Origin of the sequence: Nocardia sp. NBC_00511, assembly GCF_045161165.1 — a bacterium.
Lineage (GTDB): Bacteria > Actinomycetota > Actinomycetes > Mycobacteriales > Mycobacteriaceae > Nocardia.
This window is the reverse complement of record NZ_CP107849.1, coordinates 3,499,508-3,614,850: the sequence shown is the minus strand read 5'-3', so window position 1 is coordinate 3,614,850 and position 115,343 is coordinate 3,499,508. Positions and strand designations below refer to the sequence as shown.

Here is a 115,343-nt window from a genome sequence, read left to right as displayed (position 1 = left end):
CTGCCTCGGCCAGGTTACTCGTCCGGCGAGATCGAGAGGCGCGTTTGCTCGAGATGCGCCGCGACTCGCCGAGCTGAATCAGGTCAGTGGCACACCGACGATGGGCGTGGTGGTGGGTGCCGGTGAGCCGCCGGTGGGTTCGACGGACACCGCGAGCTGCTCGGCGTCACCGAATTTCATCAGCATGGGTGCGCGATCGGTGGGCAGCGTGTCGAGGACTCCGGCCGAATACGGTTGTCCGGCCGGGGATATCAGCCACAGCTGGTAGGTGTGGTCGGCGGGCGGGGACGCCACGGCGGTGAACGAGACCAGGGCCGCGCCGAGTTGGCGGGAGGCCTCGACGGTGATGGTGCCGCCGCCGGTGATCTCGGTGGTCTTCGTCCGGGTATCGGTGTGGCCGATGACCTGCTGCGCGGTGACCTCGCCGGAGGGATGGGATTGGCTGCGGTACACCGCGATTCCGACGCCGGTGCCGATCACCACCACGATGGCCGCCGCGGCGGCCAGCCAGCGCACCGCGCGCACCCGGCGAGCCGCGGTGGCGGGTTCGCTGCCGGTGTGCCCGAGGGCCGAGAGCCGGGCGTCCAGTTCGTGATCCAGGGCCGCCTCCACGCTGGGCGGTGCGGGCACGGCGTCGACGATGGTCAGTGCGGCCAGGGTCTCGCGCAGCTCGTGCACGGTGTCGCGGAAGGTGGTGGCCGTCTCCTCGTCGGCACGGGCGAGCTGCCGATCGATGGCCTGCCGGTCGGCCTCGGAGAGCGCGTCGAGCGCGTACGGGTACGCCAGGTCGAGCAAGTCGGCGGCGGGATGGATATCAGACATCGCCAACCGGTCCTGTGAGGCAGTTCTGCAGTCGTTTGAGGCCGTCGCGAATGCGTGTCTTGACGGTGTTGAGCGGGATGCCCAGGAACTCGGCCACTTCCGCGTAGGTGCGGCCGCCGTAGTACGCCAGGGCGACGGTCTCGCGCTGGGTGTCGGTGAGGGTCTCGAGGCAGGCGACCACCGCGCGCTCGTCGGAGCGTTGCCCCACGGTCTCCGCGACGATGTCGTGGTCGCGGCCGAGGTGGCGATGCCCGTACGCGAGATCGCGTGTGGTGGCGGCGGTTTCGACTCGCAACCGGTCCACGGCGCGGCGATGGGTGAGCATCATCAGCCAGCCGATCGGGCTCGACAGCCGGGCGTCGTACTGCGCGGCGGTGTTCCACAGGTAGAGGTAGATCTCCTGGGTCACCTCCTCGGCGGTGGCGGGTCGGCGCAGGATGCGCAGCGACAGACCGAAGACCCGATCGTGCGTCGACCGATAGAACTCGGTGAAGGCGGCACGGTCGCCCGCGGCGATGGCGGACACCAGTTCCGCGAGTCGGCGCGTCACCTCCGGATCGGGTCCGGACCGGCGGACGGCGCAGGCATCGGCCTGGGTGTCGCGCTCATCGGTGCGACCGGAGTCGACCGAAACGAAGCGGCGATGGTCCGCCATGTGGCTGTGTCTCCGTGGGTAGGTGAAACTCGGCGGAGTGACTGCCGCCGAACCGGGCGGTGTAGTCATCCGATGACAGTTCGATCGCACCTCGGACACTAGTGCGTCGCGCCGCCAGACGCGACGCGGTTGGCCATGTCGATACCGGCCGGGTCCGGTGCTCAGCGCGGTGGGCGGGGGAAGAAGTAGGCAGTGCGCTCGCGATAGTCCGCGTAACCGGGCCGGTTTCGCATCGCGTGTTCCAGCAGCCGCGCGCCGGTCCCCTGAATGAGCAGATACGACATGATCAGCGGGGCGAACACCGTCCACACGCCCGGCCACGCGCTGGCCGCGATCAACCACAGGCCCCACCAGACGCAGAAGTCGCCGAAGTAGTTCGGGTGCCTGGTCCATGCCCACAGCCCTCCGTTCATGATGGTCCCGCGGTTGGCGGGATCCGCTTTGAAGTGCGCGAGTTGCCGATCTCCGATCGATTCGAACAGGAATCCGGTCAGCCACACGACCACGCCCGCCACCGCGGCGATCAGTCCGAGGCCGCGCGTGTCCCCGGCCGCCGCCGACACCTGCACGGGCAGCGAGATCACCCACTGGGATGCGCCCTGGATGAGGAAGATCCACGTGAAGACGGCCAGGGGCGAGCGGCCGCGGCGGTCGAGCAGCTGGGCGTAGCGCGGATCCTCACCGTGTCCGGCGGAGCGGCGCTGGATGTGCAGGCTCAGCCGCAGCCCCCACACCGCGACGAGTGCCAGCAGCACCAGCCGCCGCGGCAGCGATCCGTCGCCGACCGCCGCCGCGATCGCCGCGACGAGCACGAATCCGAGCCCCCACACCGCGTCGACCACGTTGTAGCGGCCGAGGCGGCGGGCGATCAGGTAGGTGATGGTGTGCATGACCGCCAGCGCGAGCGCGGATAGCAGCCAGATCCATAGCTCCACATGCCAATTCATGATTTCAGCGCCGCCAGCTCCGGTGTCGTCCGGGCGGCGTTCACGAGCGCGGGACGCCGGGTCAGGATCTGATCCACGCCCATGCGCCCCTGTTCGAACGCCAGCGCCCCGCCCGCGAGATACAGCCGCCAGGTGCGCGCGCCCTCGACCCCGAGCAGTGCCACCGCCTGCTCCCACTGGTCCTCGAGCCGCCGCAGCCAGGCGTGCGCGGTCCACACGTAGTGTTCGCGCAGCGCCTGCACGCCGCGCAATTCGAGTCCGGCTTCCTCAAGGCGCGCGATGGTGTCGCCGACCGGACGCATGGCCATATCGGGTGCGATGAAGGATTCGATGAACGGCCCGCCGCCGGGATGCCGTCCACGTCGCGACATCTGCTGCACCAGCACGGGCGCGCCGGGTGCGGCGGCGTCGTGCAGGGTGCGGGTGTAGCGCGGGTAATTGCGTTCGCCCACATGCTCTCCCATTTCCAGGGAGGCGACGGCGTCGAAGCCGGTGTCGGTGAGGTCACGGTAGTCCAGCAGGCGGATTCGAACCCGGTCACCGAGTCCGCGTTCGGCGATGCGGGCGTCGATGAACTCCTTCTGCGCCCGCGCGATGGTGATGCCCTCGACGTGCGCCCCGTAGTGCTCGGCAGCGTGCAGGCTCAGCGAACCCCAGCCGCAGCCGACGTCGAGCAGGCGCAGGCCGGGCCGCAGTTCGAGCTTGTCGCACACCAGGTTCAGCTTGTCGCGCTGCGCCTCGGCGATGCCGTAGTCCGGGTCGTCGGGGGTGCCGGGGACACCGCGGGTGAAGTAGGCGCACGAGTAGGCCATCGACGGGTCCAGCAGCAGCGTGTAGAAGGCGTTGGAGGCGTCGTAGTGGTGGCTGATCGCGGCCCGGTCGCGGGTCTGTTCGTTGCGGCGGCCGCGCAGCTTGACCTGGGTGGACGGCGGTGGCAGCGGTGTCCCGAGCGCTCCGGCCCCGGCCGCCGTCATGGCCAGCCGCGCGAGATCGCCTGCACGCACGCCCTTTATCTCGCGGGCGGCGGCGGTACGCCACAGCGTGGTGAGTGCCGCGCCGAGATCACCGTCGACGTCGAGCTCCCCGGCGACGTAAGCCTGCGCCGCGCCGAGTTCGCCTGGATGCCAGAGGATTCGGCGCAGCGCGCGGGGGCTGTTGAGCACCAGTCCGGGTGCGTCGGCGGGTCCGGCGGTGCTGCCGTCCCAGGCGCGCAACCGGACCGGCAGCTCACCGCGCAGCAGCGGCCGCAGGGCCGATTCGAGACGGGCGGCGACGCTCACGGCTGCTCCTCGGGGCGATCGAGAACGATGTGCTGGACGTCGAGGTATCCGGAGCGGAATCCGGCCTCGGAGTAGGCGAGATAGAACTGCCACAGCCGCCGGAAGGTGCTGTCGAAACCGAGCGAGGCGATCTCGGCGGCCCGGCCGTCGAAGCGTTCCCGCCACAGCCGCAGCGTCTCGGCGTAATGAATGCCGAAGCAATGGCGTTCGCGCACAAGCAGTCCCGCGCTTGCCGCGGCGGTCTCGATCGCCTCGGTCGACGGCAGCGCGCCGCCGGGGAAGATGTACTTCTGGATCCAGGTGTAGGTGTCGCGGCTGGCGACCATCCGGTCGTGCGGCATGGTGATGGCCTGCAACGCGATTCGCCCGCCCGGCGCCAGCCGGTCGTCGAGCACCTCGAAGTAGGTCGGCCAGTAGCGATGTCCGACGGCCTCGATCATCTCCACCGAGACGATGGCATCGTATTCACCGCGCACATCCCGGTAGTCGCACAGTTCGAGGGTCACCTGCTCGGCGAATCCGGCGGCGGCGACCCGGATGCGGGCCAGCTCGAGCTGCCGGGTCGACAGCGTCACCGAGTGCACGAGCGCACCGCGTTCGGCGGCGCGGACGCACAGTTCGCCCCAGCCGCTGCCGATTTCGAGCACGCGGCTGCCCGCGCGCACCCCGGCGGCGTCGAGCAGCCGGTCGATCTTGTGCCGCTGGGCCGCCGCCAGCGTGTTCCACGATGCGGTCGCCGGGTTCTCGAACAGTGCCGAGGAATACGTCATGGTCTCGTCGAGGAACAGCTGGAACAGCTCGTTGGACAGGTCGTAGTGGTGTTCGATATTGGTGCGCGCGTTGGCTTCCGACCCGAGATCCTCGGCGGGCTGCATGGGCAGCACCGACCGGAAGCGTTGCAGCACCGGGGGCACCAGCCGGGAGAGCTCGCGGGCCAGCACGGTGAGCACGGCCGCCGGATCCGGCGAGGTCCAGTCCCCGGCCGTGTAGGACTCGCCGAATCCGATCAGCCCCTGCGAGCCGACCCGGGTGAACAGGGCGGCGCGATCGCGAATGATCATGCGCGGCAACGGTTGCGTGCGCGCGCCGCAGCCCAGCACGGTCCCGTCCGGGAATTCCACGCGCAGCGGCAGGCGTGCCACCGCGCGGCGGAACAGCCAGCCCGCGCCGTCGCCGAGCAGGCGGGCCCGCAGCCCGGCGGGCGGCGGCGGAACCAGCTCGGTGCCGTGGGTGTCGAGGCAGATTCTGGTCACGAGAAGACCCTTCGAGGCGAGGAGTTGCACGGTCGGGGTGCCACGGGGACGCCGCGCGCCCACAGGGCGATGCCCTGGCGGCGGATGCGGGCGGAGGTCAGCCAGGGTGACAGCGGCGATCGCAGCTGGGCGCGCAGCACCGAGCGCGGCGTCACCGGTACCCGATGCCCGGTCACCGAGGCGAGGAAGGGCGGCTGACCATCGCGTAGCAGCGAAACCCGCAGCGCCAGTGCGCCGGTGGGTTCGGGGACGCGTAGTTCGTAGCGTCCGTCGACCGGGTTGAAAGGGGAGACGTAGAAGCGTTTGTCGATCTCGGCGCGACCGCCCGCGTCGGGTTGCAGCACGTAGGCGTGGCGGCCGCCGTAGGTGTTGTGCACCTCGGCGATGACGCAGCGCAGCCGCTCGTCGGGGCCGTGGCACCAGAACACGGTGAGCGGGTCGAAGACGTAGCCCAGTGCCCGGGCGTTCATCAGCGCGGTGACCCGGCCGCCGGTGTTGTCGATGCCGTGTTCGCTCAGCAGGGCGTCCACCCGGGTGCGCAGGTCGGGGCCCGGCCCGGTGAGGTGGTCTGCGGCGCGGAAATAGCCGAAGGGGCGCAGCGCGATCGGCAGCACCGGCGGGGAATCGATATCGAAAAACCAGCTGTAGCTGCGGTATTCGAATTCGTGGTGCACCGGGGCCCGGCGTACGTGCCGAATCCGGGTGAAGTACAGGAACGGTTCGGTGGTGCTCATCGTGCCGCCATTTCGATCGAAGCCGAGGGTGTCGGATCCCAGCTGCCGCCGAGCCGTTCGGCCGCCCGCAGGCCGGAGCGCGCGCCGTCCTCGTGGAATCCCCACCCGTGATAGGCGCCGGCGAAGGCCACGCGATCGGTGCCGAGGTCCGGGAGAAGCTGCTGTGCCGCAACCGATTCGGGTGTGTAGATCGGATGTTCGTAGCGCATCTCGGCGATCACCCGCTCCGGTGCGACGGGGGCGGATTCGCCGAGGGTGACCAGGAATCGGCGGTCGGTCACGTGGTCGAGGCCCATCAGTCGGGTCATGTCGTAGGTGACGACCACCTCGGGTGCGGCGGTGGCGTGCGCCGGAATCAGGTAGTTCCAGGAGGCGCGGGCGCGGCGGGCGCGCGGCAGCAGCGATTCGTCGGTGTGCAGTCGTGCGATGTTCGTCGAGTACGGCATGGCGGTGAGTACCGCCTCGGCGAGTGCGCTGGGTTCGGCGAGCATGGACAGCGCCTGGCGCGGATGGGTGGCGATGACGACCGCGTCGAAGCGGCGCACCCCGCCCGGCACGGTGAGCTGGACGCCGTCGGGGCGGTCGGCGATCGCGAGTACCGGTGTCGCGGTGCGGATCTCGTGGATGTGCTCGGCGACCTTCTCGACGTAGCGGGCGGAGCCGCCGACCACGGTGCGCCAGGTCGGTGATCCGAAGACCGTCAGCATGCCGTGGTGGTCGAGGAACCGGAACAGGTACTGCGCCGGGTACCGGGTGGCGACCCGGGGATCGCAGGACCACACCGCCGCGATCAGCGGAGTCATGAAATGTTCGGTGAAGTAGGCGCTGAAGTGTTCCCGGTGCAGGAATTCCGCGACGGTGAGCTCGGAGTCCGGCTCGCGCAACAGGTCTCGCGCGGCGCGATGGAAGCGCGGCACCTCGCTCAGCATGCGCAGGTAGCGGGGCCGGGTGAGGGCGCGCGGTGTCGGGAGCAATCCGCTCCACCCCTTCGCGCCCGCGTATTCCAGCCCGCTGCTCTCGGCGCGCACCGACATCGACATATCGGTCTCGCGGGTCTGCACCGCCAATTCCTCGAAGAGCCGTTGCAGGGTCGGGTAGGTGCGGTCGTTGTGCACGATGAAGCCCGAATCGACCGCGACCCGGCGTCCGGGCGCGTACTCGACGTCGTGGGTGTGGGCGTGCCCGCCGAGCCGGGAGTCCTTCTCGTAGAGCGTGACCCGATCGCGCCGCGCCAGCACGTAGGCGGCCGTCAGTCCGGCCACGCCGCTGCCGACGACGGCGATCTCACGGGATGAAAACGCTGGTGGTGGGGCTTTGGAGCTCGCTTCCATACCTTGACTTCGACATGTGGTCGGTCACGGTTTGGTCGCCCGGGCGGTTTTATCGGGTGTCGGGAATTCGGGTCCGGTGCACCAAACCATCCCCGGGACCCGTTCGAACTCCTATCGTGTCCACTTCGCAGCACCGGACACAGGGGCGTTCATTCGTCCGTTCGTAGGGGGTGACCGGCCAACCCACATCCCGACCCGGGCCGGTCACTTCTGAACAGTCGATTCGCCTCGGCCGCTGCGGAGTTCGCTCGCGGCCGGTCCGCGCCCGCTCAGTGCGGGCAGGTGGATTCGATCGGTTTACCGGTGAACAGGTCGTCGATCCAGCCCAGCCACTGGTCCGCCACGGCGGTGGGGGCATCGTGTCCGCCGGGGACGACGAGGTCGTGGACCGGGGTGCCGAGCGCGCACATCTTGGCCACCGCGTCGGTGGTCCAGGCGGTGGTCACCAGCTGGTCGGCGTCACCGCGGGCGAGGTAGGTGGGCAGAGTCGTGGCCGACTTGGGCAGGTTGTTGCGGGACTGGAAGTCGGAGAACGGTTGTGCGGCGGCCTGGTCGACGAAGCGGGCCGAATCCGGGGTGGCGGCCTGGGCCAGGGCCACGTCGGCGGGCGTGATCTGCCCGGTGCACTGGGATTCCAGGCGCGGTGCGGCATTGAGCAGATCGCCGTGGATGACCTGGTCGTACCGGTAGTCGGGGTTGCCGTAGCGCACGGCTTCCACCAGATACGGCAGCACCAGGTACTGATCGGGCGTGAGCTCGGTGTCCCGCAGGGTGTTCACGAACTGGAGTTCCAGCGCCGGGGACAGCAGCACCACCCCGCGGATATTCAATTCCGGCGCATAGCTTTTCGCGGTCTCGGCGGCTGATTCGGCGGCCCGCCCACCCTGCGACATCCCGACCAGCACGGTGTCCGCCGCCAGCGGCAGCCCCGCGGCGTGCGCGGCCCGCACCGCGTCGAGCACGTTGTAGCCGGAAGAGGCGCTGTCCAGATACGGCGCGTCGCCGGGCCCGTCGAGCCCCTGATAGTTGGTCATCACCACCGCGTGCTGCCTGGCCAGCAGCTGTGCCACCGCGGGCGCACTACCGAACAGGTCGGGGGAGTTGGTGGGCGCGCACGCACTGACCACACCGGAGGTGCCGTGCGCGAGCGAGATCAGCGGCCAGCCCCCGGCAGGCGCCTGCCCCGCGGGCAGGAACACCGCCCCCGACACCTCGATGGACTGCCCGGCCGGAGTGGTCGAGTGATACCGGATATACGTCGCCGAGGACATGGCCCCGGTCACCGCCGGATCCAGATTCGCCAGCGCCCGCTGCGAGACCAGCGACCCGGCCACCGGTTCGGCACCGGTCTCCCCGGACCCCTTGTCTCCCGAACTACCGCACCCCGCCACCAGCACGGCCGCCAAAACCGGAACAACGATCCTCGCGCGCATCCCGCTCCCTCCGACCACCGACTGGATGCCTCGACCCTAGGCGGTGTAATCGCTCGGCTCGGGGACCGTGCCGCAGGTGTCGGCGGCCGCCCTCACCCGGCGTAGTCACCCGTTCGTGCCGACCGGGCGGCGAGCGCCGCGTGAATCGCTATGTCTTGCGGGCGATTCCGCCGATCATGAGCCGCTCGGTCGGCGTGAGGTGCAGGGGCTCTTCGTCGTCGGGCCGCCACAGCGGTAGGTAGACCAGGCCCGGTTCGACCAGGTCGAAGCCGGTGAAGAACTCCGCGATCTCGGCGCGGCTGCGGAAGCGGCCGGTGCCCAGGAAGGTGAGGAAGGTGTCCTCGAGGGCGCGGGCTTCGGGATCGGAGTCGCAGAAGTGGGTGATGAACAGGTGGCTGCCCGGCACCACCGCATCCATGTACGCCCGCACGATGCCGCCCGGATCGTCGTTGTCGTGCAGGTGGTGCAGCATGCCGACCAACATGATCGCGACCGGCTGCTCGAAGTCGACGAGCGCGCGGACCTCGGGATTCGCCAGTACCTCGCCGGGATCGCGCAGATCCGCGGTGATGACCTTGGTGTGCGCGTTCTCGGCGAGGAACGCCTGTCCGTGGGCGAGCACGATGGGGTCGATGTCGACGTAGACCACCCGCGCGTCGGGCCGTTCCCGCTGCGCCACCTGATGGGTGTTCTCCATGGTGGGCAGCCCCGCTCCCAGATCGAGGAACTGGGTGATGCCGGCATGCGCGGCGAGATAGTGCACCCCGCGCGCGAGAATGTCCCGATTGTATTGCGCGAGTTCACTGATCCCGGGAAACGTCTCGGTCAGCTGCCGTGCGACCGCACGATCGGCCTCGTAGTTGTCCTTGCCGCCCAGCACCGCGTCATAGGCGCGGGCGATGCTCGGCACCGACACATCCAGCCCCGCGTCCCGATCCGCCATCGCGCGTCCTCCCGTTCGCCCCGCGTCCGACGACCCCCGTAACCCCCTGGCGGCGAGCCGATTCCGCCCACCCTATCCCTCCTGGTCGGTACCCGAAGCTGTTCGCGCGGTAACGTTCGCCGAGGGCGTGAACGCGCCGCGACGCAGCCAAGTCCAGCGCAGCAACCCCACGCCGACGAGCAACGTGATCACGTTGATGCCGAGTTCGATCACGCCACCCGCACCGGATCGCCACCAGATTCCGTGCTCGAGGTCGTAGAGCGCGTCCAGGCAGAACAGGTAGACGGCGGATCCGCCGCCCGCGAGCAACCAGAGCAGCGCGATCGGCTGTTTTCTGAGCAGTGCGATCGCGGCGGCCACCATGCACAGCGCCACCCAGGCGTCGGCGAGCGGGAACGCATTCTCGAACTCGTAGTACGCGGGATGGTCGTTGCTGGCGACGACGCCGCGCGCGGCGAACCACAGCCCCCAGTAAGCGATCAGGATCACCAGGCTTGCCGCCAGCACCATCAGGACCCGGTTGCGGGATCGGTCCGGGATATCGAGCTTCTGCACACTCGGTATTGTCTGCCGATCCGGCCGCCGTGGTCGCGGATACCTACGAGCTCTTGCGATCTTCCAGGTTCCGCACCGGAGTGATCGTCAATCGCAGCGCGGCGGGCGCGTGCTCGGGGACCACCGGCCGTTGCGGCGCAATGGGATCCACGCGCCGATACGGCTCCCCGGCGGCGGGCCGCAGATCCCGCTCTCCCCGGTTGGGCCACATCGACGCCGCGCGTTCGGCCTGTGCGGCGATGGTCAGCGACGGGTTCACGCCCAGGTTCGCCGAGATCGCCGACCCGTCGGTGATGCTGAGCGTCGGATACCCGTGCACCCGGTGATACGGGTCGATGACCCCGTGTTCGGCGTCGGCCCCGATCACGCAGCCGCCGATGAAGTGCGCGGTCATCGGGATCCCGAAGATGTCCGGCCAGGTGGTGCCCGCGACCGCGCCCAGCTTCTCGGCGACCCGGCGGGTGACCTCGTGTCCAGCGGGGATCCAGGTCGGATTGGGTTCGCCGTAGCCCTGTTTGCTGGTGAAGCGGCGGCCGAACAGTCCGCGGCGGGTGTAGGTGGTGATGGAATTGTCGAGGCTCTGCATGACCAGCAGGATCAGCGTCCGCTCGCTCCACCGGCTGGTGCGCAGCAGCTTGACCGTGCGGATCGGATGTCCGAGGGCGAGCGGCAGGATGCGCACCCAGCGCGGTGTCCGCTGCCCGCCGTCCACCAGGTAGGTGTTGAGCAGACCCATTGCGTCCGAACCCTTTCCGTAGCGGACGGGCTCGACGTGCGTATCTGGTGTCGGGTGGAACGACGAGGTGATGGCGACGCCGCGGGTGATGTCCACGCCGGGGTCGACGGCGGGCCGCCCCGCGCCCAGGATCGCCTCGGAGTTGGTCCGGGTCAGCACCCCGAGCCGCGCCGAGAGCCGGGGCAGCACCCCGCTGTCGCGCATCCCGAACAGCAGTCGCTGGGTGCCCCAGGTGCCCGCCGCCAGCACCACGTGCTCGGCGGTGACGGTGGTGCGCCGCCGCCGGATTCGCGCACCGGTGCGGGCGGTGTCGACTCGCCAGCTGCCGTCGGCCTGCGGGCGCAGCGCGGTCACCGTCGTCATCGGATGCACCTGCGCCCCATGCCGTTCCGCCAGCCCGAGGTAATTCTTGACCAGGGTGTTTTTGGCCCCGTGACGGCAGCCGGTCATGCATTCCCCGCATTCGAGGCAGCCGGTGCGCTCGGGTCCCGCGCCACCGAAATACGGGTCCGGCGCGGTCTTTCCGGGTTCGCCGAAGTAGACGCCGACGGGGGTGGGCACGAAGGTGTCCGCGACCCCCATGTCCTGGGCGACTTCCCTGATGATGTCGTCGGCGGGTGTCGAATGCGGATTCCGCACCACCCCCAGCATGCGGCGGGCCTGCTCGTAATGCGGCCCGAGTTCGGCGTCCCAGTCGGTGATTCCGGCCCACTGCGGATCCTGGAAGAAGGCGGAGCCCGGCTTATAGAGGGTGTTGGCGTAGTTGAGCGAGCCGCCGCCCACTCCGGCCCCGGCGAGAATGAAGCAGTCCCGCAGCCGATGGATGCGCTGTATTCCGTAGCAGCCGAACATCGGAGCCCACAGATACCGGCGCAGATCCCAATTGGTGGCCGCGAAATCGGTGTCCTCGAATCGCCGCCCGGCCTCGAATACGCCGACCCGGTAGCCCTTCTCGACCAGCCGCAGCGCCGTGACGCTCGCACCGAATCCGGACCCGACGATCAGCACGTCGAAATCCGGCTGCCGCACCGCAGTCATTGCCACCTCCTGGCTGGACGCTAACAGGCGTTTCGCCGCACGATCCGGAATTCTGTGGCACCTCACCAGCCGCCGCGGCGGCGTTCGTGGGATACCCCAGAATACCGGCGTTCGGGGTGTCGGCCCGGTCACGGGTGCGCCGAGTCGCCGGATCGGGCCGCGCCGACACGCGTCTGACCACCGATGACGGTGGAATTCGCCGCTACGCCCGCGTCCGGTTCTACCCTCGAAACCGGGCACTGTTTTCCACGCCATCGCCGTGTGGCCGGGAACGAGAACAGGAGATCTGCCATGCACTGTGGTCTGACGACATGGTTGCGCAGTATCGATATGGATCCCGAATACCTGGGTGTCCACTCCTTCGACGATCTGCTCGCGGTGAGCGCGGCCCTGAACCGGGGGGAAATCGAGCCGCTGCCCGGCAATCCGCTCTATCGGCCCGAGCTGTCCGCCTTCATGCGCTGAGCATCCCGCCGGGCAGCGAGCAGTCCGTGGCGCACCACCCCGAACTGGCCGCATTCAGTCGGCATCCCGTGCGGCGGCGTAGTCGGGAAACCGCTCGCGCATAGCGGCATCCCAGGCGGAAGCACCTGCACGAGAGTCCCATCGGTGAAACTGGTCGCGTTGCAGATACCAGCGCATCAGGGTCGCGGCCTCTTGTGCTCGACCATCCAACGCGCACAGCACGATTGTCCCGCGCATCAGCGTGGGATCCGGATTGGACTCCCACGGTGCGGTCGTCGGTTCACGTGCCGTGTCCAGCAGTGCGGGAAGTGACGATCGTTTCGCGAACCACTCGGTGATGGCGGCGCCGTCCAGGTACCGGGTAACCCACTCCACGCCCTGGGCGACGGTGTCGGCATTCCACATCGCGTATGAGGTCGGGGAGTCGGACTGCCGGTCGAGTTCGAACCGGAATTGATCGATCTCGCCGAACTTCTTGTTCGACGTGGAAAAGGTCTCTCTCGCCTCCTCCGGTAGTCCGGCCACGACCTCCGCGACGGCTGCCGACAGGATCGAGACCGACCCCTTGATGGAGATGTCGCCGTCGCGCTCCCGCTCGGTGGCGATGACCACTGCCGCGGTAACTCCGGGAACAGGTGTGTCGGCCGTGTACCAGGTGCGCCATCCGTCCAGCGCAGGCGAGGGTCCGAATCCCTTGGCCGCCAATGCTTCCGCGAGTGCATCGGGGAAGCGGATCAATACCTCGGCTATCTCCGGCCTGTCGAGAACTTCGAACGGCAGCGCCCCGGCCTTCTCGATCGCGCTTCCGCACTGATATCCGGTCAGATCAGTTCCGAGCCGGAGAATTGCGTTGAAGTAGTCCGGATCATCGTCGTCATCCCCATATCGGGCATCCCGTTCGACCCGGCGCAGGACTCCCGCGGGCACCTCGCCGTCGACTTCCGGCCCGCCCTCGTCCATCGGTGCCGCGATTCCCCATTCCTTCCGGCCATCGCGCCACACCACGACTTCCGCACCGCCCGCACCGTCCACCTCGCCGACCCCGATCACAGTGCAGCCCAGCGATATCGAGGCGAGTTTCCAGGTATCTTCGACCCCCTCCTCGGCTCGATCCTCGACAACCAGATATCCGCCGTCGGGCCGCACCGCCCCCGACAGCCCGGGTTCGGGATGGTCCGACCGCTCCCCGCTGGGCGCCACTCCCAACGCCTCCCACACCTGCTCCGGTTGCTTCCCTTGCACGAGCAGCCAATTAGACGTGAATCCCATACCAATTCCCCACTGTCTCAACAACATGACGGACAATACCGAGCTGGTCCGACACGAAGGGCCGCAGTGATCAGCCACTGATCGGCCTCGATCACTAAGCTCGGCGGTTGTGGCTACGTCCTTCCCGCTGATCGATCCGTATGCCGACGGCCTGCTCGAAGTCGGCGACGGAAATCAGGTGTATTGGAGTGTCAGCGGCAACCCCGCGGGTCGGCCCGCGCTGCTGGTGCACGGCGGGCCGGGGAGTGGAAGCAGTCCGCGATCGCGGAAGGGTTTCGATCCGAACATCTTTCGGATCGTGCAGTTCGATCAGCGCGGGTGCGGGCGCAGCATTCCCAGTGCGGCGGATCCGGGCACCGACATGGCGGTGAACACCACCGAGCACCTGATCGCGGATATGGAGCGGCTGCGGGTTCATCTCGGGATCGACCGGTGGCTGCTGTACGGCGGGTCGTGGGGTTCTACCCTCATCCTCGCGTACGCCGAGCGGTATCCGGAGCGGGTTACGGGGATCGTGCTGGTCGGGGTCACCACTACTCGCCGTCGTGAGATCGACTGGCTGTATCGGGGTGTCGCGCGGCTGTTGCCCGGCGAGTGGGCGGGGTTCCGTTCGGTGGTGCCCGGTGACGGGGACGTGGTCGAGGGCTATCGGCGGTTGCTCGAGGATCCGGACCCGGCGGTGAGAGGCAAGGCCGCGATCGAGTGGTGCCGTTGGGAGGACGCGGTGATCGCGCACGAATCCCTCGGCAGCCCTGGGCAATACAGCAGTAGGCCGGATCGCGCGATGGCGGCCTTCGTTCGAATCTGCACGCACTACTTCGCACATGCGGCCTGGCTGGAGGAAGGTGTGCTGCTGCGCGACGCCGGTCGTCTGGCGGGGATTCCCGGCGAATTGATCCACGGCCGCCTCGATCTCAGCGCTCCGCTCGAAACCGCATGGGAACTGGCCGCGGCCTGGCCGGATGCCCGTCTGCACATCATCGAGGACTCCGGCCACACCGGCAGTCCCGGGATGGGGGAGGCGGTTCTCCGCGCTATCGCTCGCTTCTCGCAGCCCTGACCGAACGGGTAGGCCGCCGCGTGCGGTGTCGGGCGGGTGTTGGCAGACTGGCGGGATGACGCTCGGGACTTGCCCTTTCGCCGTCGGTGTACACGAACTCGACGCGCTGCACGAGCAGTTGCGGACGAGTGGGGACGGGGTGCATCAGGCCGAACTGCTCGACGGGTCGCCGGTCTGGGTGATCACCGGCTACGAGAACGTGCGGCGGTTTCTCGCGGATTCGAATGTGTCTGCGGCGAAGGCGGATTCGACCACAGGGTTTCGTGGCAACAAGCTGCCGCCCGCCCTCGACGCGAATCTGCTGAACCTCGACGGGGAGGCGCATCGGCGGATCCGCAAACTGGCCGCCGAGGCATTCGCACCGCCTCGGCAGGCCGCGCAACGGCAGGTCGTGACGGACATTGTTGCCGAGTTGGTCGGGGAATTGCCCGCGTCGGGCGACATAGATCTGATGGGCGGGGTGTGCGAACCGCTGCCCGTGCGGGTCACGGGAACGCTGCTGGGATTGCGACCCGATCAGCTCGGTGCGTTTCGTGAGGCGTCGTCTCCATTGCTGCGCGCCGATAGCTCGCACGAGCCTGAGGCACTGCGCAATTCGATGCTCACACTGTGGGGTCTGATCAGCGCGGCGATCGCGGACAAGCGCAGTCGGCCGGGTACCGACCTGCTCTCGGATTGGATCGCCGCCCGCGACGGTGCCGACCGCCTGACCGAGGACGAACTCGTCAGCCTCGCCTTCATCACTATTATCGGCGGATTCGAGAACACCATCAGCCTCGCCGCCCTGGTCCTCGACGACCTCGTCCGCAACCACCAGGATCGCGCCCGCGAATCCCTCGATACCCCAGCGGAATTCGCGGCCCTGATCCGGGAGCTCATCCGCACCGCAGCCCCGATGAACTACGCCATCCGCCGCTTCCCGCTGACCGATATCGAGATCAACGGCGTCACCATCCCGCGCGGCCACACCGTCCTCGCCTCCATTCGCTCGGCCCACCTCGACCCGGCCAGCGACAACCGCCCCGCCCTGGTCTTCGGCCACGGCCGCCACTACTGCCTGGGCGCACCCCTGGCCGAGATGCAGACCATCGAGGCCGCCCGCGCCCTGCTGACCAGGTACCCGCACCTGGAAGCCAACGCTCCCCGCGAGACCTACCGTCTCCGCGACTCCTGGATGACCTACTCCCTCGCGGAGCTCACCCTGAAAGCAGATCGCGCCTGACCCTCGTCACAGTCGAGCGCCCTTGGCCTGATTGCAACCGCGGCAAAGGATTTGCAGGTTGTCGAAGCTGGTGGCCCCGCCTCGACTCCACGGGATGATGTGATCGAACTCCAGGTACTGGGTCGCGGAGCACTCGACGCATCGGCCGTTGTCACGTTGCCACACCAGGGATTTCACATCGGCCGGAATGGAGCGGCTGTCCCGCTCGCCGGGCGGGAGGACAAGCCGCTTGGCCACCCTGAGCGCGCCCTCGAGCACAGCAGCGACGTATTCGGCATCGGGGACCCGGTAGCTGCCGCCGCCTCGCGCAGTGGTGGCGGAGATGATGACGGTGTTGTACTCATGTCGGATGGAGACGATCTTCGCCCAGGTGAGCTCGCTCCCGGCCCCCGCTCCGATGAAGCGCAGTTTCTTGCTGCTGGCCAGCAGTCGGCCGGGGGTGGACTTGGGTCCGCTGGCCAGCAAGCGGATCTGCGTGGCGTTGACGTCGAGGTAGAGCAGCTCACCGGCTTCCAGATGCAGGTCGGACCGTTGCAGGCTGGGCAATTCGCCCACCTTGACCTGGGTGAGGGACCGGCCGCGCAGCATCCGGGCGCGGAGCCCTTTGATGTGCTGGGCGGCGACACGGAGATCGGTAGCGGCGTCGAGATCGGCGACGGTGCGGTCGAAGTCGTCGAGTTCGTGCTGTTCGATCTCACCGTCGGCGAATGCGAAGGCTACGACTCGCTCGAGGTGGGCGATGGCGAGCGGAGGCAAGGCGGCACGACCGGTCGTCTCGTCGATCACGTCGAAGCGCAGGCGCAGCCAGAGTTCGTCCCAGCTCGGGCCGTGTGGTCCGGTAGTGGTGAGCACCTGCCAGGCATGGGCCCGCCAGGTCTCGAGTAGTCCGTTCACCTCGGTTTCGCACCAGCGGCAGGGTGCGGGCTGACCACCGAACCGTGGGACACGCCGAGGGCGTCCACAGCGCGCGCAGATCGCGGGATCGTGAGCCGGATGGGCTTGGCGGTGATCATCGGTCCACACGGTGCCGTTCCACCAGCGCAGGTTGCTGGAAGTCGCGGGCACCGGATACCAGCCCGCGGGCATCGCGGCCGTGGGTCGCGCGCCCCGCACCTGCTGCGGGGGAACCGGATCCACCGGGTCGTCGACCTCGACACCGAATTCCTCTGCCAGACCGCGTAATCCGGTGTCCCAGCCCTGTCCGACCGCCCGGAACTTCCATTCCGAATTGCGGCGATAAAACTCACCGAGCACGATCGCGGTGACCGGCTCGCACTGATCCACGGTGTAGTGCAGTGTCGTTCCGATGCCGTCGTGCACCCGCACGGCGAGGCCGGACACATCCTGGAAGGTGCCGTCGTCGACGGATCCGGAGATCACCACCCTGCTGACGGCGGGGTCGATAGCCGTCAACGTGAGCCGCATCGTCACCTGCCCGTTCACCTCGGGTTCCAGAATCACCGTTCCGGACGGGTGTCGGGGTGCATTGAAGAAGACGAAGTCGTCGTTGCTGCGAATCTTTCCGGTTTCCGTCAGCAGCAGCGCGTGCGGATCCACTCCGTGCCCCGAATTCCATTCCAGCACCAGCGATACAGCGGACGAGACCACCGTCGCATTCGCCCCCCGCGTCAACTCCACGACACAACACCGTTCCTTGAGCAGCGATCTCGAGTGTAATAGCCTACCTTCCGCTGTGATGCTGCGGCGGGTGGCCGACGTCGGTACTTTCAGTACCGCCGGTTCGGTTTCCTTCTGTGCCCCTGAGGTATTCGGCTCGACGCGTGAACCCTCGCGGTGTGGTTGATATCCCCGCGCTGTTGATCCGGCGAGCGATCCGTTGCTGGTGTCGGATGCGGTTGACTCGATGTGCCCCTGACCTCTAAGGTTCACTAACTAACGTGCGTTAGTTAGTTGGCCGGTATCGGCTGGCGCTTCGGACACCCGCGGAGAGTTGATGAGAATTCAGCACGTCGGTATCGGGACAGGTCCGCATTCGGGTCGAGCGGCGACGGGTTCCTATTTCACGCGGTTGGGTCCACATCGGTTCACCCCGACCGCGCACACCGGCGGGGCCTGGTCGGCGACCGAGCAGCATGTCAGCCCGCTGGCGGGATTGCTGATCCACGAAATCGAAGCCGAACGGATCAGGCAGGCCCGGCCCGCTCTGCTGATCAGCCGGATCACCCTGGATATCCTCGGCCCGATCGCGGTGTCGCCCTTCGATATTCGCGTCGAGATCGTCCGCCCCGGCCGCACCATCGAACTGGTCGAGGCCACCGCCGTCATCGACGGCCGCGACACCGTGACCGCGCGCGCCTGGTTCGCCTGCGTGGAGGACACCGACGCCGTCGCGGGCGGAGAACCGCCGAGCCTGGAGCCCCCGGACACGCTGCCCGCCTGGCCGCTGACCGAGGTGTGGCAGGGCGGATACATCGAGTCCCTCGACATCCGGGCGATCGGGATCCCGCAACCCGGCCGAACCACGGCCTGGGTGTCCACCACCGTCGATCTGCTCGCCGGCGAATCCGTATCCGAACTGGCGGCGTTCGTCGGTCTGGTCGACACGGCCAACGGCATCGCCGTACGCCAGGAACCCACGAAATGGCTGTTCCCGAACCTGGATCTGACCATCCACCTCTACCGGCAACCGTCCGGCCGGTGGATCGGACTCGACACCAGCGTCGTATTCGGACACCGGGGACAGGGCGTGACCAGTTCGGTCCTGCACGACCTCGAAGGACCTGTCGGGTTCGCTCAGCAGACCCTGACGGTGCGACCGAACCTTCGATGAAACCGTTGATCCGAGAGGTGTGCTCAGTCCGGTGCGTTCACGCCGGGGTAGCACCGACGAGTGCGACGGCGTAGTCCGAGTATTGCCGCGCCACCGCCTCGGCGGTGACCTCGCCATCATCGTTGAACCACCGCGCGATCGACACGCACATCTCCAGAATCGCGAACGACGCGAGCTTGGGCGAGTCCACCGTGAACACCCCCGCCGCCTTCCCGTCCGAGATCACCTGCCGGAACGCATGCTCGTGCTCGCGCCGCATCCGTTGCGCCGCAGCAAGAGCGGGCTCATCCAAATGCACGGTCTCATGGTTCACCACCAGCGTCTCCCGCCGATGCGTCGCATGATGCGCCGCATAAACCCGCGTAGCCTCCCGCACCCGCTCCACCGGATCCCCCACGGTGGCAAGCACTTCCTCGAAATCGGCCACCACCTGCTCGAGCGTCCGCAGCACGATATCCACCAGCAGCGACTGCTTGGACTCGATATGCGCATACAAACTGGGCGTCCGCAGCCCCAAAGCCCCCGCCACATCCCGCAGCGAAGTCCCGTGATACCCCCGTTCCGCGAACAACGTCAACGCCGCCTCCCGCACCTCGACCTTCGTCACCGAAGGCAAAGCCGCCGACCGCCTGTCGACATGCGGCATCATCCCCACCCACCGCACCCGAGCACCCGACACCTCACCAACCGATCATAGTTGCCCACCACCAGCGACATCCCCGCCCAACGCACTCGATGATCGATCGGAGTATCGGCAATCGCTTCCAGCATCGACCCCACACCGATCACCACGAACGAAACGGCCGATGGGATTCAGCGCATGGTGTAGTGCTGGTTTGCGATATCGGCTTGGACGGTGGCTTGCGCGGCGGCAGGGGGAACGCCGAAAGTTATTGCGCCTTCGAAAAAGTCGCCGTCGGTTGTGCCTTGGTCGCCGCCGGAGCCCAGGATGATTCCGCCTTCTTTGTGTAGGGGTGCGTAGCCGGGTCCGGGTGGGGTCGGGCCGTTGTAGAACGTGCGGAGGGTGGGGGTGTCGCTGGGGGTGCCTTTGAGGGCGAAGGTTCCGGTGCCGGGGCTTTCGAGGATTGCCGTCACGAAGGGGTAGGGGAGTGCGGTGTTGGCTTCTGTCGCGGCGCAGCAGAAGCCGTTGCCGGACAGGTAGGACCCGCCCACGTAGGCGGAGTAGTTCTGGGGTTGTTCGGTGGTCTGGCCGGTCATGAACATGCCGTTTTCCAGGTCGGCCTGGACCCAGGGGCCGTTGCCTGGGCCGCAGGCGTTCCAGCAGGCGCGGCTGAAGTTGAGGGTGTCCATGTGGCCGTTGCCGGTGTCGGTGCCGGAGATTTCGGAGTTGCCGAAGCCGAAGCAGCAGTCCGAACCCGAACGGGTGCCGCCGAATACCCCGTAGATGCCTTCCGGCTGGCCGTCCACGGCGATGCCGTTGGCCCGGCGGTTGCCGTTGTTGTAGGCCTGACCGCGATGGCCGGTCAGTGCGGTGCAGGCGAGGCTGGTCACGCACGCGTGCAGGCCGCCGATGCTCGGTCCGCCGCCGGGTGGAGCGTCGACGAACTTGAAACCGTAAGCGGGTCGGCCGTTCACGGTGATCGGCAGCGCGGACGCGTCGACGCCCTCGTGCGTGTAGAAGAAGTTCGAGTAGACGGCCGTGGTCGGGGCCTGCGGGACCAGATCGTTGTGCTGCCCGGACTGGTCGTAGATCGTGGCGACCACACAGCTGGTGTCGGCGCAGAAGCGATCCTGTGCCGAGGCATCGGCATAGCCGCCGGGTTCGGTCACGCCGATATCGGTGACCTCACCGTCGGAGGATCGCCGGACCTGGTAGAGCGCACCGTCATACGATGCGAACAGGGCGCGCGCCGAGCTGTACGCCGCGACGCACGCGGTCCCGGCCTCGGCGTACACATCACAGGGTGACTGCGCGGTCGGAGCGGCGACGGCCACCGTACCGAACGCGCCGATCATGAGCACCAGCAGCGCGGTCACCACTCCACGAATCAGCCGCATCCGTGAAATGGTAAGCGGACCTGCTTATTCCGACGCCGTTTCGGGCTCAGGGCGCGGTGACCGGGGTGTCACAGCTGGCCGGGGGATCGATCAGGCGGCAGTCGGCGGGGCCGCGGGTCGGGAGATAGTTGGCGGGAACGCCGTCGGCGGCGACGATCTCGCGGTAGGTGGTGACCGCGTCGGTGGGGATGCGGGTCAGGGTGGGGTCGGTGCGGACGTTGACCGTGTAGAGCCCGAATCGCGGTGTGTAGGAGCTCCATTCGTAGTTGTCGGTGAGGCTCCAATAGTTGTAGCCGATGACGTTCATGCCGTCGGTCTTCGCGCGCTGCAGCCAGTAGACGGTGTCGCTGAGCTGTTCGGAGCGGGTGTATCCGTCCGTGCGGGGTTGCCCGTTGTCGGTGGGCATGCCGTTCTCCACGATCCACAACGGTCTACCGGGGAAGAGCTTCGAATAGTGTTGCAGCGCAAAGTAGATGCCCTCGGGGCGCACGGGAAGATCCCACATGCCCGTGGGTGCGCCGGTGGCGGCGAGATCCGGTGGCTCGTAACCGAAGTAGTAGTCGATGCCGATGAAATCCAACTTCGCGCCGATGAGCGCCATCAGCGGCCCGTTGACCTGGGTCTCGGCCCCGGCGACATACCCGACATTGCTGGTTACCAACGCATTCGGCTGCACCTGATGGATGTAGTCGTAGATGCTGTTGTGCGCCTGCGCGACCTCGTTCAGCATCTGATCGGCATCGGTCCCGTTCAAGGTGACCTCGTGCATGATGTACGCCACCGGCTCGTTGACGGTCACCCAGATCGGGTCCCGCCCGGCGTAGCGGTCGACAACCTTGCGCATATTGGTCAGCCAATCGCTCACCATCGCGGGATTGCGCCACCCGCCCCGGTCCGACTCCCACCCCGGATACACCCAGTGATCCAGGGTCAGCATGGGCCGCATACCGGCCGCGACAATGGCGTCGACCACTTCGTCGTAGTACGCGAATGCCGCCGGATCCCACACTCCCGGTTGCGGTTCCAGCCGCGCCCATTCGATTCCCACCCGATAAACCTTGACACCGAGATTCTTGGCCAGAGTGATATCGGATCGAAACCGGGAAAGGAAATCCACCGAATCGCCGACGCTGTCCCAGCCCGGATTGTTCGCGATGTAGCGGGTCCAATTGCTGTCCGGTGGCTGGCCTTCGGTCTGAAACCCGGAAGACGCCACGCCCCAGAGGAATCCGGCCCCGAGCTCACCCATGCTCGCTTCCGGCGTGATGCTGGCCGCCCCCGGGACCAGGAGCGTGGTAGCGGCCAGGACGAGCCCGGCCGCGACGAGACAGCGAAATCGAGTGCGCATGAGCACTTCCCCGGGACCAGCACTCGAATGGAGTGAAAGCGGCTACTTACTCCTGGATAGCTGAGCTTGGTCTCGGGAATGTGCCAGCTCGATAGTGGTTCGGCACGAATTCGGCGTGCAGGTCGCCGCCGAACAATTTCCAGTAGAGGGCGTTCATGTCCGCCGCGCCCGGAGCATGCCGAGCCAGGATTGCGGCGACCGCCGGTGGCACGTCCGGCGGGATATACCCTGCGGCGCAACGCTGTACATAGTTGTTGCGTTCGACGGGCCCACCGGTCTCCGGCATCGGAATTTCACACACGTCGGTCACCAGCCAGTTGACCAACCGCATGGCGGCATAGTCGGCATCGTGGGTGGAGTGACGCTCGACGAAGTCGCCCTCGGCGGGTGTCAGTTCGAAGTGTGGGGAGGTGGCCAAGCCGAAATCGGTGAGGAACACTCGGCTTCCGTCGCTGCGCAGGTTCCCGAAGTGTCCATCCATGTGCAGCAGCTGGTGCTCGCGTAGGGCGGCCACGATATCCGAGAGCTGCCGCTCGAACTCGGGGGCTACCCCGATCGGGTTGTCGCGCAACATATTCGAGATCGGGTGCGGAATGTACTCGCTGAACAATACGAGGCTGCACCGCGCGGCGGCGAGCGCTTCGAGTCGTGCGCGCACGGTCGAGTCGCCGCCGTACGCGGCGACGACCGCGTCGATGTCGACGTGCTCCTCGGCGATCGGCGCCCGGCCCGGCAGGATCCGCCAGTGATAGAGCATCGGGAACGACTGTGTCCGGCCCGCCAGCACCGCCTCGGTGACGATCGTGTTCGCCGCCAGCTCACGCCACGCGTTGAAGCCCGGACCGCCAATCCCGTACTGGCAGACCAGCGGTAGGCCGAAGAGGTTAGCGGTGGAGCCGCGATGAGCGAGCTCCAGATCGGTCAGCGGGATGCGCTTGATGAACACCGGCACCCCGTCGACATCAGCCACTGTCGAGCCGCCACCGACTCCCACACTGTGCGACCGCCCGCCGTCGATGAGCGCGGCGAGCGCGCTGTCACCCTGGGCGGCAAGCGAAGCCGACAGTGTCCGGTGGCGATCGCCCCTCGCGGTTGTCATCGATCGAATCCGGCGGCACTGCCCGGAACCGATGTCGGGCCCGGTGAGATCACCGGGCCCGACATCGAAATACTATGTGCCATAGTGGAATAGCGTATCAGTGCCGTCGTGAGACGAGTTTCCTTATCCAGCCGGACTTCTGGTCCACCGGCGGGGGAGCCGAATCTGTTTCCGCGAACGGGCAACTCGGGGGCGGGGGAGTGGATTCCGCTTCCAACGGTGCGCGACGCAGCAGAGCCGGTCTGAGATCGGGGTCGGGTGGGTCGTAGTAGCGGTGGAAGGTGGGGGTCAGCCCGGCCGAGAGCGGCGGATTGATCCAACTCCAGTCGGTGGGGCAGCGGCGACCCGCGGACTGTTCGCGCTCGACATGGTCGATGAACTGCTTGGCGACGGTGTGATGATCGACCAGATGCACGCGAGACTGCTTGTAGCTGTGCAGGATCGCGCGACTGAGTTCGATCAGTGCGGTGTCACGCCACAGCGTGCGCTCGCTGGAGCAGTCCAGGCCCGCCTGTTCGCCGATCTGCGGCAGCAGGTCGTAGCGGTCCTGATCGCCGAGGTTGCGCCCGATCTCGGAGGAGACGTACCAGCCGTTGAACGGCGCGCACGGATAGGTGAGGCCGCCGATGACCAGGTCCATGTTCGCCACCGCGGGCACGGCATGCCATTTCAGGTCGAGGTCGGCGAACCACTCGTGATCGGGGTGACTCAGCGGCACCTCGAGCACCAGATCGGCCGGTACCGGGAACAGGTGCACCCGGCCCTCCGGGGATTGGATCAGCAGCGGCAGTACATCGAAACGCCCCCTTGTCCGGGGCCGCCAGCCCCGTTCCAGCGCCACCTGAGTGATGGCGACATTGGCCGGATCGCCCAGCACCCCACCGGGAATGCGATACCCGGCATAGCGGATGAGCTGTGAGTTGAGAATCCGGAATCCGCGACCGTCCGGCCCGGCGGGCGGTCCGATGGTGATGAAAGAGCGCACCGCGCCGCCATTGGTGGCCCGGCGCAGATGATCCCAGCAGGCCTGCGCGATGTCGGCGGCCGAGGCCGCGTCCCGGGCGTCGAGGACTTCCAGTGCGCGCCAGTGCTTTCGGCCCACACATCGATCATGATTGCGCCATGCGAGCCGGGCGCCGATGCCGAGCTCTTCCACGGTGTGTCGATAGGTGCCGGTCTGCCGGAACTCGCGCAGTACGGCTCGCACTCGCTCGGATGGCAGCTGCGCCAATTCGGGCTGAGCGAAGAACTCCGCGCATTCCCGCAGACGCTCGCCATCCACCACTGGGATGGGCGGGGCCTCGATGGGAACGGGCAATCCCTCGGAGTGCTGTGGGTTCGCGGATGCGGTCAGCGGCCGTGATCCAGGTACTTCGGTGGAGATCGTCATGAAGTTGTTGCCTTCGTGCTCGAGTCAAACTCGCCTGATGTCCAGCTTCAGCCCCTTTCCGAGTTCCTTTCCGTCGCCGAATATTCCACACTTCGCCCGAAAGTTGCCGTGATTCGCCGTATTTCGCATGTCCGAATTGTCGGAAATATACGAATGTTGCTGCGAGCTACCGCGCCACGCGGAAATCCGGTCGCGGGGGCTGGAGTGGACGGCTAAATAGGTATGGCTTACCTTTTCTCCGTGAGCGTTACCGAGGCCGTGCCGAATCTCCTCATCTGCCTGCGAGAGGGCCTCGAGGCAGGTCTCGTGGTCACCATCCTGCTGGCCGCCGTGCGGCGGCTGTCCACGCCCGAACGCCCGGTGTCCTCGACCCCGGTCTGGCTCGGCCTGCTCGGGGCGGTGTCGGTGGCGGGCAGTTTCGCCGCGGTGCTGACCTATTCGACCGGCGTGCTGTCCAGCTCCGGGCAGGAGGTGGTCGGCGGGGTACTCAGCGTGCTCGCCGTCGGACTGGTCACCGCGATGATCTTCTGGATGCGCCGGACCAGCGCCACCCTGTCGGGCCAGCTGCGCGGCGAGGTCGCTCGCGCCGCGGGGCTCGGCGCGGGCGTGCTCGCGGTGACCGCGTTCCTCGCGGTCGGTCGCGAGGGCCTCGAGACCACGCTGTTCGTCTGGACCGCGATCAAGGCCGCCGGTTCCACCGCCGCGCCCCTGGTCGGCGCGGTGCTCGGCCTGCTGCTCGCGATCGCCCTGTGCTGGCTGCTCTACCGCCAGGCCGTGCGCATCAACCTCGGTGTCTTCTTCAATCGAACCGCCGTGCTGCTGATCATCATTGCCGCGGGCGTACTCGCCTACGGCCTCGGCGATCTCCAGGACGCGGGCTGGCTGCCCGGCTCGCGCTGGATCGCCTTCGACCTGACCTCGCACATCGACGCCAACTCGTGGTGGGTCTCGCTCATCACCGGCATCACCGAGATCTCGCCGAAGATGACGGTCCTGCAGGCGGTGGCCTGGGTCGCCTACCTGGCCATCGTGATTCCGCTGTTCATCCAGGCGGGCCGCACCGCCGACGCCGCCCGCACGGCCGCTCCGGTCGCCCCCGTCGCCCCGCCCGAAGCGGCCCCTGCCACCGAGGCAGAACCGGCGTCTGCCGCAGAGGCCGAATCCGCGCCTGCCGCAAAGGCGAGCGCCCCTGTCCTGGAAGTCGAACCCGCACCCGCGGACTGGTGGGAGCGAATCGCCGGTCCGCGCCCGGTGCTGGTCGGCGCGACCCTGGTGCTGGTCCCGGTGCTCGCCGCGGGCACCGCCATCGCGCTGTTGCCTTCCAGCAGTTCGGGTTCCACCCGCACCATCACCGTCACCGCCGATGCCTGCGCGCCCGAGTGGACGGACGCGCAGACCGGCGCGCAGACCATCTCGGTGCACAACAAGACCAACAAAGCGGGCGAGATCCAGCTGGTCGACGCCGACGGCGCGGTGGCCGGGGAGATCGAGAGCATCGGTCCCGCCACCACCGCCGACCTCACCGCGACCCTGAACCCCGGCGGCTACACCATCTACTGCAAGATGTCCGGCGAGTCGCCGGTGTCCTCCAAGCTGGTGCAGGTCTCCGGCACCGCCACCGACGCGCCCCCGGTCTTCAAACCAGCAGTCGTCAGCGACCTCAGCGGCCCCAACGACGCCTACCAGACCTACGTGCGAGGGGTGCTGGGCCGCTTCACCACCGCCCTCGCTGCCGTCGACCGCGACCTGCGGGCGCGCAATATCCCGGCGGCCCAGGCCGATTGGCTCAACGCCATGCTGGAGTGGGAGCGGGTCGGCGCGTCCTACAACAGCTTCGGCGACGCCGGTACCGCGGTCGCGGGCCTGCCCAGCGGACTGCCGGAGGGCGTCAACGACCCCGACTTCACCGGTCTGCGCCGCCTCGAATACGGCCTGTGGCACGGTCAGGGCCCCGATCAGCTGCTGCCGGTGCTCGCCAAACTGAACACCGACACCGCCGCCGTACTGGACGACCTGCACAGCACCGATCTGGCCGGTTCGCCCACCAATCTGCCGATCCGCGCGCACGAGATCCTGGAAGACGCGCTGCGCGACCATCTCTCGGGCATGGACGACTTCGGTGCGGGCACGGCCTACCCGGCGACCCTCGCCGACATCGACGTCACCCGCGCGGTACTCGGCCAACTCGCCGCACCGCTGGACGCGCGCGCCCCGAAGTTGCGGGCCCAGCTCACCACTCAGCTCGACACCCTGCAGAACGCGCTGCTCGCCACCCGCGACAACGGTCGCTGGCGGCCGCCCGCACAGACCCCGCCCGCCGCCCGGCAAGCGGTGCTCGCCGCGATCGGCGCGGCTCTGGAATCGCTGGCTCAGGTGCCGCGATTGCTGGAAACCAGCGCCCACTGACCTCCCCGACGAAGAAGGCAACACCATGACTGTCAGCCGCCGCCGCTTTCTCTCCGGGGCCGCCGTGGGCGCCGCCGGTACCGCGTTGACCGCGGGCGTCCTCGTCGAGGGCGCGCACGTCGACGCCGGGGCCACCGCCGTATCGCCCGAGCGCACACCGGTTTTCCCGTTCCACGGGGTGCACCAGTCCGGCATCCTCACCCCGGGTCCGGCCGATAAGCAGAGCGCCTCGTGCTTCGCGTCCTTCGATGTCACCGTGGCCGATCGCGGCCAGCTGGTGGCCTTGATGAAGACCCTCACCGAACGCGCCCGCACCCTGACCTCCGGTGGCGCGGCCCCGGATCTCGGCCTGGGCCAGCCGCCCGCCGACAGCGCGGTGCTGGGCCCCGAGATTCCCGCCGACGGCCTGACCGTCACCACCGGTGTCGGCGCGAGCCTGTTCGATCAGCGTTTCGGCCTGGCCGCGCTCAAGCCCGCGCGGCTGACCCCCATGCGGATCTTCCCCGACGATTCGCCGGATCCGGTGTGGATGCACGGCGATCTGCTGGTGCAGCTGTGCGCCCACAACCAGGACGCCATCCACCACGCCATCCGTGACATCACCCGTCACACCCGCGGCGCACTGCAATTGCGCTGGAAGATCCAGGGTTACAACTCGCCGCCGCGCCCGTCTGGCACCGGCCGCAACCTGCTCGGCTTCAAGGACGGCACCGCCAACCCGACCGGTACCGACGCCACCGACCTGGTGTGGTCCGACGGCTCCGGCGAACCGGCCTGGACCAAGGACGGCACCTATCAGGTGGTCCGCCTGATCCGGATGCTGGTGGAATTCTGGGATCGCGTGTCGATCGCCGAGCAGGAGAACATGTTCGGCCGCCGCCGCGAATCCGGTGCGCCGCTGGACGGCAACAAGGAATTCGATGTGCCGAACTATTCCGCCGATCCCGACGGCACGGTCATCAAGACCGATTCGCATATCCGCCTGGCCAATCCGCGTACCTCCGAGACCGCGAACCAGCAGTTGATCCGCCGTTCCTACAATTACGATCTGGGTCTGGACACCAACGGCAACATGTCGGCCGGACACATCTTCACCTGTTTCCAGCAGGATGTGCAGCGCCAGTTCGAAGCCATCCAGACCCGGCTCGCCGGTGAGCCGCTCACCGATTACGTTCAGCCCTTCGGCGGCGGCTATTTCTTCGTGCTGCCCGGCGTCACCGACGCGAACGACTGGTACGGCCGCGCCCTGCTGAGCTGAGGCGGGTCGGGAAGCGCTGCCCCGCAACAGCTTTAGCTTTTCGATCGATCCGTGCGCCCGGAGCGGCATCCGGACGTGCGCTGGGGCCCCGTCGGCCGGGTCGGTCGCGCCGAGATAGCGGACCGCGTGGACTCGAATTCACGCAGGTCGCGATCCGCCCGGTCCATTCGTGTTTCGACCCCGATGGCCAGGGTAGGTCCGAGATGTCCCGGCAATCCGAATACGAGGAGCGCCATGTCGGAGCACGAGTGGGTATTCCGGACCGGCTCTTTCTGTATTCAGCCAGAGCGTTGAGGGAGGGGAGGGGAAGTCGCAAATGGCCGTCGACGGTTCACATGTGATCAGGCAGTCGCACGTCGGGGTGATCGAGGTGCGGGTGTCCGCCGAGGCCGACCGGCTCGCGATGCTGCGCGCGGTCGCCGAAACCGTGCTGCTGACAGCGGATTTCACGCTCGACGTGGTGACCGATGTCCGGGTCGCGCTCGACGAGGTGGCGACCGCGCTGATCCTGGACGCGATCCCGGGCGCGGAGCTCGCCTGCGAATTCCGCTACGACTCCGGGGAGGTGCGGGTCCGCGTCGCGACCGTCACCGAGACCGATTCCGCCCTCACTGAGCAGAGTGTCGGCTGGCATCTGCTCGATGCCCTCACCGACGCCATCCGCACCACCTGCGACGGCTTCGATGACGAGCTGCGCGGATACCCGGTGGCGATCCATTTCAGCAAAGTCGGAAACGAGGACTGACCAGCAGTCGGTCGGTGCGATGAGATAATGCCTCCCGTGGCAACGGAAGCGGGAGTGCACGACGATGCGGCCGGGCAGGCCGCCGAATTCGCGGGAATCGCGGCCACGGACGTGGGAGGCTTCCGCTTCTGGTTCGTGGGGCAGCGCTGGGAGTGGTCCGACGAGCTGGCACGCATGCACGGCTACGAGCCGGGTGCGATCCGCCCCACCACCGAATTGCTGTTGTCGCACAAGCACCCCGACGACCGCGCGCACGTCGAGGATCTGCTCGATCGCGCCCTGCACACCGGCGGGGCCTTCTCCAGCCGTCACCGCTTCATCGATACGACGGGCGTCGAGCATCAGGCGCTGGTGGTGGCCGATCGAATGTTCTCCGAGGACGGGACGGTGGTCGGGACCTCCGGCTACTTCATCGATCTCACCCACACCATCGCCGAGTCACGGCGCGAGGCGCTCAGTGAGACGCTGCCCGACCTGTTCGAGTCGCGCGCGGTGATCGAGCAGGCCAAGGGCGCGCTCATGGTGATCTACCGGATCAACGCCGACCAGGCCTTCCGAATCCTGGTGTGGCGCTCGCAGGAGACCAACACCAAGCTGCGCGCGCTGGCCACCCGGTTGGTGGCGGAACTCGATACCTCGCCACTGGTGGAACCCATCGCCCGCAGCCAGTTCGACCACCTGCTGCTGACGGTGCACGAGCGCATCGGGGTGGACGGCTAGTTCGCGGTGCGGCTGGATCGCCGGATCTCAGCGGGGCCGGATCGTCGCTAGTTGGTGATGCGACGGAACGGCGCGGCGATCTCCGGACGCAGTTCGGCCGTTGCGGCGGTGCGGGATTCGCGTCGTTCGAGAGCCTGGGTGGCATCGGGTTCATTGTTGGCGGTGAGCCGGATGATGGCGCGCTCGAGAATGGGCAGCACCTGAGCCACCCGCATGGTGCCGTCGGCGCACTGGCCCAGCAGTGAGAACGTCATGTTCGACAGCACGGCCGCGATGTCCTCGAGGTACTGCGGGTCGGCGCCCGCGAGAACGGCTGCGGCGATGGGCAATACGGCGTCGAGCCCGTGGTTGTCCAGGCGCACCGCGGCCGGTCCGGTGCGGGCGCGGTGGTAGGCCTCGAGCATGATGGGATGCCGTTCCCATGGCTCGAAGACATGCTGGGTGACCCGAATCAGGCCGTCGCGCAATGTTTCTCCCGGCGGCGGGGTCTCCATCGGGACGTAGGTGTGGTGCTCCATCCAGGCTTCGAGCGCGGAGACGATCAGCTCGTCGCGGGTGGGGAAGATCTTGTAGATCGTGGTGAGCGAGACGCGGGCGCGGCGGGCGACCTCGCGTAGTTGCACGGCGTCGTAGCCGTCGGATTCCAGCAGCGCGCGCACCGTGTCGATGATGCGGGCCCGTGCGGCCTCTTCCGTCTCCTTGCCCATGTCGCTAGAGTATCGCCGTTACTTCAGTAACCAAGTTACTGAGCCGCCCTCCCGCAAGGTTTCCCATGCCGACCATTTCGCGTCGTACCCTGCTCACCGGGGCCGCGGCCACCGCCGCACTGCTCACCACCGCCCGTGCCGGTGCCGCGCCCGCACCGATCGCCACCCGGGTCAACCGGGTCGGACTCACCCGCGAGGACCATCGCGTCGTGGTCATCGGCTCCGGATTCGGCGGCGGCGTGACCGCGCTGCGGTTGGCCGAGGCCGGGGTCCCGGTCACCCTGCTCGAACGCGGCATGCGCTGGCCGACCGGACCCGATGCGCAGACCTTCCCGCACGCCACCTCGCCGGACAAGCGGATCCTGTGGCATCGCTCCAGCCCGAATCTGTTCGGGCAACCGCTGGTCTTCGAGCCGTACACCGGACTGGTCGAGGCGGTGCCGGGGGAGAACATGACCGCGCTGTGCGCCGCCGGGCTGGGCGGCGGATCGCTTGTCTACCAAGGCATGTCGCTGCAACCCACCCGCGAGGTGTTCGAGACGCACTTCCCGGCGGCGCTGGACTGGACGACTCTGGCCGCCGTGCACTACCCGCGAGCCAGCCGAATGCTCGGCCTCGCCGTCGCACCGGACGAGCTGATCGCCTCGCAGAACTACACGGCCGCAAGAATTTTCGCCGACCACGTGCGCGCCGCCGGAATGCCGCTGTCGAAGATCCCGATGCCGATCGACTGGAACTACGCGCTGGCGGAACTGCACGGCGAGATGGCCCCGTCCTACACCAACGGGGACGGCGCGATGGGCGTCAACAACGGCGGCAAACACACCGTCGACGTCACCTACATCGCGGCCGCCGAGGCCACCGGCCGCGTCACCGTGAACACCCTGCACGAGGTCACCGATATCGAGCGCGGCACCGACGGCCGCTGGATCGTGCACGTCGACCGCACCGACACCTCGGGTGCGGTGCTGGAGAACAAGATCCTCACCACCGACGCGCTGGTGCTCGCCGCGGGCAGCCTCAACACCACTCGACTGCTGGTGCGCGCCAAGGCGAAAGGCCAGATCCCCGACCTGCCCGACGCGCTCGGCACCGGCTGGGGCACCAACGCCGATCGCATCTACGTGTGGTCGAATCCCGTGCAGGAGTTCGGCATCCAGCAGGGCGGCCCGGTCGTCTACGGTTCCCTGAACTGGGATGACCCGCACGGCGCGCACACCGTCATCCAGGCCTCGATCCCGCCGATGCCGGTCGACGCGCACAGCACCATGATGGTCGGCTACGGCGTCAGCGACGGCCGCGGCGAATTCCGTTACGACACAGGCGCGGACGCCGCGACCCTGCACTGGCCCAGCGACGGCGACTCCTACATCCAGAACAACCACATCGGCCCCGCCGTGCACCGAATCGCCGGTGACTCCAGCGTCCTGCTCGACACCAACGCCGTCTTCCCCTCCACCTGGCATCCACTGGGCGGGGCCAACATGGGCGCGGTCTGCGATACGGAGGGGCGAGTCCTGGGCCAGAACGGACTCTATGTCCTCGACGGCGCTCTCATGCCAGGCAATACGGCCGCCTGCAACCCATCGCTGACGATCGCCGCACTCGCCGAACGGGCATTGGAGATATTGGTGAAAACTGATGTAGGGCAGCGGATCTAGTCAGCTGCGGGAATCGCCGGTGACCGGGAGGTTCGCCGCGAGGTGATCGAGTATCGGGGCGAGGCGGCCCAGCTCTTCGAGGTGCAGTTCGCTCAGCGCTTCGATGCGTTCCTCGCCGAGCTGCGTCACCTCCAGGCGGACGACTCGCGAATCCTGTTCGTCGCGAACGCGTTCCACCAGTCCGGCTTCCACGGCGCGGTCGACCAGTCCGACCGCGCTGTGGTGGCGCACGGTGAGATACTCCGCGATCTCGCCGATGGTCGGGCGCGTATCGCCGGTGTGGCCGGTGATCGCGAGCAGCAGCTGGTGTTGCGCGGCGGTGAGTCCGACCTGTCTCGCCTGTTCCTCGCTCCACCGTTCGAAACGGCGCAGGGTGCTGCGAAAGGTCAGGAGAGTGGCGTAATCACGCGCGGTCAGCTTGGGCATGGGGGCCGGTTCCTGTCGTCACTCGATACCGGTCGGCATGGAAAACCTTCGGAAATTTAACTCTAGCCGATCATATCGTGCTGCGATATAAAAGTATCGTAGTGCGATACTTGTTCCGGAGGAGTCGATCTCATGACGCTGGACATCCTGGCTTTCTCGCTGGCCGCAATCGTTCTGGCCCTGGTGGTCGTGATGCTGGCGGTCGGTGTCGCCGACCTGTCGAATCGCCCCACCGTCACCTGGTGCCACCGATGTTCGAAATCGATGATCGACTCCCACCACGACGCGCAACCGGTATGCATGCGCTGTCGGGTCCGGCTGGCGGTGGACGACGTCACGGCCCATCACCCGGGATAACGGCTATTCGCGCGGATTCGCGGAAGTCTTTGCGCCCGTGAGTATGTCGTGATGCGAGTGGACCTGCTCGCGCAGTGCCTCGACGACGGCGGCGACCTCGGGTCGCCGCAGCGTCTCCGGGCGCACCACCAGCCAGTAGGTGAGGCGGACGGCGATCTCGGACAGGATCCGCTTCAGGTCGGGGTGGCGGTCGGCCATGAAGCAGGGGAGCAGTCCGATGCCGGCGGCGGCGCGGGTGGCTTCCACGTGGACGAAAACATTGGTGGAGGAGATGGATTCGCGCATGGCGGGGGCGAAGGTCGGGGCCAGGTCCAGATCGTCGACCTGGAGCATGGAGTCGATGAAGTAGACCAGGGGGTGGGCGGCGAGATCCTCGACGGCGTGCGGGGCGGCGTGCCGGTCGAGGTAGGTGTGCGCGGCGTACAGCCCGAGCGTGTACTCGCCCAGCGCGATGGCTCGGGCCCGGCGCAACTGCGGTTTGCCGACCACCACTTCGACATCGAAGCCGGACCGCTGTAGTGATGCCAGCCGGGTCGCGGTGACGATCTCGACCGCGAGTCGTGGATGCCGCCGCTGTAGCGCCGCGACCGCGGGCGCGGCCAGGTACGCGCTGAAGCCGTCGGTGGCCGACATCCGCACCACGCCTTCGAGGGTCGGCGTCTCCGAGGTCAGCGAGCGCACCGCCGACTCGATGGTCTCCGCGGCAGTCAGTGCGTCGCGCCCGAGATCGGTGAGCTCCCACCCGCTCGCGCCGCGAATCAGCACCCGCCCGCCGAGTGCCCGCTCGAGCGCGGCGATGCGCCGGGAGATGGTGGTGTGGTTGATGCCGAGCTCCTCCGCGGCCGAGACATAGCGTCCGGTGCGGCCGACGGCGAGCAGCACCAGGAGATCGTCGGGGCTGGGCCGTGGGGAGGTCACGCTCATTTCTGCATCTTTGCAGAACGGCACTGCGAAACCGGCCATTGTCGTCGACGCGGATCTGCACGAATACTCCTGTGCATCGAAAGTATGTGGGCCGCATCACAGCTGAGGGTGAGGCGGACCGGGCGGTAAGGAGTACGTGATGAGCGTCCGCGAAAGCGCACCCGGGACGGGCGGCGGTCTGGCCGGATTACGGCGGGTGGTCGCCGCGTCCATGGCCGGGACCGTGGTCGAGTGGTACGAGTTCTTTCTCTACGGCACCGCGGCCACGCTGGTGTTCAACAAGGTGTTCTTCGCCAAGGGCACCAGCGACCTGGACGCCATCATGGCGGCGTTCATCACCTACGCGGTCGGCTTCGCGGCTCGGCCGCTGGGCGGCATCGTCTTCGGGCACTTCGGCGACAAGTACGGCCGCAAGAAACTGTTGCAGCTGAGCCTGATCCTGGTGGGCGCGGCCACCTTCGGAATGGGCTGCCTGCCCACCTTCGGGCAGGTCGGCTACTGGGCGCCGACGCTGCTGGTGATCCTGCGGTTCGTGCAGGGCTTCGCGGTCGGCGGGGAATGGGGTGGCGCGGTACTGCTGGTGGCCGAGCACAGTCCGAGTCGTTCACGGGCGTTCTGGGCGTCGTGGCCACAGGCGGCGGTGCCGGTCGGCAATATGCTCGCCACCATCGTGCTGCTGGTGCTGACCTCCACGCTGTCCGACGCGGCGTTCCTGTCATGGGGCTGGCGGGTGGCCTTCTGGCTGTCGGCGGTGGTGGTGCTGATCGGGTACTACGTGCGCACCAAGATCACCGACGCGCCGATCTTCGTTGCCGCGCAACAGGTCGCCGAGCAGGAGCAGGCGTCGTCGTTCAGTGCGTTCGAGGTGCTGCGCCGGTATCCGCGAGGTGTGTTCACCGCCATGGGGCTTCGCTTCGGCGAGAACGTCTTCTATTACCTGGTGGTCACTTTCAGCATCACATATCTGAAAGTCCATGTGGGAGCGAACACCAAGGTGATCCTGTGGTGGCTGCTGATCGCGCACACCGTGCACTTCCTGGTCATCCCGCAGGTGGGCAGGCTCAGTGACCGGATCGGGCGGCGGCCGGTGTACCTGGTGGGCGCGCTGGCGGCGGGCACCTGGGGGTTCTTCGCCTTCCCGATGATGGACAGCAAGCACAATGGCGTGATCCTGGCCGCGGTTGTCATCGGCCTGGTGTTCCACGCGTTCATGTATTCGGCGCAGCCCGCGATCATGGCCGAGATGTTCCCGACCCGGATGCGGTATTCCGGTGTGTCCCTTGGTTATCAGGTGACCTCGCTGGTCGCCGGGTCGCTGGCCCCGATCATCGCGGTGCGGCTGCTCGACAGTTACGGGTCCTCGGTGCCGATCGCCTGGTATCTGGCGGCGTCGGCGCTGGTGACCGTGGTGGCGGTGCTGTTCGCCCGCGAGACCAAGGGCGCGGATCTGGCCGATATCGACCGCGCCGACGCCGCCCTGGTGGCGGCCGAATCAGAGGCGAAGGTGAAGGTGGCATGAGCGTGGGCGAATTCCGGCAGGACGGACTGAAGGGGCGCACGGCCCTGGTGACGGGCGGTGCGAGCGGTATCGGGGCGGCGTGTGCCCGTGAGCTGGCCGCTTGTGGCGCACGGGTGATCGTCGCGGATATCGACGGCGAGGGGGCCGAGCGGGTGGCCGGGGAGATCGACGGGCACGCCTGGCAGGTCGATCTCCTGGACGTGTCCGCGCTGGAGACCCTCACGCTCACCACCGACATCCTGGTGAACAACGCGGGCGTGCAAACCGTCAGTCCCCTGGTGGAATTCGCGCCCGAACGGTTCCGTTCGATGCTGGCGCTGATGGTGGAGGCCCCGTTTCTGCTCACCCGCGCCGCGCTGCCGCACATGTACGCGCAGGGGTTCGGGCGGATCATCAATATCTCGTCGGTGCACGGGCTGCGGGCCTCGGCGTTCAAGGCCGCCTACGTCACCGCCAAGCACGCGCTGGAAGGGCTGTCCAAGGTGACCGCGCTCGAAGGTGGGCCGCACGGAGTGACCAGCAACTGCGTGAACCCCGGGTATGTGCGAACACCGCTGGTGGACAAGCAGATCGCCGATCAGGCCGCCGCGCACGGGATCGACGAGCGGGAGGTGGTGGAGCGGATCATGTTGACCGACAACGCGATCAAGGAGCTCGTGGAACCGGATGAGGTCGCCTCGCTGGTGGGGTGGCTGGCGTCGGATCACGCGCGCATGGTGACCGGGGCGTCCTACACGATGGACGGCGGGTGGAGCGCGCGATGATCGACGCCGACCCCGTGAGGAGTGACGACCTCCCTGCGATGAGCGACGACCGGCCGCAGTGGGTACCCGGTGCGGCCGCGATAGCCGACGCCCGCATCACCGACTTCGCGCGATTCGTGCAGCTGCGCGACGGGATTCGCCACGATGACTACCGATCGTTGTGGGAATGGTCGGTCGAGGACATCGGCGGATTCTGGGGTGCGCTGTGGGAGTACTTCGAACTGGGGGAGTCGCCCGATGTCGTGCTCGACAGCGAGTCCATGCCCGGGGCGCGCTGGTTTCCTGGCACCCGGGTGAACTATGTCGATCAGGTGCTGCGGCAGGCGAACCGGGACCGGCCCGCGATCATCGCGGTCAGTGAGGACTCGTCGCAGCGGGACATCGCTTGGTCGGAAATGCTCTCGCGCACAGCAGTTCTCGCGCGATCGCTGCGGGACCTGGGTGTCGGTCCCGGTGCTCGGGTCGCGGGCTATGTCCCCAACATTCCCGAAGCCGTGATCGCGTTTCTCGCGACTGCGAGTCTGGGGGCTGTCTGGAGTGCGTGCGGCCAGGACTATTCGGCCGCGGCCGCGCTGGATCGGCTCGGCCAACTCGAACCGGTCGTGCTCATCGCGGCCGACGGCTACCGCTACGGGGGTAAGCGGCACAGTCGGCTGGCCGAGGTCGAGTCTCTGCGAGCGGGTTTGCCGTCGCTGCTGGCCACGATCCTGATCTCGGACTCCAGTGCCAGCCTGCCCGGGGCTCTGGATTGGGGACAGGTCACCGAGGGCCCCACATCCGAACCGCTGCAACCCATCCCGGTGGATTTCGATCACCCGCTGTGGGTGCTGTACTCCTCGGGCACCACCGGCAAACCCAAGGGCATCGTGCACGGTCACGGCGGTGTCCTGCTCGAACACCTCAAAGCCCTGGCCCTGCACACCGACCTCGGCCCCGACGACACCTTCTTCTGGTACACCAGCCCGAGTTGGATGATGTGGAACTTCCAGGTCGCGGGCCTGCTGGTCGGTGCCACCATCGTCTGCTACGACGGCAGCCCCGGCTATCCGGCCCCGGATGCCCTGTGGGACTTGGCCGCTCGCACCGGCACCACCGTCCTGGGCACCAGCCCCGGCTATGTGCTGGCCTGCGAGAAGGCCGATGCGCACCCGGCCCGCACCCACGACCTGACCGCCCTGCGCCGCATGGGTATCACCGGTTCGGCATTCCCCGCCGCGTCGTCGCTCTGGCTGCGCGACGAGGTCGGCGACCTGCCCGTGTCCTCCATCAGCGGCGGCACCGACATAGTCTCGGCCTTCATGGGCGGCGTCCCCACCGTGCCGGTCTGGCCCGGCCAGCTCTCCGCCCCGTATCTCGGTGTGGCCCTGCAATCCTGGGATCCCGACGGCCACCCCACCGACAGCGTCGGCGAACTGGTCATCACCAAACCCATGCCGTCCATGCCGGTTTCCTTCTGGAACGATCCCGACGGTTCCCGCTACCGCGACGCCTATTTCGACACCTACCCGGGCGTCTGGCGGCACGGCGACTGGATCACCCACACTGCCCACGGTGCCGTCGTCATCCACGGCCGCTCCGACTCGACGTTGAACCGCAACGGCATTCGCATGGGCAGCGCCGATATCTACCGCGTGGTCGAGTCACTCCCCGAGATAGTCGAGGCTCTGGTCCTGGGCATCGAACAACCGGACGGCGGCTACTGGATGCCGATGTTCGTAGTCCTGGCCCCCGGCCTGGATCTCACCGACGACCTGACCCACCGCCTCCGCGAAGCAATCCGCAAGGAGCTCTCCGCTCGCCACATCCCCGACGAAATCATCGCCGCCCCGGGCATTCCGCACACGCGCACGGGTAAGAAGCTGGAGGTGCCACTGAAACGCCTGTTCCAAGGTGTGCCGCTCGATCAGGCGGTCGATCCCACCGCCATCGACAACCCAGAGCTGTTGTCCTGGTACCTGGCTCGCCGCCCGCGTTGAAGTTCCTGGCTGTCGAGAGCCGAGCTGTTCGAGGCCTGTGATGTGGAGTCCGGCTGGTGTCTCCGGACTCCACATCGTCTCGATCAGGTCAGCTCAGGTCGAACTTGCCGGAGGCCACCGCGGCGGTGAAGCCGTCCCAGATCTCCGGCGCGAAAACGTGAGCCGGACCAGTGGGATTCTTCGAATCGCGCACGCCCACCATGCCTGCGGGCAGGTGGGCGACTTCGACGCAGTCCTTGCCGGAACCGCTACGGGTGGATTTGAACCATTTGGCTTCGGATAGGTCGATGTTCACTCGCCGAACTCCTTCGCTACTGCCAAGATCCGTTGCCTGGACTGGGCTTCGTTCAACGCTACCGCCTCGATCTCGCGCAGGGCACCCCGATATCGCTGCACTTCGGCCCCGCGTTCCAGATAGAGATCACCGGCATACTCCTCGATGTACACGATCGGAGGTTCTGTCAGCTTGGACTCGGGCAGGACCGGGAACTCCATCAGGCTGAAGGATCCGATGTACGGCCCGAGATGCCTTGGGGCGCTGAACGGTACGACTCGGATCGAGACGTTCGGCAGCTCGGCGAGTTCGGCGAGATGGTCGAGCTGTTCGCCCATGACCGCAGGGCCACCGACCTGCTCTCGAATCACGGCCTCCGAGAGCAAGGCCACCATCTCGAAGGTGTTGTCCGCCAATCGCATCTGCCGGTGCGCGGCCAATTCGAGGCGTCGTTCGACTGCCTCCGAGGTCAGCTGCGGGATCTCCGACCAGGCAATAGCTCGGCGATACTCGGTGGTCTGGAGCATGCCGGGAAGAATGCCGGTCTTCCACGCGGTGAACCGCTTTGCCGAATCCTCCAGCCAAAGGAAATGGTCGAAGCCAGCCGGGATCTGGGCATCGGCGTAGGCCCGCCACCAACCACCTCCGTGTACCCGGTTCGATCGGGACTCGGTCAGCAGGGACAGCAACATTCGCCGTACCTCGTCGCTGGCTCCGTACCCATCGCACAGGGCGTTGATCTGGAACGAGGTCATGCGGGTGGCGATGCCCTCTTCGATCCTGCTGATCGACTGCGGCGAGGTCTCGGCGGCTCGGGCGGCCGCCGCCTGAAAGATCCCTTTCTCGATACGCAACCGCCGCAGTTCTCGCCCGAGCGCGCGGCGGGCAAGAGTACTTCCGTTCTCACTCATTTCGTTACCCCCACTATCGAATGAACCCGTTTCTGGAAGCCGCCAATTGGAAGCCCCAATTGGATGTGGCCGCTGTGGAAGTCCGTCCTCGACAACGCGGAATCGACCGTTCGAGATCGCCAATTCCCTGCGACCGCATGTTTACTCGTTGCATCCCCGATGGCCGGGAAGCCGGTTCCACAAACCGACCGCTCGAAAGTGCCCTTCGCAGTGGCTATTCGGCCGCACCGGTGCGTACCGGCCACCGGGGACCCCAAAAATCAATGTAGACAATCTATCTGGAGGAGGCCGATCGTGTTGGGGTTACCGATCGAAAATCACGAAGCCGTAGGCATCATGACCCTGTCCTACGCCCGCGATGTTCTCCGGGTCCACGCCTGCTGCACGCTGCTGGTCTGCGCGAAGAAGCGCCAGGCCACGGCGCTGCTGAATGCCGCCCATCGGGCCGCGGCCGAGGCTTGGGGGAGGCGATTCGCATGACTTATGTCAGCCACGAGATCCCGGACTATCCGGTCGGGAATCTCGAAATGGCCAGGGCGGCTCGAGAAAAGCACGCCGAGTGCGATTGGGACTGTGAGGCTCGCCGCTATTTCACTCAGCGGGTTCCGGAGTTGGAGCGCGAGCAGCAATAGTTCGCGCCCAGGCCCGTCTCGCGAATAGCGTTTGCGGGCAACGACGTATCGCGCCGAGTGCTAGCACCTGACGCACTGTGGCGGTTCGGAGCAGATCAGTCGGGCGTCGGGTGCAGACTCACCGCGAATTCGAGGACCGTACGAATGCCGAAAAGGATCGCCAGCACCAGCACACACAGACTGACAGAACAGACCACAAACACCGCGACGTGGATACCGGTATCGCGTATGAGCGCGCCCGTTCCCCCCTTGCGTGCCGCGGAAACCACCGCCGCAGCGATCGAAATCGGTGCCAGCACCAGCCCCAGCACAATGAAGACCGTCAGAATCCCGTTCACCCCCTAGCGAATACCAACCATACCGCCGACTCGATCCCCTCGCCATGCACCGATCGGCACGGTCTGTGCGCCGGAATATGTACTGGCCGTGGGGATTAGGGGCGGGTCGAACGTCCTGCACTGCCGCCAGTGGGAGTTGTTCGAGCCGCCGAGACCGGGCAGAGCGATGCGAGGCCGCATACTCTCAGCGTGAGCGGCCTGAAATCGGCTGCGGCTCAGAGGTGTTCTTCGGTGCGGGGTGGGGATGACGATCGATACACAGGCGCGACAGCGCCGCGTATGGGGGTGGCTGCGGTCGACCCGCCGCGCCTTCTTGGGCTTGGCCGGGGGTATATGGGCAGTCGGTGGCATCTACGGGCTATTCACCCGTCCAGTGCCTCTCGGTGCGATGGGCACCTACTACCCCGATGCGGGTCCGGCAACACACCGGTTGCTGACCCTCGAATTCCTCGTCGGGACAGCGCTGGTCGTGGCACTCGTGGTGACCGAGCGTGCCGAACGACCGAACAGTCGCCTGGAGTCGGCCGGAGTTCGCCGGAACGGATGGAGACCGGCATCGGCCGTGTGGTTGATGTTCGGGCTGCTCGCGCTACAGGAAACCGGCGTCGCACCGTTCATTCCATATATCGCCTGGAATGACTTTCCCCAAACGAAATTTGTTGCACTGCTGGCGATGTGGGCCGCGACGCTCGCGCTCGGCGCGGCCGCGGCCGTACACAGCCTCACTGTTGTCGGGGGCATCGCTAGTGCCCGACCCGACCTCAGCGTCTCGCCGAATCGCCGAAAGATGCCCTGGGCCCTGATAATCGGTGCCGTCGTCGGCATCACCGCGGCGGTGCCCTACTGCATCTTCAACTGGAGCGAACCCTTCTACCTGATTGCCTAGCTCCCGTTCGAGAGCGTTGTCACCGAGAGTCAAACTCTCGAGGTCCGACCCATTCGTCGACCGATTCGGTGAAGCATGGTCATTTCACTATCCGGATAGTCTTCGGGAGGCCCTCGACAGGGTCGGCACATGTCAAGTGCCACAAGAAATCTCGAAAATTGGGGAGTGACCTATGAAGACACCGATGCTAGCTCGCGCCAGCGTGGCAGCCGCAGGACTCTCGGCGCTGGGCCTGGTCAGCAGCTTGATGGCGCCCACCGCATCAGCAGCGCTGTCGATAACCAACAGCACCGCCTACTGCGTCGGCACCGCCTACACGATCACCCTGCCCGCCGCCGACGCCGCCCAATTGGTCTCCGCAACACAGGGCTACAACCAACTCCTCTTCGAGTGGGTCCCAGCCGCAGGTGGGAATGCGACCATAATCACCCGAACCCCATACGTCGCCGGTCAAGACGCAACCATCCAATGGACGCCCACGATCGCACAACAGACGCGCCTCGAGGCAACCTCCTCCGCCGGCCCGGGTTACGACGGCGGCGTCGCTGAACTCTTGACCGTGAACGTTGTCCAGACTGCTCCCGCCGGGGCCAGTTGCACCCCGTCCGGCACCTCGGGGACCGGCAGCGCCGGGCTCCCCGGCAGCCTGTCGAGCTGATACCCGAGCCCACACCAGCTGACCCCCGCCCGCGGGGGGTCGGCACCGAACGATAGGTCGGCGCAACGGATTCCCTTAGATTGGCTGGGTGAAAGATCCCGTTGACGAATTCGACCACGCGCCGCCACATCCGGTGGCCGTTCAGCCTCCTCGAGCCGCATCACCTTTCGGGCGCTGGATGGCCGCCGGGTTCGTGGCTGGGCTCACCGCCGCAGTCGGCGGGGGAATTCTCGATGGTTGGCAGGCCTGGCGCGTCGCGCACGTTGTCGGCGCGGACGTACTCGCGGGAGTCAACGCTGCGCTCTGGAACTTCACCACCGTCATACCGGTCGCAGTTGGATTGACAGCGGCACTGGTCGTAGGCACTCCTGCCATTGCGCTGCTCATCGCCCGACAACATTCTGCACTCCGAGTCGTGAGCATCGGCGGGCTACTCGTAACTACTGCTGCGGTCGCGATGTGGCCCCTTGCGGAGGCCGGGATCTCGACGGTGTCGATCAAGACGATCCAATGGCTCTGCGGCGCGGACTGGCCCTCGAACAGCGGCAGCGGCTCTATCGCCCACTACTACAATCTGTTCATTCCGACTCGGGCCACGTACTGGGGGCTCGTCGAGTCCATCGTCTTCGCCCTCACGCTGTTCGGCTGGAGCTGGGCCAACTGGCATAGCACTGCCCCGGGAGGAGACCGTCGTGGACGGGCACTTCGCGTCCTACTCGGCACAGCTGCTTTGACGGCCGTCTTCGCCACGGCCTTCGTGACGATCGCAGATCACACGTACGGAGAACAGGGAATTCAGGTGGTTTCGAGCTGAGGTCCGGACCACCTCGAAAGCAGGTGTGCCGCCCGTGCAACAGTTCAGGGCCACTTGAAGAGGTCCGGTGGCGTCGCGATCAGCGGCAGCGGCGGCATTTCGCCGGAGTGTCCGGATGCGGTGGAGCAAAACTGGAAGGGGCCGTCCGGGGCGAACAGGATGCCCATATGCGGATCGGCGTGGTCGAGAAACCACACGCTCAAACCCGTTCTGGTGTCGCGCCGGTAATGCTCCCACGTCCGCCACAGAGCATCCAGTCGCGCGACGGCTTCAGCGTGCATCCACCACTGCGGACACCACACTCGGCGGCCCTGACCAACTTCTCGCCGGTACAGAAGACTGAGGTAGTTCTCCACGAATTCAACGACAGATTCGTATACCGCCGGAGGGTTGCTTGGGTCCACAGAACATTGAACATACTCGGCCGCAAGCGCATTGAACCAGCGATGGCCGGCGCTATTGAGGCGCGGTGGACGAAATCGGGTGTCAGAGCCGTCTCCTGGTGAACAGGGTGGTCCCGTGGACCGCGTCCACTTCCGTCCGCTCGGTCTCGGTGAACCCGACCTTCGCCAGCACACGGCGCGAAGCGATGTTCCAGTCCCAGACCGTGGCCCACAGACGTTCGTGTCCGGAGGATCTCGCCCAATCCAGAACCGCCAGTGAGGCTTCGGTGGCATACCCCTGACCCCAGACTCGGCGAAGCAACTCGAATGCCAGCTCCGGTTCCCCCTCCGCTCCTCGTCCGGTGTCGACCAGTCCGCAGTAGCCGATGACATCACGGTCGACCTTGCGCTGGACCGCCAACAAGCCGCTAGACGGTCGCTGGTCGGTACGGATCGAATCCTCGAGGTCTGCGAGTGTGGGGTGTCCATCCGCGTCGATTCGACGGTGCGGCGGCACTCGTGGATCACGTTCGGTCCACAGCTCGCGCAGGACGACAGCCTCGACTACCCGCCAAGGTCTGAGCAGTAGGCGGGTGGTCTCCAACACAACCTCGTGGCCTGGCTCCACTCCCGCTGGCATGACAGCAACTCTCTCACGGGAACCGCACTGCATTGCCGAGTTCCGTGCGACTGGCAGAATCCCGCAATATCCACTGGCCAAGTGTCCTATTTCGCGAATTTCAAAGCAGGAGTGCGGGATTCTGCCAGTCGGCGCGTGAACGCGACGTATCGCGGGACTGCACGCCATTGCCGCATGCCGCTCGGCAGGTGCCGCCAGTTCCGGGGCGCTATCGGATCATGGTTGTATGCATCGACCGCAGCGGGCTCAGCATGAGGATGACCTGATCGCGTACTACGACAATGAGATTCGTCAACGCGCTGCGCGGGAGCTGTCATCACGACGCGTGCTGCGCCGCACCGAGTATCTCGACTTGCTGAGCCGGGAACGCATCGCGGATCTGATCGAGATCGGTTGCGGCCCAGGCCGCGACGGCATCGCGTTCGCGGACGCCGGTTTCGTCTACACCGGCGTCGACCTGGCCCCGCAGAGCGTCGCCACCGCCCGGTCGCTGGGCCTGAACGCCTGCCGAGCCTCGGTCCTCCGGCTTCCGTTCGAGGACAAGAGTTTCAGTGCGGGCTGGACCATGAGCACACTGCTGCACATCGCAGACATCGACCTGGACGCGGCGCTGGCCGAGATTCTGCGCGTCCTGCGGCCGGGAGCACCGCTGGCGATCGGACTTTGGGGCGCCCCGCATGGCAGCGAGCAGAAGTGGGACGACGGCAACGGACACGGACCTGCGCGGTTCTTCAGCATTCGCACCGACGCCGCGTTGAGGGTGGTACTCGAGCGACACGGCGGCCTCGAGCAATGGCTGACTTGGCCGGGGGAACGCAACTGGCACTACCAGTGGGCGGTTCTGCGCCGAGGTTGAAACCCGGTATCGAATAGTGTTGTGGTGCAGACGATGTGAGGTGTTGCAGGTCGGACAGTGAGGCTCCCGGCCGAGCTCGAACGGGCCAGGCTGCGGCCGACCGAATGCATCAGCATGCGTGTATGCAGAGCGTGATGGCCGAGGACTGCTACTCATCGCCTGCGCGCCGCGTAGTGGGGAATGCTGGTGTCGTGAGCGACCTACCGCGACGCTGGGATCCGACTACTTCGGTTCGGCGCGACCTCAATGATTCTGTCTACCACGGTGACAAGTGGGACGACCGGCACTGGATGAACGTGCCAGGTCCCGTCTACACGGCGCAGACCGATACCTGTTGGACCGGAAGGACTCACGCGCCGCGCAACGTGCTTTACGGCGGCGAGTACTGCAACGAGTTCGTCTATCGCCAGCCGAAATCACCAGCCGAGGTCGAATGTCTGTTGGAGGCAGCGGACGCCGACCCGTTCGACGGCTACGCGTGTGATGGTGACTCGCGCTGGACTCCTGCGGCCGTGCGCGCGTGGTGGAGTGGTCGCGACAAGGTCTACGAGCACCTCGCGCAGTTGCTCGCCGAGTACACGAGGGAAGGTGCTAACCCTTCGGAAGTCGAAGCGGCAGCAGGTGTCCGCGACTTCCTGACTTATCTGGCCACCGACCTCGAAACCGATCTGCGGGAGTATGTGTTCAGGTTGGAGAACGATCGATACCCGACCGCAGACGACCCGCTGCCGAACCTGTAACAAGGTCTTTCCAGACATGCGCTTTCGCCGCATACCGGGCTGACCGAACCGGTCGGCGCGAGCCGCGGGCGGCGAGACCGACTGCGGCGCAGGAGCGTCCGCTACTGCCCAATGTCGTGCGCGCGGTGATCGTCCGAGATCAAGCTGCCGTCGCGCTGGCCCGGTCGTATCGTGTCGGAGTGCCCACCGAGATGCGATGCGGATATGGCGCACGACAGTGTGAACCAGCCATATGTGGCGGCTGGTTGGTGGCAAATTCGGCGCGCTGCCGCGCCGGATCGTGCGGTGTCAGCGGAGTGTGTGAAGCCAGGCGGTCCAGGCGTCGGTGAACTGTTGGGAGAACGGCAGCGGCTGTGCGTATTCGGTTCCGGTGGAGGGCTGGTCGCCGACGTCCTTGAGGGTATGGTCGGCCGTGGTGAGGTGCACCTGTTGCAAGGTTGTCTGTTTCAGTGCTTCGTCGAGCTTCGCGACGTCATCGCAGCTGATGTTGATGTCCTTGTCCGAGCAGCTGGTGAACACTCGCAACGGCGTGTGCAGCGTCGCCGCCAGTGCGACCGGGTCGAGAAGATCCTCGCTGGCAAGGAGTTTCGCGGTGGCGGAGGTCAGTCCGAACGGCTGCACCGACGCATCGTCGGGCACTGTGCCGCTCGTGCGCAGCTGCGCGACGGCTGCGGCGAGCGAGATGCGCAGGGTGGCCGCGTCGTCGCGTGAGAGCTTGCCCGTGTTCACGGATTGATCGATTTGCGCGTCGATTTGCCGCGACATGGTGTCCAGGATTCGAGCAGTGGCTGACTCGAGCAAGCTCAGTGAGGTCAGTGTGGGAATTTGCCCGCCCTTCCCGTTGGCTACAGCCAACGCGATGAGCCCACCTTCGCTGTGCCCGACGATCCCTAGGGCGGCTTTGTCGATGCCGGGCTGGGTGGCAAGGTAGTTCGTCGCGTCAGCCGCCTCGCGGACAAATTCATCGAATCCCACGTCGGCTGCCTGGAGACTTCCCATCCCCGTCTGCCCAACCCCGATCTTGTCGTAGCGCAAGCTCGCGATTCCATTGCGTGCCAGCACATCCGCTAGAGACCGCAGCGTGCCGATTGACCCGTTCATCAATGCACTGTCGCCATTGCGATCGGTGGGGCCGCTGCCTGCGATGAGCAGCATCGCGGGCACGGCACCGGTGGCACCGTCGGGCATCCGCAGGCTTCCGTGCACGACCAACTGTCCACTGGTGAAACTGATCTCGCGATCCACCCCCGGCGATGATGCCGCTACCGACGCCGACGGGTGTTTCGAAGCCGCTGAGCCACTTCCACAGCCAGCGAGTGCGACGGCCAGTACCGCGACCAGTCCGATCGAAATTCTCATATGTCCCCTCCCGAACACCGTGACCATACTTGGCGCGGTCGAATGATTTCCGCCTCGGTTCGGGCATACCGCGCTGACCGACCCGGCCAGCGCGAGCCGCGAGACCGACAACGGCGCAGGAGTCTCCGCTACTGCCGAACGCAGGGCATTTCGGGCTAGCCTCTTGATTTCTGGAATCAGAGCGCGACCATCGTCATATGAGCGCGCACGAGCGCTCGGATCGAGGTGGCACGATGTCGCAACCGAAGGTCGATCGCGACGCACTGGCGGCCGACCTGGAGCGGGCACGGACCGACTTTCACCAACTGCTCAGCACCATCGGTGACGACGAATGGGACGCACCCTCGAACGGGACGCGCTGGACGAACGAAGAGCTGTTGTTCCATATGGTGTTCGGCTACATGATCATTCAGAGGCTACTCATCCTGTGGCGAGTGCTCGGACGACTTCCTGTCGGTGTCGGCCGTGCCAATGCGCGGTTCCTGAACGCGGCGACCGTGCCGTTCGATTGGGTCAACTTCCACGGCTCCCGCGTAGCGGCGCGCGTCTACAACCGGCGCAGGATGGGCAAGAAGATGGATCGGGTCATTGGGTCGTTGCAGCGGTCCCTGCGCGCCCAGCCAGAGGCAGTCTTCGCCCGCCGTATGCCCTACCCCGATCGCTGGGACCCCTACTTTCAGAACTCCATGACCCTCGTTGACATCTACCGATACCCGGGACAGCACTACGGTCACCACCGAAAGCAGTTGACCATCACCGGTGCTCGCGAGCCGTGACTGCCGAGATTCGAGTGGTTGGAGGCTGCGCACCGGAACGATAGGACGCGATTGGCGCGCTGCGGACTGGTCGCGACGTTATCCGTAGCTGTTGTCACAGCATTCATGGTCTAATGCCGGGCGAGTGAGCAGTTGCGCGAGCGTGGCAAATTGGTGTGGCAGTGGTGCGGAAGTGTGGTTGTGGTGGCGAAGGGTGTGTTGTCGAGGTTCGGTGCTATGCGAGTGATCAAGCGGTCCTTGGTCTATTCCGCGGCTGATCCGGAATTGCTGGCGGCGGAACGGGCGACGATCGTGGTGCACCGCAATCCCGGCGGTTGGCAGACGCGCTTTCGCGCATACGGGGTGTTGGTGGATGGGCACGAGGTCGCTCGTTTGCGTAGTGGGACGACGGTGGAGGTTTCGGTGCTGCCCGGTAAGCATCGGGTCGAGTTGACGATGGATCTGCTGGCGGCCAGCCCGGTCCGCGAATTCATAGTGCGGTCAGGGCAGCGGCGGCTACTGGTGAACAGTCCGAAACGATTTCTGAAGGCACTGGCCACAATCCGCGGCCGCGACTTCCTAACCCTGGACCTCATACCTGTTTCGGAGACCGCCGTGTCGAGTCCACCGCCGGTGATGGGGAAGGGTGCCGGGATTCCCAAATACGGGTTGGTCGAGGTGGTGCATGCGTTGGCAAGCTCGCCGTTCGACTTCCTGCCCGACAATGCCGACTGGGGAGAGTTGGCGAAAGCGGCTGTGGCACTGGGCGGTAGGTGGTCGGCTCTCGTCGAGCTCGCAGAGCGGAAGCCGACTGTCTTGGACTATCCCGCACTGAACGAAACGATCGGGCGGCTGCGAGAGCAAACCGGTAAGGAGTTGGGGACGCAAGCGCCGCCGGAGTTCTGGAGGGTCGTGGTGGGTTTGGTCTCGCGGTCGTGCCGCCTCGGAGTGCTCGGCGACGAGATGATCGCAGCGCGGCGCCTGGACAGCTTGTGGATGAACCTGTCCGGCGACACCCCTGGTACTCGGGCCGAGGAACTGCTGTGGGAAGGGATGGCGGTGCACGAGTTGGATTGGTATGTCGGGAGCGACGTGTGGGAGCGGGCCCTCGCGCTGATCACCGAGGCCGATCATTTCCTCAGCGCCGATGCCGTAGATCGTGCGTTCTGCGAGGCCGCGATGGATGTACTGCTTTGACATGCCCGCATCGGTGAGTGGTCGTGCGCAATCGAGCTATGACCGAACGCACTGAATGCCGCATAGCGCGCTGAACGACGCGGCCAAGCCGTCGCGCGCGGAAGATCAACAGTCCGAGGTGAACTCGGGCGCCAACTTCCCAGTCCTGGTCTGATCAGCCCCTGGTGGCTCTCAGCCCGGGAGTTCCGTTCGGCGGGAAGGCAATTGGATTCGGGCGTCCGGCGCCGCGCCGTGGTAGAAGTAGCGGCCCAAACCCACGGTGAAGACCAGGATTCCGTAGATGGAGTGTTCCACCGAAGCCGTGAAGAGGGATTGGGTGGAGAGGTAGCGGGCGGCGAAGATCCAGCCGCCGGCACCGCTGGCTATCACCGAGAACCAGCTGCCGAAGATGATGTGGACGTAGCCGAAGGCGGCGGCGCTGGCGGCGACCATCAGGGTGCCGTCACCGAAAACCGGTGCGTACCTGTGGAACAGGAACGAACGGAAGACCAGTTCCTGCGGGTAGACGCTGAGGGCGGGGTAGAGGACCATGACCGCCAGCCAGAGGGCGGGGCTGCGGCGGGGGAGGTCGAAGAGGTCTTCGCGGCGGCGCAGGGCCACGGCCGCGGTCAGCGCGGCTGCGCTCGCGGAGGCGGACAGGGCCATGGAACGGGCCTGGTCGCGGAAGGCCGACGCCCGCCACAGGGCGGCGCGGTCGAAGCCGGGGGAGCGGCGCAGGTAGAGGGCCGCGCCGGAGGCGAGGATCAGCAGGGCGGGGATGGGGGGTTTGCCGCGCAGGATCGCGTTGTAGGCGGTGGTTCCCCCGAAGAACAGCGCGGCGTACTCGGCACCGAGATAGACCTTGCGCCACCGTCGAATCCTCATGATCACACCCTAGTTTCCGGTCGCCGAGTGCGCCGTTCGAGCGAAAACCGGGTGCTCACGGATCCGGTTGCGCCAGCAGCTGCCGCACCATGCGATCGGTGGCGGTCGCGGCTTCGGCGTCGAGGGTGCGCAGCCGGACGTGTTCCAAACGCAACGCGATACCGTGCCGGGCGAGATAGACCCGCTGCCGCCACTCGGCCGCCCGGCCCACGCCCAGCGGTCCGTAGGTGCGCCAGAACGCGTCGCGTTCGGTGCCGGGTCGACGCCGCGCCATGAAGATCGGCCAATCGGATTCGGGGTCGCCCCACCAGGTCCGGTCGTTGTCGACGATGCCGGTGACGATCGGGCGGTCGGCCGATTCGGCGAGGATTAGGTTCACCGTCCACAGGTCGCCGTGCAGCAGCCGCGGCACCCGGATCTCGTCGAGCACCCCGCGGTGGCGGTCGAGAAGGGTGATCACCTTCGAGATGTCGCCGGTGTCGAGTCCGACATCGGTGGAATCGGCTGCGGCGCAATCGAACCAGTCGAGCAGCGCGTCACTCCAGGCGGCGAATAATGGACCGGCGACTCGCCCGAATCCCGGCCCCGGTACCTGGTGGATGGTGCGCGCCCACCCCCCGATCTGCTCGAAGTACCCCGGCCACAGGCTCTCCGGATACCTCGGCAGTCCCGCCGGTGCGGGCACGCCGGGCAGCCAGGACTCGATCATGAAGTCTCGCCCGAGCACCGCGTGGGTGAAATCGACGCCCAGGACCCGCGGCAGCAACGGCGCGATCCCGGCCAGATACGGCAGGCTCGCGTACTCGTTGCGCATCAGCTCCGGTTCGATCCGAAGTTGCCGCCCGGGTTCGGGAGCCACCCGCAGAATCGCCGGACCGTCGGCGCCGAGATCGATTCGAAACGTGCTGTTGTACTTGCCATCGGACAATTCGACGGCCGAGACGATCCGGGTCCCGTTCCCGAGTACCCGCGCGACCATGGCCCGCAACTCCCCGGCATCCGGTGGCTGCTGAAAGGCGTTCCCTGTCCGGGCGATCGGCCGATACTCCATCGCCTCCCCACTCTAGCTACCGATCGGCGGTGGTCGGGGCGGGGCGAGCGCGGTCGTGAACAGCGTGTATTCGCCAGCGGGCACACAGACTTCGCGATGCGGGAGCTGCATGACGATGGGCGGGCACACATGAACCGGGACCACGAACACGGCCTCCATCGGACCTTCGGGGTCGAGGTGGCGGTGCAGCCACAGCCGCATGTCGGGCGAGTCGAGACTGGGCAGAAACCCAACGGCCGTATGCCATCGCATGCTCGGCGGCAGTGGACGGGGACGGCCGATCACGACGATGACCGCGTGCGTAGTACGCCAGATGTCACCCATCGGTGGCCCAGCCCTTCGTGTTCGGCGTTATCGGACGCTGGACCGGAGGGGTGGGCGATGCGACGCTGCACCGGGAGAACGATCCGAATTCCACGATAAATCCGTGCTGCCATCACACCGTCGAATTTGCAGCGAATCGAGATCTGCCGATCGTGTCAAGACAGGTAGGCGATGAGCTCGTCGATGTAGGCGCGGAAGAGTGTGGCCATGTCGACGGTCTCCGGATCGACGAGCCACTGCAACTGCAGCCCGTCCATCATGGCCATCACCTGCCGGGCGACGGTCGGGCTGTCGATCTCGGCGCGCACCGAACCGTCGGCCTTGCCCGCGTCGAGCGCGTCGGCCAGATAGGTCTGGACTGTGCGATACCGGTTCAAGGCCCACTCGTGCGCGGGATGGTCCGCGGTGACCGCCTCGCTGGTCAGCACGGTGAACAGCCGGACCAGGCCTGGGACGTGCATATTGTGCTCGACCAACTGGGCCAGCCGCAGCAGCGCCTCCTTGCCGTGGAAGGGCTGGTTGAAGCCGAGCCGCTCGTAGTCGAGCCGGTCGCGGTAGTCCAGGACGGCCGACAGCAGCGCGGCCTTGTTGGGGAAGTAGTGCAGCAGCCCGGGCTGCGAGAGCCCGCAGCGCTCGGCGATCTCCGCGATCGAGGCATTGCGATAGCCGTTGTCGGCGAAGGTCTTCAGCGCCTCGTCGATGATCTGCTCGCGGCGGTCCTCGGCCCGTCGGCGGCGCTGGGGATGCGGCGTCATGAGATGGGACACTAGTCAAGGGTGCTGAGCAGGCATAATCCCCACGACATAACGAACGGATAACAGTACCTACTACCCACTCGGTAAACTGGAATTCCACTGGCACACTCGTGCCAGCCGTACATGGACGTGCGAGGGAAGGGATTGCCGATGAGTCGAGCTCCGATCACACCGATCACGCTGCGGGGTGCCGCCGGGACACTGGCCGGCTGGGAAGCCAGCCCCGCGAGTGTCGAGTCGCGGGGAACCGTGGTGCTGGTGCCGGGGTTCACCGGCTCGAAGGAAGACTTCGAGGGCATGCTGCCGCTGCTGGCGCAGGCCGGATATCGCGCGGTCGCCTACGACCAGCGTGGGCAGTGGGAATCCGAGGGCCCCGAGGACGTATCCGCCTACACCCTGCCCGCTTTCGTCGGCGATCTGCAGGGCGTGCTGGATCAGGTCTCGCCCGAGGTGCCCGTTCATCTCGTCGGCCATTCCTTCGGCGGCTACGTCTCCCGCGTCGCCGTGGTCGAGCGCCCCGCGAAATTCCGCAGCTTCACCCTGCTGGCCTCGGGCCCGGACTCGGTGTCCGACATCAACTTCCCGCCGCCCGCGCTGGTCGCGCAGGCCGTGGAAGCCGGTGGACAGGAGATCATCTGGCAGCAGTTGAACGCCGCCCTGGCCGCCGCTGAACCCAAGCCCACACCCGAGCATCTGGAGTTCCTGCACCAGCGCATCCTGCGCACTCGCAAGGCGAACATCGTCGGCATTCTCAACACCATGGGCGAGTCGCCGCTCAAAGACCCGGCCCAGCTGCGGGATTCGGGGGTGCCGCTGCTCTACGCCTACGGCGACACCGGCGACCTGTGGGATCCCGCCGTGCACGAGCGCTTCGCCGCCGAACTCGGCGCGCGGACCGCGGTGTTCCACGGCCGCGGCCACGTCCCCAACGAGGATGTCCCCGAACAGGTCTGCGCGGAACTGGTGAACTTCTGGAAGGAACTGGCATGAATGACGTCATCGACGACCTCTTGGCCAAGCTCGACCTACCCGCCAAGATCCGCCTGATCTCCGGAGCGAACGTCTTCCGCTTCGCGGGCGACGAGAGCATCGGACTGGCCGAGATGCCGGTCTCCGACGGACCGTCCGGCGTGCGCGGCGAACAGTGGGACGAACGCGACCCGTCGGTCAGCCTGCCCTCGGGCACCGCCCTCGCCGCCACCTGGGATCGCGACCTGCTCACCGAGATCGGCGCGCTGATCGCCGCCGAGGCCCGCCGCAAGGACGTGTACGCCGTCCTCGGCCCCACCATCAACCTGCACCGATCCCCGCTCGGCGGACGGCATTTCGAATGCTTCTCCGAGGATCCGATGCTGACCGCCGAGATCGCCGACGCCTACGTCCGGTCGGTGCAGGCGCACGGCGTCAGCGCCTGCCCCAAGCACTACGTGGCCAACGACTCGGAGACCGAACGCTTCACCACCGACGTCATCGCCGACCAGCGCACCCTGCGCGAGCTCTACCTGTACCCGTTCGAGCGTTCGGTCGAGGCGGGCGCGTGGATGATCATGTCCGCCTACAACTCCGTCAACGGCACCACCATGACCGAGAACGACCTGCTCGACGAACCACTCAAGGGCGAGTGGGGATTCGACGGCGTGGTGGTCTCGGACTGGACCGCCGTGCGCTCGACCCTCGGCGCGGCCAAGGGCAACGACCTGGCCATGCCCGGCCCGTGGGAACTGTGGGGCGCACCGCTGGAAGCAGCCGTGCGCAAGGGCGAGGTGCCCGAGTCCGCGATCGACGAGAAGGTCCGCCGCATCCTGCGCTTCGCGGTCCGCGTCGGCGCGTTGAACGGAACTCCCGCCCCGGCACCGGTTTTCACCGACGAGAAGGCACAGCGCCTGGTTCGCGACGCCGCCGCCAAAGCGATGGTGCTGGCAGCCAACGACGGCATCCTGCCGCTGCGCGAGCCGTCGCGAGTGGCGCTGCTGGGTTCGGCCGCCGCCGAACCGCGCTTCATGGGTGGCGGCAGCGCGACGGTCATTCCCTCGCACACCACCTCGCCGGTCGAAGGACTCTCGCGGGTGCTGCCGGTGACCTATACGCCGGGCGTGCACCTGAGCGACCACCTGCTGCCGGTCCCGCTCACCCTGGTCACCGACCCCGAAAGTGGCGAGCCCGGCCTGCGCCTGCGCTACCTCGACGGCGACAGTGTGCTCGCCAGCGAGCATCGTGCCGCGGGCAGCCTGATGCTGTTCGGCAACCCGAATGCCATGCAGGCCAAGTCGATCGAGCTGCGCGGCCGCGTCCGCGCCGACGACGACGGCGACTGGCGCATCGGTTTCGCCGGTGTCGGCACCATGGCCTTGGAGATCGACGGCGAACCCCTGCTCGAGGAACTGGTGCTGCCCGCGGGCAGTGACCCGGTCGAGATGCTGCTGAATCCGCCGCAGCGCTTCGTGACCCGCGCCCTCACCGCCGGGCAGGAACTCGACGTGGTGGTTCGCATGGTGCCCGCGGGTGGCTTCCCCGCCCTGGGCATCACGCTGGCGGTCGGCCGCCCGCGCCGCTCCGACGACGAGGAGTTCGCCGCCGCAGTCGAATTGGCGCGCACCTCCGAGGTGGCGGTGGTCGTGGTCGGCACCACCGAGCAGATCGAATCCGAGGGCTTCGACCGCACCTCGCTGCGACTGCCGGGCCGTCAGGACGAACTCGTCGCCGCCGTCGCCGCGGTCAACCCGCGCACCGTCGTGGTGGTGAATTCCGGTTCCCCCGTGGAGATGCCGTGGCGCGACGACGTCGCCGCCGTCCTGCTGACCTGGTTCCCCGGCCAGGAATTCGGCGCGGCCCTGGCCGATGTGCTCACCGGCGCGGCCGAACCCGGCGGCCGGTTGCCCACCACCTGGCCCAAGACCATCGACGACGTCCCGGTGCTCAACACCACGCCCGGCGCGGACCATGCCCTGCCGTACACCGAGGGTATCCACATCGGCTACCGGGCCTGGCTGAAATCCGGTGTCGCCCCGGCCTATCCGTTCGGCCACGGTCTCGGCTACACCACCTGGTCGCTGGCGGAGCTGAGCGTCTCCGGCCGCACCGCCACCGTCGCCGTCACCAATACCGGAGACCGCGCGGGCCGCCAGGTCGTGCAGGCCTACCTGTCGCGCGAGCACAGCGCCGTCGATCGTCCGGTGCGCTGGCTGGCCGGATTCGCGGTGGTGCAGGCGGGCCCCGGTGAAACCGTCACCGCCACCATCGAACTGCCCAAGCGCGCCTTCGAGCACTGGAGCGAGCAGGGCTGGACCGTCGAGCCCGGCTCGTTCACCCTGCACGCGGGCACCTCGGTGACCAGCCTGCCCCTCACCGCGACTATCGGCTGACCCTCTCCCGACCCGCAACGGATTCCGGCTCATGAGCCGGAATCCGTTGCTTTCCATACGCTTTGGACACCCGTGGCACATCCCGAAGCCGACGCCGTCGGCGAGCTCCCCACCGCGACCCCGCCCGCCCGCGGCCTGCTGCCGCTGCTGTTCGTGGCCAATGCCGCCATGTACGCGCTCTACACCGGTATCGGCGGGGTGCTGCTGCCCCTGCAAATCGAGCACATCGACGCCGCCTCCAAGGTCGCGAATCTCGGAATCGTCGGCGGTGTCGCGGCGGTCTTCGCGACCGTGTTCAACCCGGTCGCCGGTGCCCTCTCCGACCGGTCCGGACGCCGTAATCCGTGGATCCTCGGCGGTGGCCTGGCCGCCATCGCGGCGATGGCGCTGCTCGGCAGCGTGCACACGGTGCTGCTGGTGGCCATCGGCTGGTGCCTGGGGCAGGCCGTCATGAACATCTATCAGGCCGCGCTGACCTCGGTGGTGCCCGACCGCATTCCCCGCGAGCGGCGCGGCATCGCCTCGGCCGCAGTCGGTTTGGGCCTGCCGATCGGATCGACCATCGGCGTGCTGGTGGCCTCGGTGTGCTCCGACCACTATCGCACCGGCTACCTGATACTGGGGGTGCTCGTCGCGGTGGCGGCGGTGGTGTTCACCACCGGGTCCCGGGAAGTCCGCCAGCCGCCGCGGCCATCGACACCACTGCGCGCGCAGGCGGCGGCCTTCCTGAACGTGCTGCGCGAGCACGACTTTCGCTGGGCCTTCACCGGCCGCGCGCTGCTGGTGCTCGGATACTTCTCCGTCACCGGGTATCAGCTCTACATCCTCCAGGACCACATCAGCCTGCCCTCGGGTCTGGAACCCGCGCGGGCGGTGGCCATCCTGACGCCGATTTCCGCTGTCGCCATGGCGATCTCGACGGTCGTGGGCGGCGTGGCCTCCGACCGGCTCAACCGGCGCAAACCCTTCGTCGCCGCCGCGGCCACCCTGGCCGCCGTCGCCCTGATGATCCCGGTGTTCAGTCCCAGCTGGCCCGCCATGATCGTGTTCGCCGCGGTGAACGGATTGGCGTTCGGCTGCTTCATGGCCGTGGATACCGCGCTGGTCACCATGGTGTTGCCCAAAGCCGAGGACGCCGCCCGCGATATGGGCGTGCTCAATATCGCCAATGCCGCACCGCAAATCGTCGGGCCTTTCGTCGCCTCGGCGGTGGTGAGTCTCGGGGGATACCCGCCGCTATTCCTTGTCGGCGGGGCGCTTTCGATTCTCGGTGCGCTCGCGGTCGCCCCGATTCGATCGGTGCGCTAGACACACTGATGAAGGCAATACCCGGTCGCGATCTGGCACGGAATGACAGCTGGTTGGTTGACAAGATCATGTAATATCTGGCGGCATTGAAAGGAGTTGCATGGCAACTCATTCGAACTTCTCGGCGGCGAAACGGCGGTAGGGGGTGTTCGGGGGGAAGATAACTCAAGGACTTCAGCGAAGTTGTCGTAGCGCAGGGGCGATTCTCGCCGACACGGTGTGGGTGTCGGAGGCGAGCTGATCGGTGTCCTCGCGCTGCCGATCGTGCACGCGACGGATGACGCCGGCGATGCCGTCCTCCGCGACGTGGTGACTGCCAGATTCCGCAGAATCTACTGCCGCTCGCTCAAAGGAATCTCGAGTGTCCGACCCATTCCCCGACCACCCGGCCAATCTGTCCTCGGCTCCCACGGACCTGTCCGTGCTGCTGCGTCCCTCCCCGCCCGGCGGGCCCACCGACCTCGTGCGGGTGCACGGCGGCAACGGGTTTCTGCTGTGGGCCGACCTGCCGCCCGTGCTGGTGGTGGGCAGCTCCGGCGGGTCCGGGTCCACCACCACCGCGCTCGGCATCGCCGCGGCCGCCGCCTACGACTACGGCGAGCACTCGCCGATCGTGGTGGACGCCACCATGACCGGCGGCGACCTCGCGGCACGCGGCTGCGACACCATCGACGCCGCGGGCACCGTGCAGTCCTGGCTCAATATGAGTCACCGCAGCCTGCCCTCGACCGTCATCGACAGCTGCGGGGAGAGCAGTGCCGGCGTCGGCGTGCTGCCGCGCGGCCCGGATGCGTTGCCGCGCAGGGAAAGCTACGCCTCGGTGCATCGCGATCTGATGGAGGCGGGGTGCCTGCCGGTGTACGACGCGGGCGCGCCGGTCACCAACCGGATGGTCGCGCCGCTGCTCAGTGACTCCCGCATCACGCTGGTGATCACCCTCGCGGCGCGCCCGGACGCGGTCAACCGGCTCAAGCCCGCGCTGATCTGGCTCGACGACAACTACAGCCAGTACCACCTGGCCGAGGCCGTCATCGTGGTGACCCGTCAGCATCACAAGGACGGCCCGCTGGTCGCCGAGCATGTGCGCAAGTACCTCGGTGATGTGGTGCGCGCCGTCGCGGAGGTCCCCTACGACACGCACCTGGCCAGCGGGAGCCCGGTGACCTGGAAACGCCTGGCCCCCACCACCCGTGCCGCCTACCGGCAGGTCGTGAACCTGCTGCGCTGACCCGCCGTGGCGACGGGTCGGCCGGGGGGCGGTCAGCTCGGGTTGGTGGCCAGCAGTAGATCCAGCACGCCCTGGTAGCGGTCGGGGAAGTCCATGGGGATGATGCCGTAGTGGGCGGGCCGGGTGCGCTGATCGGTCAGATAGGACTGGAGCTTCGGCATCAGCGCGCCCGCATTGTCCTTGGGCAGTGCGCGATCGGCGAAGCTGGTGAAGTTGATGTACTGCAACGTGTTGTTCGGATCCGCCGCCGCCCGATCCAGGCAGGCCTGGATGTAGCCCCACTTGTCGCCGCCCGACGAGCCGAGATTCGAAGTGCCGGAGTCCAATCCGGCCAGCCCGTTGTGCTGATAGTGGTCCTGCAGATAGATGCGATCGGTGGTGAAGACGCCGTTGTCGCCGCCGGGCCACTGTAGGCAGCCCAGTTGATTGGCGAACTGCGCGATCAGCACGATGCGGCCGCGTGCCTCGCCGAGGGCGGGAAAACGGTTGTCCATGAAGAACAGTGACCGGTAGCCCTTGGCGTCGAGGTACCCGTTGAAGATGCTCGCGAAGTTCGAGCCCACATCGTTGGTGGTGCCGTCCTCCTTCTTGACCCGCATGATCAGCACTTCGTTCGGGTTGTGCAGCAAGAAGTTCCGGCATTGGTCGAGCACGGTGTCGAAGGTGATGCCCTGATAGAAGCTGCTGTGGTAGATGCCGAAGGAGTCGGCGGTGTGACCCTGTAGCCCGTTGCAGCGGATGTCGAGGAAGCGGATGCCGTGCGCGAATTGATCCGGCAGCGACCAGTTCTGGGTGTGCGAGAACTCGGTGCCGTTGGCCGGATCGGTGCAGCAGGAGTCGTGGGTGCCGGGAATCGTCAACCGCAGCAGCGAGGTGGTGTCCGGCAGCGCCGCCATCCACGCCTGCGGCACGGCGGTGGTGCGCAGCAACGGGATCGCGTGCGCCGCGGGGAGCACCGCTGCGGTGGCGAGTGCGCCCGCGGCGGAGGCCAGGGTGGTGCGGGCGAAGTCTCGGCGAGTCAGGCTCATTCGTGTCCTCAGGGGTACTGCGGCATCGAATGCGGGGGTCCGCATTCGAGCGCGCAGCCTAACCTGGACAACAGACCAAGATCGGTGATTCCGGAAATATCGGGCGTTGTGGACTATTCGGTCGTGAGGGTGATGGTGGTCCAGCCGCCGACATGGACGCGGTCACCGGGACGCAGCGGGACCGGGGTCTTCGCCGGTATCGGCTGCGCGCTGTCGTTGAGGCAGGTGCCGTTGGTGGAACCCAGATCCGTCACGGTCAGCTGCTCGCCGTCGAGACGCAGCAGTGCGTGGGAACGGGAGACCGCGATATCGGCGGGGGCCACCGACAGGTCGATGGCGGGGTGCAGCCCCTGGCTGGCACTGCGCTTGCCGATCAGGATGTCGCCGTCCTGCAAGGTGATTCGCCGGTCCGGGTAGTACTGCGGGAACTCCACTCGCTCGAGATCCGGACCTTGCTGCGCCTGCATGCGGGCGTAGTGGGCGGGGTCGGCGGCGATGGTCGCCACCCAGATCGTGCCGGGCCGCCCGGATACGCCGGACAGCGTGGGCGAAGCGGAGTGTCCGCCAAGGCTTTCGGACTGACCGTTGCCCTCCGCCGTCCCTTCCGGGTAGCCGCCGGTCTGCCCATGGTCGTCGACGCTCGCCGGGTACGCCGGGGGCGGCGGCAGCGCCGAGTCGTGCCCGCAGTTCTCGCAGAACCGGCCCTCGCTGGGGGTCGCGCAGGCCGGGCACAGCGTGAGTTGCGGTGCGGCAGCGGCGGATTGCACGCCGATCGGTGCGCCGCAGACGTCGCAGTAGTCGGCCGCGACCGACTGGTGTCCCTCGATGCAGACGGCCATCACGGCTCCTTGCGGACTCGGGCAGTCTTGGTGGAGCGCACGTCGAGGGCCATCTCGTCGGCCGGATCGACCTTGTTGCGCAGCCGGATGGTGCCGGTCCGCTCGTCCACCACGTCGACCACGCTGAGCAGCAGCTTGGCGGTGTTCTCGTTGCCGGACTCGGTGGCCAGGTGGTAGGCGCGCTGGAGTTTGGCCGTGGCGGTGGCGAAGTCGCCCTGCTTGCGGGCGGTCAGGCCCTCCTGGACGGTCTGGGCCAGCTCGGCCTGACCGGTGTAGTGGGCGACGCGGCGGCTGATGCGGGCTGACTTGTCGGTGTCGGTGGTCCAGGCCGCCTTCACCAAACCCTGCCCCAGCACCTCGCCGTCGGCGAGCACGCTCACCCGGGCGGCCAGCTTCTCGCGGCCCGGCGCGGCCGGTTCCAGCTCCAGCTGCACGTGGTAGTCGCGGTCCTCCGCACCCCACGAGCCCAGCGGGTACTCGCCGATCTGCGGGCCGACCTCGGTGCGGCGCGCGGTGAGATCCTCGATGAACGGGGCCACCTGCTTGACGAACACGATGCGCGCGCCCACCGGCGTCCACAGTCGCAGCGCCAGATCCGGAATCGCCTTCTCCAGTGAGGTTTCCATCATGGCGGCGAAATCCTGGGCCAGCAGGTCGGGGGTCTTCACGATATCGACGGTGCCGTGCAGCGCGGAGGCGACCGCGCGCAACTCGTCGGGCTCCCAGTCCGCGCCGACGCCACGGCAGTCACAGGTGAAAAGCCCTGAGGCCAAACGGATCTCCTCGGCCAGGCGCTCCGGGGTCTCGTGTTCGTTGCGGCCGTCGGTGAGCAGGATGGCGTGCACCATCGCGCCCGGATGCTGCTGGGCGATCAAGCGCGACAGGCCCAGCCAGGTGCCGATCGCGGTGCCGCCGTGCGGGCGCAGCTTGTCCAGCGCGTGCCGGGCGGCCTCGCGCTCGGCCCGACCGGCGATCGCCGACGGGCCCTGCCGGGGGTAGACCACCTCGGCCTTGTCGGTGCCCTCCACGATCGCGAAGCGGGTGCCGTCGGGCAGCACGTCCAGGGCGGCCAGGGTGGCGCGGCGGGCCCCGGCGAACTTGTCGCCGCTGCCCATCGAGCCGGAGGTGTCGATGATCAGGATCTCCACCCGGTCCGGCGGCGGCACCGACACCACCAGCGCGTCGGTGGCCTCGACGGTGACGATGGCGTCGACGGTGCGCGCGCTCTCGGCGAGAAACTCGTTCTGGTCGACGGCGACCGAGAGACCTTTGTTGTCAGGGGAAGTCACAGCGTGTCTCCTGTCGAGGCGCGAGCGGGTACCGGAACGAGCGCGACGGTGATGTTGTCCTTGCCGCCCGCGGCCAGCGCGTGCTCCACCAGCGCGCGCCCGGCGGGCAGCGTGGGCAGCGTGCTGGTGAAGTGGGCCTGGGCGGCCGCCTCCGGCAGGTAGTTCCACAGTCCGTCGGTGCACAGCAGCAGCGATCCGGGCTCCTGGACATGCAGGGTCCGAACACAATTGGGCGACCACTGGTGTTCGCTGTCCGCGCCCAGCCAGCGGGTCAGCACATGGGCGTGCGGGCCGTCCATGGCGGTGGCCGCGTCCAGGATGCCGTTGTCGACCATGGCCTGGGCGAGGGAATCGTCGACGGTCAGCTGCTGGGAGGCCCCGGCCTGCGCTTGCAGCCAATAGGCGCGGCTGTCACCGACATTCGCGATGGTGATGTCCGCGCCGCCGGACTCGTCGAACACGATCAGCGCCGAAACGAACGTGCACGACGGCGATCTGCCCTCCGGCGAACCCACCGCCCGCACCGCCGCGGCGGCCGCGGTAAGCCCGGCCATCGCACACTCCTGCGCGGAACGCTGCTGCCCCAGGGCTTCCAGACAGGCGTCGACCCCGGCGCGGACCGCCGCACCCGAGGCCGCCTGCGGATCCTCCGAGGTGGACACGCCGTCGCAGACCGCGATCACCGCGGCCGCCGGGCGCTGCGGGGTGGACCCGGCCACGATCGCGGCGGCGGTGGCGTCCTCGTTGCGGGCATGCGACAGACCACGATCGGTGACCAGGCAGACGGTGCCGAGATCGGCTTCGAAGCGGTCACGCTCGTTGCCGAGTTCACCGCAGGCGCTGCAATAGCCGTCGACATCGAAATCGGCGCCGCCGCAACCGGTGCAGACGGGGTCGGGTCCGGCCTGATACGGGACGGGGGCCGCGGCGGCGGCGCGCGCCACCTCGGCGGGCATGGTGGACGCGTCCGGATCGGTGGGCCGCTCCCGGGGCGGCAGGGCCACCAGGCGGATGCCGAGCTTGCTGCCGCACGCCTCACAGAAGCGGTCGGAGGCGACGGCGAACGCGCCGCACTGCGGGCAGCGGGCCGTCACAGCACGGTCCTCGGGCGTACGGCATTGGCCTGCTCCACCAGGGCGATGCGATCCCACAGGTCGTCGGTCTCGTGCGCGAGATCGCGATAGCAGCGTTCCAAACCGGTTCGTACCCCTTGTTGATCGAGCGCCACCCCCAGCAGCGGGGAGTGGTCGGTGGGCACCCTGCCCAGGCGCAGCCAGTGCAGCGCCGCGTCGAGGACCCGCATCCGCGCCTGGGCGGCACGGCGTTTCGAGTCCAGAGTCAGATTCGCGATCCGGTGCCCGGCGTCGCGCAGCAGCTGCTCGGTGAGCCGATCGGTCTCCGGCACCGCCAGCAGCGTGTCGACCGCGGTGACGCCGGCCTCGGTGTAGACGGCCGAGGCCGGATCCACCTGATCGAGCAGCGCGACCGCCCCGTCACGATCACCGAGGCGACGGCGCACCCGGGCCGCGCCGAAGGCGGCACTGGTGAAGGAGCGGTCGGTGCGCCACACGGCCTCGTAATACTTTGCGGCTCGGCGCTGTTCGGGCTCCTGGTCGCTCGCGTTCGCGGCGTCGGCGAGCAGTTCGGCGGTGACCGCCAGCGCCAGCTTCGGGGCGGCCTCACCGGGTAGCGCGTCGTAGAGGGCGTCGAATTCGATTGCCGCGCCGGACCAATCGCCCTGAAGCAGTCGGGCCTGGCCGGTGTACCAGCTCAGTCGCCAATCGCCGGTGAGGGTCGGTTCGAGGTCGGTGAGGCGGCGCAGCGCGTCCTCGGGGTCACCGAATTCCAGTGCGGCGCGGATCAATCGCAGCGGGATCTCGACCGACTCCGCCTGGCCGGTGACCACCGACTGGAGTCCGGCGGTGATCTCGCGCTCGAGATCCGCCGGGGTGACCGCACCGGTGGAGGCCAGCAGGGCCGCGCCGCTGTCGGAGGGGTCGACCATCGGCACCGGCAGGGCGCGGATCACGGCGCCGATATCGGACGGCACCGTGTCGCCCACGCCGAACACCGCACGGGGCGGGCCGAAGCGGGTGGACAGGCCCGGGCGGGGGCGGCCGTCCTCGGCGGCCAGCACCTCGCGCAGCACGCCGGTGAGCTGATCGCTCATCTCGGTCATCGAGGTGAAGCGGGCGTCCGGATCGGTGTCGGTGGCGCGCAACAGGAATCGGTACAGCGACTCGTGGCGGGCCATCAGCGGTTCGGCCTGCGGGCCCGGCAGTGGACCCAGCTCGCCGTTGAGTGGCGGGATGCGCATGATCAGCGCGGCCAGGGTGCGACCCACCGTGTACACCTCGGTGGCGACGGTCGGGCCGGAGTCGGCGATCTCCGGGGCCTGGTATCCCGGTGTGCCGTAGATGGTTTCGTGCTGATCCTCGAGCGCGATCACCGCGCCGAGGTCGATGAGCTTGAGCTGCTCCTCGGTCTGCATCACGTTGTCGGGCTTGAAATCGCAGTATGCGAGGCCACGTTCGTGCAGGTAGTCCAGGGCGGGCAGCATCTCGAGCACGAAGGCGATGGCCCGGGCGGGCGGCAGATAGCCCTGATCGGCGGTGCGCTGCTCGCGCAGCAGCTGCTTGAGCGATTTCCCGCCCACGTACTCCATGACGATGTAGCCGACCGGCTTGCCGTCGGGGCCGGTGTCCTCGGCGAAGTTGTAGATCCGCACGATGTTCGGGTGATCGACCTGCGCCAGGAATCGCTTCTCGGCCACCGCCGCCCGCATGGCGTCCACGTCACCGGTATTGAGCAGACCCTTCAATACCACCGGGCGATCGTCGACCTTGTGATCCACCGCCAGATAGATCCACCCCAGGCCGCCGTGCGCCAGCGGGCCCAGCACCTCGTACTGCCCGCCCACCAGATCCTTGCGAACCAGCTTGGGGGTGAAGGAGAATCGCGTCCCGCAGTGCGGGCAGAACCCCTCCGTACGCCCCGCCTCGCCGCCGCGACTGCGCCCGACCGGCCGCCCGCATTTGCCGCAATCACGATGGTTCTCCGGCACTTCCGCGTGCGTGAGTACCGCCTCGGCCGGATCCCGGCGTGGCACCGGCGGCACCTTCACCATGCCCGCGCCCAGCCTGCCGCGACTGGAACTCGACGCTCCCGAACGACCGGTCCGAACGGACCGGCCACTGCGGCCGGACCGGCTGCCGGATCGCACAGTGCCGGACATCCCGTGTCCGCGTTCGCGTTCCGTGGTCACCATCGCCGACGCGGTGGCCGTCACGACTGCGGGTGCGCTGCCGCAGACATCGCAGTAGCCGTCGACAATCGACCCACTGCAACCGGGTTCGCCGCACCCGGTGGGGGTGCCGGGGTCGGCCGTCGATGCCTCCGCGAGACCGGTGCCGAGCACCGGCGCGCTGCCGCACACCTGGCAGTAGCCATCGAGAATGGTTCCGGCGCAACCGGGTTCGCCGCACGAGGATCCGTCGGACGTTCCAGTCGGGGCGATATTCGATCCCGCCGGGGCGGTGCTCGCTATCGCCGGGGAGGTGTGCTGTTCCGCCGGGGCGGTGCCGCAGACGGTGCAGTAGCCAGCGTCGATGGTGCCGGTGCAGCCGGGCTCGGTGCAGTTCATGGTCGCCTCCCCGATTTGTTCGCGATGAGCTGGCGGTAGTCGGTGACCGCGCGGGTGACTGCCGCGAGGTCACAGGGTTTACGGGTGAGCAGGCCCGCCGCGATCCGGTCGGCGGCCAGGATGTCCGGGTCCTCGGCGACACCCTTGCGGGCGGCCTTGGCGCGGTAGGCGGAGAAGCGGCCCTCGAGTTCGACCCGCCGATCCAGCAGGCCCTGCGCCAGCTGTTCGTGCGCGGCCGCCGCATCCAGAGCGGTGGTGACGCGGGTGCGCAACTCCCAGAGTGCGTCCGGAGCCGGGGGACCGCCCGCCAAGGCGGTCAGTTCGGATTCGAAGACGGCGCTGTCGTCACGATGCCGGGGCAGCGGCGCTGCCAGGATGGTGCGTTCCACTTCACGACGGGCGTGGTCGGCGCGCTCGTAGGTTTTGCGCAGGGCATCGACTCGAACTCGCAGGCGATCGACGGCCTCGTCCCAATTCGCCGCGATGGCACGCAGTTCGGTGACGACCGCCGCGGCCGCGCGCATGCGACCGGTCAGCCCGGTGAGGCGGGCGTCCAGGACCTCGGGGTGCAATGCCAGCGGGTCGGTGGCGATCGCACCGGCGAGCGCGTCGATATCCGCGGCCAACCCCGCCAATTCCGGTGTGGGCGTGCCGATCCGGTCCAGTTCGGCGCGCAGCGGCCCGATATCGGCCAGCGCCCGATCGTGCACCGCCTCGACCGCGTCGAGCACCGACACCACCGCCGGGAACGCGGTGCGCATGCGGTCGAGGATCTCCGCGATCCCGATCAGCTCGACCTCCTCGCGCGGGCCGCTGAGCGACCGCCGCGACATGGGAATCGTGTGGCGCGACAACTCGATCGGCTGTCCGCGCAGCAGCCGGGTCAGCTCCTCACGATCCAGCGCGTCCAGCCGTCGCCGGGCGCGGGCCGTCCGCACCCGGTCCAGGATGGTGCTCAAGCGTCCGAAGTCCTCCCACATCAGATCCAATGCCGCCTGCGCGGGCGTCCAGCGCTGCGCGGTCACCCCCGCGGGCGGGAAGCGGCGCAGCAGTACCAGCCCGGCATGCTTGTCCAATTCGACGAGGGTCGCGGCGATGGTGTCGATTTCGCGTGCCCGCTCGGCGATTTCACGATCTATTTCGGCGACGCCGAGTACCGGCCCGGGATTGGGATGCATGGCCGACTCAATCGCTGTACCGGGGCGCCGGTGGGCCATTGGACGGGCCGATTACGCTCAAGCGCTGGTTGTAGATGCGCTGCCAGGCGCCGTCACCACGAATTCGCTCCAGCACCCCGTTCACGAACTTCACGAAATCGGTGTTCTTCTGCTGGATTCCGATCGCATAGGAGTCGGTGGCCATCGCGTCGCCGACCACTTCCAGATTCGGGTCCTGAATCTTGAGGCCGTACAGCAGCGGCAGATCGGTGCTGGCGGCGTCCACCAGACCCTCCTGCATCGCGGTCAGGCAGTCGAGCCAGTTCACCATGCCGATCACGGTGGGGCGCTGCGGGAGTGCGAACACCGCGTCCAGGGTGGTCGAGTTGGGAATGCCGCACACCTTCTTACCGCCGAGATCGCTGGCGGAACGGATATTGGAGCCCTTGGTGACCAGCACCCGCTGATCGGTCGTGAAATACACCGAGGAGAACTGAATGTCCTTGCGGCGCGCACAGGTCGGGGTGAAGTTCTGCACCACCATGTCGACCTCGTTGTTCTTCAACGCCTGCACCCGATTCGCGGAATCGATGGGATGCAGCTCGATTCGCTTCTCGTCACCGAATAGATCGCGCGCCACCTCGCGGGCGATATCGATGTCGAAGCCCTCGATCTCACCGGTCGCCGGATTGCGGTAACCGAAGAGGAATTGGTTCTGGTCCACCCCGACGCGTAGCTTGCCGCTGGCGACGATGGCCGCCATCGTCGACCCGGCGGGCATGGCGCCGGGCTGCGGTTGCGCACCCGGGCGCAGGCTCGCGCTCGGATCACAGGACTGGTCGGCGCGCTGGCTCGGCGCGGCGGTGATGACCGCGGCGCCCGGCGGCAACCGGTTCTCCGAGGGCAGCTGATAGGGCGTGGCGTCGGGGGTTCCGCCGCAGCCCGCGGCCAGCACGGCGACCAGGGCCGCCAGCAGTATCCGCATCGGCGTCTTCACAGGAACTCCTTCAACCGCGGCCACACACCCGCGCCGACCGCGCCCGCCGCGGCCAGCAGCAGCACCAGCGTGCCCGCGGAACTCAGGGTCAGGGCATTACCGGCTGTGTTCACATCGTCGCGCACCTGCGCCCGGGTGCGCTCCAGTTCGGTCTTCAACGCGGCGTCCATGGCGTCGAACTCGGCCGCCGAACCGGCGACGGTGGCGTCGATGGCCTGATCCACGGCGCCGCGATAGTTGTTGGCGAGGTAGGCGGCGACCTCGCGGTGATGACCGTCCTGCCAGCGCGAGAAGGCCTGCCCGGCCTCCGAATTCACGCCGACCGTCGAGGAGAGGGTGGCCCGCAGCTGATCGCTGCTGGCCGTGAAGCGCTGCTCGCTGGCGCCCATGTCACCGCGGGTGATGAGCTGCAGCGTCTCCTCGGTGCGGGCCTGCTGCGCGAGAATGCGTGCCTGCGCGAGGCTTTCGAAGCGGGCGGTGGCCCCGGTGTCGATGGCCGCCGCCGCCGCGACGGTGGTGCCGACCACCCACAGCAGGGCCAGCGCGGCCAGCCCGGCGGCGGCGGCCACACCGGCGTTGACCAGTCGATTGGTGCGGCGCAGCAGCAGCCACGAACCGTAACCGCAGGCGGCCAGCAAGATCAGCAGCGCGGCCGTACTCCACAGCGGTAGTCGGGTGATCGCGTCCTGATCGTCGTGCAGCTGCCGTAGCCGGGTCTGTTCGAGGTCGCTGGCGTTGGTCAGCAGTGAACCCTGCATGAGCGCCGAGGCCTGGCGCAGGTAGGCCGAACCGACGGGCAGGCCCTGCCGGTTGTTGGCGCGCGCCGCCTCGACATAGCCGGTGTAGGTGGGCAATTCGGCGGAGATCTTGGCCAGGATGTCGCGGGTGCGGGCGTCCGAGGCGCCGGTGGTCGCCTCCGCGAGCGCGGCGGCCGCGTCCGACAGTGCGTTCTCGTAGCGGGTCCGCACCTGTGGCGATTCGATGCCGCCGGACAGGAATGCGGTCGAGGCCGCGGCGTCAGCGCTGGACAGCGCTACGTACAGCCGTTGCGCGGCATTGGCCAGTGGCTCGGTGTGCGCCAGTGCGGTGTCGTGGCGAGTGATCTTGCCGCCCTGCTGATTCGCGGTCACCAATCCGGCGATCAATGCCAGCAGCACCAGCGCCGCACCCACCGCACCCATCACCCCCGGCGCGGTGCGCGCGAAGCGCCGCGTCCACTCCGCTGCGTTGCGGAGGGCCGTCGTCGGTAGACGACTCCTCACTCGGTTCCCCCGTTCGACCGGATCTGCTCCCCGTAGCCAGATCATAGGGGAGCACCGCGACACTGTCGATCGAGTTCCGACTGGTTGGAATTAATTGGCGAGCCGGTCATTTCGAATGCACGGATCGGTTTTGCGGACGACACCTACCGGACCGTGAAATCCAGAATTAACGGCAGGTAATCGCCGGGAAACGTTACCGCACAACACTTGATGCACCCCTGTGACGCTAGACACCTTATGCCACAACAGAATTTAGTGCCGGAACGAGTCTGGTGCCTGCTCGCTCCGCGGTGAGGAAGCGCGAGATCATGTCACCGTATCCCGACTGGCTGATTCCGGGCGACAATGCCTGGCAGCTGGTGGCCGCCACTCTCGTCGGGCTCATGAGCATTCCCGGTATCGCCATACTGTACGGCGGTATCGTGCAACGCAAATGGGCCGTCAATACCATGCTCATGGCATTCACCGGATTCTCGCTGGTCCTGGTGGTGTGGGTGCTGTGGGGCTTCAAGATGGGCTTCGGCGAACCCGTCAAGATCGGCCCCGGAATCCTGCGGGCCGCAATCGGCAAGCCGCACACCATTCTCGGTTCCGACAATCAAGAGCAAGCACTGATCCCGCTGCTCGACGGTGCCATGCCGAAGTTCCACTTCTCCGAAACCACACTGGCCTACTTCCAGTTCGTCTTCGCCGCGATCACCCCACTGTTGTTCCTGGGCAGCGTGATCGGCCGCATCAGTTTCAAAGTGTGGCTGATCTTCGTCCCGCTCTGGTCGACGTTCGCGTACTCGGTGAACGCCTTCCTGATCTGGGGCGGCGGCTGGTGGTCGCAAATGGGCGCGCTCGACTACTCCGGCGGGTACGTCATCCACTTGGCCGCGGGCACCACGGGTTTCGTGGCGGCGGCGGTGATCGGACCCAGGCTGGCCCGCGACCGGCAACACTCGGTACCCAACAACTTGCCGATGGCCGCGGCCGGAGCGGGCATCCTGTGGCTGGGCTGGAACGGATTCAACGGCGGCGACCCGTACTTCGCGGGCGCGAACGCCTCACTGGCGGTGCTGAATACCACCCTGTGCACCGCGATCGCACTGCTGACCTGGGTGCTGTGGGACATGTTCGCGGGACCTTCGCGGCGGCCCAATTTCCTCGGCGCGGTCAACGGCATGATCGCCGGTCTGGTGGGCATCACCCCGGCGGCCGGTTTCGTGAACAGCTTCGGGGCCATGGTCATCGGCCTGGTGACCTCGACCCTGGTGTGGCTGTCGTGGAACAAGCTGGGCCGCACCCGGCTGTTCCGCAAGGTCGACGACACCCTCGGTGTGGTGCACACGCACGGCGTCGCCGGGCTGCTCGGCGGCCTGCTGGTCGGCGTGCTGGCCGACCCCCACATCAAGCTGTACGTGGCGTCCGGCAGCGGCGGCTCGGACGTCACCTATGGCGGCTGGCTCTACGGGCACAATCCCAAACTGCTGCTCTGGCAAGCGGGTGCGGCCCTGACCGTCATCGTGTGGGACGCGCTGGTGACCTATGCGATCCTCAAATTCCTGAGCCTGTTCATGAGTCTGCGACTGCCCGACGACGTCCTCGAGACCGGGGATATCGGCGTGCACGAGGAAGAGGCGTACCCGGACGACACCCTCGTCAGCGCGCACACCTCGTTGCGTAAGCCACCGGGGCTCAACAGTCAGTCCGCGCCTACCGCGGCTGAGCCGGAGGTCCCGGCCGAACAATCCTGACAGCGGAAAATCTATTGTCGGCACTCCCGTCCAGGCCCTATGGTCTGGGCGGGAGTTGTTCTTGTTCGCGCGAGGTCTCGCGCAATCATCCAGGGGAGTTCGAGTTTGGCGGTGCTGTTGGCCTTCGGCGTGGTCGCGGAGCGGAATCTGCGCGCCTGGCTGGTCGAGACCGGTGCGGAAATCGACCACGACGGGCTCGAGGGCGCGGCCGTGGTGCTGGGCGACCGTGACAGCGATCCGGCGCGCATCGCCATCGCGCGGGCCGACCTGGCCGGGCTCGTCGAGACCGGTGGGATCGGGATCGCCGGCGCGGGTATCGATCTCGGCGAGGGTTTCGTGTCCGCCCGCCTGGCCGGGGCCACCGGCGACCGTCGCGACGCGGTACTCGCCGCGATGCGGGTGCTCGGCGTGACCGGCGCGTGGCGGCTGGGGGAGCGCGGTGCCACCCTGGTCGCGCTGTTCGGCGTGACCGCCACCAAACCGGTCGGCGCGGCCGCCGAGGAGGCGATCGCCGAACAGCGCTGGGCGGCACTGGAACTGGCCTCGGCGGCGGCCGATATCCTCGGGCCCGAACAGCTGGTCCGGGTCCTGAACCTGCGCCCGGCCGACGGGATCGATCCGATTCCCGCCGGTGCGCCCTCGGTGCTGGCCGCGAATCTGCGGCAGACCTTGGAGTCGTTCTCGCGGCCGCGACGGCTGGAACTGCTGCTCGATCTGTGGGAGCGGGTGTGCGCCCACCAGGAGGGGCTGCTGGCTCGCGAGCGCCTGATCGCGAGCCATGATCTGACCGTCCTCGAGCCGCTGGACAAGCGCTATCGGCACTTCGACCAGGAGACGGTGGTCGACCTCGTGCACCACGACGCCCGTCGAGAACTGGATCTGCTCACCGCGATCCGCTTCCGCCCGACGTGGCGCGATCTCTGGAAACACTGCGTCGAACGGCTCATCGAGGACGCCCTCGCCGCGACCGTGCTGCTGCGCCTCACCGTCGCCGTCCACGAATCCGGGGTGAGCGCGGGCGTCGAGCGGGTGCGTGACGAACTGGCCGTGGTCGCGGGGATGTTCACCGGCTCGCAGATCAAGAAGGCGCAGCGACCGGTGCCGAAGCTGATCGCGCTGCCCGCCCGGCCGATCGTCCACGTGCGGGAGCTCAATGCCCGGCTGCGGCAGCAGCAACCGCTCGACGCGGCTTTCGAACGACTGCTGCGCCCGCGGCTGCGGACCGCGCTGGCCTACGGGCTCACCGTGCACGAGGCCGCGAAAGAACTGCTCGTGCATGGGATTCCACGTGACGACTATCCCGACAGCTGGGACTCGGACGCCCTGCGCACGTGGCGCACGGCAGTCGGGCACACCGGTGCCTGCGCGCCCGGGGCCTGGGACGTGGAACCGCTGGTGCGTCAGCGTTGGCAGCAGAGCCTCGCCCAGCGCCTGGCCGCCGACCCGGCCGCCACCGAACAGGCCAGCGACCTGATGTGGATGGGCGACCTCGCCGATGCCATCGCTCGGGCGCGCGGTCATGCCGCCGCCGAACTGAACTACGAGTACATCGTCCCCTACCACCTCACGAACCCGGCACTGCCGCAACCGGAACCGCTGACTCCCCGGGTGGACTCCATCCCGCTGGCGGTCGCCGGAACCGCCCAGCTGCTGGCCCTCGGCGCGAGCTCCCCGGCTCGGCCCCGCGACTGGAACCTGCTGTGCGCCGAGCTGATGGCGAGCGGTGCGGTAGCCCGCGCGCTGACCGGCGAATTCGAGATCCCCGAATCGGTATTGGTCCACGACGGGACCGCGCTGTCTGGAACCGCCAACCGAATCCAGTTCGCCCGCACCGCGACCCGTCTCGCGGAATGGTCCGACTACATGGGCAACTGCATCGCGGGACCCTCGTACCAGGACGCCGCCACTCGGGGCCGCAGCATCCTGCTCGCCCTACGCGACGAGAACGACGTCATCCAGATCAATGCCGAACTCCGGGCCCGTGCCGACGGCTGGTTCGTCAACGAGATCGCCGCCCGGTTCAACCACGACCCGGATCCCGCACTGCGGCAGGCGGTTCAGAGGTGGGCGTCCACCCTGCGCGCCCCTGAGGTGGACCTCGACCTGGTGGACGTCGACCTCGTCGAGGTGCCCGCGCGTGGCCGCCGACCCGCCTCGAACCTGATGCGTGAGGCTGCCCCGGCTCTGCGCGACGCCGCGCACACCGCACTCACGGACGCGCAGTCCGCGCTGCGAGTGCTGGCGGTACTCGCGGGCGAGGACCTGGACCCGACTTCGGCGGCGGACCCCAAAGTGCTGACCGCCCTGCGCCGTTCGACCGCCGATGAGCTGCACGCCCTGTGTGTCAAGGCCCTCGACTCGGGTCGCGTCACCCTGCCCCGACTGTGGCAGGCCACCGCCATCCGGCCGCTCGCCACCGCCCTCTCGAACCTCGACCCGGCGCTCCACACCCGTCACCCGCGCCTGCGCACCCTCACCGTCGACGAGCCGATCCCGTCGAAAACCTTGCGCACCTTGGTGAAAGAACCCGATCTCGCCACCGCACGCGGCACCGATCTGGTCGCCGTCCGCGTCCGCCGTGCTCTGGCTCACCTGGCCCGGACCTCCGACCCGATCTTCGTCCAGGCCGTGAGCACCCACCCCACGCCTTCCGTGTTGTGCCCGCTGATCCTGACCATCACCTCCACCCCTGACGTCCAGACCGCGACAATCGCGATCACCACCCCCGGCGCGGACGCCGTACCCGGATTTCCGGCCACGTCCCTGTCCGACCCGGACGGCCCCTGGCGGCAATCCTGGCCCGCCGCAATCGAACTCGGTGCCGACGAGAGTCACTTCGCGACCCGACTCGCTCAGTCGGGCCTTCATGTCCCCGCCGCGTGGCTCCCATCCGGCGGCTGGCCTGTCCTCTGGTCTCGAGCCCACACGACCGCCATCTGAGCCGATGGGTTTGTGAACACGGATCTTTCGACAACTGACCCCGGTCGCGATATCGCGGCCGGGGTCAGTTGTTCGCGGCCCAGGTCGGGCCGCGTGAAGGCTCAGCCCTGCTGGTCCAGCTTGGCCAGCGCGTCGAGGACTTCCTCCGTGGTGGCGGTGAGGCCGAGGCGGGGGAAGATCTTGGTGATCGAGTGGGTGTGGGCGTCGGCGTCGCGGTCGGTGACGGCGTCGGTGGCGATGACGACGTGGTAGCCGTGTTCGTGGGCGGCGCGGGCGGTGGATTCCACGCCGATGCTGGTAGCGAGGCCGGACAGGACGATGGTGGTGATGCCGCGGCGGCGGAGCTGGAGGTCGAGGTCGGTGCCGTAGAAGGCGCCCCACTGGCGCTTGGTGATGCGAATGTCGGTGGGCTGCACGTCGAGCTCGTCGATCAGCTCGTCCCAACCTTCCGGGAAGGTCGCGCCGCGCATGGACTGGGTGGAGCGGCCGGGGGCGACATCCGCGCCGTCGGGGGAGAAGGAGACCCGCACCAGCACCACCGGAAGGTCATGTGCGCGGAAGGCTTTCGTCAGTTCGACATTGCGGCGCACCACGTCCTCGACCGGGTGCGGGACGGTGGGGCTGCCGACGATGCCGCGCTGCAGATCGATGACCACCAGGGCGGTACGCGGGTCGAGCAGATCCGAGGTCATGGGAATCCCTTTCCGAGAAAACGTATTCGGTAGATCAGTCCTCACCCAGGCGGGCCAGGAGGGGTATGGCGGCGATCAGCGAATCCTGTTCGGCGGGCGAGAGTTTGGTGGCGATGGCGTGCGCCAGCCAGCCCTCCTTCGCGCCCTGGGCCTGCAGCAGCAGCGCCGCGCCGGCGGCGCTCAGTGACATCAGCACCTGACGCCGATCGGTCGGATGCGCGGCCCGCGCGACCAGGCCGCGCTGTTCGAGGGTGCCGAGGGTGGTCCGCATGGATTGCGGGCGCACCCGTTCGGCGCGGGCCAGGTCGGCCACGGACATCGGGCCCTCGACGCTGAGGCGGCTCAGCACCACGGCCTGCGCCATGGTCATCTCGACGCTCTCGCGGGCCGCGTGCAACCGCCGCAGCAGCCGGCCCGCAGCCACCCGCAGGTCGGCCGACGCGGCCGCCACCTCGGCGGGTGGGCGCTGTCCGGATTCGCTGGTCATCTGCCCCAGCCTGCATCACGACAGCAAAACTTGCAAGTTTGCCTGTCGAAATTGAGTTCGCTAGCGACCCGGACGCGGTGTCTGTTTTCCGCCGGTGATCCGCTCGTGGCTCGGCCAGAGTGAATGAGGTAACCGGATCGGCACAGGAGGAAACCATGACCGTGTACACCACAATCGACAGCCCAGTCGGCGAACTCCTGCTGGCGGGCGAACCGGCCGAGCCGGGCGTGCTGCTCACCACCCTCGCCATCGCGGGCGGGAAAGGCTTTGTGATCCAGTCGAATTGGACCCGGCAGGCCGGGCCGTTCGCGGAGATCATCGAGCAGCTGCGCGCGTATTTCGCCGGTGAACGCACCGAGTTCGACATCGAACACGCCAGCGGCGGAAGCGAATTCCAGATTCGGGTGTGGCAGGCGCTGGAGGCGGTTCCGTACGGCACCACCGTCAGCTACGGCGAGATCGCCCGGCGCATCGGCGCACCCCGCGAGGCGGTGCGGGCCGTCGGCGCGGCGGTGGGCGCCAACCCGTTGCTGATCGTGCGCCCGTGCCACCGGGTGGTCGGGGCCAACGGCTCGCTCACCGGCTACGCCGGTGGCGTCGACCGCAAGCGCCGACTGCTCGACCTCGAGCAGCCCACGCTGCTGAACGTGGCCCGATGACGGCCCCGGCCCTGCCCTCGGTGTGGGCCGGACGGGTCGCCCAGCAGGACTGGGCGGCCCTGGCCGGCGAACTCGACACCCACGGCCACGCCCTCACCGGCCCGCTGCTCGGCCCCGCCGAATGTCATGCTCTCACTGCCCTTTACGACGAGGAGCGACACTTCCGCTCGACCGTCGACATGGCGCGGCACCGCTTCGGCTCGGGCGAATACCGCTACTTCACCCACGACCTCCCCGATGTGGTCGCCGAACTGCGCGCCTCCCTCTACCCGAAACTCCTTCCCATCGCCCGTGATTGGGCCGAACGCCTGGGCCGTCCCGGCTCCTGGCCGCCCGACCTCACCGACTGGATCGAGCGCTGTCACCGCGCCGGTCAGGTGAAGGGCTCGCAGATCCTGCTCCGCTACGGCCCCGGTGACTGGAACGCCCTGCACCGAGACCTGTTCGGCGACATGGTCTTCCCCCTTCAGGTCGTCATCGGCCTGGATGCCCCCGGCGTCGACTACACCGGCGGCGAATTCCTCATGCTCGAACAGCGCCCCCGAGCCCAATCCCGCGGCTCCGCCATCGCCCTCCCCCAGGGCCACGGCCTCATCTTCACCACCCGAGACCGCCCCGTCCGCTCCACCCGAGGCTGGTCCGCGGCCCCGATGCGCCACGGCGTCAGCCTCATCCGCACCGGCCAACGCCAGACCCTCGGCCTCGTCTTCCACGACGCCTGACCCGCCATGCCCTACACCCTGCTCGGCCCCGAAGGCCCCTACCCGAGCCCCACCCGCGGCACCTTCGGCGGCCACACCCGCCTCCGCATCTACGGCCGCCTCGACTGCCCCTCCGCTCTACGAGCCCTCTCCAAAGGCGGCTACACCCCTCACCGAGTCTTCTTCGCCGACGAACCCACCGCCATCGCCACCGGCTACCGCCCCTGCGCGGTCTGCTGCCGCCCCGCCTACCGAGCCTGGCGCAGCACCCACCGCTGACCCACGCCTGCCGGTCGACTTTCGATGTGGCGCGCCCGGTTGCGGTAGTCAGTGCTGACTGGTCGGTAACCAATAGGGTTGGGGGATGCTGACCACGTTGGCGGTGGAGAACTACCGGTCCCTGCGCGCGCTGCGGGTTCGACTCGACCGGCTCAACGTGATCACCGGGGCCAATGGGAGTGGGAAGTCCAGTCTGTATCGGGTGCTGCGGCTGTTGGCGGACTTCGCTCGCAATGGGGCGGTGGCGGGGCTGGCTCGGGAAGGTGGACTGGATTCCACGCTTTTCGCGGGGCCCGGGCGGTCCGGGCCGAATGTGCCGCTGGCGCTGAAGCTCGGATTCGCGGCGCACGACTTCGGGTACGCGGCCGAGTTGGGGGTGCCGATTCCGGGCAAGTCCATGTTCAATCGGGATCCGGAGATCAAATCCGAGGCCGCGTGGGCCGGGCCGGTGCTGCGGCCCTCGACCGCGCTGGCCGAACGCGGCGGACCCGTGGTGCGGTTGCGCGGCGAAGGTGGCGGGTGGGGTGCGGTTCCGCTGACCATCAAGCCGTTCGACTCCATGCTCTCGGAGATCGCCGATCCGCAGCGGGCCCCGGACCTGCTGGTATTGCGAGAACGCATGCGCTCGTGGCGGTTCTACGATCATCTGCGCACCGACAGTGCCGCACCCGCGCGGGCCAGTCAGGTCGGTACCCGGACCATGGCGCTCGCGCACGACGGCGCCGATATGGCCGCGGCGTTGCAGACCATTCTCGAGATCGGTGACGCCACCGCACTCGCGGAGACCATCGACCACGCGTTTCCGGGCAGTCGCATCGAGATCGTGAACCGGGAAGGCCGCTTCGAACTGCAACTGCACCAGCACAAGCTGTTCCGGGCCCTCGGGACCGCGGAACTCTCCGACGGCACCATGCGCTACCTGCTGCTGGCCGCCGCCCTGCTCTCGCCGCGCCCCCCGGAACTGCTGGTGCTCAACGAGCCCGAGACCAGCCTGCATCCGGAACTGCTGAGCCCGCTGGGCCGCCTCATCGCCAAGACCGCCGAGGACACCCAGATCGTGGTGGTCACGCACTCCGAGGAACTCATCGGGGTGATCGACGAGTACGCGGCACGGCTGCGCATGATCGAATTGGTGAAACGCGAGGGTGCGACCACCGTGGCGGGACAGAGTCGGCTCGACGAGCCGCCCTGGTACTGGCCGGACCGTTAGCGGCTCGGTGACGTGGAAACTTATTCTGGGGACGTGAGTGTGGACGCTGTGGGTGAGACTGGACCGTTGCCGCGCGGGCGGCATGGGCTGACCCGCGAACAGGTGGCGGCATCGCAGTACCAGCGGCTGTGCCAGGCGGTGCTCGAGGCGGTGGGTGAACTGGGGTACGCGGCGACCACGGTGGCCGATATCGTGACCCGCGCACAGGTGGCACGCCGCACGTTCTACGCGGTCTTCGGTGGCAAGGACGAATGTTTCGCGGCCGCATACGATCTCGCGGTCGGGGTGGCGCTGGAGCAGCTACAGGAGACCGTCACCGGGTTGCAGGGCGTGAACTTCGCCGAGCGCGTCCGCATCTCCTTCGAGATATATCTTCGGGTGCTGGCCGCTCAGCCCGCCGCGACCCGCGCGCTGTACATCGAAACACTGGTGGCCGGACAGGGATTGGTGACGCATCGGCTGGGCGTGCACGAGCGCTTCGTCGACTACATTCTCGCGGTGGCCCGCGTCGGCGTGCGTGACGGCGACCTGACCGGCGAACCCGATCGAGAACTGGTCGACATGCTGCTGGGCGGCATCGACGATCGGGTGCGCGCCTGCCTGCATCAGCGCGGGGCGGAGGCGCTGCCGGAACTGGCCCCGCTGTTCACCCGCACCGCGATCCTGATCACGAGCGCGCCCGAGGGCTGAGCTCGCGCTGTCCAAGAACACAACCGGTCTCCGCCTTCGGCTGGGACGGCTGTCACCTGGCACAGCACCGGTGACACGGACCACACCGGGAACTTACGGTCGCAATCGAATTCGACGCATTCGGTCGAATTCGTTCGACTAGGAGATAGCTTATGAGGCCGACCACGCGGTCGATCGGACGTTTCGTATTCGCGAGTGCCACCGCCTGCGCCGTCGCACTCTCGACCGGCGCCGCCACCGCCGATCCGGGATCCGCCGATTCCGGCAGCGGTACCGGATCCGCGACCGCGAGTACCGCCTCCGACGCGATCGGCGAGGGCCCGGAAATGACCTCGTTCCTGGGCGCGTTCGGTTACGGCCTGCTGCATCCGGATTCCGCGCCGCCCGGCGCGAACAACTGGAACTGCAAGCCCAGCGCCGAACACCCGCAACCGGTCGTCCTGGTGCACGGCACCTGGCTGAACACCTACGACAGTTTCTCTTTTCTGTCGCCGCAGATCGCCCGCGCCGGATTCTGTGTCTTCGCTTTCAATTTCGGCCGCGAGACGCCATTGAGCGGCGGTGGTCTCGGCCCGATTCTGCCCGGCCGCTACGGCGTCGGTCCGATGGAGGATTCCGCCCGGCAACTGGGCCAGTTCGTGGACCGGGTACTGGCGGCCACGGGCGCGCCCAGCGTCGATATCGTCGCGCATTCCCAGGGCGGACCGGTCACCACCCAATATATGAAATTCGAAGGCGGACAGGGAAAAGTCGCCAAGGTCATCAGTTTCGGAGCCACCAATCACGGCACCTCACTGCTGGGAATCGCGAGCCTGGGCCGATTCATCACCAATCTCGGCATCGATATTCTCGGGTTCTATCAGCCGTTCATCGGACAGGCCAATACCGAACAGGCCGTGGGCTCCCCGTTCTACGCCAAGCTGAACGCCGACGGCGACACCGTGCCCGGCGTCGACTACACCGTCGTCGGCACCACCCACGATGAGATCTCCAATCCCTACGAGTGGACCTTCCTCACCCCGGGCCCGGAGGCCGGCGTGCAGAACATCACGCTGCAAACCGATTGCCCCGAGGACGTTTCCGACCATCTCACCATCATGTACTCACCGCGCGCGGCCTCGATCGTGCTGCGCGCCCTCGACCCGGCCGCCCACCCCGACCTGGTCTGCGCCTTCAACCCGTGGATGATCGGTGGCGGTGGCCATCTCTAGCCGCGCCCTTTCGAAAGGAACACGATGACGATCGGCGATGCGGTCGAAACCGGCGATCCGACAGTCGCTTTCGACTCGCCGAGTCAGCGCCCGCTGCTGCCCGGCGACGATCCGTTCTACCGATCGCCGATCGATCCGGGCAGCGTGCCGCCCGGCGCGATCCTGCGCGCCCGCCGGGTGCGCACGGCGCTGTTCGGTCTGATCCCGCAGCGCGTGCACGCCTGGCAGCTGCTCTACCGCAGCACCGATCTCGACGGCGCACCCGAGGCCGTGGTCACCACCGTGCTGCTGCCCTGGGACGCCGACCCGCGCTACGACCGGCCGCTGGTGTCGTTCCAGTGCGCGATCGACGCGGTCGCACCGAAGTGCTTCCCCTCCTATGCATTACGGCACGGGGCTCGCGCGTTCGGTGCGATCCCGCAACTGGAACTGCCGTTGGTCGCCGCGGCACTCGCTCGCGGCTGGGCGGTCTCGATTCCGGATCACGAGGGCCTGGGCGGCCGTTTCGGCGCGGCCCGGGAACCCGGCTACCGCGCCCTCGACGGCTTGCGCGCGGCTCTGCGCTTCGAACCGCTGGGGTTGAATCCGCGCAGCCGGATCGGGCTGTGGGGCTATTCGGGTGGTGGGCTGGCCACCGCCTGGGCGGCCGAGACGGCGGAAAGCTATGCGCCGGAACTGAATATCGTCGGCGCGGTCGCCGGATCGCCGGTCGGTGATCCGGCGGCGGCGTTCGTGCGTTTGAACGGCTCACCGTTCGCCGGATTCGCGATGGTGTTCACCGCCGGACTGCGCCGCGCCTACCCGCGCCTGGATCAACTCTTCCGGGAACTGGTGGCACCGGACTATCTGGCGCTGCTCGAGCGCGCGGAGGACAGCGCCACCCTGCCGCTGCTGGCCCGGCTCGCCGGTCGAGATGTCAACCGGCACATCAAGGGTGGGCTCGGCGCACTGCTCACCCGTCCGGAGATGCGGACCGTGCTCGACGAGATCCGCCCGGGCGCGACGGCCCCGGCCATGCCGCTGTTCGTGGTGCAGGGCGTCAACGACGAAGTGATCGCGGTCGCGGACGTGGACGCGCACGTGTGGCGCTATCAGGCTCGCGGAGCGCACGTCCGCTACATTCGCGACCGCCTGAGTACTCATCTGCCGCTGCAGTTCTTGGCCGTGCCGGTCATGGTCGACTGGCTCGAGGACCGGCTCGCGGGCCGTCAGCTCGCGCCGGCGGGTGTGGAGACGGTGTGGTCGGTGGCGCTGTCGCGCCGCGCGCTCGGCGAGCATCGCTCGTTCACCGCGCTGGTCGCCTCGATGCTCGCGGGACGCCCCATTCGAACCCGTTCGGACCGGCGATAGCTGCGCGCCACCAGCGCGGAACGCAGATACCAGAGTCCGGACGGCTGGGCCGGATCGAATCCGGTGAGCTGCCCGATGCGCTTGAGCCGGTTGTCGACGGTATTGGTGTGCACGCCCAGCAGGCGCGCAGTATGTCGTCGGCTCAGGTCGTTGCCGATATGGCGGCGCAGCGTCTCGAGCAGCTCCGGGTGCGCGTCCAGCGGATCCAGCAGCGTGCCCAGGTATTCACGCGCGGGACCGGGCCGGGTGAGCTGGTACTCCATCGCCAGCTCGTCGAAGCGGTGCAGGCCGGATGCGCAGTCCAGGCGCTGCACCATGTCCAGGAGTTCGTGCGCCTGTTCGGCGGCGTCCGGAATGCGTTGCGTCTCGGCATGAATCATGGCGGCGGTCACGGGAACCTGTGCGGCGGCGGACAATCCGGCGATCATGTCGTCGAGTGCGGTGGCGGCCACCGCGTTCGCGGGCAGCAGTACGGTGCCACCGTCGGCGCTCAGCAGCGACAGGGCCAGCCCGTCGTAGCGGCGCGCCAGTTCGGATTGGATGCGCCGCAGCTTGCGCCGGGCCACCACCTCGCCGTCCACCGCGGCGTCGGACTCGCCGGGGTGCGCCGGAATGCTCAGGGCCAGAATGTAATAGGACTCGTCGATCTCGACGCCGCCCGCGCGGGCCATGGTCGAGGTCGGGTGTCCGGCCAGCAGCGCGGAGGCCACGGTGTGCACCGCATTGTGGTGTTCGGCCACCACCGCCCGATGCTCCTGCACATACGCGACGGCGAACGCGGAATCGACCATCGCCAGCACCTCGAACAGCCGCCGCGCCGTCACCGCCAGCCGCGCGTAGTCCTCGGGCCCGGTGGCGTCCACGATGAGGTCGAAACTGAGCGCGAATCCATCGTGCACCGCACGATGAATGGTCCCGATGGGTATGCCCTCCCGCGCCCACTCCGCGCCCGCCCGTTGTAGTCGCTCGATCTTGGAGCTCACGTCCCGCCCCTCGAGCACCCCGTGGGCCAGTTCGAGCGCGGTGCGCGTGACGGTGGTGACCTCCCCGCGCAGCGCGTCGCCGGGCAGCGTGCCGCAGCGGGCCACATGCTCGGCGAAATGTGCCACCAGCGCGGTGGACAGGGTCCGCACATCGCTGAGTGGATCGGAAATCGGTATGGCCGGGGCGGTCTCGCCGGATCCGGTCGACGCGAACGGGTGCGTGGGCCTGACCATGCGTATCCTCCACCGTAAATCTGGGAACGCCTGCGTTCCTACTGGTGCGTAACTGTAGCGCGGGTCACGTTGAGCGGCAAGAACGACAGCGAAAACCGCACTGCGCGAGGGTGATCGCAGTGCGGTTTTCTCATGACGGGTCTAGCGGGGGAGTCCGGCGAAGAACTCGCGGAGATCACCGGTCAGCAAGTCGGGCACCTCCAATGCGGGAAAGTGGCCGCCGGAGAAGAACTCCGACCAGTGCACGATGTGATGCGTCCGCTCCGCGAAACGGCGGATCGCGAAGTCCGCGGTGGTGAAGACCGCGACACCGGTGGGCACGGTGCCCTTCGGCTTCGGGGCGAACATGGTGTGGTCGTGGAAGCGCTCGTAGTAGTAGTTCGCGACACTGCGCGCGGTGTCGGTGAGCCAGTAGATCGCGACGGTGGTCAGCAGCTTGTCGCGGTCGATGGCCTGCTCGGGCAGCTCGTGGGTCCGATCGGTCCACTCCTGGTACTTCTCGATGATCCAGCCGAGCTGTCCCGCAGGCGAATCCGCCAGCAGCTGCGCAAGGGTGTCGGGGCGGGACCCGGCCAGGTTCATGTACGCCGAGCCGTCGTCCTGGAACTGCTTCATCGCGGCCAGGCGCTGCCGTTCGCCGTCGGTGAGGGCGGCCATATCGGCCGGATCGCCGCTCGGGAAGGTCACCAGGGCATTGACATGGACACCGATCACCCGATCGGCGTGCTCGCGAGCCAGGCGCGGGGCCACGAACGCGCCGTGGTCGCCGCCGTGCACGCCGAAGCGCTGGTACCCGAGTCGGGTCATCAGCTCGGCCAGCGCCGCCGCCACCTTGCCGTCGTCCCAGCCGGTTTCGGTGAGCCGACCGGAGAAGCCGTGCCCGGGCAGGGACGGGATGACCAGGTGGAAGGCGGGCGCGTCGGGCTCGCCGTGGGCGGCCGGATCGGTGAGCGGGCCCACCAGGTCCAGGAAGTCGGCGGGCGTACCGGGCCAGCCGTGGATCAGCAGTAGCGGGGTGGCGTCGGCGGCGGCGGAGCGAATGTGCAGGAAGTGCAGCTGCTGACCGTCGAGGGTGGTGGTGAACTGCGGATACGCGTTGAGGGTCGATTCGATTGCGCGCCAATCGAACTTGTCGGCCCAGTAGGCGGCCAGCTCGCGCAGGTAGGCGGTCGGCACGCCGCGTTCCCAGCCGATGCCGGGAACCTCGTCGATCCAGCGGGTGCGGGTCAGGCGCCGGTGCAAGTCGTCGAGGTCGGCCTGCGGGATGTCGATGCGGAAGGGGCGGATGTCCGTGCTGCTCATGAGAAGAAGTCTTCCGATAAAGACCAGGTCGCCACATCACGAGAAGTCGTTATTTACCAGTTGGGTCGGCAGTGCGCCCCGGTCGCGGCATGATCATCGAGTGGTGAGTTTTCCCGGAAGTAGCGCCCTGGTCGGGCGGGCCGCCGAAGTGTCCGTACTCCTCGAGGCGGTACGCGACCCGGGCATCCATACGGTGCTGGTCGCGGGGGAGGCCGGGATCGGCAAATCCCGGCTGGTGGGGGAGTTCACCGAGCGGCTCGGCCGCGACGCGCTGGTGCTGATCGGACGCTGTCCGGAGCTGGGGACCGGCGGGGTCGCGTTCGCGCCGTTCCTGGCCGTACTGCGCGCCCTGGTGCGGCAGCTGGGTGTCCAGGCCGTCGCCGCGCTGCTCCCGCCACGACCGGCGCTGTCGAACTGGTTGCCGCAGTTGGCCGTTCACACCGGCGGCGCGGCCGTCGACGCCGACCGGGTGCGGCTGTTCGGCGAAATTCTCACCGTGCTGGAGCAATCCGCGCTCACCCGGCCGGTGATCGTGGCCCTGGAAGACCTGCACTGGGCCGACGACGCCAGCCGCGAACTGCTCACCTTCCTGGCCGCCAACCTCGCCGACGCCGACGCTCTGCTGGTCGGCACCTATCGGCCGGGCGAGGCCGGGCCGCTGCGCGGACTGGTCGCCGAACTGCGCCGCAACCCCGGTGTGCGGGTGCTCGACCTGCATCCGCTCACCCGCCACGAGGTGGGCCGCCAACTCGCCGCGCTGCTCGGCCGCGAACCCGAACCCGCCCTGATCACCATGGTTTTCGAACGCAGCGGCGGCAATCCGCTCTTCGTCGAGGCGCTCGGGCAGGCGCCCGGCCGCATGCCCGCCGACCTCGCCGACCTGCTGCTCGGCTTCGCCACCGGACTCGATCCCGTCGCGCGCACCGTGGTCCGCGCCGCCGCCGTCATCGGCTCCCCGATCCGCCACGAACTGCTCGCGGCCGCGGTGCGGCTACCCGACGACGAACTACACACGGGCCTACGCGAATTGGTGGACCGCCACCTGCTGCTGACGACCGGCACCGGCTACGAATTCCGCCACGTCCTCATTCGCCAGGCCCTGCACGACGACCTGCTCCCCGCCGAACGTCTGCGCCTGCACACCCACATCACCGAAGTCCTCAGCGCCCGAACCGATTCCACTGATCCGGAACTCCTGGGCCAGCTCGCTCATCATGCCGAAGCGGCCGGTCAGCTCGACAAGGCCCTCACCGCCGCGTGGTCCGCCGCCTCGGCCGTGCCCGCCACCCATCCCGAACGCCTGCGCCTACTGGAACAGGTCAGCGCCCTCTGGGATCGGGTTCCCGCCGCCGCGACCGCCCTGCACACCACGAAACTCGCTGTCCTGGAACAGATCGTCGACGTCGCCAGCGCCAGCGGGGCCACCGAACACGGCATCGCCGCCGCGGACGCCGCCCTCGCCCTGATAGACACCGCCGCCGCTGCCACCCATGCCGCGCCTGCTGCACTCGGTGGCGGCGACGTGGAGGGGGAAGCAGCCGTCGGTGCCGAGCGGATGGCGCGGTTGTTGCGGCGGCGGGCGTATCTGCGCGCGACGACCGGAGCCGGGCCGGGGGAGGATCTGGCGCGGGCGCTGGCCTTGCTGCCGGCGGATCCGCCGAGTCTGGAGCGGGCCGAGGCGCTGGTGCAGTCGGCCGCCATCCGGATCTTCCAGGGGGATGCCGAGGGGACCGCCGCGGCTGCGGGGGAGGCGCTCGCTATCGCGGAGCAATTCGAGTCGGACACGTTGCGCGCCAGGGCACATGCGCATCTCGGATTGGCCGGATCGCACGATATCGACGGGGCGCTGGCGCGATTCGAGGCGGCTCGGCGGGCCGCGGTCGCGGCGGCGGATCCGCGGATCGTGGTCGATGTCGCGACCTGGGAGTCGGCCGTGCTGGTCGGGGCCGGTCGGTATCGGGCCGCCATCGAGTCGGTGCAGCGCGGGTTGCGGGCGGCGCACGAGTCCTTCCGATTCGCCGAAGCCGCACCGATCCTGCTGGTCAAGTGGGCGCAGGCCTTGACAGCGCTGGGGCGCTGGGACGAGGCCCGCGCGGTCGTAGACGACACCGAATTCGAGTCGATGCCGCCGCTGAGCCGGGCCGCGCTGCTGCTGTGCTTCGGGAGAATTGGACTGGCACAGGGGGATACGGATCGCGTCGAAAACGCCGTGGCGGTGGCACGGCGACTATTGGGGGAGAGTCGGTGGGCGTTGCAGTACCGCCTGGAACTCGCGGCGCTGATCAGCGAATCGGCCCTGTACCGCAACCATTCACGAACCGCCGTGGTCGAGCTGACCGCCCTCAGTGCGGGGCCGCAGGCGCTGGCGACCCTGTCCGCCCACCCGCACGAGGCGTGGCCACTGCTGGTGCTGGCCGTCCGGATCCCCGGCGCACCACCGGAATTGGTCGCGCTGGCGGACTCGCTGCTCACCACCTCGCCCGTCGATGCCGCCTATCGCGCCGTCTTCACCGCGCATCTCACCGGGTCCGCCGCCCGCTGGAGTGATGCCGCCACGGCCTGGCGCGACCTCGAACGACCCTACGACGAAGCCGCATCGCTGCTCGGGCTGGCGGAAACCGCTGCGGCCGAGGGAGATCTGATCGCAGCGGAGACCGCGCTGCGCAGTGCGGCCGATATCGCCACTCGCCTCGACGCGGTGCCGCTGCGGGAAGCTGCCGCACAGCTGGCCGAACACTCAGGCCTGCTCTGGCACGAAAACGGCTCGCCCGTGCGGCGACTATCCGCTGAAACCGCGCGACGACTACCGGGCGGGGCATCGGAGCGGGCTGCGGCCGGTGCCTCGAAAGTCCAGGGCGACAGTGCTTCCGGGCGGTATGGGCTCACACCGCGGGAACTCGAAGTGCTCAGGCTGGTGGCCAAAGGGTTGAGTAATCGGGGGTTGGCGGCGGAGCTGTTCATCAGTGCGAACACGGCGGGGGTGCACGTGTCGCGGATTCTCGCCAAGCTGGGTGTGGCCAGCCGGACCGAGGCCGCCGCCTTCGCGCACCAGCACGAGCTGCTCGGTGCGCGCGACGGAAGCGAGTGAGGCTCAGGGCAATCGGGGCGGCAGGTCGAACAGGTCGAACACCTCCTGAACCTGATAGGTGATCAGGTGGCTGATGAGTCCCGCGGTGATCGTGAAGATCTGCAAGGTGTGCAGGGTGTGCCCACCGGCGGGGTCCGGGGCGTAGGCGGCCAGCGCGGGCTGACCATTGGCCCACAGCGGCACCATCTCCCAGTCCGGGGCGTGGATCTCGAAGACCCACTCCATGAACCCGATGTAGTCCGCGCGCCCCGCGAACCAATTGAGCATGGGCGGCATCTCGAGAATGACATCGTCGGCCAGCAGCTTCTCCAGCGCCGCCAGGTCGGCCCGGCGGAAGGCGGCCACATAGCTGTCCACCACGGCCCGCTGCGCAGCGTTCTCGACCACCTCATCTTCGCGAAGTCCGCTGCTGTGCAGGGTTTTCCGGGCACGTTGCAGGGCGCTGTTGACCGCCGCCGGACTCATGTCCAGGGCCTGCGCCACCTGTGCGGCGGGCCAGTCCAGGACCTCGCGCAGCACGAGCACCGCCCGCTGCTTGGCGGGCAACTGCTGTAGGGCAGCGACGAAGGCCAGCCGCAGACTGCCCTGCACCAGCGCCGATTCCGACGGATCCGCGATCATGGAGTCCGGAATCGGTTGCAGCCAAGGGGTTTCCCCGCCGTGCACCAGGGGTTCGCGCGGATCCTCACCCGCCGCACCGAGTCCGGCCGGTAGCGGCCGCCGCCCACGCTGCTCGAGGGCAGTGAGACAGGCATTGGTCGCGATCCGGTACAGCCAGGTCCGCATCCCCGCCCGGTTCTCGTCGTAGCTGTCGCGGGCCCGCCAGGCCCGCAGCAGCGTCTCCTGCACCAGATCCTCGGCATCCTGCACCGAGCCGAGCATGCGATAGCAATGGGCGAGCAATTCCCGCCGATACCGGTCGGTGCTCGCCGCGAAGTCCGTGTCCGCCATGCCCTCAGCTCCTCGTTCCGGTTCCCTGCCGAAATTCATACACCGCGAGCGATGAATCCGGCACGGCCCGCCGGTAGGTACTCGTGAGCCGCATCCACGCGGCCGCAATCCGAGGAGACATCATGACCGACACCGCCGTCACCACCGACCGCGCCGCCGTGCTGGACGTACTGAAGGGCATCTACCGGTCCTGGGCGGCCAATGACGCCGAGACCTTCATCGCCGACTACGACGTCGACGCCACCTCCGTGCTGCCGGGCGTGTACAGCGTCGGCCGCGAGGCCGTCCGGGCCCGCATGGCCGCCGGTTTCGAAGGGCCGCTGCGTGGTTCGAGCGTGGTCGACGAGCCCCAGCAGGTGCGCTTCCCCAACCCGGATACCGCCGTCGTGGTCAGCCGCTCGTCGATCCTGTTCGCGGGAGAGCAGCAGCCGCCCGCGGACCGCTGGGTGCTGGCGACCTGGACCATGGTCCGCCGCGATGACCGCTGGCTGGTGGTCGCGTACCACAACGCCCCGGCCCAGTAACAACAAGCGAAGCCCCCTCCCAGTGCACGGGAGGGGGCTTCGCCACAGTCATCGAACTAGGACACGACCTCGACGGTGTCACCCGGGTTGAGGTAGTTGAAGAACTCGCGCGCGCCGTCCGGGGTCATCCGGATGCAGCCGTGGGACTTCTTGTCCACCGGCCCGATATGGAAGGCGATGTCCCCGTTGAAGAACACCGCGTACTCCATCGGCGCGTTGTGCATGGTGCTCCAATGGAACGGCTTCTTGAACGCCACATGGAACACACCCGGCGGGGTCTCGAAGCCGGGCATGCCGTGCGAGATCGGCGTCGGTCCGAAGACCACCTTGCCGTTGTCCATCAGCCATGCCTCGTTGGTGTCGAGCTTGAGGCAGGCACGCGTGCCCGTCGTCTGGCACGGTGCGCCGACATCGCTGGGAGCGATGCCGGGCACGATCGCCGGAACACCCGGAACATCCGGGCCACCCGGCCACAATGGTTCGGCCTGCGCGGGCGCCGCCGCGAACGCGGCGGTCGCGACACCGGCGAGCACCGCCGACCGCGCCGCCCAGCCGAGGGAACTGCTGCTCTTCATCGAGTCTCGACCCTCTCCTAGCCTTGGCCCGCCACCCTGGGAATGCCGCCTATCAGGGCGAAGGGACACCTCTCATTGGCACAAGCTTGGGACCACTGGGTACCGATGATCATTCTTACGGGTGCGAATCCGGAATCGCGGGAAGAAGCGCGGCGGGCGCGCCGACACGCCCGCCGCGTGTCGCGGGGCGCGCCGGAGATCGGCCCTCGCGGGCCCCGGGATCAGCGCACCGGCGGCAGCGTGCGCTCCTGCGGATCGACTCCGGTCGGACGGTGCGCGCCATTGTTGGGGACATCCGGGCGCGGGGCGTTGCCCGACCCGCGGATCTGCTGGTCGGCGGGCGGATTGTCGCAGTAGTTCGAGCGATTGAACTGGTTGTCCGTCACGACGAAGGGGGCGAGCGGTCGGCTCAGGTACTCACACCAGGGCCGCGGCCAGATGTCGACGATTGTGTAGAACTCATTGTCGTGCGCCGGGACGCCCATGGCGCTGGTGCCCACGACCAGCGCCGGGAACAGGGCGCGCAGCGCCGGCAGCCGCAGCAGCGCGGCATTCACGATGGCGCTCATGGTGGTCACCAGGCCCTGGATCGGATCCATATTGCGGTCCAGGGTCGCCTGCGCGATGACGAGCTGTTCGGGCGCTTGGTCGAGGAATCGGCGCAGTTCGGTGTTGGCGACCCGGGCCTGCTCGGCCAGCACACTCGAATTGCGGGTCAGCGTGCCGAGATCCGGTTGCGCGTGCGAGGTGGTGCCCGCGATGACGCGCAGACTCTCGATCAGGCTGACCGTCTGCGGCAGCAGATTGTCCAGGCCGTTGGTGGCCAGGCTCAATCCATTGATCAGGCTGCGCAATTGCTCGGGTCCGCCGCTGAGCGCGGTGTCGAGCTCGCTCAGGATCACGGCGTACTTGTCCGGATCTATCTGTGCGATAAGCGCATTGCTGTCCGAGAGCGTCTGCCAGATCGGGGTCGGGGTGCTGATCCGCTTGGGATCGAATCGCACCAGCTGCCCGTCGTGCAGGTACGGCGCCTTATCGGTATTGGGTCGGAAGTCCAGGTATTGCTCGCCCGCTCCCGACAGCGCGCCCACCGAGATCGCGGTATCGGCCGGAATCTTGTATCGCTCTTCGATTTCCGCGACGGCCTGTACGCCCGCGCCACCGTCGATCAGCTGGATCGCCTTGATCGACCCCACCCGGAAGCCCCGCCAGGTGACGTCGTTACCGGCCTGCAACCCACCGGAACGGTCCAGCTGCACGGTCACCGAGAAGGTGCTGCCCGGACCGCGCACCCGCATGTCCTTGATCGCCAGATAACTCGCACCCGCACCGAAAACAAGCACCAGAGCCAGATTCGAAACCAAGATCTTATGTCCGCGCAGCACGCTCAACAGGCCCGCCTCCACCGTTGCTCAAAGTCAACAGGATCGATTGCACAGCAAATACTCGGCGAAACTCCGCGCAATCTAACCACACCCGCCCGGCGGACCCGGGCAGCGCGACTCGCGGCTAGTGCTCGCCCCCGCCGAGTAGGCCGAGTTCGGCTGCGCGCACACCGATATGGAACCGGGTTCGCACTCCCAGCCGGGTCATGAGCTCGGCGATATGCCGCCGATAGGTTCGCAGCGACACCCCCAGCTGCCGGGCCGCTACCTCGTCCTTCAACCCGAGGTCGAGCATCCGCAGCGTCGCCCGCAGGGCCTCCCCGATCTCCGCCCCGCCACCCTCACCCGGCAGCCCGTGCCCGGATTGCCAGGTCAGCAAGGCGAACTGGTGCAGCGCCCGCAGCACCGCGGGCTCCCGCACCAGGTACGCGTACGGAACGCGCGCCCCCGCCCCACTCCACAGCACCGCCACCCGCCGATCGAGGATCAGGGCATTGTGAAAGTCGTTGTCCGTAACTCGAATCTGCGCCCCCAGCGACGAGTGCCGCAACACCGGCCGCCGCCCCCGGCTCTCCAGATAGTCCGGCGAATACAGCAGCCGCACCTGCTTCCCCGCCGCCAGCAGATCCCCCACCACCACCTGCCCCAACCGCAGATGATCACTCGACCGGGTCGGATTCGACACCGCCACAACCGCTTCCCGCTCGGCCCGTCGCAACAGCAGATCCACGTCCCGATCCCACTGCCCGTCCTGCCCGAACCGAACGATCCCGCCCCGCACCCGCTCCATCCTCCGATCCTGTCACCGGCCGCGTGCCCGCGCTCCCTCTGGCAGGTTCCTGCCAGTCGGGGCGGGGGGAGGGGAGGTGTTCGTAGGTTCGGGGAATGCGGATCAGTTTCACGGAGGATCAGGAGCGGCTGCGCAAGCGGTTGCGGGAGTACTTTGCCGAGCTGGTGACAGCGGAGATTCGGGCGGGGATGCGGGCCGGGAGCGGAGGTGAGCACGGGAGCGGGGCGGTGTACAAGGACGTGGTTCGGCGGTTGGGGGCGGACGGGTGGCTGGTGCTGGGGTGGCCGGAAGAGTATGGGGGACAGGGCCGGTCGATGGTGGATCAGATGATCTTCAGCGATGAGGCCGCGGCGGCGGGGGTGCCGCTGCCGTATCTCACCGTGAACACGGTGGGGCCCACGATCATGCGGTACGGGACCGCGGCGCAGAAGGAGTTCTTCCTGCCCCGGATCGCGCGCGGGGAGCTGCACTTCTCGATCGGGTATTCCGAGCCGGAGGCGGGAACCGACCTGGCGTCGTTGCGGACTCGGGCGGTGCGCGACGGGGAGGAGTACGTGGTCGACGGGGAGAAGATGTGGACCAGCCTGATCGAGTACGCGGACTATGTGTGGCTGGCCGCGCGGACCGATCCGGGTGCCGGGAAGCACGCGGGATTGTCGATTCTGATCGTTCCTACAGCGGCACAGGGGTTTTCGTGGACAAAAGTGCACACCATGGCTGGGGTGGGAACGAGCGCAACCTACTACGACGGGTTGCGGGTGCCCGCCGGGAACCTGGTGGGCGGGGAGAGTCGAGGGTGGGCGCTGATCACCAATCAGCTCAATCATGAGCGGGTGGCGCTGAGTTCGGCTGCGCCACTGCGGGAATCGCTGCGGCAGGTGCGGGAGTGGGCGCGGGAGACGCGGCTGCCGGATGGGTCGCGGGTGATGGACGCGGAATGGGTGCGACTGCATCTGGCACGGGTGCACGCGCACGCCGAGTATCTGAAACTGCGGAACTGGCGCACGGCGTGGGCGGCCGACTCGGGGGAGCTGAGTCCGGCGGAAGCCTCGGCCACCAAGGTGTTCGGGACCGAATTCGCCACCGAGGGGTACCGACTGCTGATGGAGGTGCTCGGTGCGGACGCTGTGCTGCGGGCCGATTCGCCGGGGGCACTGCTGCGCGGCCGGATCGAACGATTCCATCGCTCGTCGTTGATCCTCACCTTCGGGGGCGGGGTCAACGAGGTGCAGCGTGACATCATCGCCAAGACCGCACTCGGCCTGCCCGTCACTCGCTGAGCCCGATCGAAAAGGAACACCATGGATTTCGAATTCACCGAGGCGCAGCGCGACCTCGCCGGACTGGCCCGGGAACTACTCACCGACTGGGCCGCACGCCACCCGCGTCCGGACGACACCGGATTCGACCCGCAGCTGTGGCGGGCCATGGCGCGCGCCGGGTTGCTGGACGCCGCGCTGCCGGAGCGGGCGGGTGGCGGCGGGTTCGGGCTGCTCGAACACTGCTCGATCCTCACCGAGATCGGCCGGACCGTCGCGCCCGCGCCCTATGCCGCGACCATCGCGGTCGCCGCGGCCACGCTCGCCGAATTCGGCAGTGACGCACAGCTACAGCGATGGATGCCGTCGCTGCTGAGCGGCGACAAGATACTGGCACCGGTCCTGGCGCGGGAATTCACCTGCTTCGAAGCCAGGTCGAGTGCGGACGGCTGGGTACTGGAGGGCAGTCAATCAGTCGTCGCCGCAGGCACATTCGCGGACGCCTACCTGGTCGAGGCTCGCGTCGACACGAATTCGATTCTGCTGCTGGTGGATCGGGGCGACGCGACGGTCGTTCCGCAGCACGCCGTGGACGGCACCGATGCCGCACGGGTGGAAATCCGGGGCGCGACGATCCCGGGCGAACAGGCCGTCACGACACCGGGAGCGGCCGCGTGGGCCCGCCGCCGTTTCGCGCTCGCCACCTGCGCCCTCCAGCTCGGCATTCTCGAACGAGCCCTCGAGCTGACCTGTGAATATGCCCGCACCAGAAAGCAATTCGACAAACCCATCGCCGCGTTCCAGGCCGTCCGTCAGCGTCTCGCCGACGCCTATATCGACGTCGAGGCGGTCCGGCTCACCCTCTGGCAGGCCGCCTGGCGCGAATCACACGGTCTGCCCGCCGATTCGGATATCGCGGTGGCGAAGTTCTGGGCGGCCCAGTCCGGTCATCGCGTCGCCCACACCGCCGTCCATGTCCATGCCAGCGCGGGCATCTACCTCGACTATCCGATGCAGCGCTATTTCACCGCCGCCAAACGGGCCGAATTCGAGCAGGGCACGGCGGCCGATCACCTGCGCGGACTTGGCCTCGCCCTGGATTCGCCAGCGGCCTGACCCGGGAACCGGAATCACCGCCGCCACCCTTGGCGACGGTCTCCCGGACTGCATGACGCGCATGCGCACCCCTCGCGCACATGCGGACACGACTTCATCGTTCGCCGACCTCGCCGGTTGCCCGCCGATATCTGCGAGGTAGCACGCTGCCAGGCACCGATAAGTAGCGGATAAACGTCAACCCGGTGCGGGCCGATCGCTACCGGTCCGCGGGGCCCGGCGAGAACAGCGTGGCCAGGGTCGGGGCGGGCAGTCCGGCGCGGCGGAAGATCTCGGCGGCGTCGGCGAGTTCGCGTTCGGCGGCGGCCCGGTCCCCGCAGGTCCCGCGCGCGTGGGCGCGCAGAGCCAGCGCCCGGGCCCGGTCGAGGGGGTCGGCGGCCTTGCTCAACAGCAGCAGGGCTTCGGTGGCCTCGAGTTCGGCGGCGGCGCAGTGCCCGGCGCGCAGGTGGATCTGGGCGAGCCGGGTGCGGGCCCAGCCCTCCCACAGCCGCACCCCGTTGCGATGGGTCATGCGCACCGCCTCCGCGGCGAGTTCCAGGGCCAGCTCGTGTTCGCCGAGCATCGAGCGGGTCGCGGCCAATTCGTGGGTGGCCCAGCCCAGTGCGACCGCGTTCGAGGATTCGTGCGCCAGCACCACCGCCCGCTCGGCGACCGCGATCGCCTCCGCGTACTGCGCCGATTCGCACAGTGTCCGAGTGGCCAGCGCCAGAATCCACGCCTCCAGGGAACGGTCGCCGAGGGCCCGCGTCCAGGCGACGGCATTGGCGTAGTGCCGGTGCGAATCCTTGGTGTTGCCGACGCGCCGATCCGCGACGCCGAGCAGGATCTCGGCGAGCACCTGCAATCGGCGTTCGGCGTCGTCGACGGGCTGCGAGATCGGTTGCAGGTATTCGAGACTCGCCTCCACCTCGCCGAGTCCGATCTGCATCATCGCGCCCAGCGCCACCCGCAGGCGGCGGGCGCTGCCGTGGTCCTCGTCCCGGATGGCGGTGTCCAGCAACGCTTTCAGGCCGTCGGTGAGCTCGCGCGCCCGGGTGCCGGTGTCCATCAGTTCGGCCATCACCCAGGCCAGATCCGCGGCCAGCGCGACCGAGCGCCCGCCCAGGCGCGCCGCCTGCCGGTGCAGTGCGATCACCACCGGTCGTTCGACGTCGTTCCACGCCTGACCCTGTCTACCGTCGAGGAACGGGTGGCCGGGCATCGCGGTGGGCACCAGCAACAGCGTGGTGTTGCTGTAGTCCAGTGCGCCGAGCAGGTTCTTCGAGCTGGCCAGGTAGTACTCCAGCAGTCGCTCCACGATGTGGGATTCGCGTTCGCCCGGATCCCGGTCGGCGGTGCTGCCGGCCAGTCCGGCCGCGAACAGGCGCACCAGGTCGTGGAAGCGGTAGCGGCCGGGCGCGGGCGTCTCCAGCAGGCTCAGGTCGACGAGTGATTCGCACAGCAGCTCGGCCTGGAACACCGGCACATCCAGCACGGCGGCCGCCCCGTCGACCGGGAAGTCGGGGACGTCCGCGCGCGCCAAGCGCCGAAAGGCCTTGGCCTGCTCGCAATTCAGCTGCCCGTAGCCGAGCCGGAACGCCGCCTCCAGGGTGAGTTCACCGGTTTGCAGCACCTCCAGTCGGCGGCTCTCGTCGGCCAGCCTTTCGGCCAGGAAGGCGATGCTCCACTGCGGTCGCACCGCCAGCCGGGAGCCTACGATCCGCACCGCGAGCGGCAGTCGCGCGCACTGTTGGATCACCGCGTAGGTCGAGTCCGGTTCCGCCGTAATGCGTTCCGCGCCGAGAATGCGGGTCAGCAGGGTTCTGGCCTCTTCGGTCTCCAGCACGTCCAGGCGGGTGCGGTGGACCGCCGACATTTCGGTGAAGGCCGAGCGGCTGGTGATGAGCACCGCCGTCCCGGGCGTGCCGGGCAGCAGCTGCGCGACCTGTGCGCTGTCGCGGGCGTTGTCGAGGACGACCAGAACGCGCTTGTCGCTCAACAGGGTTCGCAATTGTGCGGCGCGATCCTGCACGCTCGGCGGGATGTCGCCCTCGGCGACACCGAGTCCGCGCAGGAACCCGCCGAGCGCGTCGCCGGGTGACACCGGTTCGGGGTCGACGCCGTGCAGGTTCACGTACAGCTGTCCGTCGGGGAAGCTCTCGCGCACCCGGTGCGCCACATGCAGGGCGAGGGTGGTCTTGCCGACTCCGCCCATGCCGGTGATCGCGGAGATCGCGACGGTGCCCCGATCCGCGGTGAGCTGTGCGGCGATTTCCGCGCCGATCTGCGTGCGACCGGTGAAATCGGCGATATCGGGCGGTAATTGGGCCGGGACGGCCGGGGCGCGGGCGGGCCGCGCGACCGGTGGCAGGTCGGCGCGCAGGATGCGCGCGTGCACCTCGCTGAGTTCGGGGCCCGGCTCCACTCCGACACCGTCGACCAGGGCGCGGCGGGCGCTGGCGTACTCCTCGAGTGCGTCGGCTTGGCGACCGCAATGGTAGAGCGCGGTCATGCGCAGCGCCCGGAACCGTTCGCGCAGTGGGTGTTCCTGGATCAGCGGACCGAGTTCGGCGACCGCCTCGGCGCTGCGCCCGGTGGCGATATCGAGGGCGAGCCGATCCTCGAGCAGCGTGAGCCGCCACTGTTCGAGGCGCGCCCGCTGCCGTTCGGCGAAGGGGCCGGGCAGTGCGCCCAGCGCCGCGCCCCGCCAGTGCGCGAGCGCGGATTCGAGGATCTCGCGGGCCCGCACCGGATCCTCGTCGCGCAGCCGTGCGGCATTCGCGGTGAGCTCCTCGACCTGCGCGATATCGGTGCAGCCGGGCGGTACTCGCAGCGCGTAGCCGTCCCCGACGGAGATCAGCAGTGCGGACGGCCCGCGATTGGCCCGCTCCGGCTCGAGTTCCCGGCGCAGCTTGGCCACGTGGGTGCGCAGCGCCGCGATGGCGCGCAGCACCGGATCCTCACCCCAGATCCCCTCGACGAGGTCATCGGCCGTCACGGCCTTGCCCTCGCGCAGCAGCAGCGCCGCGAGCACCGCGCGCCGCTGTGGCGGACCCAGGTCGAGCGGCGCGTCCCCGCGCCACGCGCGAACCTCGCCCAGTACGGCAAACCTCAACAAACCGACCTCCCCGTTCGGAAGTCTAGAGGGATCCGCACCCCGCCGATAACCCGGCCAGCCAGCACCGATCCGCTCACCGGCCCGTACAACAGACCGGCCCCCATCCGCCCCCGCCGATGAGCCCACACCCACACATGATCGGAACAATGCCATGCGATCCCGACCCGGACCGCCGGTTCCGCTCAACCCCGCGAGCCGCCTCGAGGTGGCGGTGTGGTCGGGGCGGAGGCCCTCAGCTCTGTGTATCAGTGGTAGCTGTATCGCCGAATCGTTGGAAACATGAGGCGCTCCAGTGGTTTCGATGTGGCCGGACGGTCGGTTTCGGTCGGTAATCTGGGGCGGTGAGTAGCGGGGGTGCGCGGGCGGCGCGACCGGGGATCGCGTTGGCGACGGTGACCGCGGTGCTGTTCGTGACGTTCCTGGACACCACGATCGTGAGTGTGGCGCTCGCCGATATCCGTTCGGAGTTGAGCACCGATGTGACGCTGCTGCAGTGGGTGGTCAACGCCTACACGCTGGTGTTCGCGTGCCTCATGCTGGCGGCCGGATCGCTGGGTGACCGGTGGGGGCGCAAGCGGGTGATGGTGATCGGGCTGGCGATCTTCTGTGCGGGATCGGTGCTTTCGGCCCTCGCCACCACGGTGCCGATGCTGATCGCCGGGCGGGCCGTGATGGGTGTCGGGGCCGCTGCCTCCGAGCCGGGCACGTTATCGGTGCTGCGCCAGATCTTCCCGGACGACAAGGCCCGCGCGAAGGCGCTCGGGGTGTGGGCCGCGGTATCGGGGCTGGCGTTGGCGGCGGGTCCGGTGGTGGGCGGCGTGCTGGTGGACCACTACGGCTGGCGGTCGATCTTCTGGCTCAACCTGGTGATCGGTGTGGTGGTGTTCGCGGCGGCGCTGCGTTATGTGCCCGAGAGTTCCGACCCGCGGCCGGGACCGATCGACTGGGGCGGATTCCTGCTCGGCGCGGTCTTTCTCGGGTCGGTGATCTACGCGGCGATCTCGGGGGAGAACCGCGGCTACGGTGCGCCGGAGGTGGTCGCGCTGTTCGTGCTCGGCGCGCTGGCGCTGCTCGGGTTCATCGCGGTCGAGGCGCGAGTGCGCAATCCGGTGTTCGACTTCCGATATCTGCGACTGCCGCTGGTGCGCAGCGGGCTGGTGGTGGCCTTCGCCGTCTACTTCGGGGTCTTCTCGATCTTCTTCTTCACCGCGCTGTATCTGCAGGTGATGATCCACTATTCGAGTGCGCGCACGGCCGGGGTGTTCGCGCCGATGGCCGTCGCGATCATGCTCGGATCGCTGGCGGCGGGGTACTGGGTGGCGCGGGCCGGGGCGCGCGGGCCGATGATCACCGGCTGTCTGGTGGGTGCGGCGGGCATCCTGGCCACCCGGCAGGCGCTGGCGGGAACCGTCGAATTCTGGCCGCTCGCAGCGACTCTCGCGCTCGCCGGGCTGGGATTCGGGGTCGCGGTGGTGCCGTTGACCTCGGCCGTGCTGGCCGGGCTGCCCGCCGAGCAGTCCGGGATGGCGGCCGCCGCCACCAACACCATGCGGCAGGTGGGCGCGGCAATCGGTGTGGCCGTGCTGGGTTCGCTGGTCAACGGCTTCCTCACCGCGGATCTGCGAACCCGGCTCAACGAACTGCAACTGCCCGCCGACCTGCAACCGCTGGCCATCGACGCGGTGGAGCGCGGCCGCATCCCGTCCGGGCTGGACCTGGCCACGATGATCAAGTACGCGCCGAAGGTGAGCGAGGTGCTGCGGGTCGCGACATCGGCGTTCCGGCACGGACTCGAAGTGGCACTGCTGGTTTCGGCCGTGGTGATACTGGCCGCCGCGTTGTTCACCGCGCTCACCCGCGTTCCGGAGACCGGCTCGGCCTCGCGAAAATAACTGGCGCGCTCGAGCTTCGCTCCGGCATCATCATCCGCATGTTCGCAACGTCCATCGCCGCATTCCCCGCAGTCGCGGGCGCGATGGCCGCTGCCCTGGTGGCTTCCGCATTCGACGGCGCACGAAGCTGACCTTCTCCGGGATGTCCCGGGACCTCGGACGGGGAAGGTCGGCTCACCCCTGAGGTTCCCTCGAATCCCGCTGTCCCACAGTGACAGCCACCAGAATTGAGAATTCGTCATGGCCAAGCAGGCCTACCTCCGCACCAAGCCGCACCTGAACATCGGCACCATGGGTCACGTCGACCACGGCAAGACCACGCTGACCGCCGCCATCACCAAGGTGCTGGCCGAGCGCGGCGGCACCGCCTTCGTCCCGTTCGACCGCATCGACCGGGCTCCGGAGGAGATCGAGCGCGGCATCACCATCAATATCGCGCACGTCGAATACGAAACGGCCACTCGGCATTACGCGCACGTCGACATGCCCGGCCACGCCGACTTCGTGAAGAACATGATCACCGGTGCGGCCCAGCTGGACGGGGCGATCCTGGTCGTCTCGGCCGACGACGGCGTGATGCCGCAGACCGCCGAGCACGTGCTGCTGGCGCGTCAGGTCGGAGTCGAGCATGTTGTGGTGGCGCTCAACAAGTCCGACGTGGCCGACGGCGAACTGCTCGAACTGGTCGAGCTGGAGGTGCGGGAGCTGTTGTCCGCCAATGGTTTCGACGGCGACGGCGCTCCGGTGGTTCCGGTCTCCGGGCTGCGGGCGCTGCAGGGCGACCCGCACTGGGCGGCCCAGCTGCTGACGCTGCTGGACGCGATCGACGAGTACGTGCCGATGCCGGAGCGCTACCTCGACGCCCCGTTCCTGATGCCGATCGAGAACGTGCTCACCATCACCGGCCGCGGCACCGTCGTGACCGGTGCGGTGGAGCGCGGGCAGGTGCGCATGGGCGACCGGGTGAGCCTGCTCGGCTACGGGCAGCAGTTCGAAGCGGTCGTCACCGGTGTCGAAACCTTCGGGCGCACCATGGAATCCGCGGAGGCGGGCGACAATGTCGCGCTGCTGCTGCGCGGGGTGCAGCGGGATCAGGTGACGCGCGGGCAGGTGGTCGCGGCCATCGGCAGCATCGCGGTGCACACCGGGTTCACCGCCCGGGTGCGGTTGCTGACCGCGGCGCAGGGCGGGCGGCGCACGCCGATCGTCAGCGGCTACCGGCCGCAGTTCTTCGTGCGCACCGGTGACGTATCCGGTCACGTGGTGCTGCCGGAGGGGCGCGCGGTGCCCGGGGAGACGGTCGACATGACCGTCACCCTGGATCGCGCGGTGCCGCTCGAGCCCGGTCTCGGGTTCGCCGTGCGTGAGGGCAACCTGACGGTGGCGGCCGGAACGGTGCTCGCCGTCGACGGGTAGCCGACCGGCTGCCCAGGGTGCGTGGTTCCCGGTCCGAGTTCGATACTCGGGCCGGGAATCGGGCATTGGACCGGAATGTCGCTTACCATCTGCACATGACGAGCCGTTGCCACAAAGTTGCCATCGCGGGGTTCGTGGCTGCGTTGGCGCTGACCGGATGTTCGTCCGGAGCCAAGAGCGACTCCGGCCGCATCGATGTCGGCGTCCTCGTCATCACCATGTTCGACCCGGAGAACGCGGTCTGGCTGCAACACGAGCAACTACCCACCACCGTCGAGGTGCCCGGCGCGTTCAAACCCGTGCGCTGCAACACCGATCGCCTCTGCGTCGCCGAAACCGGCCAGGGCAAGGCCAATGCCGCCACCACCATGATGGCCATCCTCGGCAGCGACAAGTTCGACTTCTCGCACGCCTACTTCCTCACCGCGGGCATCGGCGGCACGCCACCCGGTCAAGGCACCCTCGGCGGCGCGGCCTGGGCCCGCTGGGTCGTCGACTTCGACCTCGGCAACCACCTCGAACCCGCCACCGCCCCCGACGTGCCCTTCGGCTACCGCCCGGTCGAGGACTACAACACCGCCGTATATCAACTCGACCCCACGCTGGTCGACAAGGCCTTCGAACTGACCCGGGGCGTACCCCTCGCCGACAGCCCGCAAGCCGTCGCCGAACGCTCCCACTACCCCGGCCAGGAAGCCCGCACCCCCGCGGTCATGAAGTGCGACACCATGACCGGCGACGACTACTTCGCAGGCAAGTCCATCTCCGACACCGCCGCCTACATCATGACCCTCCGCACCAAGGGCGACGGCACCTACTGCACCACCCAAATGGAAGACAACGCCACCGCCACCGCCCTGAAGGCCCACGGCTACCTCAACCGCTACCTATCCCTGCGCACCATGAGCAACTTCGACCAGCCCTACCCCGGCCAATCCGTGACCGACCTCCTCGACACCACCTCCGGCGGCTTCGACATCGCCCTCCAGAACCAGTACACCCTCGGCAAGACCGTCGCCACCAACCTCCTGAAAAGCCCGCCCGCATAGGAGATTCCATCAGCCGCTGGACTTCAGGGGCGCGCGGGTTCGAGCCGACTCGACGACACAGGTGTTCGCGTGTTGCGTTGCTGCGCGGTCTATTTGATGGAGGGGCAGAACCCGCCAATTCTGATGGGGCGCAGGTCATTTACGGATCCAAGCGGTGGGACAAGACGGAGATCGGCCGCGCGCTCGGGAGTCTTGTCGGGACGCTGATGCAGCAGCAGACCGGCGGCTTCCTTCCGGGCCGCTTCTGATCGGTTGCGTGTGCCGAAATCTCGTGTCGCGCCGCGATGAGTTCTGCCCTCCGGGGCAGTCTGACCTGTATGGGCAAACTCATTTATGGCCTCAATGTGTCGGTGGACGGGTACATCGCCGACGCGGAGGGCAACATCGAATTCTCTGAGCCGAGCGAAGAACTGCACCAGTACTGGAACGACTTCGAGCGGGAGACCGCCCTGTCGTTCTACGGGCGGCGGCTCTACGACCTGATGTCCGCGTACTGGCCGACCGCCGACCAGGCTCCGGACGCCACCCCGCTGATCGTCGACTTCGCGCAAATCTGGCGCGATATGCCCAAGGTGGTGTTCTCGCACACCCTGGAGTCGGTCGACTGGAACTCCCGCCTGGAACGCGGCGACCCGGTCGAGGTGGTGAAGAAATTGAAATCCGAAACCGACGGCAGGCTAGAGGTGGCCGGTGCGACCCTGGCCGCCCCGATCGTGCAGGCCGGACTGGTGGACGAATACCGGATCGTCATCACCCCCACCGCAGTAGGCGGCGGAACCCCGTTCTTCCCGACCCTCCCATCCTGGATCTCCCTGCGCCTGCTGGAAAACCGCACCTTCCCGGGCGGCACGGTCCTGCTGCGCTACGAGGCCAAACGCGACTGACACAACCAGACGCGCCCTGCGGGCGCACTACGAAGTACACGACTCGAGTGCGTGATCCGGGGGCATCGCCGGCTCGCACCCTGACTCTCAACGGGGCGACTCGATCTGGATGACACGGGAACTCGATCCGCATGCATAGCGCAGTGTGGCCGGGAATCTCTGGGTGCGGGCTGGGGGATGCCGCAGCATGGACACATGGAACGAGGGCATTTCGGCGAGGATCATCTGGCGTTCGCGGAGTTGGCGCGGGGGTTCGTGCGGAAAGAGGTTGTGCCGCATTATCTGGAGTGGGAGGAGGCGGGGATCGTGCCCGCGGAGGTGTTCGCGCGGGCGGGGGAGTTGGGGTTGATCGGGTTCGCGGTGCCGCAGGAGTTCGGGGGGTTGGGGGTGGCGGACTTTCGGTTCAATCAGATCCTCATCGAGGAGTTCATGGATGCTGATTGTGCGGGGGTCGGACTGAATTTCGCTCTGCACAACGATATTTGCACCCCGTATCTGACCCAGTTGACGACTGCGGAGCAGCAGGGGAGGTGGCTGCCCGGGTTCGTGGCGGGCACCTCGATCGCCGCCATCGGGATGACCGAACCCGGGGCCGGGTCCGACGTTGCCGGAATACGCACGGCCGCAGTGGATATGGGGGATCACTTCCTGGTCAACGGTGCGAAGACATTCATCACCAACGGGATCAACGCCGATCTGGTGATCACGGCGGTGCGCACCTCGCCGGAACGGCATCGGGGGATCACGTTGCTCGTGCTCGAGCGTGGGATGGCGGGGTTCGAACGGGGTCGCAATCTCGACAAGTTGGGGCTGCATTCGCAGGACACGGCGGAGATGAGTTTCACCGATGTCCGTGTACCCAAGGAGAATGTGCTCGGAGAGGTGGGGCGCGGCTTCGAATATCTGATGCGGAATTTGCCTCAGGAACGCATGCAGATCGCGGTCGCGTGTCTGGCCCGGGCCCGCGCCGCCCTGCGCATCACCACCGAATACGTGCGCAGCCGTGCGGCTTTCGGCAAACCGATCGGCGCGTTCCAGAACACCAAGTTCACCCTCGCCGACGTGGCCACCGAGGTGGCGGTGACCGAGGCCTTCGTCGACAAGTGCGTGCTGGAACTCAATGCGGGCCGCCTCACCCCGGCCGACGCCGCGAAAGCCAAACTCTGGTCCTCGGAGATGGAGTTCCGCTGCATCGACCGCTGCCAGCAGTTGCACGGCGGCAACGGGTACATGCGCGAATATCCGATCGCCCGCGCCGCGGCCGATGCCCGCGTCACCCGCGTCTACGGCGGCACCTCCGAGATCATGCGCGAAATCATCGGCCGCGACCTGAAACTGGACTGACCCGCGTCCAGACCTCCGCGCAGTGCCCGGCCCGCGGTGAAATAGGGTCGATCCCCGTGGCAGGGATCAGCGATTCGGGACGCGGCACGCGTGGGTAAGCCGAATCGGAAACATCGGGAAGCGAAGCGGCGAGCCAAGGAAGGGCGCGTCGACTTCTGGGCCGCACGGGCCGACCACGATCGGCCGCCGACCGCGCTGGAGATCGCCGCCGCCCTGTTCACCGCGGCGGTGGAGTCGAACCGGGGTGGCAGCCGTGCGGTGGCGGACTTCGTCGCCGAACTCGCCGGTGACGAATCGCTGCGGGCCGAGGTCGAGCAGGGCGCGCAGCTGGCGGGAGCCCGGCTGCTCGGGCTCGCCTACGAGGGCGGCTGGCTGCCGGGCGACATCCATCAGGGTGCGCGACGCCGGGTGGGAAACTTCGCGGTCAGCCTGCTGATCGACTTGATGGCGGCCCATATTCGCCCCTTCGCCCGCGACACCGTCGATGAGACCTGGCTCGCCCAACTCGACGAGCTGGCGACCGCGGTGTGGTGGTCGGACACGACCTCCTACCTCGGCCAGTGGTCCGCCGAACACATGCTCACCACCGAGGAGTCCCTCGCCGCGGTCGTCGAGCTGCTCGCACTCCTGGTCCAGCTGCCCCGCCTGGAACTGATCAGACCCCTGCCCGGCACCGCCCGGGCCCAGGTGCGCATCCCGCATCACGTCGACGAGAAGGTGCTGACCCGCGTGCGCGGCCTGCTTGCAAAGGCCGAATCCACCTCCTTCCCGGACGAGGCCGAGGCCCTCTCGGCCAAGGCCCAGGAGCTCATGACCAAGTACGCGCTCGACCGCGTACTGGTCGACGCCGACACCGCCGTCCCGGATCTGCCCGGGGCCCGGCGCATCTGGCTCGACACCCCGTATGTGGACGCCAAGGCGCTGCTGGTCGATGTGGTCGCCGGGGCGAACCGCGCCCGCGCCATCTTCCTCGCCGAGTGGGGTTTCGTGACCGTCGTCGGCGACGACACCGACCTCGACGCGGTCGAACTGCTGTCCACCTCGCTGCTGGTGCAGGCCACCCGCGCCATGATCGCGAGCGGCGATCCCGCGACCCGCGGCGACGAGGCCCGCAGCCGCGATTACCGCAAGGCCTTCCTGGTCTCCTACGCCACCCGCATCGGTGAGCGCCTGGCCGCCGCGACCGCCGCCACCATCGCGGAATCGGCTGAGCCGCAACGCTTGCTGCCGGTGCTGGCCTCCCGTCAGCTGGCCGTCGACACCGCGTTCGACACCCTGTTCCCGACCGCGCGCAGTCGCGGCATCGTGATCCGCAGCGCCGAGGGCTGGGATGCGGGCCGCGCGGCCGCCGACCGGGCCCGCCTCGATTCCCGCCGCTCCCTCGACACCTGACCCGGCGCGCGGCCGCCAATCCGATTCGACGACCCGGCCCGCTGTTATCGTCCGGCTATGTCCGAATCGGAATGTTCCGGGGGCGTGCTGCGGGGCAGCGGGGAACCCACCTCGGTCGGGTCGATCGAATTGTTCTTCGACCTGGTCTACGTGTTCACCATCATCCAGCTCTCGCACTTCCTGCTCGAACACGTGAGTTGGACCAGCTTCGCCCGTGCCGCGGTGCTGTTCGCGGCCGTCTGGTGGGGCTGGAATTACACGGCGTGGGCGATGAATTGGCTCGATCCCGAACATCCGGCGGTCCGCGGACTGCTGATCCTGCTCATGCTGGCCGGTCTGTGCATGGCGGTGGCCATCCCGCACGCCTTCGACGACCGCGCCGGAGTCTTCGTCGGGGCCTACCTGTTCCTGCAATGGGGTCGCAGCGCGTTCATGGTGTGGGCGTTCCGCCGGGATCCGGCGATGCGCCGCAACTACGCCATGCTGCTGGCATGGAGCGTGCTGGCCGGACTGGTGTGGGTGGCAGGCGTTTTCGTGCCCGGCAGCGCGCGGCTGGTGATCTGGGCGGTGGCGGTACTGCTCGACTACATCGCGCCCCGCGTCGGATTCTGGATTCCCGGGGTCGGCACCTCCGCCAATGCGACCTGGCCGCTGGCGGAAGGCCATCTCGCCGAACGCAATCGGCTCGTCTTCATCATCGCGCTCGGCGAGTCGGTCATCATCCTCGGCACGACGCTGGGCGGCGTCGACTGGACCGCGGCGGTGATCGCCGCCGCCGTCGTGGGTTTCGCCACCATCGTGCTGCTGTGGTGGCTGTATTTCAGCTACCGCACCGGCAATGCCGAGCATCACGACGCCGACCGTTCGGCCGCCACCGAATTGGCGCGCGGCGCATACGCTTACGCGCACGCCGTGATGGTGGGCGGCGCGATCGTGGTGGCGGTCGGGATCGAACTGGTGGTGGCGCACCCGGATTCGTCGACGAGCGCGGCGGTGGCGTGGACGGTGGTGGGCGGCCCCGCCATCTACCTGCTCGGCAACCTCGCCTTCAATGTCGCTCGCTACGGCCGCATTCCGTGGTCACGGCCGATCGCACTGCTGGCGCTGGCGATACTGCTGGCTTGCGCCACCCACCTGCACGCACTGGTCTTCGCCGCCCTGGCGATGGCGATCCTGCTGATTCTCGCCCTCGCCACCGGCGAACTCCGCCCGGCGCGTGCCGCCTAGCGCTTCAGCCCGTGCGCGCTCGCGATCAGCCGCTCCATGACCGTGCGCGGCAGGATGCGCCGCACCGCGAACATCAGCGGCGCATTGCTGCCGACCGCGTACAGCGGCCGCGGTCGATCCGAATCAACCGCTGCCACAATCGTTTTCGCGACCTTCTCCGGAGTGATGCCCTGCCCCATCTTGGCGTCGAGCACGGCCATCAGCTTGCCGAAATCCGTGGTGTGCGGTGAGCCCTCGTCGATGTACTTGGTGCGGCGCTCGCTCAGCCCGGTATCGATCTGGCCCGGCTCGATACTGGTGATCCACACCCCGAACGGCGATTCCTCGAACCGGGCGGCGGTGGCGAAGGTCCGCAGCGCGGCCTTGGTCGCCGCGTAGGAGGACCGGTAGGGCATGGGGAAGCTGCCCAGCATCGAGCCGACCATGACGACCCGGCCGTAGCCGCGCTCCCGCATACCGGGCAGCACGGCCTGGGTCAGCGCCACCGGTCCGAAGACATTGAGGTGGAACAGCCTTTCGATGGCCGGGCCGGGCAGCTCCGCCAGCGGCCCGGCCTGACTCTCCCCGGCATTGTTGATCAGCACGTCGACTGCCCCGAGCTCGGTCACGAACCGCTCGATGGAGGCGTTGTCGGTGAGATCGAGCGCCCGGTATTCGACCCCCGGCACCCGGTCGGCCGCGGCCACCTTGTCCGGATTGCGGCTGGTGCCGATGACCTTGTGCCCCTGCGCCGCGAAGGCCGCGGCGGTCGCCTTGCCGATGCCCGAGGACGCCCCGGTGACCACCACGGTGCGAGTCGAATTGCTCATAGCGCAGACGTTAGCCGCCGTCGCGTGGCGGGTGCCAGGTGCCCGGCCGCCGAATCGAGGATGCATCCGGCCACAGCCGCGACACCGGAGTGCAGCGCAGATGCCGGTGTCGCACCGATGACTCGTCGGTAACCGAACGAACGCCGAGCCAGATGCCGACTCCGAACGCGGGCGCCACCAGAATGGGAACTAGCAGGATGGCGGTGGAACTCATGGTGAGAAGACCTCGATTGCTGGTCGTCGTCCAGACCGGATGTGGATGAATCGCCAGGGCGCTCCGGCTGTTACGTGACGAATCGACTCAGACGTGCGAAGACGTCGAAGGTGAGGCCCTCACCGCCCGGTCGCGGCCAGGAAGGTGCCCGCGTGCAGCGTCGTACCGAAACCTTCGGCGAATTCGCCATATTCGTATACCGGGTGCCCGCCGACCAGCGTCGCCGCCACCGCGCGGTCGTTGCGATTGACCATTCGGTGCAGCCCGGCGATGCCCGGGAAGGGTGCTTCGGCATAGGCACTGCTGGAACCGTCGAACCCGGCCGGATCGATGACGGTGATATCGGCCCGCGCCCCTTCGGTCAGCCGCCCCGCGTCCAGTCCGTACCAGTCGGCGAGCTCACCGGTGAGCCGGTGCACCGCGGTCTCGAGCGGCATGAACCCGCGCTGATGCACCCGCTCGAGCATTCGCACACCGAAGTTGTAGAAGGCCATATTGCGAAGGTGCGCACCGGAATCCGCGAATCCCACCTGGACGACGGGGGAGACCTGCAACTGATCGAGGACCTCGGCGCGATCATTCGCGATCACCGTGCGCCAGCGCAGTTTCGCCCCGTGCTCGACCGCCAGATCCAGCAGTGCGTCGGCCGGATGAATAGCGCGCTCGTCACCCACCGCGCCGAACGACTTGCCGACCACCGTGGCATCCGGGCACGACACGATCACCGCGTCGTACAGATCGCGATGCCACACCCGCGGCCCGTACTTCTTGGCCAGATCCTTGCGGAAGCGCCGTCGATAGTCCTCGTCGGCCAGCAGCTCCCCGCGCTTCATGACATCGCGGATATTGAGCGCCGCCACCCCGGACCCGAACTCCTCGAACACCACCAGGTCCACGCCGTCCGCGTACACCTCGAACGGCACCGGCAGATGCTGCCACCGGAACGCCGCGCCCCCAACGGCATTCGCGATCCGCGCGGCGGTGGTGGCGGCCCGCGCGACGGTGCGATCCGCCTTCACGTCCATGCCCGCGATGAGCGTGGTCTTCAACGGCCGCCGCAACCGGCCCGCGCTCTGCGCGAAGTAGCGGCCGATCTCGGTGCGCGCCGTCAGGTTCGGCGTGCTCTGATGCACGCGGCCGCGCGCCCGCAGAATCTCGTTGAGCGCCCGGTACTCCCGCCAGGTGGCGTAGGTCGAGGGCAGCTGCCGGGTCGGGAAGCGCGACCCCTCCAGCTTCGAGAACGAACTGCGAATCGTCGACAGGCCCACGAATCCGGCGTCGAGGGCATCGCTGAGCATGCCGCGCATGAGATGCAGTTCGACATCGGTGGGCCGCGCCTGCGCGTCCACCGCGCGCGCCAGCCCCATCACCTTCACTCGCATATCCGAATGCCCAAGGAAGGCAGCGACATTCGCGCCCAGCGGCCGGGCCGCGATGGCCGCCACATACGATTTCGGCGAATCCCAGTCCTGATGCTCCTTGACCGCGGAATGCACCGCGTCCCACGGCAGCGCCTCGACCCGGGAGAACAGATCCGCGCAGTCCTCGGCGCCGGAGTACACGGTCGACAGCGAGCAGTTGCCCAGCACGATCGAGGTGACGCCGTGCCGCACCGATTCGCCCAGCCCGGGACTGCCCAGCACCTCGGCGTCGTAATGGGTGTGCACGTCCAGCATTCCGGGCAGCACCCACTTGCCCGCGGCATCGATGGTGCGCACCCCGTCGGGCAATGCCGTCACGCTGACCACGCTGACCTTGCCGCCGGTGACCCCGATATCGGCCCGCCGCCCCGGTTTCCCGGTGCCGTCGAATACCGTGCCCCCGCGGATCACCACATCGCACCGAGTCATCGCGACCACCCTTGTCCGCTCGATATCCGGATCTGATCCAGGCTAACGCGCATCCGGCGAGATGGACATCAGTCCGGGAAGGCGAGAACGAAGCGCGCGCCGTGCCCCGGCTCCGACTCGGCGCGCACGGTGGCCGCGTGCAATCCAGCTACCTGCGCCACGATCGCCAGGCCCAGGCCGTGCCCGGAAGTGGAACGGGCAGTGGCGGAACGGTAGAAGCGGTCGAAGACGTGCGGCAGATCGGCGGGGTCGATGCCGGGGCCCGCGTCCTGGACGATGAGCTCCCGATCGCGCACGCTGACCCGGACCGTGCCACCCGGCGGCGAGAACTTCGCGGCATTGTCGAGCAGGTTGGTGATCGCGCGGGCCAGCCGTGGCGGCGCGCCCGCAATGGTCACCGGCTGCAATTCCGCATCGAATGCAATTGCGGGCCAATGCCTTCGAGCCACCTCCAGACGATCGGCGACCAGGGTGTCCAGGCGCAGATCCTCGAGCGGATCCTGTGCCGCGTCGGGGTCGTCGGCGCGGGCCAGGTCGATGAGATCGGTGACCAGTCCCGACAATTCCTCGGACTGGGTGCGCAGTGCCGCCGCGGTCTCCTCGAGCTGCGCGGGGGACAGGCGCGAGGCCCGTTGCAGCAGGCCGATGTCGGTGCCCAACGCGGTCAGCGGCGTGCGCAGTTCATGCGAGGCGTCGGCGATCAGGCGCTGCTGGGCGGCCCGGGAATCGCGTTCGGCCCGCAGCGCGGCGTCGAGCTCGTCGAGCATGGTGTTGAAGGTGGTTGCCAGCCGGGCCAGTTCGTCGGAGCCGGTGACGGCGATGTGCTGCGCGGGATCGCGGGTGCGGGCCACCCGCTCGGCCGCCGTCGTCAGCGTGGCCACCGGTGTGAGGGCCCGCCGCGCCAGCACCACCCCGATTCCGGCGGCCAATACCAGCCCGAATCCCGCTGCGAGCAGCAGCGCGATCCCGACGCGCCGCTGGCCGGTGTCGACGGTATCGGCACGCTGCGCCACCTGTACCGCACTGCCGGGGCGCAACTGCGCGGTGTACATCAGCATCCGATTGCCGTGCATGGTGAACTCACTGAAGAAGGCGTCCTCGGATCCGCTTGCCACGTAGTGGGTTCCGTCCTCGACCGGCAGCGGCACATCGGATTCCAGGGTGCCGTCGGCGTGCACCACCTGCACACAGCTCGGTGCGGCCAGATACTCACATGCCCCCGAGCTGGTCGCGACCGCCGGATCCGCCGGATACTGCCGCACGATGCGGGTGGCCTGGCTGCGCAACGACAGCTTCAGCGCACTGTTGAATTCGTGCCCCGCCACCACGTACGCCGCGGCCGCCATCCCCGCCAGCGCCACCGCCATGGCCAGCACGAAGAACACCGCGATCCGCTGTCGCAACCCGAACGGTCTGCGCGCCGCTCGCCCCGAATCGATTGCTGCCGTGCGGTTCACGTCGGACCCAGCCGATACCCGACCCCGCGCACGGTGTGAATGAGCACCGGCTCGCCATCCACCTCGACCTTGCGGCGCAGGTACCGGATGTACACCTCGAGCGCGTTCGACGAGTTGTGCCCCCACACCCGGTCGATCAGCGTCTCGCGCGGCAATGCCTGCCCGGCATTGCGCAGCAGCACCTCCAGCAGCGCGAATTCGGTTCGGCTGAGCTCGATCTCGCGCCCGCCCCGGCGCACGGTGTGCGCGGCGGTGTCCAGCACCAGATCCGCCGCCGAGAGCACCACGCCGTCTTCGGGATTGGTGCGCCGCAGCAGCGCCCGCACCCGGGCCAGCAGCTCGTCGAGATCGAAGGGCTTGACCAGGTAGTCGTCCGCGCCCGCGTCGAGGCCCTCGATCCGGTCGGCCACCGCGTCGCGGGCGGTGAGCATGAGGATCGGGGTGCGGTCGCCGCGCCCGCGCAGCGTGCGGCAGGCGGTCAGACCGTCCATGAACGGCATCAGCACATCCAGCACCACGGCGTCCGGCTGCCAGCGAGCAACCTCGGTGAGCGCGGTCGCGCCGTCGCCCGCGGCGAGCGCCTCGTAACCTTCACTGTCGAGGGCGCGCACCAGCGCGTCCCGCACCGCCACCTCGTCGTCGACCACCAGTACTCGCACTCCACGGATCATACGGACGAGCTCACCTGGGTTTTCTCATCCGACTCTCATCGGTCCCGGTGAACCTGGGCGATATGAGACTTCGGAAATCGCATCGCGTCCCGGCGGTGCTCACCATTGCCGCGGTGACCGCGGCCGGGCTCACGGCGTGCGGAACCTCGACTGAACCCGCGACTCCGCGAATCGACGGCAACCAGGTGTCCGTTCCCATCACAGGTGGCACGGCCCGCATCGACACCACCTCCCTGGCGGTGACCGCCGACGCCGGGGGCAGCCATTTCGACCTGTCCTCCCCGGCCGGGGACGGACTCGGTGCGACCGGACCCGTGCGACTGACCGGATCCGCCGCCACCTGGACCTACCCGGACAAGGGACTGACCGCCTCGGCGACCGCCGCCGACGGCAGGCTGCGCGTCACCCTGCGCAGTGACCGCGACGGCACCCTGCATTGGCCGCTCACCGGCCACGACACCACCGCGGCGGCCTTGCAGATCCCACGCGGCGAGGGCCTGTCGCTGCCCGTGCGCGACCCGTTCTGGAACGGACCGGACACCGGCCTGACCGGCGAACCCCTCTCGCTCACCTCGGCTTTGACGATGCCGTTCTGGAGCTACCAGCTGGCGGGGCGGACCGCGAACTACATCGTGCCCACCGATATCGGCAGCAGCCTCACCGTCGATTCCGCGCACGGCGCGCTGACCGCCACTGCCGCACACGATTTCGCCGAGGGGGCCGGATCCCGCGACTACACCGTGGAATTCGCGCTCACCGGCGATTCACCGGTCGCCGGAGCGCAGGACTACCGCGACTGGCTCGTACATCAGGGCCGCTTCCGGTCCCTGCGCGACAAGATCGCCGCCAACCCGGAGATCGGCCGACTGCTCGGCGCGTTCCACGCCTACCTGTGGGGCGACGGCCGCAGTCCCGAGGCGATGAAGCAACTGCGCGACCTGGGACCCACCCGCATGTGGCTGGGCTACGACGCCGACGGCGAACCCATGTCCGCGGCCGCCATCGCCGCCGCCAAGGCCGCCGGATACCTTGCCGGACCCTACGATTCGTACGACAACGCCCAGGATCCCGCCACCGCCGACAATCCTTCCTCCCGCTGGCCGGGCACGATCTGGCCGGACGGCTGCGTCCACGACGCGGCGGGCGCCCCGGAAACCGGCTTCCACGGTCGCGGCTGCTACGTGAGTTCGCAAGCACTGAAACAACATCCGGAGCTCTACCGCGACCGCTATGCGGCCCTCACCGCCAATGGCGCGAACACCTACTTCCTGGACGTGGACGCCGCCGGTGAGTTCTTCGACGACCGCACCCCCGCGCACCCCATGACCCAGCGCCAGGATCGCGACAACCGCCTCGACCGCATGGCCTGGCTCGCCGACCGTCCCACCGTGCTCGGCTCCGAAGCCGCCGGAGCCTGGGCCGCACCGGTTCTCGCGTATAACCACGGCGGACAGACCCCGGTCTCTGATGGGTTCTGGAAGCTGCAACGCGACCGCGAGGCCTGGGGCCCGTGGTACCCCGCGAACGCTCCCGGCATCTTCTTCAAACCCGCCGCACTGCCCGCGAACCTGGTCACCGCGATGTTCGATCCGGCCTACCGGGTTCCCCTCTACGAGACCGCGCTGCACGACTCGCTGATCAACCTGGACCGCTGGGAACTGTCCTACGACAAACTGCCGCAACAGCAGACGATGCGGGCCCTGACCTCGATCCTCAACAACACGCCCTTGAACTTCGTCTTCGACCGCGCGACTCTCACCGAGCACGGGCCCGAAATGATGCGCCTGCAACAGTTCTTCGCGCCGCTGCACGAGGCGGCGGCCACCGAACCGATGACCGACTTCCGCCGCCTCACCCCCGACAACCTCGTGCAGCGCACCGTCTTCGGTTCCGGAACCCTCACGGTCACTGCCAATTTCGGCACGCAGGCATACCAGGGCCTACCCGGTGGGTGCGTCGACGCGCAGCTGAAGGGCGATTCCGGCCCCCGGCGACTGTGCCCCGCCCAGTGATCCGCGACCACACCCGGATCCAGGTGGAACCGGCAGTCTTCGTCTGTGCCGCAGGCCTACTCACCCTGCTGCTGCTCGGCCATCGCTGGATCCCCGACGTCCTCGGCCTCGGCGTCGCCCTCGACACGGCCACACCCTGGCTGGTACTACCGGTGCCGGTGCTCGCGGTGGCGGCCCTGCTGCGTGGCCGCCCGATCGGTGCCGTCGCCACCCTGGTGCCACTACTGGTGTGGGCGCACCTGTTCGCCTCCTGGTGGCTGCCGTCCCGCGCGGAAACCATTCCGCTCGCCAACCAACTCCGAGTGGTATCCCAGAACCTCTACGCGGGCAACGCTTCTCCCACAGCCACGGCCCATGCCCTCGCCGACCTCGACGCGGACGTCATCGCCGTGCAGGAACTGCCCGGCTCCGACAGCGCCCCGGTAGGGCGCATCCTCGACGCCGTCTACCCCTACCGTGAACAACGCGGCACCGTCGCCCTCTGGAGCCGCTACCCCACCTCCGACACCACCACCGTCGACGTAGGCATCGGCTGGCAACGCGGCCTACGCACCCACATCACGACCCCCCGAGGCGATCTCGTCGTCTATGCCGTCCACCTCCCCTCGGTCCGACCGACCGACACCGCAACCCGAGACCACGGCCTGACCGTCCTGTCCCGGCAACTGGCCACCGACCCCGCGCCCCACATCCTGGTCGCGGGCGATTTCAATACCGCCACCACAGACCGTCATTGGCGCGATTTCGCCCCCGGCTACCGCGATACCCAGCTCCTCGCGGGCTCCGATCCCGGCTTCACCTGGCCCGCCGCCTTCCCCATCGCCCGCCTCGACCACCTCCTGGTCCGCGGCCTGACCGTCGCCAACGCCGACGTCCATCACCTACCCGGTCCCGACCACCGCGCCGTCGCCGCCACCATCGCGGTGCCCGCCTAGCCGCCGTGGGGGTGGGATGGTTCGATCAGGGGATGAGCGAGAGCATCGAGGCTGTGCGTGTCGTGTCCGCTGAGCGGGAGATTGCCGCGTCTGCTGAGCGGGTCTTCGCGTTGATCGCGGATCCGGCGCAGCAGCCGTTTTGGGACGGGAATCAGAATCTTGCGAATGCGGCTGCGGGGCAGCGCATTACCGGGGTGGGGGAGTCGTTTTTGATGACGCTCACCACCGGGGCGGTGCGGGAGAACCATGTGGTGGAGTTCGAGGAGGGGCGGCTGATTGCTTGGCAGCCTTCGGAACCGGGTGCGGCTCGGCCCGGGCATCTGTGGCGGTGGGAGTTGCGGGATCTCGGTGATGGCCGCGCCCTGGTGACGCACACCTACGACTGGACGGTGCTGACCGACGAGAAGCGTCTGGTTCGGGCTCGGGCCACCACGCCGGAGATGTTGCGGGCCTCTATCGATCGGCTCGCGACGTTGGCCGAACAGGGCTGACGTTCGCGGTTCTCCTGGCCGGCCCGGTGATCGGGACCCGGGCGTGATCGACCTCGCCCGCCAACTCTTCTAGACTGTCTGAGACGGAGGAGTCGCGTGGGTGGCTCCGCACGTCCGTGGCAGGAAGGAACGGCAACGTGGCCGGACTCAGGAGAAAAGGCATCGCGCGGATGGCGAAGGTGGCCAGTATTCCGGCCACGCTGATGGTGCAGCGGGTGGCCGCCACGGGGAAGAGCCTGCTGTCGGGTGCGGAACGGGGGTCCGTCACCGATGAGATGCTCGACGCCGCCGCCGATCAGGTGTTCGCGGTGCTCGGCGAACTCAAGGGCGGGGCCATGAAGCTCGGGCAGGCGCTCAGCGTCGCCGAGGCCGGGGTGCCGCCGCGCTTCGCCGACCACTTCCGCGACGCGCTGACCCGCTTGCAGCAGGAAGCCCCGCCCATGCCGGTGGCCGACACCCACCGAATGCTGGACATGCAGCTGGGCACCGGGTGGCGAAAGCGGTTCGGGCACTTCGAGGATCAGCCGGTGGCCGCGGCCAGCATCGGGCAGGTGCATCGGGCGACCTGGCACGACGGGCGAGAAGTCGCGGTGAAGGTGCAGTATCCGGAGGCGGAGGAGTCGCTGCGCGCGGATCTCAAGATGCTGCAGATGGTTTCGGGGGCGTTCAACACGCTGCTGGCCGGGACCAATGCTCGCCAGCTCATCGAGGAGTTCCTGAACCGCACCGAGGACGAGCTCGACTACCGCATCGAGGCCGCCTATCAGCGCCGCTTCGCCAAGGCCTTCGCCGACGATCCGCAGTTCTTCGTGCCCCGGGTGGTGGCAGCCGCCCCGAAGGTACTGGTCACCGAGTGGATGGAAGGCACGTCGCTGACCCGGATCATCGCCGGAGGCACTCGCGCGCAACGTGATCGGGCGGGCTTGCTGCTGGCCGAGTTCGCGCTCTGCTCGCCGTCGCGGGTCGGCTGGCTGCACAGCGACCCGCATCCGGGCAATTTCCAGATCCGCCCCGACAATCGGCTGGGCGTCATCGACTTCGGGGCCTGCGCCGAGACACCGCACGGAATTCCGGCTGCGGCAGGGAAGTTGGCGCGCTGCGCGCTCACGGCGGACTACGAGGGTCTGGAGTCGGTGCTGCGTGCGGAGGGTTTCGTGAAGCCGGGCGCACCCCTCGACCTGGCTCCCATCCGCCGCCGCATCGAACCCATCGTGGCCCGCATCGACGGCGGTGCGAACTTCCATTTCTCCCGCGCGTTCCTTCAGGAGGAGGTAGCGCGCTCACTCGAGCCGGAGAACATCTCACTGACCAATGCCCGCGCGCTGCGAGCGCCCGTGGATCAACCCGAATACGCCATGTTCGGTCGCGTGCTCGGCGGTGTCGTCGGCATCTGCGCGCAGCTCGACGCCGAGGGCCCGTTCCTCGACCTGGTCGAGAAATGGGTCCCCGGCTTCGGGTCGGCTCAGGACGTCGCGTCCTGAAGGGCACGCACCGAGGTGGTGGTGTAGCGGTAGTCGTCCAGCGGGAAATGCCGGTTCTCCCAATACATTTCCAGCTGGGTCGACGGCCGGAAGGCCGCGCCGTCACCCTGATAGTTGATGTAGTAGGTGTTGGACGAGACGCAGCCCTGGCTGAACAGGTGGGTCTTCTTGGCCCGCTCGTCCATCCGCGCGAAGTAGCGGTCGTGCGGTTCCTGCCGGATCTCGATGCGGGTGGCGCGCCGCCGCAGCGTCTCCTTGATCGCTCGCGCCGCATGCGCCGACGTCGATTCGATCAGCGGAATGTAGGAGCCGGGCGCGTAGGCGTACGGCCCGACGATGAGGAACGCGTTCGGGAACCTCGGCACCGAAACCCCTTGGTACGCCTGGAATCTGTTGGTGTCCCAGAACTCGCCCAACTCCACGCCGTCGCGACCGTAGATCGGGTACGGCGGCGTGTAGCCCTTCTCCATCACCTTGAACCCGGTGGCGCACACCACCATGTCGAAGTCGCGCTCGCGCCCGTCCCCGCTCACGATGCCGGTCGTGGTGAAGTGCTCGATCGGGTCGGTCACCAGATCCACGTGCGGACGGGTGAAGGTCTTGAAGTACGCGTTGGAGATCGAGGGCCGCTTGCAGCCGAAGCGGTAGTCGGGGGTGAGCTTGCGCCGCAGCTCCGGGTCTCGCACCTGGCTGAAAAGGTAAGCCTTCAACGCGGTTTCGGCGACCGACAGGCCCACCGACGTGACCCGCGGATAGTTCGAGATCGCCAGCCCCGCACCCAGTCCGGCATTGACGCCCACATTGCCGACCGCCCGCACCGTGTGCTGTAGCGGCGCGAAGTTCAAGGCCGCGTTCAACACCGGACCCATCGGGAAGTCCGGTTTGGGAGCGATCCAGATGGCCCGGCGCTGATACACGCTCAGCTGCGCTGCGTGACGGGCCAATTCGGGAATCAACTGCAACGCCGTGGCCCCGGTGCCGATCACCGCGATCCGCTTGCCGGTCACGTCGTAGTCGTGATCCCAGCGGGAGGTGTGCATGATCTTGCCGTCGTACTTGTCGATTCCGGGGATATCCGGATTGTTCGGCTGCTCCAACCCGCCGACCGCGCCGATGGTGAACCGGCTGGTGATCTCGTGCCCATCGTCGAGGGTGATGCGCCAGCGATCGTGCTCCTCCTCGAACACCCCCTTCACCGCGCCCGCGCCCAGCCGCAGCTTGTCACGCAACCCCTGCTTGTCCACCACCTCTTCGGCGTAGCGCTGCAACTCCTCGCCGGGTGCGAACAGCCGCGACCAGCGCGAGCGTGGCTGGAACGAGAAGTTGTACACCGGCGACGGAACATCCACGGCCACACCGGGATAGGTATTCGCCAGCCAGGTCCCGCCGACCTTCGGCCACTTGTCGATGATGACGAAATTCTCGATCCCCGCCCGGCGCAGCGCGACACCCGCGCCGATACCGCCGAGCCCCGCGCCGATGATCACGACGTCGTAGGTGGGCAGGGAACCGGAACCATTGGTAGAACTCATGATGCGAACCTCGTGTCTAGGA

Annotated in this window: 102 protein-coding genes and 1 pseudogene (1 of these 103 cut by a window edge); 49 read left to right on the top strand and 54 right to left on the bottom strand. The window is 68.0% G+C overall.

What is annotated here, in order from left to right:
- Positions 1-78 precede the first annotated feature (78 nt).
- The 11 genes from OG300_RS17115 to OG300_RS17065 form a co-directional block, all read right to left on the bottom strand.
- Positions 79-822: an anti-sigma factor domain-containing protein gene (locus tag OG300_RS17115; protein ID WP_405497077.1), complete on the bottom strand. Its 744-nt coding sequence runs from the start codon at positions 820-822 to the stop codon at positions 79-81.
- The gene (sigK, locus tag OG300_RS17110; RefSeq protein WP_405497075.1) at positions 815-1,477 is read right to left on the bottom strand and encodes an ECF RNA polymerase sigma factor SigK; all 663 of its coding nucleotides are present in this window, start codon (positions 1,475-1,477) and stop codon (positions 815-817) included. Before sigK ends, OG300_RS17115 begins: the two co-directional genes overlap by 8 nt.
- A gap of 161 nt (positions 1,478-1,638) precedes the next feature.
- Positions 1,639-2,424, bottom strand: a complete 786-nt coding sequence (locus OG300_RS17105; protein ID WP_405497073.1) for a DUF1295 domain-containing protein — start codon at positions 2,422-2,424, stop codon at positions 1,639-1,641.
- Entirely contained in the window at positions 2,421-3,704 is a 1,284-nt protein-coding gene (locus OG300_RS17100) for a class I SAM-dependent methyltransferase (RefSeq protein ID WP_405497071.1), read from the bottom strand. Before OG300_RS17100 ends, OG300_RS17105 begins: the two co-directional genes overlap by 4 nt.
- The gene (locus OG300_RS17095) at positions 3,701-4,957 is read right to left on the bottom strand and encodes a class I SAM-dependent methyltransferase (protein WP_405497069.1); all 1,257 of its coding nucleotides are present in this window, start codon (positions 4,955-4,957) and stop codon (positions 3,701-3,703) included. The genes OG300_RS17100 and OG300_RS17095 overlap by 4 nt, the downstream gene beginning before the upstream one ends.
- Positions 4,954-5,691: a DUF1365 domain-containing protein gene (locus OG300_RS17090; RefSeq protein WP_405497067.1), complete on the bottom strand. Its 738-nt coding sequence runs from the start codon at positions 5,689-5,691 to the stop codon at positions 4,954-4,956. The genes OG300_RS17095 and OG300_RS17090 overlap by 4 nt, the downstream gene beginning before the upstream one ends.
- The gene (locus OG300_RS17085) at positions 5,688-7,022 is read right to left on the bottom strand and encodes an NAD(P)/FAD-dependent oxidoreductase (RefSeq protein WP_405497065.1); all 1,335 of its coding nucleotides are present in this window, start codon (positions 7,020-7,022) and stop codon (positions 5,688-5,690) included. Before OG300_RS17085 ends, OG300_RS17090 begins: the two co-directional genes overlap by 4 nt.
- Before the next feature lie 269 nt (positions 7,023-7,291).
- Positions 7,292-8,455 carry a lipase family protein gene (locus OG300_RS17080; protein ID WP_405497063.1) on the bottom strand — a complete coding sequence of 388 codons (1,164 nt, stop codon included), beginning with the start codon at positions 8,453-8,455 and terminating at the stop codon, positions 7,292-7,294.
- Positions 8,456-8,603: 148 nt separating this feature from the next.
- Positions 8,604-9,398, bottom strand: coding sequence for an SAM-dependent methyltransferase (locus OG300_RS17075; RefSeq protein WP_405497061.1), 795 nt, complete (start codon positions 9,396-9,398; stop codon positions 8,604-8,606).
- A 72-nt stretch (positions 9,399-9,470) separates the two neighbouring features.
- Complete coding sequence (locus OG300_RS17070; RefSeq protein ID WP_405497059.1) at positions 9,471-9,953, bottom strand: hypothetical protein; 483 nt, start codon at positions 9,951-9,953, stop codon at positions 9,471-9,473.
- A 43-nt stretch (positions 9,954-9,996) separates the two neighbouring features.
- Entirely contained in the window at positions 9,997-11,727 is a 1,731-nt protein-coding gene (locus OG300_RS17065) for an FAD-dependent oxidoreductase (RefSeq protein WP_405497057.1), read from the bottom strand.
- Positions 11,728-12,018: 291 nt separating this feature from the next.
- Between OG300_RS17065 and OG300_RS17060 the strand changes: the two genes are divergently transcribed.
- Positions 12,019-12,192, top strand: a complete 174-nt coding sequence (locus OG300_RS17060; protein ID WP_405497055.1) for a hypothetical protein — start codon at positions 12,019-12,021, stop codon at positions 12,190-12,192.
- A gap of 54 nt (positions 12,193-12,246) precedes the next feature.
- Here OG300_RS17060 and OG300_RS17055 read toward each other — a convergent pair whose 3' ends face one another.
- Positions 12,247-13,461 carry a hypothetical protein gene (locus tag OG300_RS17055; protein WP_405497053.1) on the bottom strand — a complete coding sequence of 405 codons (1,215 nt, stop codon included), beginning with the start codon at positions 13,459-13,461 and terminating at the stop codon, positions 12,247-12,249.
- A 109-nt stretch (positions 13,462-13,570) separates the two neighbouring features.
- On the opposite strand from OG300_RS17055, the gene pip reads away from it, so the two are divergent.
- Both pip and OG300_RS17045 read left to right on the top strand, forming a co-directional pair.
- The gene (gene pip, locus OG300_RS17050) at positions 13,571-14,521 is read left to right on the top strand and encodes a prolyl aminopeptidase (protein ID WP_405497051.1); all 951 of its coding nucleotides are present in this window, start codon (positions 13,571-13,573) and stop codon (positions 14,519-14,521) included.
- Between the two features lie 55 nt (positions 14,522-14,576).
- A complete protein-coding gene (locus OG300_RS17045; RefSeq protein WP_405497049.1) occupies positions 14,577-15,743 on the top strand; it encodes a cytochrome P450 in 1,167 nt (388 codons plus the stop codon).
- A 6-nt stretch (positions 15,744-15,749) separates the two neighbouring features.
- Here OG300_RS17045 and OG300_RS17040 read toward each other — a convergent pair whose 3' ends face one another.
- Entirely contained in the window at positions 15,750-17,381 is a 1,632-nt protein-coding gene (locus OG300_RS17040) for a TerD family protein (protein ID WP_405497047.1), read from the bottom strand.
- Between the two features lie 391 nt (positions 17,382-17,772).
- Between OG300_RS17040 and OG300_RS17035 the strand changes: the two genes are divergently transcribed.
- Complete coding sequence (locus tag OG300_RS17035) at positions 17,773-18,534, top strand: thioesterase family protein (RefSeq protein WP_405497045.1); 762 nt, start codon at positions 17,773-17,775, stop codon at positions 18,532-18,534.
- 37 nt (positions 18,535-18,571) lie between these two features.
- Here the strand turns inward: OG300_RS17035 and OG300_RS17030 are convergent, their stop codons facing one another.
- The 5 genes from OG300_RS17030 to OG300_RS17010 all read right to left on the bottom strand — a co-directional run bounded on the left by OG300_RS17030 (position 18,572) and on the right by OG300_RS17010 (position 24,390).
- On the bottom strand, positions 18,572-19,183 hold the full coding sequence (locus OG300_RS17030) for a TetR/AcrR family transcriptional regulator (protein WP_405497043.1): 612 nt from the start codon (positions 19,181-19,183) through the stop codon (positions 18,572-18,574).
- A 164-nt stretch (positions 19,184-19,347) separates the two neighbouring features.
- Positions 19,348-20,553 carry an arabinofuranosidase catalytic domain-containing protein gene (locus OG300_RS17025; protein ID WP_405497041.1) on the bottom strand — a complete coding sequence of 402 codons (1,206 nt, stop codon included), beginning with the start codon at positions 20,551-20,553 and terminating at the stop codon, positions 19,348-19,350.
- A gap of 46 nt (positions 20,554-20,599) precedes the next feature.
- Positions 20,600-21,901, bottom strand: a complete 1,302-nt coding sequence (locus OG300_RS17020; protein ID WP_405497039.1) for a family 1 glycosylhydrolase — start codon at positions 21,899-21,901, stop codon at positions 20,600-20,602.
- A gap of 46 nt (positions 21,902-21,947) precedes the next feature.
- On the bottom strand, positions 21,948-23,000 hold the full coding sequence (locus OG300_RS17015; RefSeq protein ID WP_405497037.1) for a serine/threonine protein phosphatase: 1,053 nt from the start codon (positions 22,998-23,000) through the stop codon (positions 21,948-21,950).
- 97 nt (positions 23,001-23,097) lie between these two features.
- Positions 23,098-24,390: a nitric oxide synthase oxygenase gene (locus tag OG300_RS17010; RefSeq protein WP_405497035.1), complete on the bottom strand. Its 1,293-nt coding sequence runs from the start codon at positions 24,388-24,390 to the stop codon at positions 23,098-23,100.
- Between the two features lie 240 nt (positions 24,391-24,630).
- Between OG300_RS17010 and efeU the strand changes: the two genes are divergently transcribed.
- The 4 genes from efeU (at position 24,631) to OG300_RS16990 (ending at position 29,519) form a co-directional block, all read left to right on the top strand.
- Positions 24,631-26,796, top strand: coding sequence for an iron uptake transporter permease EfeU (gene efeU / locus OG300_RS17005; protein WP_405497033.1), 2,166 nt, complete (start codon positions 24,631-24,633; stop codon positions 26,794-26,796).
- A gap of 25 nt (positions 26,797-26,821) precedes the next feature.
- Positions 26,822-28,054: an iron uptake transporter deferrochelatase/peroxidase subunit gene (efeB, locus tag OG300_RS17000; RefSeq protein WP_405497031.1), complete on the top strand. Its 1,233-nt coding sequence runs from the start codon at positions 26,822-26,824 to the stop codon at positions 28,052-28,054.
- 337 nt (positions 28,055-28,391) lie between these two features.
- Positions 28,392-28,799, top strand: coding sequence for an anti-sigma factor (locus OG300_RS16995; protein WP_405497029.1), 408 nt, complete (start codon positions 28,392-28,394; stop codon positions 28,797-28,799).
- A gap of 54 nt (positions 28,800-28,853) precedes the next feature.
- Positions 28,854-29,519 (top strand): PAS and ANTAR domain-containing protein, encoded by a 666-nt coding sequence (locus OG300_RS16990; protein WP_405498576.1) that lies wholly within the window; start codon positions 28,854-28,856, stop codon positions 29,517-29,519.
- Positions 29,520-29,566: 47 nt separating this feature from the next.
- Here the strand turns inward: OG300_RS16990 and OG300_RS16985 are convergent, their stop codons facing one another.
- Positions 29,567-30,226 carry a TetR family transcriptional regulator gene (locus tag OG300_RS16985; RefSeq protein ID WP_405497027.1) on the bottom strand — a complete coding sequence of 220 codons (660 nt, stop codon included), beginning with the start codon at positions 30,224-30,226 and terminating at the stop codon, positions 29,567-29,569.
- 65 nt (positions 30,227-30,291) lie between these two features.
- Here OG300_RS16985 and OG300_RS16980 point away from each other — a divergent pair, with 65 nt between their 5' ends.
- Complete coding sequence (locus OG300_RS16980; RefSeq protein WP_405497025.1) at positions 30,292-31,887, top strand: GMC oxidoreductase; 1,596 nt, start codon at positions 30,292-30,294, stop codon at positions 31,885-31,887.
- Here the strand turns inward: OG300_RS16980 and OG300_RS16975 are convergent, their stop codons facing one another.
- Positions 31,888-32,313 (bottom strand): MarR family winged helix-turn-helix transcriptional regulator, encoded by a 426-nt coding sequence (locus tag OG300_RS16975; protein WP_405497023.1) that lies wholly within the window; start codon positions 32,311-32,313, stop codon positions 31,888-31,890.
- Between the two features lie 132 nt (positions 32,314-32,445).
- Here OG300_RS16975 and OG300_RS16970 point away from each other — a divergent pair, with 132 nt between their 5' ends.
- Positions 32,446-32,670, top strand: a complete 225-nt coding sequence (locus tag OG300_RS16970) for a hypothetical protein (protein WP_405497021.1) — start codon at positions 32,446-32,448, stop codon at positions 32,668-32,670.
- A gap of 3 nt (positions 32,671-32,673) precedes the next feature.
- Here OG300_RS16970 and OG300_RS16965 read toward each other — a convergent pair whose 3' ends face one another.
- On the bottom strand, positions 32,674-33,633 hold the full coding sequence (locus OG300_RS16965) for a LysR family transcriptional regulator (RefSeq protein ID WP_405497019.1): 960 nt from the start codon (positions 33,631-33,633) through the stop codon (positions 32,674-32,676).
- 100 nt (positions 33,634-33,733) lie between these two features.
- On the opposite strand from OG300_RS16965, the gene OG300_RS16960 reads away from it, so the two are divergent.
- Genes OG300_RS16960 through OG300_RS16950 form a run of 3 tightly spaced genes read left to right on the top strand, consistent with a single transcriptional unit; the run spans position 33,734 to position 37,853 of the window.
- Positions 33,734-35,113, top strand: coding sequence for an MFS transporter (locus OG300_RS16960; RefSeq protein ID WP_405497017.1), 1,380 nt, complete (start codon positions 33,734-33,736; stop codon positions 35,111-35,113).
- A complete protein-coding gene (locus tag OG300_RS16955; RefSeq protein WP_405497015.1) occupies positions 35,110-35,877 on the top strand; it encodes a 3-hydroxybutyrate dehydrogenase in 768 nt (255 codons plus the stop codon). The genes OG300_RS16960 and OG300_RS16955 overlap by 4 nt, the downstream gene beginning before the upstream one ends.
- 38 nt (positions 35,878-35,915) lie before the next feature.
- Positions 35,916-37,853, top strand: a complete 1,938-nt coding sequence (locus tag OG300_RS16950; RefSeq protein ID WP_405497013.1) for an acetoacetate--CoA ligase — start codon at positions 35,916-35,918, stop codon at positions 37,851-37,853.
- Between the two features lie 88 nt (positions 37,854-37,941).
- Here OG300_RS16950 and OG300_RS16945 read toward each other — a convergent pair whose 3' ends face one another.
- Both OG300_RS16945 and OG300_RS16940 read right to left on the bottom strand, forming a co-directional pair.
- Positions 37,942-38,148 (bottom strand): DUF397 domain-containing protein, encoded by a 207-nt coding sequence (locus OG300_RS16945; RefSeq protein WP_405497011.1) that lies wholly within the window; start codon positions 38,146-38,148, stop codon positions 37,942-37,944.
- The gene (locus tag OG300_RS16940; RefSeq protein ID WP_405497009.1) at positions 38,145-39,161 is read right to left on the bottom strand and encodes a helix-turn-helix domain-containing protein; all 1,017 of its coding nucleotides are present in this window, start codon (positions 39,159-39,161) and stop codon (positions 38,145-38,147) included. The genes OG300_RS16945 and OG300_RS16940 overlap by 4 nt, the downstream gene beginning before the upstream one ends.
- A gap of 171 nt (positions 39,162-39,332) precedes the next feature.
- Between OG300_RS16940 and OG300_RS16935 the strand changes: the two genes are divergently transcribed.
- Complete coding sequence (locus tag OG300_RS16935; RefSeq protein WP_405497007.1) at positions 39,333-39,518, top strand: hypothetical protein; 186 nt, start codon at positions 39,333-39,335, stop codon at positions 39,516-39,518.
- A 247-nt stretch (positions 39,519-39,765) separates the two neighbouring features.
- Here OG300_RS16935 and OG300_RS16930 read toward each other — a convergent pair whose 3' ends face one another.
- Complete coding sequence (locus OG300_RS16930) at positions 39,766-40,008, bottom strand: hypothetical protein (protein ID WP_405497005.1); 243 nt, start codon at positions 40,006-40,008, stop codon at positions 39,766-39,768.
- A 388-nt stretch (positions 40,009-40,396) separates the two neighbouring features.
- Here OG300_RS16930 and OG300_RS16925 point away from each other — a divergent pair, with 388 nt between their 5' ends.
- The 3 genes from OG300_RS16925 (at position 40,397) to OG300_RS16915 (ending at position 42,366) form a co-directional block, all read left to right on the top strand.
- Positions 40,397-40,894 carry a hypothetical protein gene (locus OG300_RS16925; RefSeq protein WP_405497003.1) on the top strand — a complete coding sequence of 166 codons (498 nt, stop codon included), beginning with the start codon at positions 40,397-40,399 and terminating at the stop codon, positions 40,892-40,894.
- A 172-nt stretch (positions 40,895-41,066) separates the two neighbouring features.
- Positions 41,067-41,552, top strand: a complete 486-nt coding sequence (locus tag OG300_RS16920; protein ID WP_405497001.1) for a hypothetical protein — start codon at positions 41,067-41,069, stop codon at positions 41,550-41,552.
- 88 nt (positions 41,553-41,640) lie between these two features.
- The gene (locus tag OG300_RS16915; protein WP_405496999.1) at positions 41,641-42,366 is read left to right on the top strand and encodes a hypothetical protein; all 726 of its coding nucleotides are present in this window, start codon (positions 41,641-41,643) and stop codon (positions 42,364-42,366) included.
- 44 nt (positions 42,367-42,410) lie between these two features.
- Here OG300_RS16915 and OG300_RS16910 read toward each other — a convergent pair whose 3' ends face one another.
- Together OG300_RS16910 and OG300_RS16905 are read right to left on the bottom strand one after the other, a co-directional pair.
- The gene (locus OG300_RS16910) at positions 42,411-42,770 is read right to left on the bottom strand and encodes a DUF4913 domain-containing protein (protein ID WP_405496997.1); all 360 of its coding nucleotides are present in this window, start codon (positions 42,768-42,770) and stop codon (positions 42,411-42,413) included.
- Positions 42,771-42,852: 82 nt separating this feature from the next.
- Positions 42,853-43,389 (bottom strand): GNAT family N-acetyltransferase, encoded by a 537-nt coding sequence (locus OG300_RS16905; RefSeq protein ID WP_405496995.1) that lies wholly within the window; start codon positions 43,387-43,389, stop codon positions 42,853-42,855.
- A 226-nt stretch (positions 43,390-43,615) separates the two neighbouring features.
- Here OG300_RS16905 and OG300_RS16900 point away from each other — a divergent pair, with 226 nt between their 5' ends.
- Complete coding sequence (locus OG300_RS16900) at positions 43,616-44,245, top strand: class I SAM-dependent methyltransferase (protein ID WP_405496993.1); 630 nt, start codon at positions 43,616-43,618, stop codon at positions 44,243-44,245.
- Positions 44,246-44,367: 122 nt separating this feature from the next.
- Entirely contained in the window at positions 44,368-44,985 is a 618-nt protein-coding gene (locus tag OG300_RS16895; RefSeq protein WP_405496991.1) for a ferredoxin, read from the top strand.
- A 288-nt stretch (positions 44,986-45,273) separates the two neighbouring features.
- On the opposite strand, the gene OG300_RS16890 is transcribed toward OG300_RS16895, so the two are convergent.
- Positions 45,274-46,173 carry an alpha/beta hydrolase family protein gene (locus tag OG300_RS16890; RefSeq protein ID WP_405498575.1) on the bottom strand — a complete coding sequence of 300 codons (900 nt, stop codon included), beginning with the start codon at positions 46,171-46,173 and terminating at the stop codon, positions 45,274-45,276.
- Between the two features lie 368 nt (positions 46,174-46,541).
- On the opposite strand from OG300_RS16890, the gene OG300_RS16885 reads away from it, so the two are divergent.
- Both OG300_RS16885 and OG300_RS16880 read left to right on the top strand, forming a co-directional pair.
- Positions 46,542-47,120 (top strand): DinB family protein, encoded by a 579-nt coding sequence (locus tag OG300_RS16885; protein ID WP_405496989.1) that lies wholly within the window; start codon positions 46,542-46,544, stop codon positions 47,118-47,120.
- Positions 47,121-47,336: 216 nt separating this feature from the next.
- On the top strand, positions 47,337-48,296 hold the full coding sequence (locus OG300_RS16880) for a hypothetical protein (protein WP_405496987.1): 960 nt from the start codon (positions 47,337-47,339) through the stop codon (positions 48,294-48,296).
- A gap of 171 nt (positions 48,297-48,467) precedes the next feature.
- On the opposite strand, the gene OG300_RS16875 is transcribed toward OG300_RS16880, so the two are convergent.
- From OG300_RS16875 to OG300_RS16860, 4 genes are all read right to left on the bottom strand, one after another.
- The gene (locus OG300_RS16875) at positions 48,468-49,160 is read right to left on the bottom strand and encodes a CPBP family intramembrane glutamic endopeptidase (RefSeq protein WP_405496985.1); all 693 of its coding nucleotides are present in this window, start codon (positions 49,158-49,160) and stop codon (positions 48,468-48,470) included.
- A gap of 55 nt (positions 49,161-49,215) precedes the next feature.
- Entirely contained in the window at positions 49,216-50,211 is a 996-nt protein-coding gene (locus OG300_RS16870) for a phosphotransferase family protein (RefSeq protein ID WP_405496983.1), read from the bottom strand.
- Positions 50,212-50,223: 12 nt separating this feature from the next.
- On the bottom strand, positions 50,224-50,535 hold the full coding sequence (locus OG300_RS16865; RefSeq protein ID WP_405496981.1) for a hypothetical protein: 312 nt from the start codon (positions 50,533-50,535) through the stop codon (positions 50,224-50,226).
- A gap of 155 nt (positions 50,536-50,690) precedes the next feature.
- Positions 50,691-51,290: a TetR/AcrR family transcriptional regulator gene (locus tag OG300_RS16860; RefSeq protein ID WP_405496979.1), complete on the bottom strand. Its 600-nt coding sequence runs from the start codon at positions 51,288-51,290 to the stop codon at positions 50,691-50,693.
- A 150-nt stretch (positions 51,291-51,440) separates the two neighbouring features.
- On the opposite strand from OG300_RS16860, the gene OG300_RS16855 reads away from it, so the two are divergent.
- From OG300_RS16855 to OG300_RS16840, 4 genes are all read left to right on the top strand, one after another.
- A complete protein-coding gene (locus tag OG300_RS16855; protein WP_405496977.1) occupies positions 51,441-52,280 on the top strand; it encodes an alpha/beta fold hydrolase in 840 nt (279 codons plus the stop codon).
- On the top strand, positions 52,277-54,652 hold the full coding sequence (locus OG300_RS16850; RefSeq protein WP_405496975.1) for a beta-glucosidase: 2,376 nt from the start codon (positions 52,277-52,279) through the stop codon (positions 54,650-54,652). The genes OG300_RS16855 and OG300_RS16850 overlap by 4 nt, the downstream gene beginning before the upstream one ends.
- Positions 54,653-54,724: 72 nt before the next feature.
- Positions 54,725-55,960 carry an MFS transporter gene (locus tag OG300_RS16845; RefSeq protein ID WP_405496972.1) on the top strand — a complete coding sequence of 412 codons (1,236 nt, stop codon included), beginning with the start codon at positions 54,725-54,727 and terminating at the stop codon, positions 55,958-55,960.
- Between the two features lie 361 nt (positions 55,961-56,321).
- Positions 56,322-57,188, top strand: a complete 867-nt coding sequence (locus tag OG300_RS16840; RefSeq protein ID WP_405496970.1) for a MinD/ParA family protein — start codon at positions 56,322-56,324, stop codon at positions 57,186-57,188.
- A 32-nt stretch (positions 57,189-57,220) separates the two neighbouring features.
- On the opposite strand, the gene OG300_RS16835 is transcribed toward OG300_RS16840, so the two are convergent.
- The 8 genes from OG300_RS16835 to OG300_RS16800 form a co-directional block, all read right to left on the bottom strand.
- Positions 57,221-58,216, bottom strand: coding sequence for a phosphatidylinositol-specific phospholipase C (locus OG300_RS16835; RefSeq protein ID WP_405496968.1), 996 nt, complete (start codon positions 58,214-58,216; stop codon positions 57,221-57,223).
- A 113-nt stretch (positions 58,217-58,329) separates the two neighbouring features.
- The gene (locus tag OG300_RS16830; RefSeq protein WP_405496967.1) at positions 58,330-59,055 is read right to left on the bottom strand and encodes an FHA domain-containing protein; all 726 of its coding nucleotides are present in this window, start codon (positions 59,053-59,055) and stop codon (positions 58,330-58,332) included.
- Positions 59,055-60,344, bottom strand: a complete 1,290-nt coding sequence (locus OG300_RS16825) for a vWA domain-containing protein (RefSeq protein ID WP_405496965.1) — start codon at positions 60,342-60,344, stop codon at positions 59,055-59,057. Before OG300_RS16825 ends, OG300_RS16830 begins: the two co-directional genes overlap by 1 nt.
- A complete protein-coding gene (locus OG300_RS16820) occupies positions 60,341-61,438 on the bottom strand; it encodes a PP2C family serine/threonine-protein phosphatase (protein ID WP_405496963.1) in 1,098 nt (365 codons plus the stop codon). Before OG300_RS16820 ends, OG300_RS16825 begins: the two co-directional genes overlap by 4 nt.
- Positions 61,435-63,987, bottom strand: a complete 2,553-nt coding sequence (locus OG300_RS16815; RefSeq protein ID WP_405496961.1) for a tetratricopeptide repeat protein — start codon at positions 63,985-63,987, stop codon at positions 61,435-61,437. The genes OG300_RS16820 and OG300_RS16815 overlap by 4 nt, the downstream gene beginning before the upstream one ends.
- A complete protein-coding gene (locus OG300_RS16810) occupies positions 63,984-65,165 on the bottom strand; it encodes a hypothetical protein (RefSeq protein ID WP_405496959.1) in 1,182 nt (393 codons plus the stop codon). Before OG300_RS16810 ends, OG300_RS16815 begins: the two co-directional genes overlap by 4 nt.
- A 7-nt stretch (positions 65,166-65,172) precedes the next feature.
- Complete coding sequence (locus tag OG300_RS16805) at positions 65,173-66,141, bottom strand: glutamate ABC transporter substrate-binding protein (RefSeq protein WP_405496957.1); 969 nt, start codon at positions 66,139-66,141, stop codon at positions 65,173-65,175.
- The gene (locus OG300_RS16800; RefSeq protein WP_405496955.1) at positions 66,138-67,403 is read right to left on the bottom strand and encodes a hypothetical protein; all 1,266 of its coding nucleotides are present in this window, start codon (positions 67,401-67,403) and stop codon (positions 66,138-66,140) included. The genes OG300_RS16805 and OG300_RS16800 overlap by 4 nt, the downstream gene beginning before the upstream one ends.
- Positions 67,404-67,711: 308 nt before the next feature.
- On the opposite strand from OG300_RS16800, the gene OG300_RS16795 reads away from it, so the two are divergent.
- Positions 67,712-69,142 carry an ammonium transporter gene (locus OG300_RS16795; protein WP_405496953.1) on the top strand — a complete coding sequence of 477 codons (1,431 nt, stop codon included), beginning with the start codon at positions 67,712-67,714 and terminating at the stop codon, positions 69,140-69,142.
- Positions 69,143-69,247: 105 nt separating this feature from the next.
- Positions 69,248-72,082, top strand: a complete 2,835-nt coding sequence (locus OG300_RS16790; protein ID WP_405496951.1) for a hypothetical protein — start codon at positions 69,248-69,250, stop codon at positions 72,080-72,082.
- Positions 72,083-72,183: 101 nt separating this feature from the next.
- Here the strand turns inward: OG300_RS16790 and OG300_RS16785 are convergent, their stop codons facing one another.
- Together OG300_RS16785 and OG300_RS16780 are read right to left on the bottom strand one after the other, a co-directional pair.
- Positions 72,184-72,774 carry a hydrolase gene (locus tag OG300_RS16785; protein ID WP_405496949.1) on the bottom strand — a complete coding sequence of 197 codons (591 nt, stop codon included), beginning with the start codon at positions 72,772-72,774 and terminating at the stop codon, positions 72,184-72,186.
- A gap of 34 nt (positions 72,775-72,808) precedes the next feature.
- Positions 72,809-73,261, bottom strand: a complete 453-nt coding sequence (locus OG300_RS16780; protein ID WP_405496947.1) for a MarR family winged helix-turn-helix transcriptional regulator — start codon at positions 73,259-73,261, stop codon at positions 72,809-72,811.
- A 155-nt stretch (positions 73,262-73,416) separates the two neighbouring features.
- On the opposite strand from OG300_RS16780, the gene OG300_RS16775 reads away from it, so the two are divergent.
- From OG300_RS16775 to OG300_RS16745, 7 genes are all read left to right on the top strand, one after another.
- Complete coding sequence (locus OG300_RS16775) at positions 73,417-73,920, top strand: methylated-DNA--[protein]-cysteine S-methyltransferase (protein WP_405496945.1); 504 nt, start codon at positions 73,417-73,419, stop codon at positions 73,918-73,920.
- Positions 73,917-74,642, top strand: a complete 726-nt coding sequence (locus OG300_RS16770) for a 2OG-Fe(II) oxygenase (protein WP_405496942.1) — start codon at positions 73,917-73,919, stop codon at positions 74,640-74,642. The genes OG300_RS16775 and OG300_RS16770 overlap by 4 nt, the downstream gene beginning before the upstream one ends.
- A gap of 6 nt (positions 74,643-74,648) precedes the next feature.
- Complete coding sequence (locus OG300_RS16765; protein ID WP_405496941.1) at positions 74,649-74,900, top strand: metal-binding protein; 252 nt, start codon at positions 74,649-74,651, stop codon at positions 74,898-74,900.
- Positions 74,901-74,985: 85 nt separating this feature from the next.
- Positions 74,986-76,110 (top strand): AAA family ATPase, encoded by a 1,125-nt coding sequence (locus OG300_RS16760; protein WP_405496940.1) that lies wholly within the window; start codon positions 74,986-74,988, stop codon positions 76,108-76,110.
- Positions 76,111-76,143: 33 nt separating this feature from the next.
- Complete coding sequence (locus OG300_RS16755; RefSeq protein ID WP_405496938.1) at positions 76,144-76,800, top strand: TetR/AcrR family transcriptional regulator; 657 nt, start codon at positions 76,144-76,146, stop codon at positions 76,798-76,800.
- Positions 76,801-76,952: 152 nt separating this feature from the next.
- The gene (locus OG300_RS16750) at positions 76,953-78,011 is read left to right on the top strand and encodes an esterase/lipase family protein (protein WP_405496936.1); all 1,059 of its coding nucleotides are present in this window, start codon (positions 76,953-76,955) and stop codon (positions 78,009-78,011) included.
- 24 nt (positions 78,012-78,035) lie between these two features.
- Positions 78,036-79,361, top strand: coding sequence for a lipase family protein (locus tag OG300_RS16745; protein WP_405496934.1), 1,326 nt, complete (start codon positions 78,036-78,038; stop codon positions 79,359-79,361).
- Positions 79,362-79,381: 20 nt separating this feature from the next.
- Here OG300_RS16745 and OG300_RS16740 read toward each other — a convergent pair.
- A pseudogene (locus OG300_RS16740) lies at positions 79,382-79,624 on the bottom strand (helix-turn-helix domain-containing protein); the annotation flags it as partial.
- Positions 79,625-80,719: 1,095 nt separating this feature from the next.
- Positions 80,720-81,880 (bottom strand): epoxide hydrolase family protein, encoded by a 1,161-nt coding sequence (locus OG300_RS16735; RefSeq protein WP_405496932.1) that lies wholly within the window; start codon positions 81,878-81,880, stop codon positions 80,720-80,722.
- Positions 81,881-81,983: 103 nt separating this feature from the next.
- On the opposite strand from OG300_RS16735, the gene OG300_RS16730 reads away from it, so the two are divergent.
- The gene (locus OG300_RS16730) at positions 81,984-84,968 is read left to right on the top strand and encodes an AAA family ATPase (RefSeq protein WP_405496930.1); all 2,985 of its coding nucleotides are present in this window, start codon (positions 81,984-81,986) and stop codon (positions 84,966-84,968) included.
- Between the two features lie 3 nt (positions 84,969-84,971).
- Here OG300_RS16730 and OG300_RS16725 read toward each other — a convergent pair whose 3' ends face one another.
- Complete coding sequence (locus OG300_RS16725; RefSeq protein ID WP_405496928.1) at positions 84,972-85,958, bottom strand: sigma-70 family RNA polymerase sigma factor; 987 nt, start codon at positions 85,956-85,958, stop codon at positions 84,972-84,974.
- Between the two features lie 83 nt (positions 85,959-86,041).
- Between OG300_RS16725 and OG300_RS16720 the strand changes: the two genes are divergently transcribed.
- Positions 86,042-86,443 carry an SgcJ/EcaC family oxidoreductase gene (locus OG300_RS16720; protein WP_405496926.1) on the top strand — a complete coding sequence of 134 codons (402 nt, stop codon included), beginning with the start codon at positions 86,042-86,044 and terminating at the stop codon, positions 86,441-86,443.
- A gap of 56 nt (positions 86,444-86,499) precedes the next feature.
- Here the strand turns inward: OG300_RS16720 and OG300_RS16715 are convergent, their stop codons facing one another.
- The 3 genes from OG300_RS16715 to OG300_RS16705 form a co-directional block, all read right to left on the bottom strand.
- Positions 86,500-87,018, bottom strand: a complete 519-nt coding sequence (locus tag OG300_RS16715) for a L,D-transpeptidase (RefSeq protein ID WP_405496924.1) — start codon at positions 87,016-87,018, stop codon at positions 86,500-86,502.
- A gap of 221 nt (positions 87,019-87,239) precedes the next feature.
- Positions 87,240-88,361 (bottom strand): MlaD family protein, encoded by a 1,122-nt coding sequence (locus tag OG300_RS16710; RefSeq protein WP_405496922.1) that lies wholly within the window; start codon positions 88,359-88,361, stop codon positions 87,240-87,242.
- A gap of 166 nt (positions 88,362-88,527) precedes the next feature.
- Positions 88,528-89,193, bottom strand: coding sequence for a hypothetical protein (locus tag OG300_RS16705; RefSeq protein ID WP_405496920.1), 666 nt, complete (start codon positions 89,191-89,193; stop codon positions 88,528-88,530).
- A 95-nt stretch (positions 89,194-89,288) separates the two neighbouring features.
- Here OG300_RS16705 and OG300_RS16700 point away from each other — a divergent pair, with 95 nt between their 5' ends.
- Both OG300_RS16700 and OG300_RS16695 read left to right on the top strand, forming a co-directional pair.
- Positions 89,289-90,473 (top strand): acyl-CoA dehydrogenase family protein, encoded by a 1,185-nt coding sequence (locus OG300_RS16700; RefSeq protein ID WP_405496918.1) that lies wholly within the window; start codon positions 89,289-89,291, stop codon positions 90,471-90,473.
- Positions 90,474-90,494: 21 nt separating this feature from the next.
- Positions 90,495-91,568, top strand: a complete 1,074-nt coding sequence (locus OG300_RS16695) for an acyl-CoA dehydrogenase family protein (RefSeq protein WP_405496916.1) — start codon at positions 90,495-90,497, stop codon at positions 91,566-91,568.
- A 199-nt stretch (positions 91,569-91,767) separates the two neighbouring features.
- Here OG300_RS16695 and OG300_RS16690 read toward each other — a convergent pair whose 3' ends face one another.
- Positions 91,768-94,662 (bottom strand): BTAD domain-containing putative transcriptional regulator, encoded by a 2,895-nt coding sequence (locus OG300_RS16690; protein WP_405496914.1) that lies wholly within the window; start codon positions 94,660-94,662, stop codon positions 91,768-91,770.
- A gap of 344 nt (positions 94,663-95,006) precedes the next feature.
- Between OG300_RS16690 and OG300_RS16685 the strand changes: the two genes are divergently transcribed.
- From OG300_RS16685 to OG300_RS16655, 7 genes are all read left to right on the top strand, one after another.
- The gene (locus OG300_RS16685; protein ID WP_405496912.1) at positions 95,007-96,557 is read left to right on the top strand and encodes an MFS transporter; all 1,551 of its coding nucleotides are present in this window, start codon (positions 95,007-95,009) and stop codon (positions 96,555-96,557) included.
- Between the two features lie 240 nt (positions 96,558-96,797).
- Entirely contained in the window at positions 96,798-97,973 is a 1,176-nt protein-coding gene (gene tuf / locus OG300_RS16680; RefSeq protein WP_405496910.1) for an elongation factor Tu, read from the top strand.
- A gap of 95 nt (positions 97,974-98,068) precedes the next feature.
- Positions 98,069-99,022, top strand: coding sequence for a purine-nucleoside phosphorylase (locus OG300_RS16675; RefSeq protein WP_405496908.1), 954 nt, complete (start codon positions 98,069-98,071; stop codon positions 99,020-99,022).
- Between the two features lie 317 nt (positions 99,023-99,339).
- Positions 99,340-99,906, top strand: coding sequence for a dihydrofolate reductase family protein (locus OG300_RS16670; protein WP_405496906.1), 567 nt, complete (start codon positions 99,340-99,342; stop codon positions 99,904-99,906).
- Between the two features lie 195 nt (positions 99,907-100,101).
- Positions 100,102-101,250, top strand: coding sequence for an acyl-CoA dehydrogenase family protein (locus OG300_RS16665; RefSeq protein WP_405496904.1), 1,149 nt, complete (start codon positions 100,102-100,104; stop codon positions 101,248-101,250).
- Positions 101,251-101,340: 90 nt separating this feature from the next.
- The gene (locus OG300_RS16660) at positions 101,341-102,642 is read left to right on the top strand and encodes a DUF2786 domain-containing protein (RefSeq protein WP_405496902.1); all 1,302 of its coding nucleotides are present in this window, start codon (positions 101,341-101,343) and stop codon (positions 102,640-102,642) included.
- A gap of 57 nt (positions 102,643-102,699) precedes the next feature.
- On the top strand, positions 102,700-103,869 hold the full coding sequence (locus OG300_RS16655; RefSeq protein WP_405496900.1) for a low temperature requirement protein A: 1,170 nt from the start codon (positions 102,700-102,702) through the stop codon (positions 103,867-103,869).
- Here OG300_RS16655 and OG300_RS16650 read toward each other — a convergent pair.
- The 4 genes from OG300_RS16650 to OG300_RS16635 all read right to left on the bottom strand — a co-directional run bounded on the left by OG300_RS16650 (position 103,866) and on the right by OG300_RS16635 (position 108,858).
- Positions 103,866-104,678: an SDR family oxidoreductase gene (locus tag OG300_RS16650; protein WP_405496898.1), complete on the bottom strand. Its 813-nt coding sequence runs from the start codon at positions 104,676-104,678 to the stop codon at positions 103,866-103,868. The two genes, OG300_RS16655 and OG300_RS16650, sit on opposite strands and share 4 nt — an antisense overlap.
- Positions 104,679-105,011: 333 nt before the next feature.
- Complete coding sequence (locus OG300_RS16645) at positions 105,012-106,742, bottom strand: amidohydrolase family protein (RefSeq protein ID WP_405496896.1); 1,731 nt, start codon at positions 106,740-106,742, stop codon at positions 105,012-105,014.
- 68 nt (positions 106,743-106,810) lie between these two features.
- Complete coding sequence (locus OG300_RS16640; protein WP_405496894.1) at positions 106,811-108,145, bottom strand: ATP-binding protein; 1,335 nt, start codon at positions 108,143-108,145, stop codon at positions 106,811-106,813.
- A 50-nt stretch (positions 108,146-108,195) separates the two neighbouring features.
- Positions 108,196-108,858: a response regulator transcription factor gene (locus OG300_RS16635; RefSeq protein WP_405496892.1), complete on the bottom strand. Its 663-nt coding sequence runs from the start codon at positions 108,856-108,858 to the stop codon at positions 108,196-108,198.
- Between the two features lie 74 nt (positions 108,859-108,932).
- Between OG300_RS16635 and OG300_RS16630 the strand changes: the two genes are divergently transcribed.
- The 4 genes from OG300_RS16630 (at position 108,933) to OG300_RS16615 (ending at position 113,789) form a co-directional block, all read left to right on the top strand.
- Complete coding sequence (locus tag OG300_RS16630) at positions 108,933-110,882, top strand: glycoside hydrolase (protein WP_405496890.1); 1,950 nt, start codon at positions 108,933-108,935, stop codon at positions 110,880-110,882.
- Positions 110,883-110,905: 23 nt separating this feature from the next.
- Positions 110,906-111,817: an endonuclease/exonuclease/phosphatase family protein gene (locus tag OG300_RS16625; RefSeq protein WP_405496888.1), complete on the top strand. Its 912-nt coding sequence runs from the start codon at positions 110,906-110,908 to the stop codon at positions 111,815-111,817.
- Between the two features lie 32 nt (positions 111,818-111,849).
- Positions 111,850-112,308, top strand: coding sequence for an SRPBCC family protein (locus tag OG300_RS16620; RefSeq protein WP_405496886.1), 459 nt, complete (start codon positions 111,850-111,852; stop codon positions 112,306-112,308).
- Between the two features lie 137 nt (positions 112,309-112,445).
- Positions 112,446-113,789, top strand: a complete 1,344-nt coding sequence (locus tag OG300_RS16615) for an ABC1 kinase family protein (RefSeq protein ID WP_405496884.1) — start codon at positions 112,446-112,448, stop codon at positions 113,787-113,789.
- Here the strand turns inward: OG300_RS16615 and OG300_RS16610 are convergent.
- Positions 113,771-115,321 carry a flavin-containing monooxygenase gene (locus OG300_RS16610; protein WP_405496882.1) on the bottom strand — a complete coding sequence of 517 codons (1,551 nt, stop codon included), beginning with the start codon at positions 115,319-115,321 and terminating at the stop codon, positions 113,771-113,773. The two genes, OG300_RS16615 and OG300_RS16610, sit on opposite strands and share 19 nt — an antisense overlap.
- A 16-nt stretch (positions 115,322-115,337) precedes the next feature.
- Positions 115,338-115,343: the end of an SDR family NAD(P)-dependent oxidoreductase gene (locus OG300_RS16605; RefSeq protein WP_405496880.1), read on the bottom strand. 2,571 nt of this gene lie beyond the right edge of the window; the window shows 6 of its 2,577 coding nt (coding positions 2,572-2,577); its start codon lies off the right edge, out of view; it ends in the stop codon at positions 115,338-115,340.

Bases quoted from the DNA above. Each gene is read 5' to 3' on its own strand.
- OG300_RS16985 (WP_405497027.1), bottom strand. From the start codon at position 30,226: ATGGGCAAGGAGACGGAAGAGGCCGCACGGGCCCGCATCATCGACACG.
- OG300_RS16785 (WP_405496949.1), bottom strand. From the start codon at position 72,774: ATGACCTCGGATCTGCTCGACCCGCGTACCGCCCTGGTGGTCATCGAT.
- OG300_RS17025 (WP_405497041.1), bottom strand. From the start codon at position 20,553: ATGCGGCTGATTCGTGGAGTGGTGACCGCGCTGCTGGTGCTCATGATC.
- OG300_RS17065 (WP_405497057.1), bottom strand. From the start codon at position 11,727: ATGACTGCGGTGCGGCAGCCGGATTTCGACGTGCTGATCGTCGGGTCC.
- OG300_RS16895 (WP_405496991.1), top strand. From the start codon at position 44,368: ATGCAGAGCGTGATGGCCGAGGACTGCTACTCATCGCCTGCGCGCCGC.
- OG300_RS16810 (WP_405496959.1), bottom strand. From the start codon at position 65,165: ATGCATCCCAATCCCGGGCCGGTACTCGGCGTCGCCGAAATAGATCGT.
- OG300_RS16620 (WP_405496886.1), top strand. From the start codon at position 111,850: ATGAGCGAGAGCATCGAGGCTGTGCGTGTCGTGTCCGCTGAGCGGGAG.
- OG300_RS16850 (WP_405496975.1), top strand. From the start codon at position 52,277: ATGAATGACGTCATCGACGACCTCTTGGCCAAGCTCGACCTACCCGCC.
- sigK (WP_405497075.1), bottom strand. From the start codon at position 1,477: ATGGCGGACCATCGCCGCTTCGTTTCGGTCGACTCCGGTCGCACCGAT.
- efeB (WP_405497031.1), top strand. From the start codon at position 26,822: ATGACTGTCAGCCGCCGCCGCTTTCTCTCCGGGGCCGCCGTGGGCGCC.
- OG300_RS16965 (WP_405497019.1), bottom strand. From the start codon at position 33,633: ATGGCCGGTTTCGCAGTGCCGTTCTGCAAAGATGCAGAAATGAGCGTG.
- OG300_RS16835 (WP_405496968.1), bottom strand. From the start codon at position 58,216: ATGAGCCTGACTCGCCGAGACTTCGCCCGCACCACCCTGGCCTCCGCC.
- OG300_RS16860 (WP_405496979.1), bottom strand. From the start codon at position 51,290: ATGACGCCGCATCCCCAGCGCCGCCGACGGGCCGAGGACCGCCGCGAG.
- OG300_RS17055 (WP_405497053.1), bottom strand. From the start codon at position 13,461: ATGGGATTCACGTCTAATTGGCTGCTCGTGCAAGGGAAGCAACCGGAG.
- OG300_RS16970 (WP_405497021.1), top strand. From the start codon at position 32,446: ATGACGCTGGACATCCTGGCTTTCTCGCTGGCCGCAATCGTTCTGGCC.
- OG300_RS16905 (WP_405496995.1), bottom strand. From the start codon at position 43,389: ATGCCAGCGGGAGTGGAGCCAGGCCACGAGGTTGTGTTGGAGACCACC.
- OG300_RS16705 (WP_405496920.1), bottom strand. From the start codon at position 89,193: ATGGAGCGGGTGCGGGGCGGGATCGTTCGGTTCGGGCAGGACGGGCAG.
- OG300_RS17030 (WP_405497043.1), bottom strand. From the start codon at position 19,183: ATGATGCCGCATGTCGACAGGCGGTCGGCGGCTTTGCCTTCGGTGACG.
- OG300_RS16610 (WP_405496882.1), bottom strand. From the start codon at position 115,321: ATGAGTTCTACCAATGGTTCCGGTTCCCTGCCCACCTACGACGTCGTG.
- tuf (WP_405496910.1), top strand. From the start codon at position 96,798: ATGGCCAAGCAGGCCTACCTCCGCACCAAGCCGCACCTGAACATCGGC.
- OG300_RS16720 (WP_405496926.1), top strand. From the start codon at position 86,042: ATGACCGACACCGCCGTCACCACCGACCGCGCCGCCGTGCTGGACGTA.
- OG300_RS17080 (WP_405497063.1), bottom strand. From the start codon at position 8,455: ATGCGCGCGAGGATCGTTGTTCCGGTTTTGGCGGCCGTGCTGGTGGCG.
- OG300_RS16815 (WP_405496961.1), bottom strand. From the start codon at position 63,987: ATGAACTGCACCGAGCCCGGCTGCACCGGCACCATCGACGCTGGCTAC.
- OG300_RS17105 (WP_405497073.1), bottom strand. From the start codon at position 2,424: ATGAATTGGCATGTGGAGCTATGGATCTGGCTGCTATCCGCGCTCGCG.
- OG300_RS16885 (WP_405496989.1), top strand. From the start codon at position 46,542: ATGAGCGCGCACGAGCGCTCGGATCGAGGTGGCACGATGTCGCAACCG.
- OG300_RS16900 (WP_405496993.1), top strand. From the start codon at position 43,616: ATGCATCGACCGCAGCGGGCTCAGCATGAGGATGACCTGATCGCGTAC.
- OG300_RS16650 (WP_405496898.1), bottom strand. From the start codon at position 104,678: ATGAGCAATTCGACTCGCACCGTGGTGGTCACCGGGGCGTCCTCGGGC.
- OG300_RS16725 (WP_405496928.1), bottom strand. From the start codon at position 85,958: ATGAATTTCGGCAGGGAACCGGAACGAGGAGCTGAGGGCATGGCGGAC.
- OG300_RS17085 (WP_405497065.1), bottom strand. From the start codon at position 7,022: ATGGAAGCGAGCTCCAAAGCCCCACCACCAGCGTTTTCATCCCGTGAG.
- OG300_RS16980 (WP_405497025.1), top strand. From the start codon at position 30,292: ATGCCGACCATTTCGCGTCGTACCCTGCTCACCGGGGCCGCGGCCACC.
- OG300_RS16775 (WP_405496945.1), top strand. From the start codon at position 73,417: ATGACCGTGTACACCACAATCGACAGCCCAGTCGGCGAACTCCTGCTG.
- OG300_RS16960 (WP_405497017.1), top strand. From the start codon at position 33,734: ATGAGCGTCCGCGAAAGCGCACCCGGGACGGGCGGCGGTCTGGCCGGA.
- OG300_RS16760 (WP_405496940.1), top strand. From the start codon at position 74,986: ATGCTGACCACGTTGGCGGTGGAGAACTACCGGTCCCTGCGCGCGCTG.
- OG300_RS16630 (WP_405496890.1), top strand. From the start codon at position 108,933: ATGAGACTTCGGAAATCGCATCGCGTCCCGGCGGTGCTCACCATTGCC.
- OG300_RS17075 (WP_405497061.1), bottom strand. From the start codon at position 9,398: ATGGCGGATCGGGACGCGGGGCTGGATGTGTCGGTGCCGAGCATCGCC.
- OG300_RS16920 (WP_405497001.1), top strand. From the start codon at position 41,067: ATGAAGACACCGATGCTAGCTCGCGCCAGCGTGGCAGCCGCAGGACTC.
- OG300_RS16645 (WP_405496896.1), bottom strand. From the start codon at position 106,742: ATGACTCGGTGCGATGTGGTGATCCGCGGGGGCACGGTATTCGACGGC.
- OG300_RS16950 (WP_405497013.1), top strand. From the start codon at position 35,916: ATGAGCGACGACCGGCCGCAGTGGGTACCCGGTGCGGCCGCGATAGCC.
- OG300_RS16670 (WP_405496906.1), top strand. From the start codon at position 99,340: ATGGGCAAACTCATTTATGGCCTCAATGTGTCGGTGGACGGGTACATC.
- OG300_RS16770 (WP_405496942.1), top strand. From the start codon at position 73,917: ATGACGGCCCCGGCCCTGCCCTCGGTGTGGGCCGGACGGGTCGCCCAG.
- OG300_RS16975 (WP_405497023.1), bottom strand. From the start codon at position 32,313: ATGCCCAAGCTGACCGCGCGTGATTACGCCACTCTCCTGACCTTTCGC.
- OG300_RS16830 (WP_405496967.1), bottom strand. From the start codon at position 59,055: ATGGCCGTCTGCATCGAGGGACACCAGTCGGTCGCGGCCGACTACTGC.
- OG300_RS16655 (WP_405496900.1), top strand. From the start codon at position 102,700: ATGTCCGAATCGGAATGTTCCGGGGGCGTGCTGCGGGGCAGCGGGGAA.
- OG300_RS16745 (WP_405496934.1), top strand. From the start codon at position 78,036: ATGACGATCGGCGATGCGGTCGAAACCGGCGATCCGACAGTCGCTTTC.
- OG300_RS17015 (WP_405497037.1), bottom strand. From the start codon at position 23,000: ATGACAACCGCGAGGGGCGATCGCCACCGGACACTGTCGGCTTCGCTT.
- OG300_RS16925 (WP_405497003.1), top strand. From the start codon at position 40,397: ATGGGCACCTACTACCCCGATGCGGGTCCGGCAACACACCGGTTGCTG.
- OG300_RS16715 (WP_405496924.1), bottom strand. From the start codon at position 87,018: ATGAAGAGCAGCAGTTCCCTCGGCTGGGCGGCGCGGTCGGCGGTGCTC.
- OG300_RS17090 (WP_405497067.1), bottom strand. From the start codon at position 5,691: ATGAGCACCACCGAACCGTTCCTGTACTTCACCCGGATTCGGCACGTA.
- OG300_RS16750 (WP_405496936.1), top strand. From the start codon at position 76,953: ATGAGGCCGACCACGCGGTCGATCGGACGTTTCGTATTCGCGAGTGCC.
- OG300_RS16855 (WP_405496977.1), top strand. From the start codon at position 51,441: ATGAGTCGAGCTCCGATCACACCGATCACGCTGCGGGGTGCCGCCGGG.
- OG300_RS16880 (WP_405496987.1), top strand. From the start codon at position 47,337: ATGCGAGTGATCAAGCGGTCCTTGGTCTATTCCGCGGCTGATCCGGAA.
- OG300_RS17020 (WP_405497039.1), bottom strand. From the start codon at position 21,901: ATGCGCACTCGATTTCGCTGTCTCGTCGCGGCCGGGCTCGTCCTGGCC.
- OG300_RS16875 (WP_405496985.1), bottom strand. From the start codon at position 49,160: ATGAGGATTCGACGGTGGCGCAAGGTCTATCTCGGTGCCGAGTACGCC.
- OG300_RS16700 (WP_405496918.1), top strand. From the start codon at position 89,289: ATGCGGATCAGTTTCACGGAGGATCAGGAGCGGCTGCGCAAGCGGTTG.
- OG300_RS16890 (WP_405498575.1), bottom strand. From the start codon at position 46,173: ATGCCCGACGGTGCCACCGGTGCCGTGCCCGCGATGCTGCTCATCGCA.
- OG300_RS16955 (WP_405497015.1), top strand. From the start codon at position 35,110: ATGAGCGTGGGCGAATTCCGGCAGGACGGACTGAAGGGGCGCACGGCC.
- OG300_RS17060 (WP_405497055.1), top strand. From the start codon at position 12,019: ATGCACTGTGGTCTGACGACATGGTTGCGCAGTATCGATATGGATCCC.
- OG300_RS17010 (WP_405497035.1), bottom strand. From the start codon at position 24,390: ATGACGATCTCCACCGAAGTACCTGGATCACGGCCGCTGACCGCATCC.
- OG300_RS16735 (WP_405496932.1), bottom strand. From the start codon at position 81,880: ATGAGCAGCACGGACATCCGCCCCTTCCGCATCGACATCCCGCAGGCC.
- OG300_RS16865 (WP_405496981.1), bottom strand. From the start codon at position 50,535: ATGGGTGACATCTGGCGTACTACGCACGCGGTCATCGTCGTGATCGGC.
- OG300_RS16765 (WP_405496941.1), top strand. From the start codon at position 74,649: ATGCCCTACACCCTGCTCGGCCCCGAAGGCCCCTACCCGAGCCCCACC.
- OG300_RS17045 (WP_405497049.1), top strand. From the start codon at position 14,577: ATGACGCTCGGGACTTGCCCTTTCGCCGTCGGTGTACACGAACTCGAC.
- OG300_RS16780 (WP_405496947.1), bottom strand. From the start codon at position 73,261: ATGACCAGCGAATCCGGACAGCGCCCACCCGCCGAGGTGGCGGCCGCG.
- OG300_RS16665 (WP_405496904.1), top strand. From the start codon at position 100,102: ATGGAACGAGGGCATTTCGGCGAGGATCATCTGGCGTTCGCGGAGTTG.
- OG300_RS16675 (WP_405496908.1), top strand. From the start codon at position 98,069: ATGACGAGCCGTTGCCACAAAGTTGCCATCGCGGGGTTCGTGGCTGCG.
- OG300_RS17115 (WP_405497077.1), bottom strand. From the start codon at position 822: ATGTCTGATATCCATCCCGCCGCCGACTTGCTCGACCTGGCGTACCCG.
- OG300_RS16795 (WP_405496953.1), top strand. From the start codon at position 67,712: ATGTCACCGTATCCCGACTGGCTGATTCCGGGCGACAATGCCTGGCAG.
- OG300_RS16695 (WP_405496916.1), top strand. From the start codon at position 90,495: ATGGATTTCGAATTCACCGAGGCGCAGCGCGACCTCGCCGGACTGGCC.
- OG300_RS16870 (WP_405496983.1), bottom strand. From the start codon at position 50,211: ATGGAGTATCGGCCGATCGCCCGGACAGGGAACGCCTTTCAGCAGCCA.